This is a genomic window from Psychrobacillus syltrankelensis (assembly GCF_055454035.1).
Genome location: NZ_CM144227.1, coordinates 1 through 115,343 on the forward strand (window position 1 = coordinate 1; position 115,343 = coordinate 115,343).

Here is a 115,343-nt window from a genome sequence, read left to right on the forward strand (position 1 = left end):
AACATTGAAAACTGAACATGCAAAACGTTAAGACATACAGCTTGAAAGACTAACTTGTTAGTTTGATAGCAAAACAAAAATGACATCATTTAATGATGATGCCAGCAAGTAAGTACATCGACTAAAAGCGCCACATCCGTGCGGTGACGTCGATGCCAGCACTTCGTGTGCAAGTGAGCTTTTTAAGTTCTCTATTATGGAGAGTTTGATCCTGGCTCAGGACGAACGCTGGCGGCATGCCTAATACATGCAAGTCGAGCGAATGATGAAGAAGCTTGCTTCTTCTGATTTAGCGGCGGACGGGTGAGTAACACGTGGGCAACCTGCCCTGTAGATTGGGATAACTCCGGGAAACCGGGGCTAATACCGAATAATCCATTTCCTCACATGTGGAAATGTTAAAAGACGGTCTCGGCTGTCACTACAGGATGGGCCCGCGGCGCATTAGCTAGTTGGTGAGGTAACGGCTCACCAAGGCGACGATGCGTAGCCGACCTGAGAGGGTGATCGGCCACACTGGGACTGAGACACGGCCCAGACTCCTACGGGAGGCAGCAGTAGGGAATCTTCCACAATGGACGAAAGTCTGATGGAGCAATGCCGCGTGAGTGAAGAAGGTTTTCGGATCGTAAAACTCTGTTGTGAGGGAAGAACAAGTACGAGAGTAACTGCTCGTACCTTGACGGTACCTCATTAGAAAGCCACGGCTAACTACGTGCCAGCAGCCGCGGTAATACGTAGGTGGCAAGCGTTGTCCGGAATTATTGGGCGTAAAGCGCGCGCAGGCGGTCCTTTAAGTCTGATGTGAAATCCCACGGCTCAACCGTGGAAGGTCATTGGAAACTGGGGGACTTGAGTACAGAAGAGGAAAGCGGAAATCCAAGTGTAGCGGTGAAATGCGTAGAGATTTGGAGGAACACCAGTGGCGAAGGCGGCTTTCTGGTCTGTAACTGACGCTGAGGCGCGAAAGCGTGGGGAGCAAACAGGATTAGATACCCTGGTAGTCCACGCCGTAAACGATGAGTGCTAAGTGTTAGGGGGTTTCCGCCCCTTAGTGCTGCAGCTAACGCATTAAGCACTCCGCCTGGGGAGTACGGTCGCAAGACTGAAACTCAAAGGAATTGACGGGGGCCCGCACAAGCGGTGGAGCATGTGGTTTAATTCGAAGCAACGCGAAGAACCTTACCAGGTCTTGACATCCCGCTGACCGTTCTAGAGATAGATCTTTCCCTTCGGGGACAGCGGTGACAGGTGGTGCATGGTTGTCGTCAGCTCGTGTCGTGAGATGTTGGGTTAAGTCCCGCAACGAGCGCAACCCTTGATCTTAGTTGCCAGCATTTAGTTGGGCACTCTAAGGTGACTGCCGGTGATAAACCGGAGGAAGGTGGGGATGACGTCAAATCATCATGCCCCTTATGACCTGGGCTACACACGTGCTACAATGGACGGTACAGAGGGTCGCAACCCCGCGAGGGTGAGCTAATCCCATAAAACCGTTCTCAGTTCGGATTGTAGGCTGCAACTCGCCTACATGAAGCCGGAATCGCTAGTAATCGTGGATCAGCATGCCACGGTGAATACGTTCCCGGGCCTTGTACACACCGCCCGTCACACCACGAGAGTTTGTAACACCCGAAGTCGGTGGGGTAACCCTTACGGGAGCCAGCCGCCGAAGGTGGGACAGATGATTGGGGTGAAGTCGTAACAAGGTAGCCGTATCGGAAGGTGCGGCTGGATCACCTCCTTTCTAAGGATAATATCGGAATACAGATTTTTATCTGTATCTTAACGTTTTGCAGTTCAGTTTTGAATGTTCATTTTATATGAAGATTCAACAGATTCAACTCTTGTTCTTTGAAAACTGGATAAAACGACATTGAAAGAAACAAATTCAAGAAATTCAATTTGTAATCACATTTGTGATTATTTTTTGTGTAGTACTTTTAACTACTATTTTTGAGGGTTTCAAGACACAAGCAGTGCTAGGAAACGAAGGAGAGAGGAAAGGAACGTACTTACGTACGTAACTGCCCGAACGACTGAAGTTGACAACGCAATGCGCAGTGTATTGGAAGCCGAATTAGGTTAAGTTAATAAGGGCGCACGGTGAATGCCTTGGCACTAGGAGCCGAAGAAGGACGGCACTAACACCGATATGCTTCGGGGAGCTGTAAGTGAGCTTTGATCCGGAGATTTCCGAATGGGGAAACCCACTGTTCGTAATGGAGCAGTACATTTGCGTGAATACATAGCGCATCTGTGGCAAACCCAGGGAACTGAAACATCTAAGTACCTGGAGGAAGAGAAAGAAAAATCGATTCCCTGAGTAGCGGCGAGCGAAACGGGAAGAGCCCAAACCAAGAGGCTTGCCTCTTGGGGTTGTAGGACACTCTATATAGAGTTACAAAGGAATGAGCTAGACGAAGCGATCTGGAAAGGTCCGCAGGATAGGGTAAAAGCCCCGTAGTCAAAAGTTCATTCTCTCTTGAGTGTATCCTGAGTACGGCGGAACACGTGAAATTCCGTCGGAATCTGGGAGGACCATCTCCCAAGGCTAAATACTACCTAGTGACCGATAGTGAACCAGTACCGTGAGGGAAAGGTGAAAAGCACCCCGGAAGGGGAGTGAAATAGATCCTGAAACCGTGTGCCTACAAGTAGTCAGAGCCCGTTAATGGGTGATGGCGTGCCTTTTGTAGAATGAACCGGCGAGTTACGATTACATGCAAGGTTAAGTTGAGAAGACGGAGCCGCAGCGAAAGCGAGTCTGAATAGGGCGAATGAGTATGTGGTCGTAGACCCGAAACCAGGTGATCTACCCATGTCCAGGATGAAGGTAAGGTAACACTTACTGGAGGTCCGAACCCACGCACGTTGAAAAGTGCGGGGATGAGGTGTGGGTAGCGGAGAAATTCCAATCGAACCTGGAGATAGCTGGTTCTCTCCGAAATAGCTTTAGGGCTAGCCTCAAACGTTAGAATCTTGGAGGTAGAGCACTGTTTGGACTAGGGGCCCATCCCGGGTTACCGAATTCAGACAAACTCCGAATGCCAATGATTTATGTTTGGGAGTCAGACTGCGAGTGATAAGATCCGTAGTCAAGAGGGAAACAGCCCAGACCACCAGCTAAGGTCCCAAAGTATTTGTTAAGTGGAAAAGGATGTGGCGTTGCTTAGACAACCAGGATGTTGGCTTAGAAGCAGCCATCATTTAAAGAGTGCGTAATAGCTCACTGGTCGAGTGACGCTGCGCCGAAAATGTATCGGGGCTAAACAAATCACCGAAGCTGTGGATTGATACCTATGGTATCAGTGGTAGGAGAGCGTTCTAAGGGCGTTGAAGTCAGACCGGAAGGACTGGTGGAGCGCTTAGAAGTGAGAATGCCGGTATGAGTAGCGAAAGATGGGTGAGAATCCCATCCACCGTATGACTAAGGTTTCCTGAGGAAGGCTCGTCCGCTCAGGGTTAGTCGGGACCTAAGTCGAGGCCGATAGGCGTAGACGATGGACAACAGGTTGATATTCCTGTACCACCAAACCACCGTTTGAGTAATGGGGGGACGCAGAAGGATAGGGTAAGCGTGCTGTTGGTTATGCACGTCCAAGCAGTAAGGTGTGAGTGTAGGCAAATCCGCACTCTGTAACATTGAGCTGTGATGGCGAGGACTTAGTCCGAAGTTCCTGATTTCACACTGCCAAGAAAAGCCTCTAGCGAGGTGATAGGTGCCCGTACCGCAAACCGACACAGGTAGTCGAGGAGAGAATCCTAAGGTGAGCGAGAGAACTCTCGTTAAGGAACTCGGCAAAATGACCCCGTAACTTCGGGAGAAGGGGTGCTCTTTTGGGTGTATAGCCTAGAAGAGCCGCAGTGAATAGGCCCAGGCGACTGTTTAGCAAAAACACAGGTCTCTGCAAAACCGTAAGGTGAAGTATAGGGGCTGACGCCTGCCCGGTGCTGGAAGGTTAAGAGGAGTGCTTAGCGCAAGCGAAGGTGCGAATTGAAGCCCCAGTAAACGGCGGCCGTAACTATAACGGTCCTAAGGTAGCGAAATTCCTTGTCGGGTAAGTTCCGACCCGCACGAAAGGCGTAACGATCTGGGCACTGTCTCAACGAGAGACTCGGTGAAATTATAGTACCTGTGAAGATGCAGGTTACCCGCGACAGGACGGAAAGACCCCGTGGAGCTTTACTATAGCTTGATATTGAATTTTGGTGCAACTTGTACAGGATAGGCAGGAGCCTTAGAGCCCGGAGCGCCAGCTTCGGAGGAGGCGTCGGTGGGATACTGCCCTGGTTGTATTGAAATTCTAACCCATACCCGTAACCCGGGTAGGAGACAGTGTCAGGCGGGTAGTTTGACTGGGGCGGTCGCCTCCTAAAGTGTAACGGAGGCGCCCAAAGGTTCCCTCAGAATGGTTGGAAATCATTCGAAGAGTGTAAAGGCAGAAGGGAGCTTGACTGCGAGACCTACAAGTCGAGCAGGGTCGAAAGACGGGCTTAGTGATCCGGTGGTTCCGCATGGAAGGGCCATCGCTCAACGGATAAAAGCTACCCCGGGGATAACAGGCTTATCTCCCCAAGAGTCCACATCGACGGGGAGGTTTGGCACCTCGATGTCGGCTCATCGCATCCTGGGGCTGTAGTCGGTCCCAAGGGTTGGGCTGTTCGCCCATTAAAGCGGTACGCGAGCTGGGTTCAGAACGTCGTGAGACAGTTCGGTCCCTATCCGTCGTGGGCGTAGGAAATTTGAGAGGAGCTGTCCTTAGTACGAGAGGACCGGGATGGACACACCGCTGGTGTACCAGTTGTTCTGCCAAGAGCATCGCTGGGTAGCTATGTGTGGACGGGATAAGTGCTGAAAGCATCTAAGCACGAAGCCCCCCTCAAGATGAGATTTCCCATTACGCAAGTAAGTAAGATCCCTCAAAGACGATGAGGTAGATAGGTTCGGGGTGGAAGCGTGGCGACACGTGCAGCTGACGAATACTAATCGATCGAGGACTTAACCAAATAGAATTTGTATTCATCAATGTCTTTTATCCAGTTTTGAAAGAATAATTTTTTTAAAAAAACTCTTGTAATATTCTACAGAGTTGTTATAATAAAACTTGTCTTTCAATAATTATTCAAGTCTAGTGATGATGGCGAAGAGGTCACACCCGTTCCCATATCGAACACGGAAGTTAAGTTCTTCAGCGCCGATGGTAGTTGGGGGTTTCCCCCTGTGAGAGTAGGACATCGCTGGGCTTGCAATAAATACATAAAGTTATTAAATTAAGTTGATACAGAAATGTTCTACTTATCGTAATTTTACCCAGGAGGATTAGCTCAGCTGGGAGAGCATCTGCCTTACAAGCAGAGGGTCGGCGGTTCGAGCCCGTCATCCTCCACCATACTTTCTATTCTTGCCGGAGTAGCTCAACTGGTAGAGCAACTGACTTGTAATCAGTAGGTTGAGGGTTCAAGTCCTTTCTCCGGCACCATTAATTCCGAGCCATTAGCTCAGTTGGTAGAGCATCTGACTTTTAATCAGAGGGTCGTAGGTTCGAATCCTACATGGCTCATCACTTTTTAAGTGAATTATCTATGCGGGTGTGGCGGAACTGGCAGACGCACTAGACTTAGGATCTAGCGCCGCAAGGCGTGGGGGTTCGACTCCCTTCACCCGCACCATTAATTTCATAACCGAGCGGAAGTAGTTCAGTGGTAGAACACCACCTTGCCAAGGTGGGGGTCGCGAGTTCGAACCTCGTCTTCCGCTCCATAAATTCATTTAAGTGCCGGGGTGGCGGAACTGGCAGACGCACAGGACTTAAAATCCTGCGGTAGGTGACTACCGTACCGGTTCGATTCCGGTCCTCGGCACCACTTTTTTGAAAAATATATGCGCCCGTAGCTCAATTGGATAGAGCGTCTGACTACGGATCAGAAGGTTGTGGGTTCGACTCCTGCCGGGCGCGCCATATAGACGGGAAGTAGCTCAGCTTGGTAGAGCACTTGGTTTGGGACCAAGGGGTCGCAGGTTCGAATCCTGTCTTCCCGACCAGTTATTAAATTATGGGGCCTTAGCTCAGCTGGGAGAGCGCCTGCCTTGCACGCAGGAGGTCAGCGGTTCGATCCCGCTAGGCTCCACCATAATAATGTTAAAATGTAAAGATCATGGCGGCGTAGCTCAGCTGGCTAGAGCATTCGGTTCATACCCGAAAGGTCGTGGGTTCGACTCCCTCTGCCGCCATCTTAAGGACCTTTAGCTCAGTTGGTTAGAGCAGACGGCTCATAACCGTCCGGTCGCAGGTTCGAGTCCTGCAAGGTCCACCAACAATATTTCGGAGGAATACCCAAGTCTGGCTGAAGGGATCGGTCTTGAAAACCGACAGGCGGGTCATACCGCGCGGGGGTTCGAATCCCTCTTCCTCCTCCATTTTAAAACTATTGTTGTTGGAAGCATATTTAATCTTTAACAAGTAAATTTAAAAGATTGTATATTATTGTCGCGGGGTGGAGCAGTTCGGTAGCTCGTCGGGCTCATAACCCGAAGGTCACAGGTTCAAATCCTGTCCCCGCAACCAAATGGTCCCGTGGTGTAGCGGTTAACATGCCTGCCTGTCACGCAGGAGATCGCCGGTTCGATCCCGGTCGGGACCGCCATTTATTTATAAGTTTTAATAGATAAATAACAGTACATATTTTTTAGAGATTTAAGATAAGCAAGCAGTTCAAGGAAGCAAGCGAGTGAAAGAAGGAACGTACTCAAGTACGTGAATGATTGAACGAGTACAGCTGAAAAAGAGATGCGACGTTTAGCGTAAATCGAAGTAGGCTCAGTAGCTCAGTCGGTAGAGCAAAGGACTGAAAATCCTTGTGTCGGCGGTTCGATTCCGTCCTGAGCCACCATTTATGCGGGTGTAGTTTAGTGGTAAAACCTCAGCCTTCCAAGCTGATGATGAGAGTTCGATTCTCTTCACCCGCTCCAATAATGGGCCTATAGCTCAGCTGGTTAGAGCGCACGCCTGATAAGCGTGAGGTCGATGGTTCGAGTCCATTTAGGCCCACCATTATTCCGAAGTAGCTCAGTGGTAGAGCAATCGGCTGTTAACCGATTGGTCGTAGGTTCGAGTCCTACCTTCGGAGCCATATATATGGGGAAGTACTCAAGTGGCTGAAGAGGCGCCCCTGCTAAGGGTGTAGGTCGGGCAACCGGCGCGAGGGTTCAAATCCCTCCTTCTCCGCCATATATTTGGCCCCTTGGTCAAGCGGTTAAGACACCGCCCTTTCACGGCGGTAACACGGGTTCGAATCCCGTAGGGGTCATAAAGGTTTTAAAAAAGGTAATCATTTATATGATTACCTTTTTTTTATGTTTGGCTTTGTTAAATTTTAATGTTGATATTTAATAATTACGAACAAAAGTTTTATGATAAAGGTAACAATTCGGTTCGGAGATGATCTGTACTCGGAAAAGGGCCAAGCGGAACATCACCGAACGCAAGCCACGTAAACGAGGCAGAAAAGCCAAATATCGTGGTATAAGCAAGGACCAAGTATGTGCCCTCGTTGCCCGTGACCTTCAGAAAATGACGTACTCTGGCGTTCTTGGGCGTGGTCGCATTCGGACAACGTAATTAGATGAGGCGATTGGCGGTCATCTATCGAATTCAAACGTACTTTGCACGGATTCCTTGCGGGCATTCAGCTCCTATGCGAATGCAAAGGGCTTGGCTCATTACCATTCAAGTCCGAGGGAAAACAACGTGTCAAAGGAGTGTACCATATCCAAAACGTAAATAGCTATCAGAGCCGCTTGAAGAAATGGATGAACCGCTTCAATGGTGTTGTAACCAAATATTTGCAACATTATTTGGCTTGGTTCCGTTATATAGACAACAAGGAATATGAGAATACCTAATCGAATAAGAAAAATATGTTGGTCGAATCGTGCCTGTTTACTGGTACCGACACGCACACAAAGCTTCGGCTTTCGGGCAGGTTTGGGATTAGCAATCCATAAGAAACAACCCAAGTTGAATTATGTTAAAATGTAGTTAATGTATATGTATAATGTAGATATTCCTCATGAACAAAGGAGAACTGAAAATGAGAAAACTCGTTCTATTTCTGCACGCATCGCTTGACGGTTTCGTAGAAGGGCCGAATGGTGAAATGGACATTGGCTGGGTTTCCTACAATGCTGATTTGGAGAAACACGCGAAAGAAATTCTGAGTACTGCCGACACTGTCATTTGGGGACGTGGGACTTATCAGATGATGCACAGTTACTGGCCATCTGTGCCTTCGAACCCATCAGCTTCACAGCATGAGCGGAATCATGCTGAGTGGATCGAAAAGACAGCCAAAATCGTTTTTTCCAAGACTCTGGAGAAAGTCGAATGGAATAATTCCAGACTCGTGAAAGAAGATGTCGAGGAAGAGATCAATAACCTCAAACAGCAGCCAGGCAAGGATATGGTCATCCTCGGCAGTCCTAGGTTCGCACACCACCTTATGCAGCTTGATTTAATTGATGAGTTTAAAATTACGGTTTCTCCCGTCCTTCTCGGTGAGGGATTGCCGTTATTCCAAGGTCTCAAGGAGAAGATCAATCTTAAGCTAATCGAAAACAAGACCTTTGATTCTGGAGCCATAGGTCTCGTTTACCAGACGGTAAGATGACCTTGTCACTTAAGGTGATTACGCTAACAGGAGCCGATAGCTCAATTAACCGCCTTTTCACAAAGGCGGTTTTCTTATGGTCACAAATCAACATAAGAATTTAACATAGCTTTATGTTTAAGAAATTTTACCTATGGTTCACGCTAATTTGGGGTAATTCCCTTTGTAATTAATTCACTAAGGTATTTAAACAATTTTTATTATAGGTAGTACCACTTGTTAGAGAAGCACAATATAACCTATATTGATCTGTTGCATTCGCTTTTTTTCTAATGCTGATGTGAGTCATCTCATCAAATGTAAACTTTTTATATTGAGAATTGGTTGCTTTGGTCTAATAAATAGTTGCTCTCCGTGAATAATTGGTCGCTTTAAGCCAATATTATGCAATGTTTCGTGCAAAGCACTCAAAAGTTTGTGAAGCCAAGATGATCTTAAGGGTAGAGCTTACTCATTATTTAATGATTAGAAGATGAGCAAGCAAATAAAATGAAAAACAGCTAGGAAAATTATTTCCTAGCTGTTTATTTTAAATGTAATATCCTAGAAGTAACCCAACACCTAGTAAAAATACAAATATCGTGTTTGTGAGTGCTGTATCTTTCATTGCTGGTGCTACTTCGATTGAATTTTCTTTTTCTCTAAATAATTTGATCGCATGCAATGGTTTTTTTATGCTTAGAACGACTAACAAAGTCCAAGGAGTAACAACTTGCATAATTACTAAAATAACAATCCATAAGTAAGAGATAATAAAGTAAGAAGCTAAGATGGTAATGGCATTTTTTCTACCTACAAGTATGGCCATAGTTTTTCTGCCGCCCTCTTTGTCCTCTACAATATCTCTTGTATTATTAGATAGCATTATCCCTGCTACAAGTAGAGCACTTGGAACAGAAAGTAATATCGCAAAGTTTGGAACGGTACCGACTTGAATGTAAGTAGCAATTAAAACGATTAACATGCCCATAAATAACCCGCTAAATAATTCACCAAATGGCGTATACGCAATAGGATAGGGTCCGCCAGTGTATAAATATCCTACAGCCATAGAGAGCGCCCCTACAATTAATAACTTCCAGGAGCTTGCATAGCAAATGTACAGTCCTAATAATGCAGCAATTCCATAGAGTAATAGAGCTAGTTGCATTACAGTTTTGGGTTTAACTCCATTTCTAACAATTGCTCCACCAATTCCAACCGATTCTTCGCTATCGAGTCCCCTCGTAAAATCGTAATATTCATTGAACATGTTTGTTGCAGCTTGAATTAAAAGACAAGCAAATAACAAAGCGAAAAATAATAGCCAGTTAATATTAGCATAGTAAAGAGCTATCATTGTACCTAAAAATACGGGAGCAAATGAAGCAGTCAATGTATGTGGTCTTGTTAATTTCCACCAAATGCGCCAGCCTGTATCGGCTTCTAGTTCATGTGACATAGGTTTTTTCTCTCCTTTAAAAGAATCAACCTCAATTTTAGCATATATTCGCGACTAAATGTGTGCTGAAAACTGTAGAAAGATGTATGATTAAAGGTAGAGTATTTTACTTAAGCAGTTTGGGGGACAAACTCCAACTGAGAGTTTAAAGACGCCTAAAATTTTGTGCGAATTTATTAAGCAGAAATGGGCTTCATTAGAGAAATTTTTATACAAAAGGTTATATTTATACGGAGGTAATATATATGCCGAACACCACCGGGCAAAAGAAGTCAACATTACGTTTTTATACAGAAACAATAGAGGTATCAAGATTATCTGCTCATGCCTTTTTTGAGGCAGGAGATGAATGCTATAAAGGTAAACGTTTTTTTTGGCAAAACAAAGAGAAAACTTTTACATTAGTAGGATTAGGACATGCTCATATCATTTCAAATGATCTTGAAGAAAATAGATATCAGGATATTGCTTCAAAATGGAAAGAGTTGTGTCAGTTATCCTTAAAGGAAAAAGCAGATGTATCCCCCATCCTTTTTGGAGGATTTTCGTTTGATCCGTTCAATAAAATCTCTTCAGAGTGGGATACATTCCCATCTGCATTTTTCGCAATATCTACTTTTCAATTAGTTATTCAAAATGAACAAGCATTTGTTAGTATTCATTTAATAACAGATGAAGAGCAGAGTATGGAAACATTCGAAAAACTTCGAATTGAACGAGATGCCTTAATACACACAGCTCAAGTCAAAGAGCTTAAAACTCATTCAAAGTCCAAATTAGTTGAAAGAGAAGATCGTTTAAAAGAAAAATATTTACAAGCTGTAGAAAATGTTACGAAAAGAATTCGTGGAAAGGAAGTAAAAAAAGTCGTAATAGGACGTTCATTAAAATTAACATTTGATGACATTTTTTCTTCTTCAAGCGTCCTTTATAATACTTCCATAGAGCAACCAGAGAGTTATTTATTTGGATTAGAAAAAGATGATAAAATATTTTTTGGTGCTACACCTGAACGTTTAGTAAAAGTAGAGCATGGTGAGGCACTTTCTGCAGGAATTGCGGGTTCTATCAAACGTGGAGAAACTTCAGTAGAAGATAGAGCACTTGGTGAAAGTTTATTAGCTGATCCCAAAAATTTAGCAGAGCATAAATATGTAGTGGATATGATTAATGATGTCTTTAATCAATATTGCGATGAAGTAAAAGTACCTTCAAGACCTAAATTACTAAAAATCAGAGATATCCAGCATTTGCATACCCCAATAAGTGGTAAAGTAAAAAATTCAGCATCACTTTTTCAGTTGATAGAAGCACTACATCCAACCCCAGCAATGGGTGGGGTGCCTAGAGAAGAAGCAGTTACGATCATTAGAGAATCCGAACAAATGAATCGTGGTTATTATGCGGCACCTATAGGGTGGATAAATACAGAAGGTGATGGCGAGTTTGCGGTCGGTATTCGATCCGCATTGTTAGAAAAAGAGCATGCTTATCTATATGCTGGCGGTGGAATAGTAGCGGAATCATCATCTTTGGAAGAATTTGAAGAAACACGCGTAAAGTTCCGACCAATGCTTCGTACACTTGGAGGAAATATGAATGACTAATAACTCTTATTTGACTTCTTATGTCAATCAATTTGTAGAAACAGTAAAGCAAGCAGGTGTAAGAGATATTGTTATTTGTCCAGGCTCTAGATCGACCCCTCTTGCATATGCTTTTGCAAAAAGTGATGGTTTTCACTTTTACCGTCAAATAGATGAGCGATCTGCAGGATTTTTTGCTTTAGGTATCGCGAAAGCCAAAAAATCGCCAGTGGTTTTACTATGTACATCAGGAACAGCAGCTGCAAATTTTTTTCCTGCGATTGTAGAGGCTTACTATGCCCGTATTCCTTTGCTTGTTGTTACAGCCGATCGTCCACATGAATTACGAGAAGTAGGAGCACCTCAAGCGATTGATCAAATCCATTTGTTTGGAAAGCATGTTAAGTGGTCAGTTGATTTCCCTATTCCTGAAAATAACGAAGAAAGTTTACCTTTTATTGAACGACACATCCATCGTGCAATTAATACTGCAATAGCATTGCCAATGGGGCCAGTTCATATAAATGTACCATTCCGTGAGCCACTGTTAATTAATATGGAGCAGCAACCTCCGATGCTTCAAATGAGTCATACTGAAATAGGACAACTTGTGCCAGGTGAAGAGTTTGTTAATTGGTACAAAGGTATTTTGCAAACGGAAGAAAGAGGTTTATTCATTGTTGGAGACTCACTTCATACAACTGAAGGTTTTTGGGAATTTGCGAAAACGGTTCAATGGCCTGTTCTAGCTGATCCTTTGTCTAATTTACGTAGCTCCATTCCCGAAGATTGTATGCATTTATGTATTGATCAGTATGATGCGATATTAAAAGGAAATGGCTTTAAAGATTTTGTTGTTCCAAACTTTGTCGTACGTTTTGGAGCACAACCTGTTTCAAAACCGCTTACACAGTTTTTAAAAGCATGTAAACCAACTGTTTATATCGCAGTAGATGAAAGTCCTATTTTCCGTGATTCTCTTCATATCGTGACACACCATGTTCAAGTGGGGACTACTTCTTTATGGATTCCAATCGAAGATAAACAGTCATCTAACTACTTAGAAGATTGGTCGAGAGCGAATGGTATCGCTACGAAACATGTTCGTTCTTATATAGTGAGGGAAGAAGACGAAGGAGCACTTGCAGCGACTTTATTTGAAACGTTAACAGATGGTGTAGATCTATTTGCTAGTAGTAGTATGCCAATTCGTGATGTAGATACGTTTTTCAATAAAACAAAGAAGGATATCCAAATATATGCTAACAGAGGAACAAACGGCATAGATGGGGTTGTTTCAACTGCATTAGGTATTCATGCGGGAACTAAGCGGCCAGGTTATTTACTAATAGGTGATTTAGCTTTTCTTCATGATATGAATGGCCTAATTATAAGTAGATTTCAGCCAACAGATTTAACGATTGTTATTATGAATAATGATGGTGGAGGGATTTTCTCTTACTTACCTCAATCTAATGAAACAAATTATTTTGAACATTTATTTGGTACTCCAACGGGTCTAGAGTTTTCGCATATTGCAACTATGTATAATGCGCAATATAATTCAGTTCAATCGGTAGAAGAATTTAAAGCTGTTTTGAATGAACGGAAATCGAAAGATATTCGGATAATTGAGGTGTTTACAAATCGCGAAGTTAATACAAAAACACATCGAAAATTATGGGCTGCAATTTCAGAGGAGTTAGATTCGATTTGGAAAGTTTAACTGTAAAAGTTCGCGATATCAACATCCATTTAAAGAGAAATCATATTGGAGCTGAAAAAAAGGTAGTATTTTTACATGGTTTTACTGGTTCTAGTAGTACTTGGGAAGAAGTAGTAAATTATCTTCCTCCAACTATAGAAATTTTAACAATTGATTTAATTGGGCATGGGCAGACCTCAAAACCAACCGATTTTACCCGGTATTATGCTGATGAACAAATAGAAGATTTACATTCGCTATTTCAATTGTTAGGATGGAATCATTTTACGCTAGTCGGTTATTCAATGGGAGGACGATTAGCGCTTGCTTACGCCGATAAATACGGTGTAGACAAGTTAGTTTTAGAAAGTAGTTCTCCTGGTTTAGCTGATGAAGAAGAGCGTGTTAAAAGAAAACATGCGGATGAATTGCTTGCTGAAAGAATATTAAATGAAGGAATTTCTGCGTTCATCGATTTTTGGGAGAACATTCCTCTATTTCATTCACAAAAAAATTTGTCATTCGAAAAACAACAATCTATTCGGTTAGAAAGACTTGCCGGATCAGAAGTGGGGTTATCGAACAGTTTGAAAGGTTTTAGTACAGGGATACAACCTTCTTATTGGGGAAAGTTAAAAGACATAGAAATTTCGACAATTCTACTTACTGGCGAGTTAGATCAAAAGTTCTGTGACATAGCTATAAATATGAAAAACGTTTTACCTCAAGGTAAACATATGCAAATTAATAATGTAGGCCATGCAATTCATGTGGAAAATCCCGAATTGTTTGCTACAATAGTAGAGGATATTATTTTGAAGGAGGACTAAAAATGACTCGTGAATGGACAACCTTACATACATACGAAGACATTAAGTATGAATTTTATAATGGGATTGCAAAAGTGACGATAAACCGTCCGGAAGTACGAAATGCATTTCGCCCAAAAACAGTGATGGAGATGATTGATGCATTTTCTCGCGCACGCGATGATAAAAATGTAGGTGTCATCATTTTGACAGGTGAAGGGGAGCATGCATTCTGTTCAGGTGGAGACCAAAAAGTCCGTGGACATGGTGGTTATGTTGGAGAAGATGAAATTCCTCGCCTAAATGTCCTAGATTTACAACGATTAATTCGTGTAATTCCAAAACCAGTTGTAGCAATGGTAGCTGGTTACGCAATTGGAGGAGGACATGTACTTCACGTTGTTTGTGACTTAACAATTGCTGCAGATAATTCTAAATTTGGTCAAACAGGACCTAAAGTTGGTTCGTTTGATGCTGGATATGGTTCTGGTTACTTAGCACGTATAGTCGGACATAAAAAAGCGCGTGAAATTTGGTATTTATGCCGTCAATACGATGCACAGCAAGCGCTTGATATGGGCTTAGTCAATACGGTAGTTCCATATGCACAATTAGAAGACGAAACAGTACAGTGGTGTGAGGAAATGCTTGAGATGAGCCCAACTGCACTTCGTTTCTTGAAAGCAGCTATGAATGCTGATACAGATGGTTTAGCAGGACTTCAACAATTAGCAGGAGATGCTACACTACTTTATTACACAACAGATGAAGCAAAAGAAGGTCGCGATGCATTCAAAGAAAAACGTAAACCTGATTTCGGTCAATTCCCACGTTTTCCGTGATGATTGCATCAATGAATTATTGAGAAAGCTGTCCTTTTATAGGGCAGCTTTTTTACTCTAAAGGAGACAAGTTATTATGTATCCAAATTTATTAGTAAAACGGGCAAGTTTAACACCTAATCGAACTGCCCTAAGATTTAACGAGCAAACTTGGACATTTGAACAGTTGGATAATGAAGCGAATATATTTGCAGAAAAGCTACATACAAAAGGAATTAGGGCAGGAATGAGAATTGCCATTTTAGCATCATCGAATCCACAATTAGTCATTGCGATTCATGGATGTATGCAGCTTGGTTGTGAGTTAGTTATGTTAAATGAGCGTTTAACCGAGGAAGAGTTGAACTATCAATTACAAGATAGTCAAGCCGATTATTTACTAGTTGATTCTTTTGAAAAAAGAACTTTAGTGTATCCAAATAAGCTTTCATTTGAAGAGATACAATTGGCGGTACAGACTACATTTGAAATAGAAAAAGACTGGTCCAAAAATCGAACGATTACAATTATGTATACTTCAGGAACGACAGGTAGTCCAAAAGGGGTTCGCCAATCACTCGAAAATCATGTGATGAATGCGATGGGTTCTGTACTCAATTTGGGAGTTCAAGCAAATGATTGTTGGTTATGTACCGTTCCATTGTTTCATATCAGTGGCTTTTCCATTTTAATGCGTTCGATTCTGTATGGTATGACGATAAATCTTCATACAAAGTTTGATGCAGAAAAAGCAGTAGAAGAAATTATGAGCGGTACAGTTACTAGAATGTCTGTCGTTGCAGTAACGTTGGAAAGGATAATTTCGGTTCTAGAAGAAAGAAATTTATCCTTTCCGAGTACATTTCAATCGATGTTGGTAGGTGGGGGACCAGTACCGTTAAATTATTTAGAAAGGGCAATTCAACGAAATATTCCCGTGCTACAAACATACGGTATGACTGAAACTGCTTCTCAAACAACTACTTTATCAAGCGAAGATGCTATACGAAAATTAGGCTCTGCTGGTAAACCGCTTTTCTTTGCCGATGTTCGTATTGATGGTGAAGAGAAAATAGGGGAAATTTGTATTCAGGGTCCTCATGTGACAAAGGGCTATGTAGGTGCTGCTGAGTTGAAAAATCCTTTAGTAGATGGTTGGCTTCATACAGGTGATATAGGATATATCGATGAGGAAGGATATTTATTTGTAGTGGACCGACGATCCGATTTGATCATTTCTGGTGGGGAAAATATATATCCAGCAGAAATAGAGCAGTCGTTAGTGAAACATCCAGCAGTAAAGGAAGCGGGTGTTGCTGGAAAGCATGATGACAAATGGGGACAAGTTCCTGTGGCATTTGTTGTATTAAAGGACGATGTAAGCGAAGAGGAGCTAAAAGCATTTATGAAAACAGAAATGGCTTCTTATAAACAACCAGTTTCCTATTACTTTGTGGAACACTTGCCGAGAAATGCCTCGAACAAACTTATGCGTAGAGAGTTATTTAAGTATGTGCAAGAAATGAAATAAATGTCTAAGGGAGACCAAACAATGAGTGAAAGCAACCAATTTTCCAGTGAAAGCAACCAATTGGATATAAGAGCAACCAATTCACTCATGAAAGCAACCAATTGGATATGAAAGCAACCAATTGAATTTATGAGCAACCAAATGTATCTAGATATGCTCCAATTTGAAAAACGCCATCTTTTAATTTAAAAGAGGCGTTTTTTTATTCATTTCAATACAGTTTTTAATGTTTCTAGGTTTTTGTTCATTAAAGTGAAATATGTTTCATTATTTTCGATATCATTTTTGGATAGAACGCTTAAATTGTGCAATACTAAGCTTTTAGCACCAATCTCTTTCTTTATAACTTCCGTTAACTTAGATGAAACGTTTTGTTCAAACAAAATGTATTTAATGTCTTTTTCTTTTGCTAAATCAATAATTTTCGTAAGTTGTTTTTGAGAAGGCTCATCTTGTGAGTTAAGGCCAGCAACTGCAATTTGTTCTAAACCATACTCATGTGCTAAGTAACCGAAAGCTTCATGGGAAACGAAAAATGTTTTATTTGGTGCATTTTGAGCCATTTCTTTAAAGCTTGCATCTAATTGTTTTAACTGTGCAATTAACTCTTCATAATTTTTTTCAAACTTTTCTTTTTGGTTAGGAGCAGCATCTACAAGAGAATCTTTGATAGATAAAGCTAAACTTTGACTTATTAGTGGAGAAATCCAAACATGCGGGTCTATTTTCCCGTGTTCATGGTCGTGCTCATCATCGGCTTCTTCTTCATGTTCATTCGCTTCTAGTTGGTCTTTAGGAACTGCATCAGCAGTTGCAATCATCTTCACATGTTCGTTTGCTAATGTTTTTTTAGCATTTTCTACAAATCCTTCTAATCCAAGTCCTATGTAGAAAAACATATCTGCATCTGCAAGAGCCATCATATCTTGTTGAGTTGGTTCAAATGAATGTTCATTTGAGCCTGGTGGATAGATAGATGATACATGTACTGCATCTCCACCAATTTGCTCGGCAAAAAATTGTAAAGGATATACGGTTGTATAAATCTGAATCCTATTGTCTTTTTCTTGTTTTGCTACATTTGTGGTGGCATTATTTCCACAAGCAGCTGTAAATAATGTTAGTACAATTACTAAAAATAATAAAAGTGCTTTTTTCATCTTGCCATCTCCTAAATAGTAATGATTACGTTTTGTGTTTTTGTAACTTTTTAATCTTACAAGACATTTTTAAAAAAAGCAAGAAAAAAACCTTTGAAGTTATTTTTTCTTCAAAGGCCATTCTTCTGGAACAGGATCTAGGCCACCTTCATGAAAAGGGTGACATTTAGATATTCGTTTGATTGTTAAATACCCACCTTTTAACGCACCGTGTTTTTGAACGGCCTCTACACCGTAATGTGAGCAAGTAGGATAGAAACGGCAACTAGGCGGAGTTAAAGGGGATATTATTTTTTGATAGAATTTAAAAATCCATACTATTATATGTTTCATTCGTCAGTTAGCGTCCTTTGGTTTCCGGCATTATATCGTTATGTTTATTGTATTGAAATATGTGGTATAAGAAAAGTAATAACAACTATAATTCATGGGAGAGTGTCAACTTTATGTCAACAGCATTAAATAATGAACTAAACAAACAGGTAGCGCTATGGTCAGTCATGTACACAAAATTACATAACTTTCATTGGTATGTAAAAGGGCCGTCTTTTTTTACGTTACATGCAAAATTTGAGGAGTTATATAACGAAGCTACTTTAAACATGGATGAGATAGCAGAACGTATTTTAACACTTGGAGCTAATCCTGTTGCTACATTAAAAGAACATCTAGAGCTTTCAGATGTAGAGGAAGCGAGCAATAAAGAAACAGCCGATCAAATGGTAGAAACCGTTGTTAAAGATTTCGAGAAAATAATGAAGTCTTTGAAAAAAGGGATGAATGAAGCGGCAAAGGTCGAAGATGATATGACCGAGGATCTACTAAATGCTATTTATCAAAAAACAGAAAAACACCAATGGATGCTAAATGCATTTTTGGGGGATTCAAATAAATAGTTCACCTTTTTCTAAAGTAACCGATATTAAGCTTGTAAAGGGAGGGATCAATTTGGATCTTAATTCTATTATGTCTTCACACTTATCGGAGCTACAACAAACTGTTCAAATGAGTGTCTTAAAAAATGCTATGAACATGGAAACCGTAGCTGCTATTGGGTTATTAGAGGACATGCCTCAAGTATCGGCACCCCATCCTTATAAGGGATCAGTTGTAGACATTCAAGCTTAATGTTATTTACAAGTACCCTTGCTAGCCACTGGCGGTTGGTACACATTTTGAAATGAGTTAATTTTACAAACAATGACCATTCAACATTTGAATGCAATTAGGACGAGACTAACTTAATTTGGAGAAAAACATGCGCTTATATGGTGCATGTTTTTTTATTTTGGAGACATACTTAATAAAAAGGATGTGTGCAAATGACGATTAACAAAGTGTATGTTTCTGTGACAAATAAAAAGGTATTTTCGTATCCTGATGAGTCCCCTTGGGAATTCGAAGTAGTAGCAAATAGAGAAATTATTCCTGTATTTCAAAAGCTTTTTGAACAGCTTACTATAACAGAAACAAGTAACTTTTGGAGGGCGCATATTCCAATTAGATACTATCATTTGGATAAAGAAAACGATGACTACGACACGAAAATGAAAAAGATATATGCATTGATTCATGAGTTTGGGGATCAAGAATCAAAAACATTTATAGAACAGCTTCCATATTTTAATGAAAGTAGGAGAGTATTCGTTGAGTAAAATAATAAGTAGAAAAGGGAACGAGACTAATTCGACTTACCGTAATGTTAGTTCACTATTAAACCAGTCACCACAAAAAATCTCAGAACAAAACCTAGCACGTAACGGAGAAGAAGGAAATGAAAATTACAAATTAGAACAAAAAGCAATGTCTGAAGAAAATTTTGCAAAAGAACAGAAGAAATTATGAATAGTTAAGACTTGGCTGTTTGCTAAGTCTTTTTTTCATTCGGTATGCGGTGTATATGTAAAAGATAAGTTATACAGCAGGATATCCACATCAAAAAACTAGAAGACATGAGTCATCTAGTTTTTTGTGTAAATAACAACTATATCCCTAAATATTCAGTGTTACCTAACTGTAATTTTTTTAGACAGATCTGGACCACTTCTAATATTAACGATGTACTTATAAGACAGGAGCACCGGTCTCATTTATTCGTGATTTTGAATGGCTCATTATTAAAATAATTGACCATACAATAGCTAAAATAACTAAACCAAGTGATGCTGTCAATAATATACTGCGTCCACCTTCAAAGCCTGTAATGTTTAAAATAGTTTGATAAAAAAATGGGCTTATTAAACCGCCTAGGCCTTGTGCAGCAATTACGAAACCAACAAATGAAATGCCTTTTTGTTCATTTGATAATTCGGATGTTCGTGCTAATACTCCAGGAAGCGCTAACCCTAAGCCTAATCCCCCAATAAAACTAGCGATAAAAATCATCGTTAAGCTACTTGATAAATAACATGCAAATATACCTCCACCAGTTAATAAAACAGCTATAGGTACGTTTTGAGTAGGCATGAGCGCACGTAGTTTAGAGAAGAACATACCAACAATTAACGTCCCAAATGTGAATAAGGAAATCGCTAGCCCTGCTTCTGTAGCGTTTCCTAATCCTTCTGTTTGGATTATAATCGCTATGTTTGTCACATATCCAAAAACAAACATTGAGTAAATAATTTGCCCTATAGTATAACCATATACAGTTTTAGGAGCAGAAAATAATGTTTCTTTTAAAGAAGCTTGAACTGTACTTTTCTTTTCTGGTTCTGGTAAGTATAAGAACGTAATTGCTAAAATCCAGATCGGGAATAAATAAACTAAGAACCCATAATGCCACCCAAAGCTATCTGCTAACATACCACCACCAAGTTGGAAGAAAATTGCTCCTATACAAGCAATCGTGGATGTACCGAATCCAATCAAGAAATCTCGTTCGCGACCTTCGTAGAACCTAGTAATGATGTCAATTGATAATGGTAATGTAATCCCTACACCAAGCCCTAAAATTCCTCGAAAGACAATAATTAAAAATAAATTATCTAGAAAGAATGGCATAATACCGCCAATTAAAAATAAAACTAGACCAGTAAATAGTAGGCTACGGGATGTAAATTTAGTCGAAAGTTTACCGTAAAATAAGGAAGGGACAATCTGAAATAGTCCGGGAATAGTTGCAATTAACATAACAGTAGAGGGTGCAAAATCAGGAAAAGCTTTAATTAAATCTGCCATAATAGATCCTGCTACACCTGCTGCTACATCTTGGAATGCAATAATGATAATGAGGAACTTTAAAAAGTTTTTACTCTTTGTTGGAAAAATAATGTTACCTCCTCTTATTAGTAGTAATTGCCTAAAAACTGTCTTCACCAGTAATTGGGAATAGTGGAACAATGATTACATATTTTATGGTAACGTCATACTTGTTAAGAGATGTACATGTATCCAAATTAAGAAAGAGATAGAGCCCATTTGGTCCATGCAACTATATCACCTCTAGTGAAGTAAGCGTTTTCACTTTGCTTATCCCCTTTCTTTGAAGTTAATAAAATAGTAGCATTTTTAATTTTTATTTGAATAGATAAACTTTACTTAAAAACGATGTATGCTTTCATAAGAATTTATTTGAGAAATGATTTAATCCTCAAAAAAAACCTACGCCTCTGCAAAGCGTAAGCTGTAAAAGTTTATTCAATTTCTACTTCTCCTAATATCTCTAACGCTTCAATACAGAATGTTAATTCGAAAGAGTCCTTAGAATTTCGTAAATCTTTATTTAATAAATCTTCGAGTTTTTGAATGCGATATACTAAGCCGCTCATGGATAAATTTAAATCACACATTGTTTGCTGCAAATTACCATTATTCTTTAAAAATGTATAGAGTGTTTTTAAAAACTCAACTTTTTTTGCTTCTTTTAGTTCTAAAATAGCTTTTAACTCGTGCTTTGCTAATTGAATAATTGAAGTTTTATTGTGTGCATTAATAATTGAGCTAATGATACTTGTATTTTCAAATAAGACGATTGGTTGTTTTTTATCAATATTTAAGGCAATAATCGATTGCTGATGCGCTTCTGGAATATCTTCAATATCTTGAATTATACGGCTAATGCCAATCCGAAAGTCATAAATTTTAAAGGAACGTTGTAAGTGCTTTATTATACTTTCGGCAATTTCTATCGTATTTGGTTGCTTTTGCATTAAAAAAATAATTTCATCTTGAAATGAGGTAATAAAAATAGGTATTTTGTGCATTTCCAAATATATTGCAAATGTTTGAATCACTTTTTCTAGTATTTGTTGTTCCTTAATCTGCATGCTATTTTTGAGAATTTTGACGTTGCCGATAAAAAAGTCTTGCTTTAAATCAATTTCCATTAAGTAGCTACGATAATTCATACTCGACTTTGATGTGTATTGCTTTTGTAATAGTTGTTCAAAGAAGTAAGCTTTCATATTTTCAATAGCTTCTAAACTTGTTTTCTCATTTAAATAATGAAGGGAGCAAGTTGTTGCTGCACGTTGGATAAAGTCGCGCTCAAATTCTAATTGCTCTGTCTGTGGTGGATAAATAAATGCAATATATCCAATGACTTGATGATGCACTGTAATTGGACAAACGAGCCGCGTATGTTCTTTAGCATCTATTTGTAGTGGATGCTCGGGTTCAATCGGCTTCAACAAAAGCTTACCTGATCGGGTTTGCCCAACTTGCTTAGCAAAATCCTCATATAAACTATCTAGTTCTTCTAATGTAATGCCAGCAGTAAGATATGGATTCAAGTTTAAATCTTGTAAAACAACAGGTGTATCGAGTGTTTCGTGAACAGTTTCCAATAATTGCTCAAGTTTCATTCCTTGTGTTAGTCCCTTTGTTAAATTGTTATGAAAAATAGATACTAGCTCAGTTAAACGCTTCTCTTGATAAAGTTGTTCATAGGTTGTATTTAATTCATCAATCATGCGAGAATGATTCATTTTAATCACATACGATTGTGTTTCTTTATCCCAATCTTCTAGAGCTCTCATCTCAAACGCGCATTCAGCATCTCCCCGCGCACGACAGGTTACTTCAATTATATATATTTCTTTTTTTGTTAAAAAGGAAGTGAAACCGCTTGCATAACCAGCCAATGTGTGACAAGCAACATGCTTACTCAGGCCAAAATGCTGCAAATGCTCTGAAGCTTCGTACGAATTAATCCAAATTCCTTTAGCGTAAATCTCTTTAATATTATCGTGTTCGTCTAGCTCCAATACTCGCTCGGTTATTAAATCAGTAATTTGTCCCGTGTTTAAATGATAAGTGGATGCAGAATCTAACTTTTCACGTAATCTAAGTTGCATTCGATCTACTTCTTTTGCATGGGCAACTCCTAAATTCCATCCATATCGTAATAAGAATGTTTTGGCATGATCATGTCCTAAATGCTCGATAAGTTCTTTACGCAATAAGCCAAATGAATTTGATGTTGTATACAGCTCTTTATCAAACGTTGGTAAAGTCATTTGTTCGCCTCTTTTCGTAAATTCTTTACAGGGATAAAACAGTTATTAAAGACATTTTATCAGAAAATTTAGTGAAATATAGTGCGAATTAAATAAAAATTAACTATTTCTACATTTTGAGTAGTTTTTATTGGTATTGAAGTTCAAAATTCAACGATTTTCATTGTACATTTCAAAATTTACTTTCGTTACATTTAATCTATCTAACAAGACAGGAGTGAATACGATGCCAGATGTATTAACAAAAAATGAGCTTGCCATTATTGATGAAGCAAAGGTATTAGCAGAAAAAATACGTGGGCGTGCAAGATTAACGGAGGAGTTACGCCGTATTCCAGAAGAAACGATTCAAGAATTAAAAGATACAGGTATTTTAAAAATTTTACGTCCAAAACGTTATGGTGGACTGCAATTAAGTGTAGAAACATATGCACGGGTCATTGTAGAGCTTTCAAAGGCATGTGCTTCAACCGGTTGGATTGCTTCTTTATGTGCTATACGTGAATTAATGGTTGCGGAATCATTTAATGAAGAAGCGCATGAAGAAATTTTTGGCCAAGATCCAGAAGGTGTTCTCTTTGCAGGGGTATATGAGCCTCGAGAATGCAAAGTACAAAAAGTAGATGGGGGCTATTTAATCGAAGAAGGTCACTGGATGTTTTGTTCTGGATCATTGCATGCCACATGGGGCTATTTTGGAATGTATACAAAAGATGAAGAAGGAAATATTTTAGAGCAACTGTTAATGACTGTTCCATTTAGCGATCTCGATATTGAAGATGATTGGTACACACTTGGCTTAAAAGGTACCGGGAGTAATGCCGTACGAATGAAAAATGTCTTTGTACCAGAAAATCGTGTAACTTCTTTTATCGCTGTATTAGATGGAGACTTTAAATCATCACATTTACGCGATATTCCTTTATATAGTGCTGCTTTATTCCCAGGATTAATTCTTTCGCTAGGCTTACCAGCATTAGGAGTTGTGCAAGAAATGTTGGAAAACTTTAAAAAGGGGTTGCCTTATCGTACAGCTCAACATATGGGGGTGAAGATGATTAAAGATGCAGCAAGCACACATACATTGCTTGCAACATCAACCTTAAAAGTGGAAACAGCTGAAATGTACTTAATGAATTTAGCTAAATGTATGGATGAGTGGGCGGCAAAACAAGTAATTATGCCAAAAGAGCTTCGTTTGAAAGCGCTAACAGATATCGGTTATGCTAACGAATTATTAAAAGAAGCGATGGATGCGTTATTTGCTGCTAGTGGTTCAGGCTTTGTATACGATCAAAACCCAATGCAGCGGTTAATTCGCGATTTTATAACGATGCATTCTCATCGTTCTTTATCCCCTGTCATAACACGTGAAAATTATGGGCGATTATTAGTAGGGTTAGAGCCAAATGCAATTCGTTATTAAGTAAAAACTAATGAAGAACAATTTGTTTTTCATATGTTTCTTCTATAGTTTTGAAGAATTTGCTTCAATTAAAATAGCAATAACGAGAGAAAGGAGTTAGTCAGTAAATGAATCCTAAAATTGCAAAGTTAGGTTATGTGTCATTGCAATCATCAGATATGGAGACATCCGTTAACTTTTTTCAAGAAGTAATTGGACTAGAATGTACTGAAAAAATTGGCGATATTTATTACTTCTGTGCTTGGGGTGACTTTGAACATCACAGTTTAGTTCTTAGTCCGGGCGAGACTGGAAAGGTGACACATTTTGGTTTGCGCACAAAAAGAAAAGAAGATGTGGAATTATTTGCGCAGCAATTATCAGCAAAAGGCTATGAAATAGAAAATGTACCAGCTTGGACAACACCTGGCATTGGAGAAGCAATTCGATTTACTGCACCATCTGGTCATCGTATTGAATTATATTATGATACCCAGCGTTCCCAAGTCGAAGAACATCGCAAATCGGTCCTTAAAAACCAAACATATAAATCTTGGGCAAAGGGAATTTCACCTAGACGTTTGGATCATATCAACATTCATACATGTGCAGATACAAAAAGTGTGTATGCATTTTTCGTGGATGAACTAGGATTCCGCATTAATGAATGTATTGAGGATGAAAATGGTACATTACTAGCTGGATGGATGAGTGTGACAGAACTGGTTCATGATATCGCTCTTGTAACACATGAAAAGTTAGAAACGACTGCACGATTCCATCATATTTCATACTGGCTAGACGATGTAGGCGATATTTTACGAGCAGCAGATATTTTAAGAGAATCTAACCTACAATTTATCGGTCCAGGCAAACATAGTATTTCACAAGCTATTTATTTATATGTCATTGATCCAGGTAGTGGTTGTCGTGTAGAACTTTTTACAGGAGGATACTTAATCTTCGAACCGGATTGGGAGACAGTTGTATGGCGACCAGAAGAGCGTGCGCTTGGCAATACATTTTGGGGTGACAGCATTACAGGCAATGAACTAATTATTTCAACAATTGAAGCATAAGGGGGAGGTATATAAATGCAGGTGACAACAGAAGTAACAGTTACATCACAACCAATAAAAACAGGCAAATACACAACATGGATGAATGAATCAGGTCAACAACATCCAGAAACAATTTTGTTTTTACATGGTTCAGGACCAGGAGTTACGGCAATCGCAAACTGGAGATATGCGCTAAATGATTGTGGGTCACAATTTCATTGTTTAGCTCCAGACTTATATGGGTTTGCCCAAAGTGACCATCCAGATGTCCCATTAAAAAACCGTCAAGCATGGATGGACTGCTGGATGGAACAAGTCATAGAAATTTTAGATTACTACAAATTAGAAAAAGTCCATGTAGTTGGTAACTCTTTAGGTTGCTCGATTGCTTTAGAATTAGCAGTTGAATATACAGATCGCTTTGATCGCATTGTATTAATGGGTCCAGGAGGAACACCAAATACGAAATTAAGTTTAGAGCTGGCACGTGCTAAAAACTTTTATGATAATCCATCTGAAAAACGCCTTCAGCAGATTATGGGGTGGTTTGTCTATGACAATGAGGCGATGCAACCTGTCATTGATGAAGTGACAAAACCGAGATTTGAAAATGCTATGCGAGAAGAAGTGAAACGTTCGAATAACTCAATTTTTGCTACAGCAGCGGTGCCGATTCCAACAGTAGCATTAAATCGACTGGAACATCCAATTTTACTTGTACATGGTCGAGATGACAAAGTATGCTCGATTGACTCTAGCTACTATTTATTAGAACATTTGGGTAATGCACAACTTCATGTTTTTAGCCGATGTGGGCACTGGACACAAATTGAGAAAAAGGATAAATTTAATTATTTAATTCAACAGTTTTTTAAAGGGCTAATATGAAAAAAATATTTAAAGCGCTTTCAAAAAAGGAGGTGTCTTGATGTTACAAGAATTGACAGCAGATGTTGTCGTAGTAGGTGCTGGCAATGCCGCCATGTGCGCAGCTATTGCTGCCGCCGAACAAGGAAGTGATGTCATAGTTTTAGAAATTTCCTCAGAAGCCGAAAAAGGTGGCAATACCACGTATACTCATGGTTCAATGCGCTTTGCGTACAAGAGTGGTGAAGAGATTAGGGCACTTTTACCAGATATGACGGATGAGGAATTTTCAATGACCGACTTTGGTGTATATACTAAAGAGCAATTTTTTGAAGATGTGAGTCGCCTATCAAATTATCGAACAGACTATGATTTAGCTAATATTTTGGCAAAGGAAAGCTATAAAGTAATGCAGTGGTTAACATCGCACCATGTTAAATGGATTCCTATTTATGGACGCCAAGCATTTAAAATAGACGGAGTTTTCAAGTTTTGGGGAGGTATGGTGGTAGAGGCAGTTGGCGGTGGGAAGGGTCTAGTGGATGCACTTCATTTGGAGGCAAAACGATTGGGGGTCCGCATTTTATATAATACCCCTGCAGTTAAACTAAACATGGTAAATAAACGAATCCAAGGTATTCATATTCGGCAGCAAAAGCAAGATGCATACATCCAGTGTAAATCCGTTGTACTTGCAAGTGGTGGCTTTCATGCGAATGTCGAAATGCGTACTAAATATTTAGGACCTGGATGGGATACCGTTCATACGCGAGGATGTAAGTTTAATACAGGTGCAGGTTTAAAAATGGCCATAGATGTGGGAGCAAGAACGATTGGCAATTGGTCTGGTGCACATGCAGTCGGTGGTGATCGGTATTTGCCAAGCTTCAAAGAAGGCTTTCAAAAGTTAAGCTACCCCTTTGGCATTCTCATTAATAAAGATGGTAAACGCTTTATCAATGAAGGAGCGGATTACCGGAATTATACGTATGCCAAAATCGGAAGAGAAATTTTAAAACAACCGGGTCAATATGCATGGCAAGTGTTCGATGCAAAAGGAAAACATTTTTTACGAGAAGAATATGAAGGACGCTCAGTCTCAAAAGTAGAAGCCAACACACTAGAAGAACTTGTGGAAATGATGGGTGATGTAGACCACGAAGGCTTTTTAACAGAAGTAAAAAACTTCAATAAAGCTGTAATGGATGTTCCATTTAATCCGAATGTGTTAGATGGCAAAGGTACAGAAGGATTAATAGTGCCAAAATCAAACTGGGCGCTCCCTATCAATGAAGGACCATTTGTAGCATACGCCATTGGTTGCGGAATTACGTTTACATATGGTGGTCTACACATTACGAAAAAAGCACAAGTATTACATGAAGATACAGATGCAATTGAAGGTTTATATGCAGCTGGAGAAATTGTTGGTGGTCTTTATTATGACAATTATCCAGGAGGGGCGGGTCTTACATCAGGCTCTGTATTTGGTAAAATAGCCGGCACTCAAGCAGCGAAATATGTTCAAGCTGAATTTCAATTGAAATAAGGGGGAACTTGTATGTCTATTCAAGCACATAAAGTACAAACAGGGGATTATGGAACATTTATCTATGAGTCTGGTAAAGGAAATAAAGAAACCGTGATTTTATTACATGGTTCTGGCCCAGGAGCTGGGGCAAAAGCAAATTGGCAACACGTATTAGAAGATTACGCGAAGGATTATCATGTTGTAGCACCAGACCTAGTAGGGTTTGGAGATACAGATCATCCAACAGACTATCCAGAAAATGGCGTACAATGGATGGCAAAACGTGTAAAACAAATTTTAGACTTAATGGATACATTACAAATTGAAAAAGCCCATTTAGTAGGGAACTCTTTGGGCGGTGTGATTGCGATGTATTTAAATATGGAAGCCCCAGAACGATTCCCGAAAAATGTATTAATGGGTGCTGGTGTGTTATTAAAAGAGCCAACAGTTGAGCTAATGAAGTTAGCCAACTTCCATTTAGATCCTACTAAAGAAAACTTACGGAACTTATTATCATGGTTTGTGTATGACATTGAGAATATGAAAGATTTCGTTGACGAAGTTGTAGAACAGCGTTTTGAAATGTTCCAACGCCCAGAAATTTACCGTTCCTATCGGGAAAATTTTACGAAATCTAGCTTAACTGAAATGTTAATTCCTCAAACAGCCTTCGAACGTATGCAAAATGAATTTTGTTTAATTCATGGGCATTTTGATCGCTTTGTTCCATTACAAAGTAGTTTATATGCATTAGATCACTTACCAAATTGTGAATTGCATGTATTTAAAAAATGTGGTCATTGGGCAATGATTGAACAACGTGAAGAATTTTTATATGCAACAAAACATTTCTTTAATAAAAGTGTTTCCACAAAATCTGAACCTGTGAACGTGTAAGTTAAAAGTAATGTTAAACAAATACTACGCATGAACACTTAATATTCTATGATGCACAATAAAAAGGAGTGTGGCTCAATGACACAAACATCAGTTCAACAAATTGAAGTACGCGATATGCTGATTGAAAACGCACGTTCAATGCAACAGATTTTACGTAGTGCGACCTTGGAAATCGATCAAACGAGTAAAATCCCTGATGAAATTGTTCAAATGATTCGTGATAAAGGATTATTAAAAGTATTACGACCGAGATTGTTTGGTGGCTATCAAACAGATATGCGTACCTATTTTGAAGTGGTGACAGAAATTTCACGTGGCAATGGTTCTGCTGGGTGGTTTGTATCTTTAAGTAACATTCGAGACTATATGGTTTCTTACGCTTTCGGTCGAAAAGCCTTAACCGAAATCTTTGGAGAAAACCATGATAAAGATGTGGTGCTAGCTGGAAACTTCAAACCAATTCATATCGATATAGAGCGTATCGAGGGGGGCTACTTAGTGAAAAAAGCACAATGGCCATTCGTATCTGGATCCCCTTATGCAGACTGGTTTTATTCCGGTGCACCTGTCGATGATGGAAATGGTGGACAAGAAATGGCTATTTTCATCGTTCCACGTCCAGATGTGAAGGTTTTAGATGATTGGGATGTAGTGGGATTAAAAGGTTCAGGTAGTAATAGTATCGTGATGGAAAATGTATTTATCCCAGACCACCGTGTATCACTAGATCGTTTAGCAGTCCAAGGTCATTATCTTATTGATGAACTAAAGGATGAGCCACTATATCGCACACCATTTGTTCCATCGTTAACATTATCTATTGTAGCGCCAGCATTGGGGCTTGCCCTCGGTGGGTTCGATTTACACATGGAACGCGTCATGAAGGCGGGTATTGGCAATACATTCTATCAGAAAATGAGCGAGGCACCCGTAACGCATTTACAAATTGCAGAAGCGGAAATGAAAATTGAAGCAGCCCGTTTAATGTTTGTCGATGTGATTAATAAGCTTGACGAGTACTCTCGTGAAGGAAAGTTATTTAATCAAAAAGAAAGTATTCGCATGAAAGCTGAATTTGGTTTTGCAAATCAATTATGTAAGGAATCCTATGATTTAATGCTTGCAGGAGCTGGTTCAGTGTTTGCTTATAATAGCAATGTGTTCCAAACCTTCTACCGCGACTTCATTACTATGCACTTACACGCGTTTATTACACCAAGTTCACTTTTAGAAACACATGGACGCATTCTTTGTGACTTAGAGCCGAATACGTATTTTGCATAATAAATTATATACAGCTAAAAGAGAAGAGATAAGTTTAGGACTCTTCTCTTTTTTTAAAAGATAAGTATATAAAAATGTCCTATGAACACTGGGTTTAAAGGACTTGTAAGAATGAATAATCCTATGATTTCCGTTACAGGTGGACGCTTTCCGCGGGCGTTGCCTCAGCCTCCTCGCTCGGAAAACATATGCTCCTGCGGTTACTCGTGGCAAAGACATTGCCCAAACAAAGTTTGGCCACTGTCTTCGCTGCGGGGTCTTCGTCTAACGCTTTTCCCACTGGAGACGCCACCTTGCACTACAATCCATTAATGTGTAGTACTACACTAAAAGATTTGGCATAGCTTATCAATAAGATAGAAAGATTGGACTAATTTTTAATGATTAGCTTAAATTACTTGTAATCTTTTTTGAATTATAAATGCTATCCACAGGCTCGAGCCGTGCCTACGGAAAGTGTCCGACCGGAGCTGAAATCAATGGCATATCTAGGTTTTTGTTCTGAAAAGACCGGGCGTTTTTTGCCAGGTTTTTCTTATTAACATTTTTAGGTGGGGAAAAGATGAAAACATGTGGTCATTACCAAGCGGAGTTTGCAGTAAGACCCATTTGGCATAAGCAGTTCGGAGTCATTTGGATAGATATTAGCGCACAAAAAATTATTACATACCATCCAACCACAGAAGAAGAAAATATTTATGATGCTATGGGTCCGATTGAAGCAATCGTGTCTGTAGATGATGGTCAATTTATAGGTGTGTATAAAGATGGGTTATACAAGATTAACTTTAAAATGGGGACGAAAAAACCGTTCGCCTTTCCTCCTGGATTAAGTGCATTGCATTATTTAAATGATGCGAAATGTGGTCCAGACGGTTATATATGGGTTGGTTCATCAGATGGTTTTTTTAAAAAGTTTAGAGAAACTGCTCCAACTGCGATGTCGGATTATCCTTTTCATAATTCAAAGTTATTTCGTATTAGCCCAGACGGAGAAGTTCAGGCCTTGCTTGAAAATATTACATTATCAAATGGTTTAGCCTGGCAAAAGGAAACCAATACATTCTACCATATTGATTCAGCTAAACAATCTATTTTTCAATACCAATTTACAGAGGATGGTATTTTAGAATTTCAACGTATTGTGTACACGTCTGAAATGCTAGAAGGGTTTCCAGGTGGAATGACGATTGATGCTCAAGATAATTTATGGATAGCGTTGTTTAAAGGAGGGCTTATCGCTCAAAAAAGTAATAAGCCATCACGCATTATCTGTTTAAATCCAACAACGATGCAAATTTTAGAAGAAATTCTTTTACCCGTTTCACATGTTACGTCATGTGTTATTGGTGGTGAAGATTTAAATATGCTTTATATTACAACAGCCAGGGATCCATTATCTCAGGCACGTGCAACTAAAGAACCTTTAGCGGGCTATTTATTAGAGATACCAATATCAAGTTTCGGGATTGAGCAATTTTCAATTCCTGTTATGCAAAAAAGCAAAATTCAATAAAAATTGTTTAAAAAAGTTGAAATTATAGATAAAAAGAGTTCTAACTGAAATCGCTTTCTTTTTATATGATGAATATAAGTTTAGGAAACCAAACATGAACAGTAAGGTAGGGAGGGTTGAGAATGGCAAAACCAGAAATTGCAAAATTAGGTCATGCAGCATTAGTAAGTACAGACTTAGAAAAATCATTATGGTTTTTTAAAGAAGTCATTGGATTAGAAGAGACAGCGGCAATCGATGGAGTACATTATTTGCGCGCATGGGGAGACTTCCAGCACCATACGTTAAGCATCGAACATGGTGACAGCTCGTATGTAAAACGAATTGGCTGGCGAACGAAAACTAAAGACTGCGTTTTAGGCTTTAAAGAACTTTTGCAACAAGCAGACGTAGTCGTTGAAGAATATCCAAAAGGAACGACACCTGGAATTGGGGATGCGGTTCGTTTCCAATTGCCGAGCGGACATACATTTGAGCTTTATTATGACGTTGAAAAACCAGAAGCTGCATCAGAATATAAATCTATTTTAAAAAACCAAGTATATCAAGCACATAGAAAAGGCATATCTCCACGTCGCTTTGACCACGTGAATATTCATACATCTACAAATGCTAATCTTACATTTGATTTCCTACTTGATACACTTGGCTTTAACTTGCGTGAATATGTAAAAGGGGATGAAGGTATTTTAGCCGGCTGGATGAGTGTAACATCTCTTGTTCATGATGTTGCATTAGTACATAAGTCGACTTTGCCATCAAAAGCACGTTTACATCATCTTTCCTATTGGTTAGACAACTCGCAAGATATTTTACGTGCAGCAGATATTTTAAAAGAGCAAGGCATTTCAATTATTGGTCCAGGTAAACATGGAATTACACAGGCAATTTATTTATATGTAATGGACCCAGGAAGTGGTTGTCGTGTAGAACTATTCTCGGGTGGCTATTTAATATTTGAACCAGATTGGGAGCCAATTGAGTGGACACGCGAAGAACAGTTAACTGTAGGAAACACATATTGGGGCGATAGCGTGCAAGATAAAGAGTTAAATAATATTACAATCGAAGCACGGTAAGAAAAGGGGAGGTTTAACATATGAAACCAGAAATTTCAAAACTAGGACATTTCGGATTAGTGAGTACAGACTTAGAAAAATCATTGTGGTTCTTTAAGGAAGTAATTGGTTTAGAAGAAACAGAAGTAGTAGACGGGGTGCACTACTTGCGTGCATGGGGAGATTTTGAACATCATACGCTATCAATTCGTGCTGGAGAAGAATCCTGCCTAGATCATATTGCATGGCGAACGAAGCGTACAGAAGATGTCGATGCATTTGCGGATTCTTTAAAGGCAAGCGGTACAGAAATTGAATGGGTGGAACCGGGAGCAGAAGCTGGGCAAGGAAAAGCATTCCGCTTCAAAACACCGAGTCAGCATACGTTCGAAATTTACTTTGAAATGGAAAAAACACTAGCATCAGCTGAAACGCGATCGGTACTAAAAAACCAATCGCATCGCTCATGGAATCGGGGCGTGTCACCAAGACGTATTGATCACGTGAACTTATTATCCTCATTACCAACAAAAGAGTTTGCAGACTTTTTACAAGAACAATTAGGCTTTAATTTACGTGAATATATTGAAGCGCCAGATGGTAACTATTTAGGAGCATGGCTAAGTGTAACCCCACTTGTACATGATATTGCCGTCAGTTTTGACCCAAACGCACCATCTACACATGAAGTGCACCATATTGCATATTGGCTAGATAATGCACAAGATTTATTGCGCGCAGCAGATATTCTAAAAGAACACGGTATTTACTTTAAGGGGCCAGGAAAACACGGTATCTCACAAGCTATGTATATTTATGCCATTGACCCAGGTAGTGGCGTGCGTCTTGAAATATTTACAAATGGTTACTTAATATTTGAACCAGATTGGGAACCGATTCGCTGGACCTTAGATGAAATGGATATTGGCTTTACGTATTGGGGAGACCAAATGGATTCCAAAACGGAAAATAATCCAACAATTAAAGCATAGGGGGAATGGAAAATGGAAGATCGTTTATTCCGTGATGCGATGGGAAAATTTGCGACAGGTGTGACAGTTATTACAACGCTGCATGAAGGACAGCCACATGGAATGACAGCGAATGCATTTATGTCCGTATCGCTTGATCCAAAATTAGTGGTTATTTCAATCGGAGCAAATGCACGTTGTCTGTCAAAAATCAAAGAAAGTGGCATTTTCGCAGTCAATATATTAGCTGCACATCAACAGGAACAGTCAATGATTTTTGCGGGACAAATAAAAGAAAATCGTGAAGTGACATTTGAAACACTGGCGGATATTCCTGTAATACCAGATGCTTTAGCACAAGTAAGTTGTGACGTTGTTTCTGAATACATCGAAGGCGACCACACATTATTTATTGGTAAAGTACGTGATATTCGTGTACAGGATGGGGAGCCATTATTGTTTTATGCAGGGAAATACCGCTCACTGGAGACAGTGCCGGTATAAGGAGGGAGACATCGGTGGATATTCAAAAAGGTGCTCAATTATTAAGATTAGCTGAAATGAATAAGCAACCGATTGCCCCATTTACATCGTCAACTGAAATATCAGTTGACGATGCTTATCGTATCCAACTTCTTCAAATTCAAGAAAAAACAGAAGCGGGAGCCGAAGTTGTGGGCATGAAAATTGGATTAACAAGTAAAGTAATGCAGGATATGTTTAAGGTGAAGACCCCAGACTTTGGACATATATTAAATACGATGGTGTACGCCGAAGAAGAACCGATCAAAATCCAACATTTTTTACAACCAAAAGTAGAATTTGAACTGGCCTTTTTCTTAAAATCGGATTTAAAAGGACCAAATGTGTCAGAATACGATGTCATTGCGGCGACGGAGGCTATTGCACCCGCAATTGAGATTATTGATAGTCGAATAGAAAATTGGCAATTTCAATTTCAAGATACTGTCGCTGATAACGGATCTTCAGCAGGAACAGTGATCGGTAAAATGCGTACTCCTGTTGATTTACAAGCGTTGGAGACAATTGAATTAGTTGCTAAGCGTAACGGGGAAGTATTTGACAAAGGTTTAAGTAGTGCTGTAATGGGAAATCCAGCAAAGGCTGTTGCATGGCTTGCGAATATGTTAAGTGATTACGATATTACATTAAAAGCAGGACAATTCATTTTAGCTGGAGCCATAACGGCAGCAGTACCGTTTGAATCAGGTGATACTTTCGAAGCAGATTTCGGAACGTACGGCACTGTCCGTGTCGCATTTTCATAAAAGAGGTGACGGAATGACAAAATTAAAAGTAGGAATTATCGGTTCAGGCAATATTGGGACGGATTTAATGTATAAAATTGAGCGCTGTGATTATTTACAAATGTCAGTGATGATTGGTATCGATCCAGCTTCTGAAGGGTTGCGTAGAGCAAAAGAGCGGGGATATAAAACAATTGAGAATGGTATTGAAGGTTTGTCTGACCAAATGGACTTAGTTGATATTGTATTTGATGCGACAAGTGCATATGCACATGAGGCAAATTTTGCAGTAGTCAAAGCAGCGGGAAAAAAGATGATTGATTTAACCCCTGCAGCGATTGGTCCATTTACTGTGCCTCCTGTAAACTTAACGCAACATATTGAAGCAGACAATGTCAATATGGTGACATGTGGTGGACAGGCTACAATCCCGATGGTATATGCCATTAATCGTATTACCTCAGTTGAATATGCGGAAATTGTTGCAACTGTGGCAAGTAAAAGTGCCGGTCCTGGAACACGTGCAAATATTGACGAGTTTACCCATACAACTGCACGAGCAATTGAGGTAGTCGGTGGAGCGAAAAAGGGAAAAGCTATCATTATTTTAAATCCAGCAGAACCACCTATTATTATGCGTGATACAGTGCATGCGTTATTAACTGAAGAAGGTAAGGAACAAGAAATTATTGAATCCGTTCATGAAATGGTTAAAGAGGTTCAATCATACGTTCCAGGTTATCGTTTGAGAGGGGAGCCCATTTTTGAGGGGAAAAAAGTATCCATTTTTGTAGAAGTAGAAGGAGCAGGTGACTTCTTTCCAAAATACTCTGGTAATTTAGATATTATGACCGCAGCGGCTGCACGGGTAGCAAATGAGATAGCTAAAAATCATGTAATTGGAGGAATTCGTGTATGAAAGATGTGCATGTATTAGACGTTACTTTACGTGATGGTAGTCACTCGATGCAACATGCGTATACAGAAGCGCAAGTTCGATCGGTTGCGCGTGGATTAAATAAGGCTGGATTAGAATATTTTGAAGTATCTCATGGAGATGGTTTAGGTGGTTCCAGCTTACAATACGGTCTATCAGCAGTGGATGAATTAAAACTAATTGAAGCTGCAGTAGATGAATGTGATGTTTCAAAAGTTGCTGTCTTATTAATCCCAGGTATTGGTGTTAAAGGTGATTTGCAAAATGCGGTTACTGTAGGTGCAAAAATGGCGCGTGTGGCAACCCATGTAACAGAAGCTGATGTAGCTGCTCAACATATCTCCCTAAGTCGAGAGCTTGGTTTGAAAACAGCAGGTTTTTTAATGATGGCACATATGGCCGATACGAAAGTAATTGTAGAACAAGCGAAATTATTTGAAAGTTACGGTGCTGAAATAGTTTATGTAACCGATTCTGCAGGCTCTTTATTGCCACATGAAGTAACAGAGCGCATCCGGGCGTTAAAAGAGCACGTTAGTTGTGAGATTGGTTTTCATGCCCATAATAATTTATCGCTGGCGATGGCAAATACATTGGCAGCTGTGGAAGCTGGTGCTACATATATTGATGGTTCATTACGGGCACTCGGAGCAGGGAGTGGAAACACGCAAACGGAAGCTATCATTGCTGTATTAGACCGTTTGAATATTGCCACTGGCGTTCATTTATATGACATTATAGATGTGGCAAATGACGTCGTGGCACCAATGATGTTACGGCCACAAGAGATTAGTGGTTCTAGTTTAATGATGGGGTATGCAGGCGTATATTCAAGTTTTTTACTTCATACAGAAAAAGCAGCACAACAATTTGGAGTAGATGAGCGAGATATTTTAATAGAGCTTGGTCGCCGAAAAACGATAGGCGGGCAAGAAGATATGATTTATGAAGTCGCACAAACCATTCGAGCTACAAAATAAAAAACAAGAAGCTGTGCAGAGTAATACGTATCTGGACTGCTTTTTTTACTGCTTAGAAGATTATACTATTCATGTTTTGTGGATAACTTCCCCAAAACATATAAGGTATGCCACTTTATATATTAAGCGCACTTAGGAAAAGTGCGTCACAACTAGTAACCGCCGGGATTTAGCGCAACGGCATTCGCTTTCCACGGGCGTTGCCTTAGCCTCCTCGCTACGCTGCGGGGTCTTCGGTTAACGATTTTCCCGTAGGAGTCTCACGCCGCCGCGCTAAATCCAATTTTATGTACACTTTCTGAAGATAAATTTCAATAAATGGTCAAGCGAGAGAATAGATGATGTGAACGCGACAAACTACCCTCCAAGCAAAACATATTTCGATAGTGACAAAGCGACTGTTCAAAGCAACAACAGCTTTTAATAGATAATATATTGCATAGGTCCATGATAATTTTATGGAGAATTGCTTTATTTCTTTAAGGCACTGAATGACTTTAACTAATTCACTGCTATTTTAGTCAGAAAGTATTGATTGTAGCGTAAGGGGGCGACTCCAGCGGGATAAAGTGAGACAGATGAGACTTCACAACGTACGCGTAAGCGGCGGTGAAGGCTCATCGCTCACCCCGCGGAAAGCGTCCGCCCTGGAGCGGAAATCCTAGCGGTAATTGCCTTACGATGCATTATTCCTATAGTGCGCAAACTGTCAAAAATATAAGACTAGTTTTTTATAAGGTTTAACTACGATAATACCATCCACTTTATTTGCTGACATTGTAAGTACACCACCTTAAAATTCCTTTGCAAATCCACAACGCTTATAAAATTCGTTAAAATATATCGGAAAATGAATTGATTCTCGTAAAAAACTATTCTAGTTGATCAATACATTATTTTATATGATTAACCCATCTTTATGAATTGTAAAGAAAACGGAAGAGATTATCGACATTAACTCAAAAATGTAAACGCTATCAACTTAGTGTAAACCAAACGACAAAAGGAGGGGCCTCATCATGAAAGTCATTTTAATTGATGCAGAAAATTTAGAGACTGTACAACAAAAAAGTGAACAGAGCGTGATGGCTCTCGGTTTCTTTGATGGACTCCATAAAGGACACCAAACCATTATTCAAATTGCCAAACGACATGCAACTATAAAGCAGTTGCCCTTGGCAGTGATGAGTTTTTTTCCTCATCCGAAAACGGTTATAACTAATAGTTATGTGGATTATTTAATGCCGATTGAAGAAAAGACCCATCAATTAAAGAAGTTGGGTGTCGACTTATTTTATATCGTTCATTTTACAAAAGAGTTTGCCACCTTAGCTCCCCAGACATTTGTTGAACAATATCTAGCGAAGCTTGGCGTAAAAGTTGCTGTCGCTGGTTTTGATTATAAATATGGTTATAAGGGAGAAGGACAAGTACACATGATTGCTGATCAAAGTCAGCAACAAATCCAAGTAGTGGTTGCTCCAAAAGTAGAAATGGCTGGTGAAAAAATTAGTTCAACTCTTTGTCGTAGTTTATTAAAAGCTGGTCAAGTTGAAAAAATTTATGCACTATGTGGGCGACCATATGCAATTCAATACGACCTACAAAGTGGCATTGAGCCTTATTTTACACTACCAAAGCGGGGGCATTACAAAGTAGAGATTCATACTACACAACATATATATTCAAGCGTTATTGAAGTGATGGATGATCAGTTCATTAAAGGGCTGGACATTCAAAGTAATGACAAAGTCAAAATAGTATTTTATAAAGCTGATCCTAACTTCATGAAGGTATTAGTAAATTAAAAGGCGGGAAGCAAATGAAAAAGACTGAGCAATTTCAACAATTATTGCAAAATCCAAGTACCTTTATATTACCAGGAGCTTATGATGGCATGACAGCTCGCATTATCGAAGAGGCAGGCTTTCCAGCCATATACGCTACAGGAGCAGGCATTTCGAATGCACAACTTGGTTGGGCAGATGTTGGTTTAACTACTGCTACGGAAATCGCCCAAGTAGTATCTTGGATGGCAGATGTCACAAATATTCCGATTGTTGTAGATGCAGATACAGGTTTTGGCAATGCGATTAATATGCAACGTACTGTGAAAATGTTGGAACGGGCCGGAGCCGCAGCGATTCAAATTGAAGATCAAGTGATGCCAAAAAAATGCGGACATTTCAATGGGAAATCGGTTATTTCTAAAGAAGAAATGATAGGCAAGATTAAAGCTGCTTTAGACGCACGATTAGATGATAACTTAGCGATTATCGCCAGAACAGATGCAGTAGGTGTTTATGGAATTGAAGAAGCATTAGACCGTGCAAATGCCTACAAAGAGGCCGGAGCACATGCCATTTTTATAGAAGCACCGACAGAAATTGAACAACTGTTACGGATTCCAAAAGAGGTCCCTGATATTCCACATATTATAAATTTAGTCGAGGGTGGTAAAACACCACTTGTTTCACGTCGAGAAGCACAAGAAATGGGCTTCCAAATTATGTTATGTGCTAATACAACTTTACGTGGGGCGATAAAAGGGGCAATGGAAGCAATAAAATTATTGCATCAAGAAGAATCTCAAAAAAATATGGGTGATTTAATATGCTCATGGGAACAACGTCAACAACTATTTAAGCTAAAAGAAATTCAACAATTAGAACTTCAGTATTCTAGTAAGTAAGAAAGTGAGGAAGCATATGCCAAAAGTAGATTACGATATTATTGTTGTAGGTTGCGGTGCTGCGGGGACATCTGCTGCCCTAGCAGCCGCGGAAGAAGCAAAAACACAAAATCTAGATATTAAAATTGCGATTTTAGAACGAGCATCTTTTGAAGAACGGGGAGGAAATACTCGTTGGACAGCTGCTTATATGCGAATGGAGAATATCGATAAACCTGCACCGAATTTTATAGAAGATATGTTGAAGTTTTCGGATTATTACGCAGATGAGCAGTATATACGTACACTACATGAAAATGCAGGGCCGACATTACGATGGGTAGAGTCCAAAGGGGTCGATTTTGATTTTTTACCTACAATGTTCTTAACGGCTTCTAAACCACGTTTGTTACCTGTGGGTGGAGGTCGTGCGATTGTTGATACACTCAGCCTTCGTGCTCGTGCCCTCGGTGTAGAAATTATTTATGAAACAACTGCGTGGGATTTAGTACTGGACGAATCGGGCAGTGTTAGAGGTCTCAAAGTGCGTATTGCGGAAGGAGAAACACTTGCCTTATCGACCAATGCAGTTATTTTAGCAGCAGGAGGTTTCCAAGGAAGCCAGGAAATGATGGCACAATATATTGGTCGTCATGCACATAAAATTCCAACGGTTGCAGAAGGTGGATTATTCAATAAAGGTGAGGCCATTCGTATGGCATTACGAATTGGTGCAAAAGGGCAAGGACAATTTGATGCTTTCCATGCCGAAACTGTTGATCCTCGTAGTAAAAGGGAAGAAGCTGGGGTCATGATGTACCCATACGGCATTTTAGTAAACCAACAAGGCGAGCGTTTTGTCAATGAAGGTGAAACGACGATTGATGAACAATATGAAGCTGTTGCTCGTAAGATTTTCTACGAATGTGAAGGTCACATTGCTTATATGATTTCGGATCAAAAAATGTACGATATACCTGGCTATGAAGAAGCATTGCAAACAGAAGTCCCTCCAATTGTAGCAGACACAATTGAAGAACTAGCTGAAGCATTAGATGTTCCTTCAGAAATGTTATCCAAAACGGTAGAGCAATTTAACGAAGCTTGCCCACCAGGAGAATTTTTATTTAACAAAAAGGATGGATTAGCAGCGATAACAATCACACCACCAAAATCGAACTGGTCCATTCCAATTAATAAAGGTCCATTTATTGCATATCCGATTATTTGTTGCAATGTATTTACAAATGGCGGGTTAGCAACGGATACAAATGGTCGTGTCCTATCAGGAGACGATTATCCAATTCCAGGGTTATATGCAGCAGGAGAAACATCCGGTCTTTACTATGGTAAATATCCAGGAGGTACATCAGTTTTACGTTGTTTAGTATTTGGAAAACGTGCAGGAGAACATGCTGTTAACTTAATCGGTTCACGACAAAAAGCGTATTTATAATGGGGGAATTTGCATGTTATTGAATGGAAAAGTTGCCCTTGTTACAGGTGGTGGTCGAGGTATTGGGCGCGAAACATGTTTATTACTTGCTTCTCATGGAGCACATATTGCTGTCTGTTCACTTCTTGAAGAAGAGTGTCAGGAAGTTTTAAATGCCATTAGTGAGCAGTACAAAGTACGAACAATTGCAGTAACTTGCGACGTAACGAACGAAGCCCAAGTTAAAAAAGCATGCGCCATCGTAAAAGAAGAACTAGGCCCAGTAGATATATTAATAAATAATGCAGGTGCAATGAGCATGTTACCTTTTGTGGAAACAACGACAGAGGAATGGTTGCGTGTCCATGATATTAACGTGAATGGTCCTTACTATTTCTGTGCTCAAATTGTGCCAGACATGATCGCTAAGCAAGAAGGTACCATTATCAATATTTCATCGATATGGGGAACAAAAGGTGGGCCAAATCGTAGCGCTTATATATCTTCTAAACATGCGGTAATTGGTTTTTCAAAAGCAATAGGTGAAGAGTTAAAGCCGTACGGAATTCGGGTCAATGCAGTATGTCCGGGACCAGTAGATACTAAAATGACCGATGAATTAGGACCAGATTTAAATAAAACAGGATGGCTACAGCCAATAGATATGGCAAATGTTATTGTCAATATCGCATTACCACATAGTAAAGCTATAACGGCCTCCTCGATTGAGGCCTTCGGAACTGGAATGCCAGTTGGTATTACAAAATAACGATTTAAAGGGGATAAGAAATTATGGAGCAAACATACACATTCACACAACAAACAATTACATTACAATTAGCAAAACAAATGTTAGAAGCTGCAGAGAAAAAAGGGGAAGAATTGGGTATGAAATTTGCTATTTCCATTGTAGATAAAGCTGGGAATTTAAAAGCATTTTCAGCAATGGATGGTGCACCTGTATTAGCATTAGAAATTGCCCAAAATAAAGCATTCTCAGCCGCGGCATACAATCGGGCGACTCATGAATGGTATGACCGTTTAAAAGATGATCCACCATTAATGACAGGTCTTGTGCATACAGATCGTTTGATAGTATTTGGTGGAGGTTATCCAATTCATATTAACGGAGAATGCGTCGGTGGAATTGGTGTAAGTGGTGGGCATTATACACATGACATGCAAGTATGCGAAGCAGGCTTAGATATTCTGGCGGTTTTAACAAAGGAAGCTTAAGCCTATGAAAGCAGTAGTAGATATTGTGATTATCGGCGCTGGTATGGCGGGCTTATGCGCATCAGTGGAAGCCGCTGCTGCGGGAGCAAATGTGATAGTTTTAGAAAAACAGCCTAATATTGGAGGGAGCTCTTTATTAAGCGGTTGTTTTATGGCATTTGCAGGAACAGAATTTCAGGAAAAACTAGGGATTACTGATTCCGTGGAAAGTTTAATACAGGATATGTTGCATGTTGGCCAGTATAAAAATGATCGAACTCTCATTGAAACATATGGACACCATCAGTTAGACACATACAATTGGCTCGTAGAACAAGGAGTGCAATTTAAAGATTGCCAAGCTGTGAGTGGTCATACAAATCCACGTGGTCATACGATTATACCAGATCAAGCAATTGATATATTAAAAATTCGAGCAATTGAGCATGGTGCAACTATATATACGGATGCTTTAGTTACTCGTCTTGAAAAAATAAACGCGCGTGTTGCGCGAGTACATGTAACATATGAAGGGCATTCATTTGTTGTGGAAGCACGTAAAGGTATCATTATCACCTCAGGTGGTTTTTCCCGCAGTGAAGATTTACTGGAACAATTTGCTCCCGGGCTAACTAATACAATTCGTTTAGGAGGAGCAGGAAATACAGGGGACGGCATTAGGTTAGCATGTGACCAAGGTGCATGGTTTAGAGATACTCCATACTTAAAAGGCACGTACGGATTCCATCCGAGCTCTACAAATGACAATAAACGCCAAGCACATACGTTTTATAAGGGAGGCATTATTGTAAATGAGCAAGGGGAGCGTTTTGTAAATGAATCTATGTCCTATAAATTACTAGGTGATGCAGCATTACAGCAGTCGAATCAATGTACATTCCAAATTTGGGATCAAACAGTAATGGATAAAGGTGTAAAAGGGGATGCTCTATATGATTTTGCATCACTTTATGATATAGGCTTAATGGAACAAGCAGAATCTATCGAGGCATTAGCAACAATAATTGGCGTTCCACCATCATCGTTACAACAAACAGTAAATAATTATAATAAAGCCATTGATACAAGCAATGATATGTTGGGCAGAACAACACTTACGCATACGTTTGGCAATCTAACAAAAATTATAACAGCTCCTTTTTATGCGATGAGAACCTCTACAGCTATGCTCGCTACATATGCAGGTATAACCGTGAATGAAAAAGCAGAAGTGTTAAATCCCTATAGTGAAAGTATTCCGGGCCTTTTTGCTGCAGGTGAAGTGGTAGGTGGCTTCCACGGAGCAGGATATATGACAGGTAGTTCACTCGGCAAAGCTGCAATATTTGGTCGTATTGCTGCTAAACAAGTAATCCAACAATCATATACAGAGGAGGCGTTGGTGTGAAAATTTGGCATCAAAGTTTAACATCCATTGAAGACATTCCAGCTTATCGAGATGCCGTTGTAAACCATTTATCGAAAATCGCACGTCCAGATGTAGACGTTGTGTTACATGGTATGTCGAAGGAAACTTATCCTCAACAATACCCTGGCCATTTTATTACGTACAACTATTTACAAGGTTTGCATAAGGAACAATTCATTAGGAATGCAATGATTGCTGAAAAAGCCGGCTATGATGCCGTTTTTATTGGTACGATTCCAGACGTAGGGTTAATCGAAGCACGATCAATTGTTGATATTCCTGTGATAGGTTACGGGCAAGCATCCATGCATATTGCATCAATGCTAGGAACAAAGATTGGTATTGTGAATTTTTTAGCTCCACTTGTTGATCAGTTGCGTTTCAACGCTCAACAATACGGCTTGGCACAAAAGGTAGGTCCTATCATCCAAGCAGATATTGGCTTCTATGATATTTTAGAAGGCTTTAACAATCCGCAACCGATTATTGAAAAATTTACAATAGCTGCTCAACAAGCCATAGCGGAAGGAGCGGATGTGATTATTCCTGGTGAAGGTCCAATGAATATTTTCTTAGCAAATTTTGGTATTCATCATGTGGACAATGTGCCGATTATAGATTCCTTTGGCGCAGGCATTAAGATGTGTGAAACAATGGTAGATTTATATAAAGTGAGCGGCATGTCAATTGCCCGGACAGGTTTTTTCAATGAAAAACCGCCAACTGAAGTTTTAGAAAAGTTACGCGGTTATTATAATCTACCTGTTGTGTCTGCTGATATGGACTTTGGTTTATCCATTCGTTCAGTAGCCAATCCAATATAAAAAAGAGGCTTCTATTTACAGATATATGCTTACCTCTAGTCAAGAGTAATTTCTATAAAAAGCAAGTTAAAGATAGTAATACATTCAACGAGTTATTGCTTTCCGTGGGCATGGTTTGAGCCTCATCGTTTATAGGATATCGTGTTGAATAAGGTGAAATGCGACTTTCAGGAACTTATTTACACATGCAATTACTGCAACCTTATGGCTTACTCTGAGGTTGCTTTTTTAATTGATCATAATAATCTATAATTTGATTTCGGGAATTTTTTCGCTGCGAAATCATCGATATTATCATGAAAATAGGATTTTATACAACCTCCTATTTTCACGTTTATTAATACGGTACTTATACTGAAGCTTCCGCATAACGCGTTAATTTATAGGCCATGTTATGGTATAAATAAATACTGTTGCCATCATCATTAGTTGTTCATAAACACCTGGTTGTCGATTATGCTTGCAATACCTTTAAAGACATCATCTGATTGACTTACCAACCGATACCCTCTAAGTAGCTTTGTTGATTAAGGACTAATTACAATCTGAAGATGCTCAAATCTGTTACTTATATCAGCAGTACCATCTGCATACTTTTGTATAATAATAAATCATTTCGTCTATCTTCTTTGAATGAAAAACAGCATAGCCTAATCTTAAAAACAGGTATTATGGAATACCTCCTTTTACGGTTTTACAGTTATATTTTGGGCAACGGTTGACCTTTGTTTACCAAGATCAATATATTGATCACGACTTTTAATTTCGAGTTCGATAATATCCCCTGGTTGTAAGTAACCATTTTCTTTTTGTGTATTCACAAAGTAATTTATTTTTTCTTCATAAGTAGCATTTGTATCGATCATTTTCTCGATAATATCTTTATTTAATCGTAAACAGACTCCACCAGGTGTCCCGGTTAATATTAAATCACCAATACGTAAATCGAAAATAGTAGACATTTCGGATAATGTTTCAGTTGGTTTAAATAATAAATGGTCACTAAAAGAATGTTGGCGAACTTCGTCATTTACTCTTAAGATTAGTTCTAAATCATTCAGATAGTGAATTTCATTGTCTTCTAATAAGTAAAGGTAAGGGCCAGTTGGACAAAACGTACGATAACTTTTCCCTTTAAACCATTGTTGTTCTACAATTTGTATGTCGCGTGCGGAGACATCATTTGCGATAATTAATCCACCAATGTAATCAACGATATTTTGCTCGGTAATAATGATTTCTTCTGTGATATCTTGCTTTAGGACTAGCCCTAATTCAATCTCATAATCAAGCAATTGTACATCTTGTGGACAGACTATACTTGTATTAGCAGCACTTAATGTACTCGGAGACTTCATAAAAAGTAAATTATACGCTGGCTTTTGCTGTGTAAAACCAGCTTCTTCACGGTGTTCGGCGTAGTTTGTACCTTGGCAATAAATATTTCCGTCTTGTGTGATTGGCGATAAAAGAGTAATATCCTCGAATGAGATAATGGTACCTACTGTTTTAGCTTTTGTAATTTGTGAGTGTCCTTCGGTTAAAATACTTCGTAATGTTGGGAATATACCCTTTACAAGACGTAAAGCCTCTTCATAAACTCCCCAACGAACTTGTCCATCATACTCAAAACGTAGTAAACGTGTGCCCATATTGAAACCTCCTTTATTTATTATATTTAATTATAGAAGGAAATTGGTCGTTAAGAATACAATTAAAGTCCTCGGATTTTAAGAAGAAAACTGCTAAAAGTCATTGAAATGTAAAAGGGATATCTTGACTAAGCAAGAATCAATACCATTAATATTAAAGGGATATTGGTCAGGTTTATGGAAATAGAAATAAGCTCATTTTTAGTTACCATTGTTTTATGCACTAAGAACTTATTCACGAATTAGTCTGCTAATATAACAAGCAAGGTGGTGGAGATGTATGATCAAACAAGTTATATTGCTATTTGCACCAACGATATTAATATTCATCGGTCTTTCCTTATTGCAAAATATTTTAATCACTTTTTTTCTTTTTTATGGATGGTTACTGTTTATTCCGATTATCACAGTCTTTTGGAAAAAGACAAATAGGTATGAAATACGTCTTCTTAAATCGAAGAAGTCTATTATTGTGGGAATTATAAGTGGATTGATTTGCTTGGTGTCTATTTATGGAGTTGTAGTAATTTTTCAATCATCTGTTTTAGATATCCCGCATTTACATCAACTATTGCAGAAATGGGATTTTAGTGGAACGAAGGTAATTCTACTCGTATTAGTATTAGTGTTGATTAACCCTATATTAGAAGAGCTTTATTGGAGAGAATTCATGTATGGAAGGATATCCTCAAAACTAGGAAATATTTTAGCGGTTATGATTACGGCTATATTTTATAGTTTGTACCATTTGATTGTCGTTATGGAAATTTTTAGTTTTCCGTTTAATATGTTAGCAGTGATACCTGTTTTTTTAGCAGGAATAATGTGGGGAGTATTTCGTATTAGGTTGGGCTCAATTACTGCACCTATTATTAGTCATTGTTTAGCGGATATTGGGATTATGCTTGTGTATTGGAATATTATTCTTTAGATTCCTTCTGTGATAAACTTTTTATTAGTAAACAAAAAGAGGGATAAAGCATGATTAATTTTCAAGATTTAAATGGTATTCAAGTAGAACTTTCCTTTGAAAAAGGACTACTTCCGATTAAGGCAATGCATGTGTTAGTAATAGCAAAATTCAGGGGAAAATGGCTACTAACGAAGCATCCGATACGAGGCATTGAATTTCCAGGGGGAAAAGTAGAGGACAACGAAACGTTGGAGGAAGCAGCTATACGAGAAGTTTTAGAGGAAACAAATGTTGAGATAAACGATATTGAATGGTTTGCTGAATATATGGTGCATGATAAAAATCCATTTTGTAAGACAGTTTTTATCGCGAATGTAGGGTATATTCATGACAAGAGCACTAGTTTTGAAACAGATGGTGCTGTGTGGTTGACGACGGCCGAATTGCAAAATGGTGAAAATTTAAGCTTTCATATGAAAGATCAAGGTATGCAAACAATGTTAAAGAAGGTGAATACATATGAAGGAAAATGGAACAATTGAAAGGATGCGAGTATATCCTTCGCCAAATCCACGTATTGATTTAACTGAAATTACTTATTGGTCCTGTGGCTTACGGGTAAAAGGAATGCTGGCAACTCCGAAAAATGAAGGAACATATGAAGGAATATTATATTTGCGTGGGGGTATGCAAAGTATTGGTATGGTAAGACCTGCCCGAATTGCCCAAATTGCGTCAGAAGGATTTACAGTATTTGCCCCTTACTATCGCGGTAACCGCGGAGGAGAAGGGAGAGACGAATTTGCAGGGGAAGATCGATTAGATGCTGTTAATGCAGTGGATGTATTAAAGCAATTTTGCAGCTCGACTAGAATTCATCTATTTGCTTTCTCTCGCGGTGGTATTATGGCGTTATGGACGGCTATTTTACGAAACGATATTACATCGATCGTGACATGGGCAGGAGTATCGGATATTTATTTAACTTATGAAGAACGTTTGGATATGCGAAGGATGATGAAACGAGTAATAGGTGGTACCCCAACAAACAAAGCAGAAGCATACGAAGAACGAAACGTTTTACCAAAGATTTCTGAAATCCAAGCTCCTACCTTGATAATTCATGGGAAATTGGACATAAATGTTTCCTTTGTTCATGCGGAAATGTTAGAAGCAGAATTATTAGGGAATAATAAAATAGTGGAAACATGGTATTATCCAGATTATACGCATTTTTTCCCAAGTAAAGTGAATAAACAAGTTGTGAAGGATGCATGCAATTGGATGAAAAGGCAGAAAGGAGTTTAGTCGATGGGGAATGTAGTGGTTACGATTGACACTATGAGTACAGAGGACAAATCGTCATTTCCATCGAATATAAGTTTTTGGACCGATTTATGGGATAACTATACAAATGAATTTCAGGAAGTTATTATCCAGTGCTGGAAAGAAGAAGTGGAAGCAATCCATGATCTAAGTCCAAAAACGTCTTCAACTATAAATGAAGGACTAATAAAAATTTTAACGATTAATTTGAGCGATGAAAATCGTGCTTACTTTAGAAATCATTCCGTAGATCCTAAAGGTGGATTAAAATGGTTCACGATGTTTTTTAATATAAATGGAGACGAGCTATTAGAAGTGGGTCACTATGGGTCAGAAATAATTTTATATAAAACGGACGAAGAAAAAGCGAAAAAGTTTATTTCTATCTTTCCATCATCTATTACTACGCATTATTATGATGAAAATGCGGATTAAAAGAGAGGATGTCACCAATATATATGGGACATCCTCTTTTTTTAAGATAAAAAAGTTTACGCATTTCTACTTAGTAACTGTCCAGACTTCAGCGCCTTGCTCATTTCTTATTTAGCTACTGGTCCGCCTTTAAGAGAGATATCTTCGGATACGGTACCAAATTTTTTGAAGTTTTCATGGAAAGCCTGTGCTAGTTCAGCTGCTTTTTTATCGTAAGCTGCTTTGTCAGACCAAGCATTACGTGGAATTAATACTTCAGAAGGAACGCCTTCAACTTCTCTTGGAATAGCTAAACCAAACACTGCATCAGTTTCAGTTTCTACATCGTTCAATTTCCCATCGATTGCTGCACGAACCATTGTACGTGTGTAAGAAAGCTTCATACGATTACCAACACCGTATTCTCCACCAGTCCATCCAGTGTTAACTAAGAATACTTGTGCACCATGCTCATCAATTTGCTTTCCAAGCATTTCAGCGTAAACAGTTGCATGAAGTGGAAGGAAAGGGGAACCGAAGCAAGTTGAGAATGCTGGTTGTGGAGATGTAATTCCACGTTCAGTACCCGCTAATTTAGATGTAAATCCACTTAAGAAGTGGTACATTGCTTGTTCTTTTGTTAATTTGCTGATTGGAGGCAATACGCCAAAAGCATCAGCAGTTAAGAATACGATCGTATTTGGATGACCTGCAACAGAAGGATCCACAATATTTTCGATATTTTGAATCGGGTAAGCTGCACGTGTATTTTCTGTTAATGAATTATCAGCATAGTTTGCAACGCGAGTTTCCGCATCAACGACAACGTTTTCTAATACAGTACCAAATGTAATTGCATCATAAATTTGTGGCTCATTTTCACGAGTAAGGTCGATACATTTTGCGTAACATCCACCCTCGATATTAAATACGCCATTATCAGACCAACCGTGTTCATCATCACCGATTAACTTACGACCAGCGTCTGCAGAAAGAGTTGTTTTTCCTGTTCCAGAAAGACCGAAGAATAATGCAACATCGCCTTCTTCTCCAACGTTTGCTGAACAGTGCATAGGTAAAATGTTTTGTTCAGGAAGTAAGTAGTTCATAATAGAGAAAACAGATTTTTTCATTTCCCCAGCATATTCAGTTCCACCGATTAATACGATGCGTTTTTCCATTGAAACGATGATAAAAGTTTCTGTTTTTGTTCCATCTACTGCAGGATCTGCTTTAAAATTTGGAGCACTTATAATTGTAAAGTCAGCTGAATGGTTTGCAAGCTCTTCCTCTGATGGGCGAATAAATAATTGATGAGCAAACAAGTTATGCCATGCATATTCATTTATTACTTGAATATCAAGTCTAGAATCTTTATCAGCCCCAGCAAATCCTTTAAATACGAATAGTTCCTCTTGTTGACCAAGGTAATTCGTTACTTTTTTATATAGTGATTCGAAAATTTCAGAAGAAATTGGTTGGTTTACGGAACCCCAATCGATTTTGTCTCTAGATATAGGCTCATCAACGATGTATTTATCTTGTGGAGAACGACCTGTATATTTACCTGTTTCTGCTTTCACGGCTCCCGTAGAAGTTAAAACAGCTTCGCCTCTTGATGTTGCTTTTTCTACAAGTTGCGGTACTGATAATTGAATGTTAACATTAGCACCAGATAACAATTCGTTCAGTTCATTCACAGTATCGATTGAATTCATATTGTATATACCATCCTTTTAATTATTTTCCCTTATAAACGAGGGAGATGTCTTTCATATGTGAAATAGTATAACACATTTAACTTAATAGTCTACACTAATGAAGTGATTATTTTTATCTTTTGTGAATAAATCGTCAACAAAAATATATTGACTTCTGAAAACAACTTAAGTATGATGATAAATTGAACGGATACTCTTATCCCGAGCTGGTGGAGGGGTCAGGCCCTATGAAACCCGGCAACCTGTAATATTTGTTTTGTTACAAAGGTGCCCAACCTGAGACAAGGTGAGATTCCTTGATTGATAAGAGTGAAAGGTGCTTATGAGATTAATAGCCTTTCCTCATGTGTAAGATACGTGAGTGGAAGGTTTTTTTTATGACATCGCCCTTTATCCTTGTGTGCCAAGTCCGAAACGGCTTCAAGTTTAATCTATTTGATTGAATGGCTTGACATGGGAATGAGTACCGTATCAATTCTTGAGAGAAATCTCGCAGGATATAGGAGGAATTTTTTATGACACAACGCAGATTATTTACATCTGAATCAGTTACTGAAGGGCATCCAGATAAAATTTGTGACCAAATTTCAGATGCAATTCTTGATGCAATTCTAACAGAAGATCCAAATGCACGTGTTGCTTGTGAAACAACCGTGACAACAGGTCTTGTATTGGTTGCAGGTGAAATAACAACATCTACATATGTAGACATTCCAAAAGTAGTTCGTTCTACTATTAAAGAAATAGGATATACTCGTGCAAAATATGGTTTTGACTCTGAGACTTCAGCAGTATTAACTGCAATTGATGAACAGTCAGCTGACATTGCACAAGGGGTTGACCAAGCTTTAGAAGCTCGTGAAGGATCTATGACTGATTCGGACATTGAAGCAATTGGAGCAGGGGACCAAGGTTTAATGTTTGGTTACGCTTGTAATGAAACACCAGAACTTATGCCACTTCCAATTAGTTTAGCGCATAAATTGGCTCGCCGTTTAGCGGAAGTTCGTAAGGATGAAACGCTAGATTATTTACGTCCAGATGGTAAAACACAAGTTACAGTGGAGTATGACGAAAATAACAATCCTGTTCATATTGATACGATTGTTATCTCAACTCAACATCACCCAGAAGTTACATTAGAACAAATCCAAAAAGATTTAAAAGAAGTAGTGATCAATCCAATTGTTCCTGCTAATTTAATCGATGAAAATACAAAATACTTTATTAATCCAACTGGTCGCTTTGTAATTGGTGGACCACAAGGTGATGCAGGTTTAACAGGACGTAAAATTATCGTAGATACTTACGGTGGATATGCACGTCATGGCGGAGGAGCATTCTCTGGTAAAGATCCTACAAAAGTTGACCGTTCAGCTGCATACGCTGCTCGCTATGTTGCAAAAAATATTGTTGCAGCAGGAATCGCTGATCGTTGTGAAGTACAACTTGCATATGCAATTGGAGTAGCACAACCGGTTTCTATCGCAGTAGACACATTTGGAACTGGAAAAGTAGAAGAAGCTCAATTAGTTTCACATATCCGTGAATTATTTGACCTTCGCCCAGCAGGGATTATTAAAATGCTAGATCTTCGTCGCCCAATCTACAAACAAACTGCTGCTTACGGTCATTTTGGTCGTACAGACATCGACGCACCTTGGGAAAAAACAGATAAAGCAGAAGAGTTAAGACAAAAAGCACGACTTTAAGATAAAAAAGAGCAATCCCACAGTCAACGAGTGACTACTGGGACTGCTCTTTTTTTTACAATTAACTACCAAGATGCTTGTGAACCAATAATACCTCCTACACTCTAATGTAAAAAGTGTAGGAGGTTTATCTGTTTTTAGAAGAAATAGAAAGTATGCGCCATCTCACATAAAGTTAACTCTTTACATAGAGAAATGGTTGCTTCCACGAATAAATTGGTTGTTTTCGTAAAGGTGTTGGTTGCTTTCAGTGTAGAATCTGTAGCTTTCACCCTATAAATAGTCGCTCTATGACAGTTTTTAACTTTTTATTTTTGCAATGATTTATAATACTGACCTTTTTCCGCGTATTCTCTAATAATTCGTTGAACATCTTCTCTATCAGCATCCGTCAGTTCGCGTACAACTCTTGCTGGACTTCCCATCGCAAGAGAGTTCGGAGGAATTTTCTTTCCGGGAGTAACTAAACTTCCCGCTCCGATAAATGCACCTTCTCCAATTTCCGCACCATCTAGAATAATAGAGCCCATTCCAACTAATGCCCCTTTTCGAACAATGCAACTATGTAATGTTACTTGATGCCCGATCGTTACTTCATCTTCTAAAATAAGTGGATTGTTTGGACTTTGATGCAAACAACATAAATCTTGGACGTTCACTCTATTCCCAATTATAGTAGGAGCAACGTCCCCTCTAATTACCGTATTAAACCAAATAGTAGACTCTTGTCCGATTGTCACATCCCCTGTAATTGTGACATAATCAGCAATGAAAACAGAATCATCAATGGATGGAGTTTTTCCTTTAAATGGATATATCAATATATACACACTCCTCTTAAAATAGAATATAATTAATCGTATCAAACCAACCGTATAATGAAAACTATTTGAGCAGAATAGGAACGAATGGAAGAGGTGATGCTCATGTGGAAATGGGAAGCAGAGGGAAGACCAAAAGCAGTAATAGTAATTGTTCATAGTGCTTATGAACATCATAGAAGATACGCTTGGTTAATTGAAAAATTTAGAAGTTCAAATTGTCATATTGTAATGGGCGATTTACCTGGGCATGGTGAACATACAAAAGCTAATGAAATACATGATGAAACTTTTGATCAATACAAAGATTACATAGTACAAGCATTACAAGTTGCAGTTACATATAATCTCCCTATATTTATTCTTGGCCACGGACTTGGTGCAACATTATTAATAAAAGTAATGCACAAATTACAAATTGAATATGCGGGAGTTATATTAACTTCACCTTGGTTACAACTTAAAAAGTTACCTTCTAAATGGACAAACGCATTAGCTAAATTATCTGTTCAACAGAAGATTAATCATGATATTCAGCTTAAAGAATTAACAAGAAACTATGAAATATACAAACAATTTGTAAACGATTCTACATATCATACACTTATAACAAATGGCTGGTATAAAGAATTACAAAATCTTTTGAAAAATATTGGACAGTCAACGGACTCTATGCCTAATGTTCCAGTGTTATTAATGACGGCAGAGCGCGATAAGATTACAAATATTTCTACGGCGGCAGCTTGGCTAAAAAAACAAGAACTCACAGAGTATCAATACAAATCCTGGAAAAATTGTTTTCATGATTTATATCAAGAACCAGAAAGAGAAGAGATTTTCGCATATTCTCATTCTTTTATAAATAATGTACTAAGATCAATTGGATATATCGTTTAGGGAATGTTGTATGAAACCAAGATTATACTAGGGAATGATATTCTTTTTGGAGTATGTGAGTTTTAATATCACTTGTGGTATAATTATTCGGTTAAATCGAAATAACATTCTATTAATTGAAATAGAGAAAGTGAAGTGTAATTTACATGCAAAACCAACATATTATACGTAATTTTATAGTAGAAACACCATCGAAACCAGGTAATTTTGCTAAAGTTGCCACTGCAATTGGGATGGCTGAAGGGGATATTGGAGATATTACAACACTTAAAAGTGGAGCATTAACAACCATTCGTGATATTTCTATTACTTGTAAATCTGAATCACAATTACAAGCGGTGATTGCTAATGTTGAAGCAATTGGAAATGGTGTTAAAATCCATGCAGTAACTGATGATGTTTTAAAAGCTCATGAAGGCGGGAAAATTGCAATGAAGAGCCGACTGGATGTGCGCTCACTCGGAGATTTGCAAAGAATTTATACGCCAGGTGTTGCTAGTGTTTGTATGGAAATTGTTAATTATCCTGAAAAAGCAAATTACTTTACGTCGATAGGTAGTTCCGTAGCAATAGTAACAGACGGTACAGCTATACTAGGTTTAGGAAATATTGGTTCTGTTGCAGGAATGCCTGTAATGGAAGGGAAAGCAGTGCTACTAGATCAGTTTGTTGGTTTAAGCGGTATACCTATTTTGCTAAATACAAGTGATCCAGATGAAATCGTTGAAACGGTCAAACATATTCATCAAGGATTTGGGGCTATATTATTAGAAGATATAGGATCTCCACACTGCTTTGAAATTGAAGAGCGCTTAAAAGCAGAACTTCCTATTCCAGTTATGCATGACGACCAGCATGGTACAGCAGTAGTTGCGCTTGCCGCAATTTTATCTGCTTGTAAATCGACTGGTGTAGATGTAAAAAATGCCGTAATTGGTCAAGTCGGACTTGGAGCTGCTGGATTAGCTATTTGCCGTATGTTAATGGCCTATGGTGTAGAAGATGTCTATGGTCTGGATAGACAGGAAGCAGCACAACAAAGATTAGTAAACTATGGTGGTAAAACAATTCCTACATTAGAAGAAATGATGGAAACTTGTGATATTATTGTTGCTACTACTGGCGTATCTGGGTTAATCAAACCTGAAATGATTAGAAAAGGACAAATTATTTTAGCTTTATCCAATCCAAACCCAGAGATTCTTCCAAATGAAGCAATTGCAGCTGGAGCAGCATTTGCAGCTGACGGACGATCTGTCAACAATGTAATTGGATTCCCGGGTATTTTCAAAGGTGCATTAAATGCAGGTGCAAAAGAAATTACCTATTCCATGCTAATAGCAGCTGCACAAGCAATTGTTGGACATACAAAACCAGGTGAGTTAATACCAAACCCACTAGATCCTACTGTTCATCATCTTGTAGCAAGAGCAGTAGAAGAAGCAGCAAATAAAGAAATGAATATATAAGAAAAAGAAGATTTCGGTCACGATGCCGAAATCTTCTTTTGAAATTCTTCGTTATAATTTGTAACTTCCATCAAAGCTTTCTCTTCTAGTGGAATTCGAACGGAGAGCATCGCAAGATTAAAAAGAGTAAAGCAAATGGCTGTAAAATAAGCTTGGAACATTAACGGTAAAAGTACTATTTCGATGCATACAACAACATAATTTGGATGTTTTAGATAAAGATACGGTCCTTTAGTTACAACTTGAGCACCCGGTAAAATAATAATTTTTGTATTCCAAAAAGATCCTAAAGATCTTAAACACCAAATGCGCAATGCTTGAACAAATAAAAAAATTAGAAAGAACAATGGAAATAGAGGAGAAATACCTCGATTAAATATTAAAGCTTCTGTTATCAAACAAACAAAAAAGCTTACATGAAGTGTCACCATATACGGATAATGAGATGCACCTACCTCATAAGCACCTTGAGCAAGCATCTTTTTTTCATTTCGCTTAGCTATAAAAACTTCTGTTATTCTTTGAATGATGACCAGAAAGATAATAATGAAAAATAACATTTTAATCCCCCCAATTTAGTAAAATTGCTTCCCCGCAAAAACCAGGACCAAGAGCTACTAATAATCCTAAATCATCCTTGTGGTTTTCTTTTAGCATAAATTGTTCTAATACATAAAGCACTGTTGGAGATGACATATTCCCATGTTTTTTTAATACATCTTTTGAAATAGAAGTTTGTTTTTCTTCCAGTTTAAGCGTTTCCTCATATGCTTGTAGAACTTTTTTTCCTCCAGGATGTGCTACAAAATTTATGAGTTGATCTTTCGAAAGATTGTGCTCTGTCAAAAACTCGTCTATGAATGGTCCCAACCAGCTTGAAATGATGGAAGGAATGCTCTTAGAAAAAACAACATGTAATCCATTGTTTTTAATATTCCAACCCATCACATTTTCCGAATTTGGCATCCATTTAGACGCTGTATCTACTATATGAGGAACAGGATTATTATTGGGAAGATTAACATTATCCCCACAAACTAATACACAAGCAGCACCATCTGCAAAAAGTGATGCCCCAATTAAATTGCTTTTCGAATAATCATTCGGTTGAAAAGTGAGGCTGCATAACTCTACACAAACGACGAGTACTTTTGCGGACGGATGTGCCTTACAATAATCAAATGCCCTACTTATGCCTGCCGCTCCTCCAGCACAACCTAGTCCCCATAGTGGTATTCGTTTCATACGATCTGAAAAAGGTAGATAGTTCATAACTCGTGCATCAATGCTCGGTGTAGATATACCTGTGCTACTAACAAAAATAATGGCATCAATTTCTTCGGAAGGAATTGCCTTTTGTAAAAAAGTAGTATTTTGAAGACATAATTGAATGACTTCAACACTATATTTTGTAGCTAATTCTATATAAATATTATTTCGTTCTTCAAATGAATGCTCGGTCTGATGCCATTCTAAAGGCACACAAAAATATCGAGTTTCAATATCTCCATTTTCAAAAACTGATAATAACCGATCTAATTGTGCAATTTTATCTTTAAACAGCTCTTTTGTTAATTGTTCTATATTTGATTGCTCCAATGCATATGGAGGATTATATGTACTAATGGAAGCAATTTTTGGCATGGAGATTCTCCTTTTTTAACGGAATAAGAAAGTATATGCTCTTTTACATAGTAACTGTCCAGACTTCAGCGCCTTGCTCCTCGGGGTCAAATGTGCAAGCTCGTCCCAAACAAGTGCATTTGTGGTGGCTGGGGAACTGCCTCCTTGGCCAGCACGACGCGGGTAATGTCAGCTGCGAAACCAGTGTTCATAGTACTTTAAGAATTAAACAATACTAAGGATTTCCTTTTCAGGTGGACGCGTTCCGCGGGGTGAGCGATTAGCCATCACCGCCGCTAACGCGTTCGTTTGTGATGGCTAATCTGTCTCACAGAGGAATAAAGGCTAAGAACGCCACATCGTGTGGCAACGCCTTCGTGACCAACATCCTGTTGGCCTCCCGCTGGAGTCGCCACCTTTCACTACAATCCATTAAGTAAGTAGGAACTAACTAGAAGAGTTAGCCCTGCTATCGCTAAGAGGATAGAAATAGTTTAAGTAAATGTAGTGATAATGCCGACCTGTAATAGTTGGAGATGATAAAATTTGGTGAAGTTTTGTTCATCCTGATAAAATGTAATTCCCTAACTTTAAATGTCATCTCTATCTTACTAAGCAATTATAAATAGTCCCATACATACTTGTTGATTGGAGCGAAGGCGGCGACTTCTGCGGGAATAGCAGATGTTTTCTGTACCGAAAGCGAAGCGGCAGGTGCATGAGCGGAAGACCCCGCAGGAAAAGGCTAAAGACGCCTCTTCCTTGAGGTAACGCCTTCATGACCAACATCCAGTTGGCCTAGGATACTGAAGCCATACCCACAAAAAGCGTCCGCACACCCATTTCTAAGTTTCTCTTCTTAAAAGGACTGGGCACACTTGCCCGGTTTTTCTTATTATTATCTCCATGCAATTAAAATCTATGCAATTGAGATTATGATCAAATGTTTGCTTTCATTTTTTCAATCGCAATAATAAAAGGGGGGTTATTTTGCTGATTTAAGAATTGATACGATAGTACATGGGCAAACGTCTGTGGTAGCTGTTGTACGTATGCTAAAAGTGCATCTTTTTCTTCTTTACCACCACTATGCCCGTGATAAACTACTAATACGATCAATCCTCCGATTTTCAATTGTTTTAAAAGAGATTCTATCGCTTGAATTGTAGAATTCCCTTGCGTAACTATTTCATGGTTACTACCAGGTAAGTAACCTAGATTAAAAATAGCTGCAGTGACTTCTTTATGAACGTATTTAGAAACATTTTCATGACCATCCAGAATGAGAGTTGCTCTTGAAAGTAAGTTTGCTTCTACTAATTTTTCTTCTGTGGATTTTATAGCTTCTGGTTGAACATCGAATGCGTACACATGTCCAGTCTCGCCAACTAGCTCAGCTAAAAATAATGTATCAAATCCGTTTCCTGCAGTAGCATCAACAACCAAATCTCCAGGTTCTACAACAGATGTTAATAATTCTTTTGCAAATGGTAAAACTCTTTTTAATTTCATTTCAAGTCACCAAACTTTTGATATAATCTTCCTTGGTAGCTCTCTCTCTTAGCTAACTCAGAATCGATTCCATTTAATACATCCCATTTGTTTACACTCCACATTGGACCAATCATCAGGTCAATAGGACCGTCACCAGTAATGCGCTGAACAATCATTTTCGGGGGGAGTATTTCTAATTGATCTGCAACAAGTTGAATATATGCATCTCTTTGCATAAATTCCAACTTCCCTTTTTCGTACTGCTTCACCATTGGCGTTCCTTTAAGCAGATGCAGTAAATGGATTTTTATTCCTTGTACATCGAGCTTTGCTACTTCCCTTGCCGTTTCCATCATCATTTCTCGATCTTCTAATGGTAGCCCATTAATAATGTGTGTACATATTCGAATGTCGTGTTTTCTTAATTTGTTTACTCCTTCTATATAAGTTGGATAGTCATGCGCACGATTTACAAGATTCGCAGTTTGCTCATGCACAGTTTGCAATCCTAGTTCTATCCATAAATACGTTCTTTTATTAAGTTCTGCTAAATATTCAACTACGTCATCTGGTAAACAATCTGGTCTTGTTGCAATAGATATTCCGATGACGCCATCTAGTGCAAGAGCTGCTTCAAATTTTTCTTTTAAAACAGGTAGTGGCGCATGTGTATTTGTATATGCTTGAAAATAAGCAATGTATTTCCCTTTTTTCCACTTTTCATGCATTTTTGCTTTTATTTTTTCAAATTGTACCGGTATTGGATCAACCTTATCACCTGCAAAGTCTCCGCTACCTGCAACACTACAAAAAGTGCAGCCACCGTATGCAACTGTACCGTCTCTATTTGGACAATCAAAACCAGCATCCAATGCTACTTTGAAAATTTTTTGATCAAACATATTCCGTAAATATCGATTCCATGTATAGTATCGTTTTCCATCAGACGGAAAAGGAAAGTTATTTTCGTTCATTTATTTTCACTCCTTAGCCTTATATTTTATCATGATTCATTTATCTTTTGTGAAAGCACCTTGAAGTGATATATAAAAAGGAATACAATTGTCTGAGCATATATGGAATTGGAGGTGCATGTGATGCCAAAAGCAGTGTGGCTTTTAATAATAGGAATGTTTATAAATACGACAGGAAATTCTTTTTTATGGCCTTTACATACGATTTATATGCATAATTATTTAGGGCAATCCTTGACTATGGCTGGATTTGTATTGATGATAAATGCTGGAACTGGTGTAATTGGAAATTTGCTAGGAGGCTACTTTTTCGACCGAATTGGTGGGTATAAATCCATCATGATTGGTATTTCTTTATCTATGGTTGCATTATTACTATTAAATTTCTGGCATGGGTGGCCGGAATATATTTGGTTTGTAGCAATTTTGGGATTTAGCGGTGGAATTATTTTTCCAAGTATGTACGCAATGGTCGGAAGTCTTTGGCCAGAAGGTGGCAGAAAAGCTTTTAATGCTATTTATTTAGCACAAAACGTAGGGGTTGCTCTTGGCCCTGCAATAGGTGGACTTGTGGCGGCTAATAATATCAATAATATTTTTATAGCAAATTTACTTACATATGTCTTGTTTTTTGTTGTTGCATTAGTATTTTATCGGAAAATGTCAACTCCTACTAGTAGGCATGCATCCGTCTTAACGGAACAAAAGAAAATAAAACAAAGAGCACCTTTTTATGCAATGCTAATTGTAACAATTGGATATATGCTCACTTGGATTGTTTATGTTCAATGGACTACTACAATTTCTACACATATTTCAGATTTGGGCATATCATTAAAGCAATATAGTCTATTATGGTCGTTAAATGGTGCACTTATAGTACTAGGACAACCTCTTATAAAGCCAGTAATCAATCGACTAGAACATAAAATAAAAGCGCAAATTATTATAGGGATTATTATTTTTATGGGCTCATTTGTTGTGGTAGCTTTTGCAGAATCTTATGCTATGTTTATCACTGCTATGGTCATTTTAACAATTGGAGAAATGTTTGTGTGGCCTGCAGTACCAACCCTTGCAGATAAGCTAGCCCCAAAAGGTAGAGAAGGATTTTATCAAGGAATTGTTAATAGTATGGCGACTATCGGAAGAATGATAGGACCTTTTATCGGTGGAATTCTCGTAGAATCTTATGGAACACAAATGATGATATTGATCCTTACAAGTCTGATGGTTTTCGCGATTATTACAAGTTTACTTTATGATCTTCCACTTAAAAAAGCAGCAAATAAAACCACTGTTTAATTTAAGCGACGTCCGACTCTATACAAATTCGATATAAATCGAGTTTGTATAGAGTCTTTTTTATATAGAGAGGAAGAAAAATCGAGTTTGGAAAAAGACGGTTGCATTCAGCTTATGAACCACACGTTTCATATGGATAAAACGAGGCTATAAGAGTCTACTGCTAATCTATAAGCACGTAAACTGAAGCTATAAGCACCTAAAGAGTATTTATAAGCGCCAAACGCTAGTCTATAGGCACCTACAAAATTCATAAGCACATAAACGGAGGCTATAAGCACCTAAAGAGTGTTTATAAGCGCCAACCGCTAGTCTATAAGCACCTAAAAAATTCATAAGCACTTAAACGGAGGCTATAAGCGCCTACCGCTAATCTATAAGCACCTAAAAAATTCATAAGCGCGTAAACGGAGGCTATAAGCACCTAAAGAGTGTTTATAAGCACCTACCGCTAATCTATAAGCACCTAAAAAATTGATAAGCGCGTAAACGGAGGCTATAAGCACCTAAAGAGTGACTATAAGCGCCTACCGCTAATTTATAAGCACCTAAAAAATTGATAAGCATGTGGACAGAGGCTATAAGCACCTAAAGAGTGTCTATAAGCGCCTAACGCTTATCTATGAGCACCTAAAAAATTGATAAGCACAAAAACGGAGGCTATAAGCACCTAAAAAGTGTTTATAAGCGCCTAACGCTAATCTATAAGCATCTACAAAATTCATAAGCACGTAAATGGAGGCTATAAGCACCTAACGCTAATCTATAAGCACCTAAAAAATTGATAAGCACGTGGACAGAGGCTAATAGCACCTAAAGAGTGTCTATAAGTGCCTAACGCTAATCTATAAGCACCTACAAAATTGATAAGCACGTAAACGTAGGCTATTAGCTACAAAAGTGTGGGTATTCGCTACTATGGACTGGAAGATTTCGTGCATATCGAGATGTCAACCGAGATATTCTATATTTCCTTACCACTATCTTGAAAAAGTAGTAGAGGAATTTGAATTGCTTAATTGTTCAATATTTGAGAATATTATAGAGAAGGGTGTTTAAGATAGAAAGGGGAATGGTTTATGAAACCAATTTACGGTTCTGCAAAGGAAGCTGTAGCTGGCATTCAAGATGGAATGACACTAATGGTAGGTGGTTTTGGCCTCGTTGGTATTCCTGAACAACTTATTTTAGCTTTAGTAGAAAAAGGGGTAAAAGATTTAACGGTTATTTCGAATAACTGTGGAGTCGATGAGTGGGGACTTGGTCTTTTATTAAAAAATAAACAAATTAAAAAAATGATTGGCTCCTATGTTGGGGAAAATAAAGAATTTGAGCGTCAAGTACTTTCTGGTGAAATAGAAGTGGAGCTAACACCTCAAGGAACACTTGCTGAAAAAATCCGTGCAGGAGGTGCTGGAATTCCAGCTTTCTTTACGCCAGCGGGTGTTGGTACTGTAGTTGCAGATGGAAAAGAAGTGCGAGTTTATGATGGTAAAGAGTATGTATTAGAAGAATCTTTACGTGCGGACTTTGCATTAATTCGGGCTGCAAAAGCGGATAAGTTTGGAAATTTAATTTACAATAAAACAGCTCAAAACTTCAATCCAATGATGGCAGCAGCAGGAAAGTTTACAATTGCAGAAGTAGAGGAAATTGTTGAAACAGGTGACTTAGATCCAGCACAAATACATACACCAAGTATTTATGTACAAGGGTTATTCCAAGCAGAGCAAGAAAAAAGAATCGAACGTTTAACGACACGTTCATAAGGGGGAGACTAAGTTGAATACACGTGAAAAAATTGCAAGAAGAGCAGAAAAAGAAATTGAAAATGGAAACTACGTCAATTTAGGTATAGGAATTCCAACATTAGTTGCAAACTTCATCTCTCCTGATAAAACAGTTGTTTTACAATCAGAAAATGGTTTGCTTGGTATTGGACCTTATCCAACAGAACAAGAAGTAGATCCTGATCTTATTAATGCTGGAAAAGAGACTGTCACAACCATTCCTGGTTCTTCTTTCTTTTCAAGCGCGGAATCGTTTGCCATGATTCGCGGGGGACATGTCGATGTAGCGATTTTAGGTGCGATGGAAGTGTCTGAAAATGGCGATTTAGCAAACTGGATGATTCCTGGGAAAATGATTAAAGGTATGGGCGGCGCCATGGATTTAGTGCATGGTGCGAAGAAAATCATTGTCATCATGGATCATTGTGCTAAAGATGGCTCTGCCAAAATAAAAAAAGAATGCGAATTACCTTTGACAGGTAAAGCTGTCGTGAATAAAATAATTACAGAACGGGCAATGATAGAAGTAACAGAAAATGGTCTTGAATTAAAAGAAGTATTTGAAGGCTATACTGTTCAAGATATTATTGATGCAACAGAAGCTACGCTTATTATTAAAGATGTAAAAGAAAATGTAGTCATTTAAAGGCTGCTTGTAATTTATTCCGATATCCATTATTATTAATTTTAATAGAAGTGGACTGTGAAAAGGATTAGTAAATAACCCTCGTTTCTAAAGAGAGCTAACGGATGGTGGAAGTTAGCGTGACGAATTATTGAACTCGCCTTTGAGTCTGTATGAGTGAACTGATAGTAGCTTATACCGTTTTCCGCGTTAAGGAGTCAAGTTGAGTGAAGTTTTCACTAATTTGGGTGGTACCGCGTGAGTATATTCTCTCGTCCCTTAGTTTTTTAAGGGACGAGATTTTTTTATTTTAAGGAGGAATTTTAATGAGCTTTAATCATGAAGCAATCGAAAAAAAATGGCAAAAGTATTGGCAAGAAAATAAAACGTATAAAATGGTTGATGATCCTTCAAAACCAAAGTTTTATGCATTAGATATGTTCCCGTATCCATCAGGAGTTGGGCTTCATGTTGGTCATCCACTTGGATATATTGCAACTGACATTTTAAGTGCATTTAAACGTAAACAAGGCTATAACGTGCTTCATCCAATGGGATGGGATGCTTTTGGTCTTCCTGCAGAACAATATGCAATTGACACGGGGAATGACCCAGCTGAATTTACTGCAAAAAATATAGCTACCTTTAAACGCCAAATGAATGATCTTGGTTTTTCTTATGATTGGGACAGAGAAGTTAACACAACTGATCCTTCTTATTACAAATGGACGCAATGGATTTTCATTCAGCTATATAAAAAAGGTTTGGCTTATGTAGACGAGGTACCTGTAAACTGGTGTCCTGCATTAGGTACTGTTCTTGCAAATGAAGAAGTAATCGATGGATTGTCAGAACGTGGAGGGCATCCAGTAGAACGTCGTCCAATGCGTCAATGGGTGCTTCGTATTACTGCTTATGCAGATAGACTTTTGGAAGATTTGGATGAACTTGATTGGCCTGAGAGCTTAAAAGAAATGCAACGTAATTGGATTGGTCGTTCGGAAGGTGCTGAACTTACTTTTGAAGTTGATGGCACGAATGAATCGTTCAGAGCATTTACAACACGCCCCGATACTATTTTTGGCGCAACTTATGCAGTACTTGCACCAGAACATAAACTAGTGGATGTGATTACCACTGCCGAACAGTCGGAAGCAGTGCAAGCATATAAAGATCAAGTAAAACTGAAAAGTGATCTAGAACGTACAGATCTTGCAAAACATAAAACAGGTGTTTTCACGGGTGCATACGCAGTTAATCCAGTAAGCGGAGAAAAAATGCCAATTTGGATTGCAGATTATGTATTGTCAACTTACGGAACAGGAGCTATTATGGCAGTTCCTGCACATGATGAGCGTGACTATGAATTTGCAAAACAATTTGACCTACCTATCGTAGAAGTTGTATCAGGTGGAAATATTGAAGAAAAAGCATATACAGAAGATGGTACACTAATTAACTCAGACTTCTTGAATGGTTTAAACAAACAAGAAGCGATTGCTAAAGCAATTGAATGGTTTGAAACAAATGGTAAGGGTGAAAAGAAAATTACGTATCGCTTGCGTGATTGGTTATTCAGCCGTCAACGATATTGGGGAGAACCAATTCCGATCATCCATTGGGAAGATGGTACTTCAACACCAGTAGATGAGTCTGAACTACCACTTATGCTTCCAGTAACAACGGATATTAAGCCAAGTGGAACAGGTGAATCACCACTTGCAAATATTACGGAATGGGTAAATGTTGTAGATCCAATAACTGGGAAAAAAGGGCGCCGTGAAACAAATACAATGCCACAATGGGCAGGTAGCTGCTGGTATTACTTACGTTACATTGATCCTAACAATGACGAAGCGCTTGTGGATCCAGAACTAGCAAAACGCTGGTTGCCGGTCGATATTTATGTAGGTGGCGCCGAGCATGCAGTTCTACATTTATTGTACGCGCGCTTCTGGCATAAATTCCTTTACGATATCGGTGTAGTTGCAACAAAAGAGCCTTTCCAAAAACTATTTAACCAAGGAATGATTCTTGGTGAAAATAATGAGAAAATGTCTAAGTCTAAAGGAAACGTAGTAAATCCAGATGATATCGTGAAAAGTCATGGTGCCGATTCACTTCGTCTATATGAAATGTTTATGGGACCACTGGACTCTTCAAAGGCATGGTCAACGAATGGATTAGATGGTTCAAGAAGATTCCTAGATCGGATTTGGCGTTTGTTTGTAAATGAGGATGGAAAACTTAGCGATAAAGTAAGTGATACTTCTTCTGAAAACATGGAAAAAGTGTACCATCAAACAGTCAAAAAAGTTACAGATGATTATGAAGCGATGCATTATAATACTGCAATTTCACAAATGATGGTATTCATTAATGAAGGCTATAAAGCAGAAAGCATTTCGAAAGAATATGTAGAAGGATTTGTTAAATTAATTTCTCCGATTGTTCCGCATATTGCAGAAGAACTGTGGAGCATCCTTGGGCATGAGGAAACGATTACGTATGCAGCTTGGCCTACATTTGACGAAGCTAAATTAGTGGATAATGAAGTAGAAATTCCTGTTCAAATTAAAGGAAAAGTACGTGCTAAACTTCTAGTTTCAAAAGAAGCAACAAAAGATGAACTTGAAGCATTAGCACTTGCATCTGAACAAGTGCAACAATGGTTAGAAGGGCAAGAAGTAAAGAAAATCATTGCCATTCCAGGTAAAATGGTGAATATCGTTATTTAATGAAAAACAAAAGCTGCTTCATCTCTCAACGTGAGGGAAGGAGCAGCTTTTTTGAATTAATAAATAATTATTCTTTCCTCCGTAACTAATTCTTCTATCAAAATATTATGTTTTTTTATTTGCCATTTCAAGTACAATATATATGAATAGATAGAATTTTCTTGCTATGTTAATCCTGAAAAGATTAAACTTGATTTTGTGAATGGAGTTGCAATCATGAATAGATTAGTAATTATGACAGTCGGTAAAACCCATAGCGGTAAAACTACATTCGCGAAAGCTTTAGAAAATGAGATGACCAACTCAGTTGTGATCGATCAAGATAACCATGCTGGATTCCTTCACACTTACTACCAAACATTAATGCCAAAACAAGGGCATAATACGATCAAATACGCTCTCACACAAACCATAGTGAATTATGCGGTTAATGAGACTAACTGCCATCTCATTCTTTGCAACTCAAATCGCAATCGAAGAAGTCGATTGAAACTGCTTGAACAATATCATAACAAAGGATTTACAAGCATTCTTGTGAATTTTGATCTTCCAGTACATGTTCTTAAAGAGCGGGTTGAGAAAAGTCAGCGTAGTACAGCGATACTAAGGACCGCTTCAACTTTTGACGAAGTGCTTACTCGACAACAGGATGAGACTAATAAAGAAGACGTAGTAGCGCCAATAGAAGGCGAAGCGGACCATTTATTTGTAATCAAAAACGGGGATGAGGTTCACTCTGTGATTCGGGAAATTGTTAATATTGCTCAAAGTATAGGAGTTTCTTAACTAATTCAGCTAATTTGTAGTTACACTTTCTTCATGTGGAAATAGAATAGTTAAATTATGAAGCGTTCCAAAATATATCGAAAAAATTCATATCACTTATAAAGGAGATTTATAATGAATCAAATTAAAAATGAAGTGAAAGTAATTTTTTTTGATGCAGGTGGAGTCCTTTTTGATACATTTTTAAAAAGTGATGAAAGAATAAGAAATATATTGATGGAACGAGGGTATCAAAAATCAAAAATTGATTTTGCTATTATGAAGGCTAAACAAAATAAGCAAACTTTTATTACAAATTGGAATGAAGAAGAACAATATTATAAGCGTTATTATGGAACTATTGCAGAAGAACTTGGAGAAATTGAACTAACAAATGAATTATTTTTCTTTACTCATTTTGCTTCTCATTGTGAGCTGTTTCCCGAGGTAAAAGGTGTACTTGAGGAATTAAGTAAAAAGTATAGACTTGCTATTATTTCAAATGCAATGCCAAGTATGGATTGGATATTTGATAGATTAGGAATTCGCAGATACTTTGATTCTTTTATTCTTTCCGCCTTTGTAAACGAAGAAAAACCAGGAGAAGCAATTTATAATATCGCTCTTAATCATGCAAAAGCAACTAAAGAAGAAAGTATATTTATTGATGATAAAATTGAAAATATAGCAGGAGCAGAACGAGTTGGGATAAGAGGACTTCATTTAGATAGAAATAGGGTGAATTTGTTAGAACTACTAAGAGAACAACAACTATTAAAAATCTCTTATTTTTGAAGATCGTTAAACAGCTTAGAAGCTTTTAAGTTTTTGAATAGATGGAAAAGAGGACAAGATGAAACAATCTAAATACAAACTAAATCAAATAACAGATTATATTAATGAAAGTATTAAAAAACAGCAAGGAGTAGGATTGAGCGTTGCAATTGTTAAAGACTCGGACATTATCTATTCTAAAGGTTTTGGGTACTCTCAGATTCAACCTGTAAACCGGCTTATTGACGGTGATACATTGATGAGCATTCAAAGTATTTCTAAGAATTTCATGGCACTTTCAATGATGCAACTTGTTGAAAAGAACTTGATTTCATTGGATCATACTGTTGTTAAATATTTGCCATATTTCAGAACAAAAGATAAAGAACATAGTGACACCATCACGATACGGCATCTACTATCTCATACTGCTGGGTTTCCTTCAAATTTAGGAATTGCCAATATGATAGCTCCTAATGTAAGAGAAATTTTTTCAGATACAGCCACAGAATTTCAAGAAGCATTAGATTATTATTACCTAACTGAAGAAGAGATTAGCAGTATAAAAACTCGAGATGATATAACCAAGTGGTTTAAAAAAGTTGAGTTGGAGTATCCAGTAGGAATGGGGTGGAATTATTGCACAGATGCCTATGTGATACTTGCTGACTTGTTTGAAAAAGTGACAGGTTTCAATTGGGAAACCTATCTTAGAGATGAAATTCTTACACCTTTGAATATGAATCGAACAACTTGTGATTCACGAATAGTCGAAAAAGATAACAACAGTGCTAGATATTATTTAGGCAAGGATAAAATAGAAACTCCTTTTCCCAAAAACCCAATCTCAGCTCCAATAGGCTACTTGTATTCAACAGCAAATGATTTAGGAAAATATATTCTATTCCATTTGAATAAAGAATCCAAAATCTTACGTTCAGATTTGATTGAAGAAATGCAAAAACCTATTCACCTTGTCAGTGAGGAATGGCGGTTCGAAAGTGATCTCAGAAGCTACGGACTCGCATGGTTTACAGATAATTATAGAGGTTTTAGAATAGTAGAACATGGTGGCGGTCAACTAGCTGTAAGATCACTGATGTCAATGGTACCAGAACTCAATTTAGGAGTAGTGGTCTTACTAAATTTTGATGGGACCATTCATCATGATATTTGTAAAAAAATCATAGATATTTTCATTGATTCCTAATTTAAGTACATATCCTTAAAATTAGATGATGGCATTTGAAAGGAGTTATTTATCAGGTATTAGTACAGTAGTTTATCAACAGTATTTAGCTGCTTATTCAATTTACGGGTGATTTACTTGTAGAAAGAATAAAGAACCCATTTTGATTATTTTTACAAAATGGGTTCTTTTCGATTGCTAAAAAATTTATTCAAAACCTACATCTGTAGACAATGCCGCGCTCATTCCAGCAATTTTACCAGTTACTAGTGCAGAAGTGATATTATATCCACCTGTATAGCCGTGAATATCCAATACTTCGCCACAAAAGTATAGTCCTGCTTTTTTCTTAGAAGCCATTGTTTTCGGTTCTATTTCTTTTATGGACACGCCTCCACCTGTTACAAATGCTTTATCTAGTGGTTGTGTTCCATAAACATTTACGCTAAATTGCTTCAGTAAATGTGCCAATGAACGAATTTTTTCGTGTGAAAGATTTTGACCATCTTCACTTTCTTGGATTCCTGCTTGTTGTAATAAAAATAATAGCCATCTTTCTGGAACCATACCTTTCCACACATTTTTCACTGCTTTTTTCGGATCTTCCTTAATAGAAGAGAGAAGGGCCTGGAAAGTTTCTTCTTGATTTAGTTCCGGTAAACTATCTATTCGAACCTGTACAAGCTGTCCACCATTTTTCTTTTGTTCTTTCACGACGAATTGACTACAGCGTAAAATCGCTGGACCACTTAAGCCAAAATGTGTGAAGAGCATGTCCATCTGATGGGTAATGATGGCTTTTCCTTTTTTATTTAAAACAGAAACGGCAACATCACGAAGGGCTAAACCTTGCAATTCTTTCGATTTAATAAAAGGCTCACTGGAAAGTAAAGGAACTTCCGTTGGATATAGATCAGTAACCGTATGACCAGCTTTTTCAGCCCAAGGATATCCATCCCCAGTAGATCCCGTTTGAGGAACTGCTTTCCCGCCAACTGCAACGACTACTGCTCCAGCAACAATTTCTTCACCTGTTGCAAGTCTAACACCAATAATCTTTTCATCATTCATTAATAATTTGGCAACAGGCGAATTTAGTTTTATTTCCACATGGAGTCTTTTTAATTCATCCAGCAAAGCATTTACTACGTCCATTGCTTTATTGGAGATTGGGAACATTCTTCCGTGATCTTCTTCTTTTAATGGTACACCTAGATTTTCAAAGAAGGCGATAATATCTTCATTATTAAAAACGGAAAACGGGCTAAATAAAAATCGTCCGTTTCCAGGAATATTTTTCACTATTTCTTCTTGTGGAAGTCTGTTTGTTACGTTGCAACGACCTCCCCCAGAGATTGCAAGTTTTTTCCCAAGTTTAGAACCTTTTTCAATTAACAATACTTTCTTGTTCTCTGCTCCAGCAGCTGCTGCGGCCATCAATCCCGAGGGACCTCCGCCTACTATAATTACGTCATACATAATATCTTCACACTTTCACTTTTTTCTTTATTATACATGATTGTGGTTTTCTTTCGACAGTTGTAAACTGTAGTGTAGACATTTTAACTCATTCAGCAAATGTTTTTTGCGAAGAGCTTGCGCAGGAGTAGAGGTATCCACTTCAATAAGCGGTAAAATAAATGCAAAGTATGTATTCAATTTAGTGGGGTCCACAAACCCCTGCTGAATAAAGTTAAAGCCTCCGGCGGATGCTATAGATTTTTAGAGGAGAGCAAGCTTGAGAAAATCTAGGCACAAATACTCCAAGGCGAATTTGAAAGGATTGGGCGGGTTTTATGTCATCAAATTTATTAAAAGGGACAATGATATTAACGATTGGTCTCTTATTATCTAGAATACTAGGTGTGCTTTACATTATTCCTTTTTATCAACTAATTGGAGAAGAGTATATTGGTCTCTATCAATATGCGTATGTTCCATATTCTATCATGCTAGCAGTAGCTGTCTCTGGTATGCCAGTAGCTGTCTCTAAGTTTGTAGCTAAATATAATACGCTTGGTGACTACGCCACAGGCAGAAAATTAGTGAAATCCAGTATGGTAATAATGACGATAACAGGTGTATTAGGATTTATTATTTTGTACACATTAGCAGAGCCTATCGCAAGCTTAGTTATTAAAGATGATGAAGCATTTGTTACGGTTCAAAATGTAGCTACCGTTATTCAATATGTGAGTTTCGCAGTAATTGTCGTTCCTGTGATGAGTTTAATAAGAGGTTTTTTTCAAGGGTATCAACATATGACTCCGACTGCTGTATCTCAGTTGATCGAGCAAATTGTACGCGTAATTTTCGTTTTAGCCGGAGCTTTTCTAGTTGTAAAGGTGTTTAAAGGTACGGAAAATACTGCTGTTTCTTTTGCCGTGTTTGCAGCATTTATTGGGGCTATTGCAAGTATGTTTGTTTTATATTGGTATTGGAAAAAGTTGAAACCAGAATTTAATGAACTACTTGAGGGAAGTGGAAATAATACTTCTAATGTATCTTTAAAAAATATATATAAAGAAATTTTAATATATACCGTTCCGTTTGCATTGGTAGGTGTTGTTAATCCATTATACCAATTTGTGGATATGATTACGTTTAATAACGCAATGGCGCAAATTGGAATCAGCGGAAAAGAATCAGGCGTCCTATTAACAATGTTAAATCTTACAACTCAAAAACTTGTAATGATACCTGTTATGCTAGCAACTGGTTTTTCTATGGCATTAATTCCATTCATCACAAGTTACTATGCAAAACAAGATTTTGTACAAGTACGAAAATCATTAGATCAGGCATTTCAGATATTACTATTTTTAACAATGCCAGCTGCTTTAGGAATTGCCGTTTTATCTAATGAATTTTATCATGTGTTTTACGAGCCAAGTAAAACAGGTTCAACGGTATTGGCACATTACGCTCCAGTAGCTATATTATTTGCACTTTATCCTGTAACAACGGCCATTTTACAGGGAATTGATCGTCAAAAACTAATCATTTTAAACTTATTAGTCGGTATATTAACAAAACTCGTATTAAATACACCATTAATTAAAGCGTTTGAAACAGATGGTGCTATTTTAGCTACTTCTTTAGGCTACTTTGTAGCGATCGCATTAAATATGGTTGTTATTACAAAAACTTTAAAATATAAATCTAATATGGTTATACGAAGAATTTTCCTAATTGTGCTAATTAATGCTGTTATGCTAAGCCTAGTCTTCGTTTGTAAATGGGGAATAGAACGTATATTCACAGTGGATAGTAAATTTGGTGCTTTACTTGTAATTTTTATTACTGCGTCTATTGGTGCAGCTTTTTATGGATTCGTCACGCTAAGACTAGGTCTTGCACAAAAACTCTTCGGAGAAAAGATTACACGCTTTACGAAAAAATTTGGATTTTAGGAGAATAAAATGCGATTAGATAAATTTCTAGCACATATGGGCTTTGGAACGAGAAGAGAAGTAAAAATATTAGTTAAGTCAAAAGCAATTCAAGTTAATGATATCGTTGTTAAAGACAGCTCGATGCACATAAAAGAAACTACTGACCAAGTTTCGGTATACGGGGAAGTAGTCGAGTATAAAGAATTTATATATCTAATGCTAAATAAGCCAGCGGGTGTTGTATCTGCAACGGAAGATACAAGAGATGAAACCGTAATTGATTTATTAGATGAGGATGTACGCCATTTTGAACCCTATCCTGTAGGGAGACTAGATAAGGATACTGTAGGTTTGCTTTTATTAACAAATGACGGGGCTTTAACGCATCGTCTTTTGTCTCCAAATAAGGATGTACCAAAAGTGTATTTTGCAAAAGTAGAGGGATTAGTAGATGAAACTGATATACAAGCGTTTGCAGATGGCGTAACGCTGGATGATGGCTACAAAACAAAGCCAGCAATTTTAAACATATTAAGTAAAGGCGAGGTTTCTGAAATTGAATTATCCATAACGGAAGGCAAGTTCCACCAAGTGAAAAGAATGTTTGAATCCGTTGGGAAAAAAGTAATTTATTTAAAAAGGCTGTCTATGGGTGCATTGAAGTTAGATGAATCTTTAATGGAAGGCTCTTATAGGGAATTAACAGAAGAAGAATTAGAAAGTATACAGTAAAAGAATGACCTCGCTTAGGCGGGGTCATTCTTTTCGTATAGCAAAGTCTAAGATGTTAATTTAACGCGTTTGTTCGTCGTTGTCCATTTGCCTCTTGTTGGGCTAATGACTAGGTCATTAAACTCAAGCACATTTAAATCTCGTTGAATCGTGCGAGGAGTGATGCCAAATTCATCGACTAAATCTTGTGTAGTAACAGTTCCGTGATCACGGATGAACATATACATATCTTTAATTCGATTGAGCATCCGATCAGTAGTAGGTTTCATAAGTAACCACTCCTTTATCATCATATCTCGTGGCAAGACTAGCGGACGACTTGGGTGAAAAGCAACTAAATAATTGCAATTTACAGCCCCTTTACTATATTGATAGTCAGTGCTATGTTATCTGACAATTCAATTATAGTAGATTTACGATAAAATTTCTATTAAAAAACAGTTTATTTACAAAAACTTTATAAAAACGAAAAAGAGTTATATAAAATAGACCTCTTTAATTCAAAAAAAGAAGTTTGAAAATAGCTTCTTTTTGTGTGGTTATTTGAAAAAAAGTGTAAAATAACATTAAGCATATTAGGTAGGAGGAATAAATATGAAATGGTTAGAATTGGCAGAACGTAAGAAACCGGAAATTATAGCTGAATTACAAAAGTTAATACAGATTCCTAGTGTACTGAACGAAAAGGCAATAACAGCAGAAATGCCTTTTGGTCCAAAACCTCTTGAAGCACTTCGCCATATGTTAAGTGAAGGAGAAAAAGAAGGTCTAATTACAAAGAATATTGATAATATGGCTGGTCATATAGAAATGGGTGAAGGGGAAGAAATTCTTGGTATTTTATGTCATGTTGACGTTGTACCAGAAGGGAAGGGCTGGACTTATCCACCATTTGAAGGTGTTGTAGCAAATGATAAAATTTATGGTCGTGGGGCAATCGATGATAAAGGACCAACCATAGCAGCATGGATGGCGATGAAACTGGTAAAAGAAGCAGGTATCGAACTTTCTAAAAAAGTACGATTAATTATAGGTACGGATGAAGAAAGTGGATTTCGTTGTGTAAAACGGTATTTTGAGAAAGAACAAATGCCTGAAATTGGATTTGCACCTGACGCAGATTTTCCAATAATAAATGCTGAAAAAGGAATTGCTACACTGATTTTTACACAAACAGGCTCATCCGATACGGAAACTATTCAATTCTTCCAAGCTGGAAAACGTACGAATATGGTACCTGATGAAGCTTTTGCACTTATTTTCGGAGGGCTACATTCTATTAAAGAGAAGTTTTATGAATTTGCACAGGAAATGGGTATTACTGGAGAAGTAGTTCAAGAAGGATCTATGGTGAAAGTATTAGTACACGGTAAGTCAGCGCATGCAATGGAGCCAGATGATGGTTTAAATGCTGGAATCATACTAGCAAAATTTTTAAAAACAATAAGCTTAACTCCTCATTCCAAAGCATTTGTAGAATTTTTGGTGACATCATTTGGAGATGAAAGCAGAGGATATGCTTTAGCCCTCAACTTTACAGATGAAGTCTCAGGAGAAACAACATTGAATCCTGGTGTGATTCATTATGCTCCAACCCAAGGGTCTTGCACCCAAGTGAGTATGCGTTATTCTGTTAGTTATGGATTTGAAGAGAAACTGGCAGCATGTAGAGAAATACTTCAAAATACAGGAATTACGCTTGATATTGGTTCTAATTCTAAGCCGCATTATGTCGATAAAGAAGATAAACTCATAAAATCTTTACAAAAAGTGTATGAGAGACAAACGGGAGAAGAAGCAAAATTGCTATCCATTGGAGGGGGCACTTATGCACGTGTTCTTCAAAAAGGTGTGGCATTTGGAATGCTTTTTCCAGGGAGAAAAGATGTAGCACATCAAGTAGATGAATATGTGGATATTGATGATTTAGTAAAAGCTACAGCAATATATGCGGATGCAATAGTAGAACTAGCTGGTAAAAATACAAAAGCAGGTGAAATTAATGGCAAAAATATTATGGAATGATCAAATTGTTAGCGAAGAGGAAGTAAATATTGGATACGAGGACCGTGGATATCAATTTGGAGATGGTATTTATGAAGTAATTAAAATATATAATGGCGACTTATTCACTGCTACCGAACATATTAATCGTTTGTATGCAAGTGCCGATAAAATTCAATTAGTCATTCCGTATACAAAAGATGTTATGCATAAAATGATTTATGAATTAATTGAAACGAATGAAGTAAAAAATGGTCAAATCTATTTACAAGTAACTCGTGGTATTAGTGCGAGACAACATAATTTCCCAATCCCAGCAGTAGAATCTGTGCTTACCGCATATACAAAAGAAACTACTCGTCCGCTAGAACAACTGGAGAATGGAGTAAGGGCATGTTTTGTAGAAGATATTCGCTGGTTACGTTGTGATATAAAGTCATTAAATCTTCTTGGTAATGTACTTGCTAAACAAGAAGCAATTAGTAAAGATTGCTATGAGGCAATATTACACCGCGGTGAAATGATTACGGAAGGATCTTCTTCAAATATGTACGGCATAAAAAATGGGATTCTTTATACTCACCCTGTAAGCAATTTAATACTAAATGGGATTACGAGACAAGTTATTTTGGATTGTTGTAAAGAGATTGGTTTACCCGTTGTAGAAGAAGCATTTACCAAACAACAAGCACTAGAAATGGATGAGTTTATAATGTCATCTACAAATGCGGAAGTGATGCCAATTATTTTAATTGATGGTCAGACAATTGGGAACGGTAGTCGTGGAGAGTGGACAGAAAAGATGCAAAAAGCTTTTGAGAAAAAAATATCAACACCTATAGAACAATGAATACACATTATTTTTTAGGTATTAAGATTCCAACTAACCTGGCTGCGTCAATTATTGAACAAAGAGTAGGAACTAATTTACATGAAACGCATAAAACTTTGCCTGTTTTAGAGGACTTGCATATTACACTCTTTTATTTAGGAAATATTGAGAAAAATAATTTAGATCAAATAATCCAGTCGTGTCAAAATATCGACTGGAAATCTTTTGATTTAACGACAAATGGAATCTCCCATTTTGGTAGCAATCATACTCCGAGAGTAGTTTATACAGCATTAAAGGAAAGTGAACCGTTAACATTTTTGCAGAGAGAGGTTACCAAAATAATTTCTAATTTTATTGAAATAGATACTACTAAAGGGTTTACTGCTCATATTACTATTGCTAAAAAATGGGCATCCAATGGATTGCCATCTATTGAGGGTTTTCAATTAGAGAATACAACCTTTAAAGTTACTAATTTCTCTTTGTTTCGAATAAATCCAACTAATACGCCTCGCTACGAGGAAGTTTGTATCATGCAGAGCGGAGGAGGTTAAGTAATGGCTCAACTAGTAAAGCTTCAAGATTATATATCTCGTTATCAAGTCGATTTAAAGAGATATCCAACTCAATTCGTTCGTTTAAAGAAGCAACAGTGGGAACGAACAATAGTAAAATGGGAACAAGGTTCTTTTGACTCTTCATGGTTAGAAAAAGAAGATGAGGTAGAAGTATTGGAAAAAAAATCTTTTTTTTCTAAGCTTTTTAATCGTAATAATAAAGAAGGAAATATAGAAGAGGAAACATGGGAAGATACTGAGCTTCTCGAGGAAGAAGTTGTGCTAGAGGATACTACCACGCTTCATTTTGAGCCAAATATTGTATACAACCCACAAACCAAAGAAGAATTAAAACGAATGTATTTAAATCAACTATTTCATTTTCAATTGAAGTGGGCTAGCTCTACATTGCGTGAAAAGTCATATGTTGATCCAAAGTTTATGCGAGATAAATTATTACGAACACTTACTCTACAGCTTCCAGATAATTATTTTTTGTTTTATTATCCTATTTTGAAATTAAAAAAAGCTCCAGTCGAACTAGATATTCTACTTATATTGCCTACAGAAATTATTTGTATAGTTGTCCTAGAGGGGAAAGATCTAGATGCCTTTATAGGAAGTAGTGATCGATTTTGGTTACGAAAAAGTGGTAAGGAAGAAAAAAAGGTATTGAGTCCAATGGTAAGTTTAAATAGGATGGAGTCAATCCTATTGCAAATTATAAAAAAAGAAGATATTGATTTGCCAATTAGGAAGGTAATTCTATCGAGAAATGGTTATATAGATTACCCTGGTACTTCTTTTAATACTCAATTTGTTGATTCAAGGAAATTTCCAGATTGGTTTATGGCATTAAAGTCTTCTCCTTCCCCTATGAAACATATGCAATTTAAAGCCGCTCAAGCGATACTTGACCTTGTCCAAACAACTTCTTATTCCAGGGCCGGTTGGGAAGTGGACAGTGAGGAAATAAATGAATAAGATCGTCTTTATCGTGAACGAATATGCAGGTAACGGACGAGCGAAAAAAACATGGTCGCTTTGGAAATCCAAACTCACCATTCCGTACACTTATTTTCTAACGGAATACATCGGACACGCAACAGAAATTGCTAAGGAATGTGCAGAAAGTAGCAAAGAAGATTTAATCATTATTGCTATAGGTGGAGATGGAACGATTCATGAAATAATTTCTGGTATTACTGAATATGAACATGTTCGAATAGGAGTTATTTCAGCGGGAAGTGGAAATGATTTTGGTCGGACATTTCCTGTTTTCCAATCAACAGAACAATTACATGAATATATAAATGAAATGGTTTCTTATGAGGAATTAGATTTTGGGAAGCTAACAGCAAGTCAAGGTGCTTATGGGTTTGTTAATAATGCAGGATTTGGGTTTGATGCGAAAGTAGGTTACGCTGTCAATAATTCCAAATGGAAAAAACGGTTGAATCACTTGAGATTAGGGAGAGTTACATACATATTATATGTGATAAAAGAACTATTAACATTTAAAAGATTTTCCTTCACTTTACATACAGAACAAGATACGATAAAGTTTGATGATGTTTGGTTTATTGTCGTTTGTAACCAGCCGTTTTTCGGTGGGGGTATGAAGATATCTCCGAACTCTCAACCAAATGATCAATTAATCGAAATGACAGTAGTGAATAAATTAGCAAGATGGAAGTTATTATTTATTTTCGGAACTGTTTTTTTCGGCAAACATACAAAGTATAAAGAAGTGAAACAACTTCAAGCGAAGAATTTTACAATAACAATGCATGATCAAGTATATGGGCATGTCGATGGGGAATTCTCCTGTATGACATATATAGATCAAAGTTACTTTTTTTCTGTACAATCAAAAGCTTGGAAATTAGTCAAACCAAAAAGTAAAGGGAGTTAATGTAATGAGGTTAAGACACAAACCGTGGGCAGAGGATTTAATAAATGCTCATCCTGAAATTGTAATTCCAAATCCAGAAAATCTAAAAGGAAAATGGGATACCGAATTTAATAATAATAATCCACTACATATAGAAGTTGGCACAGGAAAAGGCCAGTTTATCACTGGTATGGCAAAACAAAATCCTGCTATTAATTATATTGGGATTGAGCTCTATGATAGTGTTATTGTGTGTGCACTAGAAAATGCACTTGAAGCACAACCACTACCAAATTTACGTTTGCTAAAAGTTAATGGAGCAGATTTAGCGAAGTACTTTGAAAAAAATGATGTGGACCGAGTGTATTTAAACTTCTCCGATCCTTGGCCAAAAATTAGACATGCAAAAAGACGGCTAACACATGAAGGGTTTTTGAAGTTATATGAATCTATTTTGATAGATAATGCTGAAATTCATTTTAAAACGGACAATCGTGGCTTATTTGAATATTCTTTAATGAGTATGTCGGCTTATGGAATGTTGATAAAAGACGTTTCACTCGACTTACACGCAAATATGCCGGTAGATAATATTATGACAGAATACGAGGAAAAGTTTTCTGCAAAAGGACAACCAATTTATCGAGTAGAAGCAAAATACGTATAAAAGGGGACCTGATAGAATGGATACGTTTCAATTTCATGACATGTCGTTCACTTGGCTAAAAGGCGGGACAACTTACATGGATGGAGGAGCCATGTTCGGAGTTGTACCAAAACCATTATGGGAAAAGAAATATCCTGTCAATGAAAAGAATCAAATTGAACTACCATCGGATCCGCTTTTCATTCAATACAACGGACATAATATATTGATGGAAGCAGGTCTTGGTTTTGGTAAGTTTACAGAGAAACAACTTCGAAACTATGGAGTTTCTGATCAATCTCAAGTGGAGGACGATTTAGCTCAACTAGGAAAATTACCAGAAGATATCGATATAATTCTTATGACTCATCTCCATTTTGACCATGCATGTGGATTAACAAAATGGGAAGGTGGCAGACTGGTTCCTAGCTTTCCAAATGCTAAGATTTATGTCTCGGATGTCGAATGGGATGAAATGAAAAATCCAAATATTCGTTCTCGAAATACCTATTGGAAAGAGAATTGGGAACCAATTGAAGGACAAGTTTTCCCGTTTTCAGGCTCCATTCAAGTTATGGATGGAATCGAGATGGTTCATACTGGTGGACATAGTGATGGGCATAGTATTATTTTGTTTAAACAAAATGGAGAAACAATTATTCATATGGCAGATTTGATGCCAACCCATGCACACCAAAATCCATTATGGGTGTTAGCATATGACGATTATCCAATGACTTCTGTTTTTGCCAAAGAAAAATGGGTAAATGAAGGGTTACACCAAAATTACTGGTTCAGCTTTTATCATGATGCCTTTTATCGTTTGGTGAAATGGTCCGGTGATGGGAAAGAAATAGTGGTTAAAATAAAACGTACTCGTTAAGAAAAGCAAAACCGGTGTTCGAAGCACTTGAAAAAATTAAATAATACGCTGGATTTCCGTTTCAGGTGGACGCGTTCCGCGGGGGGAACGATAAGCCATCACCACCGCTTACGCGTTCGTGTGATGGCTTATCTGTCTCTCTCATCCCGCTGTAATGTTGGTAAAATGTAATAGGGATCAAATGTGTTCATTGATGCTTGGAACTCCTGCGGGAGCAGCAGATGTTTTCTGCAGTGAAAGCGAAGCGGCAGGTGCATGAGCTTGAGTAGGTAGCGAAGCGAACGAGGAGGCTCAAGCCATGCCCGCGGAAAGCGAGCGCCGGAACGAAAAGCCACAACACTTTGGGGATTACTATATTTAATTTGCTTTTTATAGAAAAGAAATCGTCCGCCTGCGGTGGAAATCAGGTGGAATTTCTACGGCTACTCTTCTTAAAAGTACGGAGCGTTTTTTGCCTGGTTTTTCTTATTAATTGGACAACCATATTTCATAAAGCGAGTGTCTTTTTTCGGACTCGCTTTTTTTCTTTGTATTTTATAGAAAAAAGACTTTAGACAAACTCGATTTTTATCGAGTTTGTCTAAAGTCTGAATGTAAGCATGGTTTATTGAAAAAAGTAGTTTCCCGTAGTGATTATCTTAAACCTTAAGTAACTCCACAACAGTTCCCGTTTTTGCATCCGCTGCAAATTCAAATTGTTCGAGTAGCCCATTTTTTACTCGGGAAATACCACCTTTATATACTTTTATGTGAATAGCTTCTTTCTGAAACGGCTCGGGATGCATGTAAATCCATGATCCATCTATCGGACCTTCTTGTTTAAATGAATCTTTTATCTCCTTTAAAACAAGTTCTGCTGATCTATTCAAATCTATTTTTCTTGCTGCTTGACTAGCTACGACACCGATCACAATACCTGTTCCAAGACCCATCATATAATCACGAAGTTTCAATGCTATTCCTCCTTAGTCTTTTTTTTAGTGTATCATATATCTAAATTCAAATAAATTTTTCGGAAGTCGAAGTTTTTTTGTAGTAAACGATTCCAACTTTTATTACAATAGAAGGGGAATCTATATTTTTTAATTGAAACGCAGCTTTAGGAGGCTTTTGCAAATGAATGAAGAAACTCGTTCGCTTTTTAAAACATTAACGGAATTACCGGGCGCACCTGGTAATGAGCATGCAGTACGTAATTTTATGCGCAGTGAGCTTGAAAAGTATTCAGATGAAATTGTACAAGATAATTTAGGAGGCATTTTCGGCTTAAAAAAAGGCGATGAAAATGGCCCGAAAATTTTAGTTGCAGGACATATGGATGAAGTTGGTTTTATGGTATCTGGCATTACAGATAACGGAATGATTCGTTTTCAAACATTGGGTGGATGGTGGAGTCAAGTACTGCTTGCACAACGAGTTGATATTGTTACGAATAATAAAACTATTCCAGGTGTAATCGGTTCTATACCTCCTCATTTATTGAGTGATGAAATGCGAAACAAGCCAATGGATATTAAGAATATGCTAATTGATATTGGTGCAGACGACAAAGAAGATGTTCTACGTATGGGTGTTAAACCTGGTGATCAAATTGTTCCTGTATGTCCATTCACACCAATGGCAAATGACAAAAAAATTATGGCTAAAGCTTGGGATAACCGTTATGGTTGCGGATTAGCCATTGAACTTTTAAAAGAAGTGCAAAATGAAAAACTGCCTAACATGTTGTATTCTGGAGCTAATGTAATGGAAGAAGTCGGTCTACGCGGTGCACAAGCCTCAGCAAATATGATTAATCCCGATCTATTCTTTGCATTAGACGCAAGTCCTGCAAATGATGCTTCTGGTGATAAAAATGAATTTGGTCAACTTGGAAAAGGAACTCTTTTACGAATTTTTGACCGTTCTATGATAACTCATCGTGGCATGAGAGAATTTGTATTAGATACAGCAGAAACAAATAACATCCCATATCAATATTTTATCTCTCAAGGTGGAACGGATGCAGGACGAGTTCATACTTCAAATGAAGGTGTACCTAGTGCTGTAATCGGAATTTGCTCTCGTTATATTCATACTTCCGCTTCTATTATTCATACGGATGATTATGCTGCAGCAAAAGAATTAATTACTAAATTAGTAAAAACATGCGATCGTACAACTTTAGAAACAATAAAAGCAAACGTTTAAAAAGGTGCCCAAGTGGCATCTTTTTTTAAGATAGGAAGTTCACTTAAGTCGCTTGCGCTTTACTAAAATAAAGTATATGGAAAAACCAGTGTTCATAGTACTTGAATGAATAAAATAATACCGCGGATTTCCATTTCAGGTGGACGGGTTCCGCGGGGCGAGCGATTAGCCACCGCTAATTCGTTCGTTTGTGATGGCTAATCTGTCTCACTCATCCCGTAGGAGTCGTCCCCTTTCACTACAATCCATTATATGAGTAGTACCGTTAGTGGAAATTAGGCGGCATTCATATGCTACTCTCCTTGAAAGGATTTGGCGTCTTTTTGCACGATTTTCATACGGAATAATAGAGTATATAAATTTTTATACCATGAAAAGGTTGATTTCCGCTGCAGGCGGACGCTTTCCAGGGGGCAAGCATCAAGCCGCTTCGGGCCAACATGACGTTGGTCACAAAGGCGTTGCCACACGATGTGGCGCTCTTAGCCTTTGAACAATTGAGCGCTCAGTCCAGGGTCTTGATTTGCTTGCTAATCCCCTAGGAGTCGCCGCCTTCCGCTCCAATCAACAGTGCAAATAAGAAAGCCAATATGTTACGTAGAAATTATCAATGGGGCAAGTGGAACTGAAAAAATAGATAGCATTCATTATAAAGAAGCGCTGAGCGGACGAAATTGTATCTTCGTCCGCTTTTAAAAGAATAGGAAAGGACATATTCTCTCATTAAACAAAACTATTGCACCTTGTCACTACACATTTCAAGATGGCAACGGAAAAACATAAGCCACAAGATTACCGAAAAAAGAGTATTCGTTAATAGTGTAGCTAATGCTTCGTCCAAAGCACTCTAGAAATAGTGAAGACAAGGCGCATTTAAAAGACGCTTTCGCTTTTCTTACTAGAATAGGAGGAAAAATGTATGAAAATATTAATAGGAACCAATAATAGAGCTAAAACAAAAGCTGTTCACACTATATCTAGTTTATATTATCCAAATGCAGAGTTTGAAAATAAAGAAGTACCATCTCTTGTATCAAGCCAGCCAATGAGCGATGAAGAAACTAGACAAGGTGCTATTAATCGTGCTAAACAATTAATGATTAATACAGACGCATCTTTTGGAATTGGTTTAGAAGGTGGCGTAAATGAAATTGAAGATGTCATGTATATTTGTAATTGGGGCGCACTAGTAACAAAAGAAGGTAAAATCTTTACTGCAACAGGTGCAGGTGTACCTTTACCAAAAGAAATTGCAACTAAGTTGAAAGAGGGTTTTGAACTTGGACCGGTAATGGATGTCTATACAAATACAAATGATATCCGTCATGGGGAAGGCGCAATTGGCGTATTTACAAATGGTCTTGTAAAAAGAAGTGATATGTTTGAACATATTATGCTTTTACTTATCGGACAATACGAACTCTCCAAGAAATTCTAGTAGTTGCAAGTGGTGTAAATCATCGTTAAAATATATATCAGTTATGCTTTGAATGGAGGAAGGTAAATGACCCGAAAATGGATACGATTATGTGTCGTGTCGCTAGCTGTCATTTTATTGGTAGGCTGTTCTTCAATGGAAGAGCAGGCAGTAGACGGAATTGAAAATGCGAAAATCGTGTTTCAAGGAGATGCTGAAAAGCCAAATGAAAAAGTGGGCAACTTGAAAATCTTTTTGCCAAGTGGATTTACAATTGAAGAGTCGGACGAAACTAATATTATATTATCTAGAGGGAAAGATTCATACATATTATTTATCAATCCAAATGAGCTTTCTGAAAGTCAATTATATTATAATTTATTGATAGCTGATACTAAATTAAAAATAGTTGAAAAGAATACGTTTGAACAAAATGGACGATTTGGTTTTGCTGCAATTATCCAAAGTAGTGAAGAAAACTATGAACTAATCACGAGTATTGGTGGAATTAAACTTACAACTATTTCTAAACAACCTAATATTGCTTCAAATTTAGAGCAAATGATGAAAATTGTACGATCCATTTCAACTAACTAAAGGAGGAATATATATGGAGAATCTAATTTCTGTTGAACAATTCGACAAGCTAAAACAAGAAAATAAGGTAGTTTTTAAATTTACAGCAGATTGGTGTCCTGATTGTCATTTCATAGATCCTTTTATGGGAGAAGTGGAAGAAAAATTTTCAGATTTTCAATTTATTTCAGTTGATCGAGACAAATTTATTGATCTTTGTAGCCAATTAGAAATTTTCGGTATTCCTAGTTTTATTGTTTTTGATAAAGGGGAAGAAAAAGGGCGTTTCGTTAGTAAGGATCGTAAAACAAAAGAAGAAATTGAGACCTTCTTGGAAACAATCTGATCTTAACTAGACTTAAACTCCCTGCTTTATATTATTTTGGCTCGTCATACTTGAGAAAAATAGCTAATTCATATATAAAGAAAGTAGCAAAGCATCCGAGTTTGTTTTTTCGGATGTTTTTAAATGGGGAGGAATGGTTTAGAAGCATTCCGATACATTCTTTAAAGTAATGCAGACCATATTTTTTGCGACGAGAAAAAGGAGGGTGAAGAATGCAAGCTCAAGAACTAATACGTGTATTAAAAACAAAACTTTCGGAAGATACATTTGCATATGACTATAATCGAGAAACGAATAAACTTCGACTTACACATAAAACGATAAATAAAGGAATTGATATTTTTGTTCCTCCGATTTTAGCGAAATATGAAATCAAAAAAGAACAAGCTATAGAAGAAGTAGTATATACTATTCACCAAACCTTCCAAGCAATGGAAAAGGAAATTGCAGGAGACATTAATCCTTCCTCATCGGTTTATCCAGTTATACGTTCTACCTCATTCCCTAAAAATTCGAATGAAGGAAATCGTTTCATCATAAAAGACCATACAGCTGAAACAAGAATTTACTATGCAATAGATTTGGGTAAAACATATCGTTTACTTGATGAAAAAATGTTAGAGAGTTGGGGAATACGTGAAACTGAAATTCGAGAAAGAGCTCTTTTTCAAGTTCGAAATTTAGTAAATAACTATAAAAAAGATGAAGTAGCAGGTAATATTTTTTATTTTTTCAACAATAACGATGGTTATGATGCAAGCAGAATTCTCAATGAATCATTATTAAAAGACATGAAGAAGATAATTATTGGAGATATGACTATTTCAGTACCCCATCAAGATGTTATGATAATTGGTGATATTAGAAATGAAACAGGATACGATGTTCTTGCTCAAATGACAATGCATTTCTTTACAGTTGGAACAGTTCCGATCACATCTTTATCATTTGTATATGAAAATGGAGATTTAGAGCCGATATTTATTCTGGCGAAAAATCGAGTAGCGAAGGAGAAAGAAGAAAAATGAATGTTTTTTACAACCGAGATGGAGTTGGAGATGTATTATTACTGCAATTAACTCCAGAAAAGATTGAAAAAGTAGTTACGGAAACAAAAGGTGATGTCACACTTATTAAAGATGCAAAATCCGAAGAAGTTGTAGCGATCAATATTTTTGGATTTAGTAAATATGCCGAAATTCAAGCTAAAGGAAACGTAGATTTAACTGAGGATTTGGTAGATAAAGTAGAACAAGCTCTAATTTCTAATAATGTAGAATATAAATTAGTTGTAGATTTTTCTCCAAAGTTTGTTGTAGGTTACGTGGAATCTTTAGAACAACATCCCAACGCGGACAAGCTAAAAGTTTGCCAAGTAAATGTTGGTGAAAATACATTACAAATCGTTTGCGGGGCACCTAACGTTGAAGCAGGCCAAAAAGTTGTGGTAGCAAAGGTTGGGGCAGTAATGCCTTCAGGAATGATTATTAAAGATGCGGAGCTACGCGGTGTTGCATCAAGCGGTATGCTGTGTTCTGCTAGAGAATTAGCACTACCGAATGCACCCGAAGTTAAAGGGATACTAATTTTGGAAGATCAATTAGAAATAGGTAGCTCATTTTTAAAATAATGAAAGAAAGCATGCCAAATTGGTATGCTTTTTTTTTTACATTTCTAGGGTAAAAGTGTAATGGATGTTTAGTCCGAAGTACTAATGAAATGGTAAAGATTAAGATGATATTAAAGAATGCCTAGGCTTTTCTTATGTTTTTATAGATTAGTAAAGACGATATCTGCTATTACTGTTAAAATAAAAAGTATCGTATCTATTAGAAAGAGTGATGAATTTGAAATGGTTTAAAAAATTATTTGCAATAAATGATGAAAATAGAGAGGAACAAGTTGTAGAAGAAGAACGAGATGAAGAACTGGTAACAAGTACAAACTCGAGAACTCCTTTTCGTTTTCCATTAATACCGGATGAAGAAAAAAATGAAAATATATATAGTGAGCCAAAAATAGAAAAAAATATAGGACAAGCAATAAAAGATAACCAATTAAGAGATGAGCAACCCTATAAACCTCTCCATACACAGGAGTTGTGGCAAAAAAGAAAGCAGCAGCCAATTGTACATCGTGCGCCAAAGAAAGAAATAGTTGAAGCACCTGTGAAAGAAATACGAAAAAAAGCATTTACTCCAACTCAGGTGCCTTCACCTGTTTTTGGATTTTCAAGAATACAAGAAAATATAATGGAAGAAACAGTTGAAAGTAAAGTGACAGAAAATGAAATTGAACAAGCCTTTAAGGAATTAGCAATTACTGTATTACCAAAACAAGAAGTAGAAAAAGTAACACCTATTGGTACAGTAACTATTGAGGAAAGAGAATTGCAATCTCAGCATACTGATGGACAAGCACAAAACAGTCCTATAGAACCAGTGTCAGAAGAAAAACCAAATTTACCTAAAGAAAATATAAGACCGTTTAATGTATTAATGCTTAAATCAGATAAAGAAAAAATGAATAAACTAGTAAAAGAGATACCGGTCTACCAGCCGGAGATAAAACCGGACGTGTCCAAAATTACATTGCCGGAACCGGAATCAAAAGCAGAACATAGCTACTTGGAGTATACAAGACCAGATATTAACTATTTACTTCCACCAGAAATGAAAAATGAAGATAAAGAATGGATGGAAGATCAAGCATTAACTCTTGTGGAAGCATTATCTCATTTCCAAGTAACTGGTGAAATTATTCAGAAGGTTCAAGGTCCAGCAGTAACACAATTCGAATTAACGGTAGGGCATGGAACAAAAGTAAGCAAGATTCGTAATTTAGCAGATGATTTGAAGCTTGCTCTTGCTGCAAAAGACATTCGAATTCAGGCACCAATACCAGGTAAAAGCTCTATTGGTATTGAAATTCCAAATCGTAAGTCAAGAGCAGTTCGTTTATCTGAAGTAATTAATACGAATGTTTTTCTAGAATCGGACTCTCCTCTCGAGGCTGCATTAGGGCTTGATCTTACAGGTAAACCAGTTACTCTTGATTTACGAAAAATGCCACATGGATTAATAGCAGGTGCGACAGGTTCCGGGAAATCTGTATTTATTAATTCACTACTTGTCAGTCTAATATATAAAGCCAGTCCTGATGAGGTAAAACTGTTATTGATCGATCCAAAAATGGTGGAACTAGCCCCATTTAATCATATTCCTCATCTTGTAAGTCCGGTTATTACAGATGTGAAAGCTGCAACTGCCGCTTTAAAATGGGCAGTAGAAGAGATGGAGCGACGCTATCAACTATTTGCACATATTGGCGTAAGAGATATTAATCGATACAATACCCTTGCAACGGAAAAGCGACAATTTGCACAAAAACTTCCGTATATTGTTATCGTAATTGATGAACTTGCGGATTTGATGATGATGGCACCCACGGAAGTAGAAGATGCTATTTGTCGAATTGCACAAAAGGCAAGAGCTTGCGGCATACATTTAGTATTAGCAACACAACGTCCATCTGTCGATGTTATAACCGGGCTTATAAAAGCAAATATTCCTACAAGAATTGCTTTTTCAGTTTCTTCACAAATTGATTCTAGAACTATTCTAGATCAACAAGGAGCAGAAAGATTGTTAGGCAAAGGCGATATGCTTTACCAAGGAAATGGCATGTCAAGTCCAGTTCGTATTCAAGGAACATATGTATCGGATGAAGAAATTGAGAATATCATCGACTTTGCAAGATCCCAAGGAACACCAGAGTATATGTTTGAACAGGAAGAATTGCTACAAAAGGCTGAGAATGTGACAGAACAAGATGAATTATTTGAAGAAGCATGTCGTTTTATTGTAGAGCAGGGTTCGGCTTCCACTTCTTTATTACAACGGAAATTTCATCTAGGGTATAACCGAGCTGCGAGGCTAATAGATGCTATGTATGAAAATGGATATATTACAGAACAAAAGGGAAGTAAAGCTAGAGAAGTGCTACTTACTGACGATAATCTCGAACAAATTTTTAGTTAATATAGTTTATTAATATTAAGGATTAAATAATGATATAATTGGGAATACGTCTACTAAGGCGGAATAATCTATTTATTATTTGAATATGCATATAAATGGGGATAATCCCAGGAGGTTTACAAAGTATGACAAAGTATCATTTTACAGGCATTAAAGGGTCTGGAATGAGCCCGTTGGCACAGATATTACATGATGTTGGTAACGAGGTACAAGGATCTGATATTGAAAAATATTTTTTCACAGAGAAACCATTACATGAACGTAATATAAATGTATTATTATTCGATGAAGCCAATATTCAAGAAGGAATGACCATTATAGCAGGTAATGCATTCCCAGATAGCCATCCAGAGCTAGTTCGGGCGAAGGAACTTGGTTTGACAATTATTCGATATCATGAATTTTTAGGTAATTATATGAGTCAGTTTACTTCAGTGGCTGTTACTGGAGCACATGGCAAAACATCAACAACAGGATTGCTTTCTCATGTTTTAAGTGGGTACAAACCCACCTCGTTTTTAATTGGAGATGGCACGGGGAAAGGCATGAAGGATGCTGAAAATTTTGTGTTTGAAGCATGTGAATATCGTCGGCATTTTTTAGCTTATAATCCAGACTATGCTATTATGACAAATATCGATTTTGATCATCCAGATTATTTTCATGATATTGAAGATGTGTTTAACGCTTTCCAATCGATGGCTATGCAAGTGAAGAAGGGAATTATTGCTTGCGGTGATGATCCATATTTACAAAAAATTAAAGCACCAGTACCTGTTCTTTATTACGGTTTTGGTGAGCAAAATGACTTTGCTGCAAGGAACTTGGAAAAAACAACGGAGGGTACTTCTTTTGATGTTTTCGTACGCAATGAATTTTACTACCGTTTCTCTATTCCTTTGTTCGGTGATCATGCAGTTCTAAATTCATTGGCTGTAATTTCTCTATGTCATTATGAAGATGTTCCTGCAAATATTATTCAAATGGGTTTAGAAACTTTTGAAGGTGTTAAAAGACGTTTTACTGAATCGGTAATCGGAGATCGTATGATAATTGATGATTATGCTCATCATCCTACAGAGATTAAGGCTACGATTCAATCTGCAAGACAAAAATATCCAAATAGAAAGATTATTTCTATTTTTCAACCTCATACTTTTACGAGAACACAAAAATTTCTTAGTGAATTTGGCGAGAGTTTGAGTCTCTCAGATCAGGTATTCTTATGTGATATTTTTGGGTCAGCGCGAGAAAATGCAGGTGACCTAACTATTCAAACATTAGCTGATATTATTGACGGAAGTCAAATATTAACAGAAGAAAATGTAAATCAATTGCTCAACTATGACAATGCAGTCTTTTTATTTATGGGAGCAGGAGATGTTCAAAAATACCAACAAGCATTTGAAGAGAAGCTTGTTTAAAACTTGTTTCTAGACAGAAACTGATTAAAGAATGTATAATTACTTATCTGATTAAATAAAAAAAGCTTAATCCAAATTTGGATTAAGCTTTTTTATTTAAAGAATATTTGAAAGAAACGTAGTATAGTATTATATAGAAAGAAGTTTAATTTTACTCATTAAAGGGTAAAAATGTTGTATAACAACTGAAGGAGGATTCACAATGGAAAATCTCTTATACATAGCTGCTATTGTAGCCGCAATTGCATTTTTAGTACTTTGTATAAGCCTGGCAGTTACTTTATTTTCTGTGAAAAAGACATTGAATAATGTTGCAAACACGCTGGAAGGGCTAGATACAAATTTACAAAATGTTACGAAAGAAACTGCGGAACTTCTTCATAAAACAAATGAATTAGCAGAAGATATTCAAAAGAAATCAGAGAAGTTGAACACAGTAGTGGATGCAGTAAAAAATGTAGGAACTTCTGTTACTGGATTAAATTATTCTATACAACGAATTACTTCTTCTGTATCATCGGAAGTCGAAAAAAACGAAGAGAAGATTGCACAAGTTATTCAATGGAGCAATGTTCTTCTTGGCGTTCGAGACAAGTGGAAAGAACGTAAATCTCTAGAAGAAGCAGAATACTACACATACGATTCGAAAAAAAAATAATAAATTATTGGAGGAAATAAAATGAGCAATTATAATCACAATAAACCAAATTATAATGATTCAAAACACAATAATGAATATTATGAAAATCAGTCATCGTATAACCAGCAAATGCAGGGAACGTATTCTCCACAGTCTTACAAAAACGAAAGTAGAGACAATATATACCGTGATGACGAGGTAACTGGTAAAGATTTTATCTTTGGAGTGCTTTTAGGTGGTATTATTGGTGCGGCTACTGCATTATTATTAGCACCAAAGACTGGCACGGAGTTAAGAGAAAATATCACAACTCAAGCTGGGCAATTAAAGGATAAAACAAAGGATTTATCTTCTACTGCTATGGAGAAGACCACTCAATTGTCTAAACAAATTCAAGAGCAATCAGGACAGCTAGTAGAGAAAGTAAAATCTATTAAGGGTATGCCAACTTCTCCTCAAGATGATGGAACTGCATCATCAGAAGGGGAAGAGCCTATGGATTATATGGAAACTATTTCTCATACTACAGAAGAGGTAACTGCAGACGAAAAGGAAAAGGACGAAGATGATGATACAACATCAGTTGCCGAAGCCATAAAAGATGCTGTAGTAGATAACAAATCAAATAACTAGCAGTAAAAGTGATAGTCCCTTTAGTCTAACAACGACAAAGGGGCTATTATTTTGTATTTGGAATACCGCGGTTTTCCGTTTCAGGGGAACGGGTTCCACGGGTGAGAGATTAGCCACCACCGACGCTACGCTTTCGTTGTGATGGCTATAGTTACTTTTGTTAACTGGTGAATTCTTTTGACAGTATTATTCTTTTTGATTTTAATCTTTAGTATCTTTCTTATTAAACTCCCATGAAAATTAAAAACTCCCTTAAATCAGTAAAATGGCATTATAAAAGAGACTCAGAAAAAGCTTTTATAAAATAGGCTGAGCCTTCAGAATGATTATATTGAGTTAATAGGTAAATCAAGATACACCTCCACTCTTCCTAATAAAGGCTAGGCTGGTGCAATCAACAAAAAGGAATAATATACCATAAGTGCTATCCTTATAGTGCGCGACAGTCTGTGATGCACCGAGATCGTTGGAGTCAGACTAACGGATGAGCTCTATGGCACCATAGTGTATCGACCTCGCCAGCTATAGAAACCGTATAGACAGGGGTATCGAATTTCATGCTCTGTGGTGAAGCACTACATGGATGGCTCACGAAGCGGTTTAGTTGAATAAAGTCAATAACCTGTGAATATTACTATTTAAGGAGAATTTAAAGATAAAGGAGGATGTAATTGAAGATATTGGTGACAGGTTCAACAGGACTACTAGGTTCAGCTTTACTTAATCAACTAACAAGTCCTGAATATAAAGTCAAAATAACTTCGAGAAGTAAACCTGAAAATACAGGGCCATTCGAGTGGGTTTATAGTGACCTATTATCCGGTGAAGGTATAGAAGAAGCGGTAAAAGGAGTAGATGTAATTATTCACGCAGCAACAAGTCCCGTTAAAAATTCAAAAATCGTTGAGGTTTCAGGTTTTAAAGAGTTTTTAAGAAAGATACAACATATTAAACATTTTATTTATCCTTCAATTGTCGGCATAAATGAAATACCATTGAAATATTATAAGCAAAAATATGAAGCAGAAGATTTGTTAAAGAATAGCTCTATTCCTTATACAATTGTACGTGCAACTCAGTTCCACAACTTTGTTGAAAATTTATTTTTATCCAAACCACTCTTTAAAAGATATGTTGTCCCTGGAAATATTAAATTTCAAAGTGTCGATGTAAGTGAATTTGCCAAACATTTAATTGGTTTAGTTGATAAAGGTCCTCAAGGAAGAACTGATGATTTTGGAGGACCAGACATAATATCATTAAGGGAAATGGCTGAACTGAAAATTAAGATTAATAATGAGACAAATAAAGTGCTAAGCTTTTCTTTACCAGGGGAACTTTACAAATCATTCTTGGATGGTAAAAACACCAATGATAATCAAAGAATGGGGAAAATCACATTTGTGGACTATTTAAGAAATAAGATGGATTGAGTCATTGTAATGAGAGCAATTTTCACTCCCTTTGAACATTAACAATTAGATTAACGAAGTCTTAATAAAGAGATCGTTGATCAAATAAAGATTAATGCTTTTATTGTGGGTTTCAAGAACTTGGCTTAGAACATATAGGTGCAGTCGTTTTGTTGAAGATAAAGCTTCGAATCAATTATAATAAAACTAGGTTTTACACAAGAAGGTACTCTGAAAAATTATATGTATCTAAATGATTTACCATCCGATACTAATAATCATTCTTTGTTAAAGTAGCCGTTCAAAATTTAACTATTTGAGTTAAGTGCATAAATAGCATTAAATTATTAAAACATGAACAATGGTTATTTTATTGATTGGAGCGACAGGTGGTGACTCCAGACGGAGGCCAACAGGATGTTGGTCACGAAGGCGTTGCCACACGATGTGGCGCTCTTAGCCTTCGTTCCTCGGAGACAGATGAGTCATCGCAAACGACGCGAATGCGGCGGTGATGGCTCATCGCTCACCCCGCGGAAAGCGGAAATCTTGCTGATGTATTAAGAGAATATTATACATGTTTTTATAATCCACTTAAATACTGTTCGTGTTTCATGCTCTAACTTTGAGTTATGAAATTGATACAATTATTATTCAATAATTAAACTAAGAATGGATATTTTTCATATGGTTTTTTTCAACTGAGGAGCAGAGACAGTTAAAGTCTTAAAATTGAATAAAATAAGTGTGTTGCAAGAAAATGTATATTCATTAGTAATAAATATTTGAACATATGAATTGGCGGGATAGTATTGCGACCATTATCTAGGAAATATTTTGTTTTTAGTTCTTCGAGAAAGAAAGAAAAATCTACTAATTCAATGATTTGGCGAAGCATATTATCTTTTGGCATAACGATATCGTATATCGCCGCATATGGGCTGAGATTGATTGTTTCTTGATTGGAGATCATTATGGATACCATCTACCTACTTTGATACTCTTATTATAAAACAAAAAGCGTTCCAAATTTCGATTGAATCGAGATATGGGACGCTTAAATTTATGTTAGATGTAATGGTTGATTTTGAATCATTTACTTGATTGGAGTGGAAGGCGGCGACTCCAGCGGGAAAAGCGGGTCCAGGTGAGACCCCACAGGAGCCAACAAAAGAACGAAGGCTAAGAACGCCACCTCGTGTGGCAGCGCCTTCGTGACCAACATCGTGTTGGCCTGAGGAGGCTCACGGACCGCCCGCGGAAAGCGTCCGCCTGTAACGGAAATCAAAAGTAACAGAGTCAATTTAAAAGATTGGACTTGTTCAGTATCCTCTTAAGTTACGTGCATGTCACTTGCTCTATGCTTAATTAAAAACGATCTCTAAATGGTCTCCACCGAAAATTTCTTCATCAAAACCTGATGCTTGACCATTTTTCAAAATTTGAAAAGAACCTTTAGTGTCAGGCAATGACCAATCCGAAAAACGAAAAACGTCTTGAAAAATCCAAGAAGAAGTATTTACATCTTGCCATTGAAGTATCGATCCATTTGGCACTTTATCTTTAGGAGCTATAATGATTTCTCCATTTGAAACATTGGAACACTCTTTATATAGTTCTACCTCTTCATTTTGAAAAATAACTTTAATTCTATCTACTAGCTTTCTATCTAATTGATCGGCAATTTGTTGCAGGGATGGTATGTTTGCCATTTTAATTTCTAAAATATCATTGTCTTGAACGGGGTATTGAAGTTTCACTGGAATTTCATTTAACAATAAAGATGAAGTGAACTCTGGAATAAAGTGACTTTTTTCATTTATCATTATAGTAAATGGTTTTAATAGGGATAGATAGTTCTCTTTATGAATAGCAAGTAATATTTGTTCTACTGTTTGCGGAGTTTCCACTGTAATTTTATCTCTCTCTTTTAAAGTGGTATCGAGTGACATTTTTTGATCGTTAATCGTTACAATTGGTTCTATTGAATACATCACTTCTTGACATGTTATGGTTTTAACTGATGCGTCATCAAGTAGATCTCTAACCGTTGCTTCCGCGTCTTTTCCGTCACGACCTTCTAACAGTTCAATTTTATCGTTACTTTTAATAATTGTTTTTGTATTTGCTTCTTGTCCATTTAGTTTAATAATAGCTGGTTTCCCATGTTCCCCAGGAATATATATGTCTCGTCCATTCACTTGAACAGCAAGAGCAGCGCCTGGTTTTCCGTAGAGTCTTCTTGCTGATATGTTGGCAGCTAAAAGTGCGTCACCTACAGTCATTTCTTTCAATTCAAATAATCGGACGATTTGGTTGTTTACTTCTACTGACATATATTGAATTGGTGCTCGCTTTGCAGCAATGGCAATTCCAATAGGTGTAACAAGTTCGGGTGTAACTGGAATATGCTCCTCTTTTGTTAAATTTTGAATAGCATCAATCCCACGAACAGCTACTCGGTTTGGAGGAAGCTCTAATTTTTCTGCAAGAATAGAAGTAAGAGATGGAGTCAAACTTCCGCCTCCAACAAGCATGACTGCCTTAGTTGGTTTGTTATTATTCAGACGCAGAATTTCATTTGAAATAGAAGTAGCTAATTCAGCAGTAGCTGGTTTAATAACTTCAATGACTTCATCTTTTGGTATATTTTGATCGAAGCCTAAAATATCTTGAATACGTATAAAATCATTTTTGTTAATAGCACGCTTTGCTTCTTCTGCTAAAGGAAAGTCCAGTAAATAGTGATCGCTTAATGCTTCTGTTATTTCGTCTCCAGCATTTGGAACCATACCATATGCAACAACTGTACCGTGATCTGTTATTGCAATATCTGACGTTCCTGCGCCTATATCAACAAGAGCGACATTTAGTCGCCGCATAGAAGTAGGTATTAAAACATTAATAGCGGCAATTGGTTCTAAAGTCAAAGCTTCCATTTCTAAATTTGCTCTCTTTAAAGCGGATAATAAAGATTCTACAACAACTCGCGGTAAGAAAGTTGCTATTACTTCGATAGAAGCCACTGATCCTTGTTGATCAACTAAGCTTCCAATTTCTTCACCATCAAGTCGATAGTATAATACACTATATCCAACACAATAATAATGACTAGATTGTTTTTCGACATCTTTTTGTACTAAATTTGTTTGAGCTTTTTGAACTGCAGATAGTTCTAGGCGACTTACGTCTTCTTCCGAAAATATTGGCCGGTTTTTAATATCCATTTGAATAGAGGCTTGTTCTGTTTTTAAAGCACGTCCAGCAGCAGCAACGCTAACTTTCTCTAAAGGTCCGTGTTTTATTTCTAATTGTGTTTTAATGGATATAATAGCTTCGGCTACTTTTAAAACATTATGTATTTGACCATCAACCATTGCTCGTTCTTTATGTTCCTCAACTAATATGTCGACAACGTGAAACGATTGATCACGTTCTTCTAAGATGATACCAACTACAGATCTTGTTCCAATATCAAGCGCAAATAACTTGGATGACAAATTCTCACGTCCCTTTTCTAATTATCAAATGCTTTAGCGAGTTGAAGCGTTAAAATAAAATACGTGACATTCATGTTTGCATTGATTATAATATGACTTATATCTAAAAATGTATCATAATCTTCAGTTGATATAAAGTATCGTTGGAGAGAAGAGAGGAGAAATATCTATGAGTCAAGTAGATTTAGAAGGATTACGCGCACGTGTAGATGAAATCAATGTAGAAATATTACAGTTGATTAATGAAAGAGCTGGAGTTGTTCAAGAAATTGGAAGAGTAAAAGAAAAACAAGGTGTTAATAGATATGATCCTCTTCGCGAAAGAAATATGCTAGATCACTTAAAAGAGAACAATGATGGTCCGCTTCCGCAGTCCACAGTAGAGCATATTTTCAAAGAAATTTTCAAAACTGCTTTAGAACTGCAAGTAGATGATCAGAAGAAAGCACTTCTTGTTTCTCGGAAAAAGAAATCAGCGGATACTATTGTAGAAATCAATGGCGAAAAAATTGGTACCGGTACACCTTCTTTTGTATTTGGTCCATGTGCCGTTGAATCTTATACTCAAGTTGCAGAGGTTGCTGCGGCAATTCAAGGAAAAGGATTAAAACTTATAAGAGGTGGGGCTTATAAACCACGTACATCTCCTTATGATTTCCAAGGCCTTGGACTAGAAGGATTAAAAATATTAAAACAAATTTCACAAGAGTATGGCTTAGCGGTAGTATCTGAAATCGTTACACCTGGCCATTTAGATGAAGCGCTTGATTATGTCGATGTTGTTCAAGTTGGCGCTCGTAATATGCAAAACTTTGAATTATTAAAAGCAGTAGGTTCCATCAATAAACCAGTATTATTAAAACGTGGTATTGCTGCAACTTTAGATGAATTTATACATGCTGCGGAATATATTATGTCACAAGGTAATGATCAAATTATTTTATGTGAACGAGGTATACGTACGTATGAAAGAGCCACAAGAAATACATTGGATATTTCGGCAGTGCCAATATTGAAACAAGAGACACATTTACCTGTATTTGTTGACGTTACGCATTCTACTGGCCGTAGAGATATTCTATTACCTGCTGCTAAAGCTGCAATTGCTATTGGAGCAGATGGAGTAATGGCGGAAGTTCATCCTGATCCAGCAGTTGCTTTATCTGATGCAGCTCAACAAATGAATTTAAAACAATTCGACGAATTCTATGATTCGTTACAAAAATTCATGAAGACGCATGAAGTACATGCATAAATAAAAAATGGATAGATTTGAATAGATTTGCAATTGCTTGTTTAGACGAAGAAGAACTCCGTTTAACGTAAGGATACTTAATAGTATCTACTCGCTTTAATGCATGTAGGAAGTATTTATTTGCAAATTGAGTTAATTTCATAATAGCATTGATTGGAGCGACAGGCGGCGACTCCAGACGGAGGCCGACAGGATGTTAGTCACGAAGGCGTTGCCACACGATGTGGCGCTCTTAGCCTTCGTTCCTCGGAGACAGATGAGCCACCACAAACGACGCGAATGCGGCGGTGATGACTCATCGCTCACCCCGCGGAACGCGTCCGCCGATAGCGGAAATCGTGCTGATTCAATTATTAAAATTACACTTTTTAGTGCCCTCATTTATCACCAGGGGTAATGCGCGAAAATAGACAAAGAAAAGCCACAAAACCGACTCTTCTTCTAGGGTCGGTTTTACTATATAATTGAAAATCATAGAGTACATAATATATAGTATATATATTGATAGTAGTGAGGAGGGTTATCCGTTGACAATTACAATATATGATGTAGCAAGGGAAGCAAATGTATCGATGGCAACCGTTTCGCGTGTAGTAAATGGAAACCAAAATGTAAAACCTGCAACTCGTCAAAAAGTATTAGCAGTAATAGAACGACTGGATTATAGACCTAATGCAGTTGCAAGAGGATTAGCCAGCAAAAAGACTAAAACAGTTGGAGTAATTATTCCAGATATTTCGAATGTATTTTATGCAGAGCTTGTTAGAGGTATAGAAGATATTGCAACTATGTACAGATACAATATTATTTTAACGAACTCCGATCAACAAGAAGATAAAGAAGTTCAACTACTTTCAACTTTATTTAGTAAGCAAGTAGATGGAGTTGTCATGATGAGTGATCAAGTAACAAAAGATATGTCTAGAGAGATGGAGAGATCACAAGTACCGATTGTGTTAGCTGGTACAATTGAGACTTCTAACTCTTTTCCTTCTGTTAATATCGAATATCAAGAAGCGGCTGTTGATGCAGTTAATCGCTTACTTCAAAATGGACATAAACGTATCGCATTTGTTTCGGGATCGATGTCCTCGACAATAAATCAATTGTTCAAGTTATCAGGCTATAAGAAGGCTTTAGAGGCAGCTAATATAGAAATTGACCCAGAGTTAATAGTCGGAATTGATAATACGTATGATGACGGGCTTCTAGCTTGGAGAAAGCTAAGTGAGTTGAAAAGTCCCCCAACGGCATTTTTTGCTGGAAATGATGAAATAGCCATTGGTTTAATCCATGGCGCTCAAGATAATGGATTAAAAGTTCCTGAAGATATCGAAGTCATTAGTTTTGAAAACTCCAAACTTGCTCGAATGGTAAGACCTGAATTAACGAGTGTCGTACTGCCTTTATATGATATTGGAGCAGTATCGATGAGATTGTTGACAAAGTTTATGAACAAAGAAAAGATAGATGAACAAACGGTAATTCTTCCCTATCGGATAGAGGAAAGGGATTCCGTTAAATGATAAAACGACCAGTAGCTACGGTTACTGGTCGTTTTTGTAAGCTTTTTGTTGGCGAAGTAAGTGTAACGATTTATTAAGCATTTGTTTGTTTTTCTCCGTAATTTCTGCTTTTCGGGGGATTGGTTCATATAGTGGTTTTGGGTCCATCCAAGTAGGGATAAAAGGGATAGGTGCCTCTTTAGACCAACGATCTAGCCAAACTTTCGGTAAATCACCTTTAGGAATCTTTATGTCATTCATTTCCATCCAAAGTAAGGACCAAGCGCGAGGTACTACCCTCCAAATATCATATCCACCACCGCCTACAGCAATCCATTTTCCATCACAATATTTATGCGCCAGTTCATGCGCCAGTTTCGGGATTTCTTGATATAAGTTCATTGTTCCATATAAATGCGTTAATGGATCGAAATAATGTGCATCTGTACCATTTTGACTTAAGATGACATCTGGTTTAAAAGCCTCTATTATCTCTCTAAATGCCGTACGATAAATTTCTAGGAATGAATCATCTTCTGTGAAAGCATCCATTGGAAAGTTAAAGGATGTACCATAGCCTTCCCCAGTTCCTCTTTCAGTAATATTACCTGTACCTGGAAAGAGATATCTTCCTGTCTCATGAAGTGAGATAGTACAAACGTTGGGGTCGTCGTAAAAGCTCCATTGGACACCATCTCCGTGATGAGCATCTGTGTCTATGTATAGAACGCGTGCATTGTAATTTCGTTGCATATATTTAATTGCTACTGAACTATCATTGTAAACACAGAAACCTGAGGCTCTACCTTTAAAACCATGATGAAGACCACCACCTAAATTAAGTGCATGAGACGATTTTCCTTCCATGACATAGTCAACTGCAGTTAGAGTTCCTCCTACAAGACTAGCGCTTGCTTCATGCATATGTGGGAAAATCGGAGTATCTTCAGTACCAATTCCATAGCTTTCATATTTATTAGTTTCAATAGTTTCTAAACTTGCTTTTTTTACAATTTCAATATAGTTGGGATCATGTGCTAAGCATAATTCCTCGTCCGTTGCGGTCCTAGGTGCTACTACATCCGATGATTGTAAAGCGTTCATTTCTTTTAACAGGTCCAATGTTAATGTTAACCGTTTTTGATTAAAAGGATGTGTATCCGAAAATTTATACCCTAACTGATCTTCTGAAAAGATAAACACTGCATTTTTATTCATATATTTATTCCCGGATGATTTGGCCATAAAACTTCGTAACCCTCTGCTCGTATAGCTTCTATTAGTTTGAGAGGATTCATCGTTTTTACACGCAATACTAATATCTTGTAATCGCTTCGAACTTTATCGGGATACACAAGAACGCTTAATACGTTCATTTTCTGTTCATAGAAAACTTTAGATACTTCAAACAATACTCCGGGTTGGTTTGGAACACGAACTTCGATTTGAGATCCAGGTTGATGCACTCCAGTTAGTTCAATAAATTTATATAGAAGGTCAGATTCCGTAATCATACCTACTAGTTTACCTTGGCTAACAATGGGCAAACAACCAATACGATTATCATAAAAAATATTGGCTGTTTCTTCCACGAAATCTAATGGATGACCTGTTATTGGATTTTTAGTCATTATTAGTCCTAATGGGCGTTCATAAATTTCTGGATTTTTAATGTTTAGTAGAGAAGAGGGGGTTGCTTCTTTTAAATCTCTATCCGTCACTACTCCAACAACTTCACGTTGCTCATTGATAATTGGTAAGTGGCGTATTTTTTTTTCTTTTAATAGTAGTAATGCATCATTAATTGTATGGGAAGGTGTTAATGTAGGTACAGAAGTATTCATAATTTCTTCTACAATCATTGAAATGACCTCCTTTTCTCTTTGTTATTAATACATGTATCGATTCATAAAGCGTAACTGATCAAACTGTTGAATGGACTCAACATCTACTCTACTACCTATTTTAGCCATGAGACAATTTGCAGGATGGGAACTAATCTCAGGGTCATCTGTTGCAAAGTATTCTAATCCACCAGCCTGCATCATTTTCTCCATTACCTTTCGATATTCCCATACATTTAAACCCGTTCCTTTTAAATCCCAATGCCAATAGTATTCAGTTGTGATTGTTATATAATCTTCCATCGTATCATCCATCATAGATACTCGTAAAAGAGTTTTCCCTACTCCAGTTCCACGAAATTTTGGAATAACTTCAATGGCTCCAAGTTCGATTAAATTTTCCATCTTCCCTTCTGACCAACGTTCTAGCGGATCGGGATGTAGAAATGTACAATATCCTACGATAGTTTGTTGATCACGTACAATTATAATTCTTCCTTCAGGCAGTTTGGCTATATTAACTATGGCTTTATGTTGTTGAGCTGGAGCTCGAAAAGCAATTAAATCGTCATGGAAATCTAAATTAGTTAATACCTCCCAATGAATGGGCCCTTCGACAATAACGGTGCCATGTTTTGTCTGTAATTCCACCACATTATACATTTTATTGTGTATCACAAATTCACCACCTATAAAAATAAATCCAGTTATAACCATTATACATGATATTTTATGAATGAATGCTATTTCCAACACAAATGTAATGAAACATTCTAAAAAGTAAAAAGATTAGCAAAAATGTAAAAAAGTATTGTAGAATAAAAGAGTATATTTATCGAAAGGGTGAAGAGGATGAAAATTGAAATATTGCCAGTGGTACAAGGTGACTATCAATTAAAGGACTATGATGGAACTGTAAAAAGTTTTCAATGGGAAGATACGGAGAAGAGTTTTTCTTGGTATGAGACTGGAAAAGTCAATATGGCCTTTGAAGCTATAGATAGACATGCAGAGTCTTTTAGAAAAGATAAAATTGCCCTGTACTACCAAGATGCTGATAGGAAAGAATCTTATACATTCTTTGACATGAAAAAGATGAGCAATAAAGCAGCAAATGCTTTTAAACAAAACTCGAGTCTTGCAAAAGGAGATCGTCTTTTTATCTTTATGCCTAGGTCGCCAGAATTATATTTTGCACTTCTTGGTGCAGTTAAAATGGGCGTTATTGTAGGACCACTTTTTGAGGCATTTATGGAAGGTGCTGTTTATGACCGCTTACTAGATAGTGAGGCGAAAGCCATTGTTACAACTCCTGAATTACTTAATAGAATCCCTTTAGATAAATTACCGAATTTAGAAACAGTTTTCTTAGTTGGGGAAAATATTGAGGAATCTGATAAATTTATAGATTTAAATAAATCACTAGAACAAGCATCTGAATCTTTTGACATAGAATGGGTCGATAAAGAAGATGGACTAATCTTACATTACACATCTGGTTCAACTGGGAAACCGAAAGGCATTTTACATGTGCATTATGCTATGGTTCAACAATACCAATCGATGAAATGGGTAATGGATATTAGAGATGAAGATATCTATTGGTGTACAGCAGATCCAGGATGGGTTACCGGCACCTCTTATGGAATATTTGGTCCATGGCTTGCAGGAACGACTTCCCTTGTACTAGGCGGTCGATTTTCACCTGATGCATGGTACAATGCGATTGATGAGTACCGTGTAACAGTTTGGTATAGTGCTCCAACTGCATTCCGAATGTTAATGGGGGCAGGGGATGCGATTGTTAAAAAACATGATTTATCTTCGTTACGTCATATTTTATCAGTTGGTGAACCACTAAATCCGGAAGTGATTAAATGGGGAATGCATGTTTTTAATAAAAGAATTCATGATACTTGGTGGATGACTGAAACAGGAGCACAAATGATCTGTAACTATGCTTGCTTACCGATTAAACCTGGTTCAATGGGTAAACCTTTGCCTGGATTAGAAGCAGCGATAATTGATAACCAAGGAAATGTAGTTCCTCCATTCACCATGGGTAATTTAGCGATTAAAAAAGGTTGGCCAGCAATGATGCGTCAAATTTGGAATAACAAAGAAAAATACGAATCTACTTTTATGAACGATGAATGGTATTTCTCCGGGGACTCTGCTTATATGGATGATGAAGGATATTATTGGTTCCAAGGAAGAGTAGATGATGTTATCATGACTTCTGGGGAACGAGTTGGTCCTTTTGAAGTAGAAAGCAAGCTACTAGAACATCCTGCAATTTTAGAAGCTGGTGTAATCGGTAAACCCGATCCTGTCCGAGGAGAAATTATTAAAGCATTCGTAGCTTTGAATGAAGGATATGAACCTTCTGAGGAACTAATTACAGATATTCAGCAATTTGTTAAAAAAGGGCTTGCAGCTCATGCAGCTCCTAGGGAAATAGAATTTAAAGATAAATTACCAAAAACCCGCAGCGGAAAAATTATGAGACGAGTATTAAAAGCCTGGGAATTAAAATTACCGACAGGGGACTTGTCAACGATGGAAGACTAACAAAAAGCCACAGCGACCTGGAAATCAGGAAGCTGTGGCTTTTTATTTCTAAAAATGTTAATCATCACCGGTTTCATCTTCATTTTCTGGAGGAGTTGTTTTATCTCCTTCACCGGAATTAGTTGGTGGGATAATTATTTCAGTTGGTGGCTCAGGTTTTTTATCTTCTATTGAAACAATATTAGAAGCTCCGGATTGTAATCCTGTAATATCTACTGCCACAACGATATATTGACCTGTACCGTTAATGTGATAACTATTTGTTTCAGCTTCTAATTTAGTAGCAACTAGTATTCTTTCACCATTTACTACTTGGAATATTCGATATCCAACAACGTCAGAAGAATCCGAACTCGTCCATGTCAGTGTATTTCCACTTAAAGAAGCAGTAACAGCTGAAGGAGGACTACCATCTGCTTTAAATACTTTTTCAGATACTACATTTCCGGAAAAAGTAGAGTTCTCAGGAAATAGTTTACTTGCATCGCCTCCAAATTTTCCAAGCATTCGGTTGATAAAATCTTCGTTCACTCCAAATCCACCTTTTACTACGAATTCACTTGGAGTAGAGTCTAAAGAGCGATATCTATTTCCATTAATAACAACATAAGATGATGATATTAAGCTATCATCTGGAGCAGTTGGAAGCATTACAGCTTCATTAAATAAGTCAGATTTGACTAAACCTGCTTGAGCACAGGCGTCAGAAGGTGCCAGTCCTGAAATCCCACAGAAAGATTTAGTAACAACTCCCTTTGGAACTGGGAACGGTTTTGGAGCATCTACTAACTCTGGGTTCACATCATACATGGCATTCATCATATTGGACCAAAGCATATTAACTCGAACGCTTGGATGATTATAACGATTATTCATGTAGAATAAGGATAATTGATTATCATCGTAACCAAGCCATACACCAAGAGAAATATTTGGATTATATCCAACAAGCCAGGAATCATTATGGTTTTGTGTTGTCCCAGTTTTAGCTGCAAAATCCGATTTAAATTTTAATCTGGAATTTGCAAGGGATGCTGTTCCACCTGAAAGTACATCTCGAAGCATATCCGTAATAATATAAGCAGTTGCAGGACTAAATACTTGAACTGGTTCAATTTCATGTTGATAGATGACATTCCCATGAACATCTTCAATTTTTTCGATCATATATGCATCGATAAATTGGCCATTATTTGCAAAGGTTCCAAATGCATTCGTATTTTCTTCTACAGTTGCTCCGTTATCCATCCCACCTATAGCCAAAGCATGATGTGCGTATTCAGTTTCCCCAATATGTTCAAAGCCCATTTTGAGCAAGAAGTCTGTTGGTTTTCTATCCATAATTAAATCATACAAACGAATAGTCGATAAGTTTTGAGATGTTTTTAATGCATCACGTGCAGAAATAATACCTCTTTCTTGATTTTTCGTATAATTCGATGGTGATTCTTTCCATGTTGTACTTCCTAAATTTTCTAGTTTCACATCGACAACAGGGCTTCCAGCTCCAATGACCCCATATTCAATTGCTGGGGCATATACTAGTAAAGGCTTAATTGTTGAACCGATTGGACGGACAGCTTGGGTTGCATGGTTAAACTGTTTCTGATTATAGTCCCGTCCACCTAGGAACGATAAAATTTTCCCTGTTCCGTTTTCAATCATCATACTTCCAACTTGGACTGGAAAATCTTGCATAATTAACTCGCCTGTGTCCGGATCTTTCACTTCTTTTGTATAAGTATGACCATAAGTGTCGAATTGATCTTTTACTTTAATCATCGCTTCATACATTTCTTTATTAATAGTTGTATGAATTCGGTAACCGCCAGTACTTACAGCACGCTTTGCAATAATATCATATTTTTCATAGAGCTTGGATTCATTTTTCAAGCGTTCTGGATCAATTCCATCTGCAGTTGCAAATTGTTCTCTTAGTATTTCTTTAACACGATTTTCAATTTCAAAAGTTAGCCAAGGGTACTTTTCTTCTGGCACAATCTCTGGTTGTCTAAAATCTTTCGTAATATCATAATTTTTTACAGAGTTGTATTCTTCTTCGTTGATATATCCAGTTTCTTTCATTCTGAATAAAACGGTCTTCATCCGTTCAATACCTGGTTGCAATGCTTTTCCTTCTTTTAAAACTCCTCCTTTTCTAAAAGGTGTATATGCGAATGGTGATTGCGGAATTCCAGCAATATATGCTGCTTGAGGTAGTGTTAAATCTTTCGCTTTTACGTTAAATATTCCGTTAGCTGCTGTCTCAATGCCTGCAATGTTTCTTCCGTTTGCATTTCGACCATAAGGAATAATGTTCAAGTAAGTTTCTAATATTTCATCTTTTGTCATAAAATGTTCTAGACGCATTGCTAAGAGAATTTCTTTTGCTTTTCGTTCATAGGATACTTCGTTTGTTAATATTTGGTTTTTAATTAATTGTTGCGTTAAAGTAGAACCACCTGTTTTTGTATCAGAGTTTGTAACATCTTGAAGCAATCCACGTATAATTGCTTTAGGAACTATCCCGTTATGTACTTCGAAGTATTCATCTTCTGTTGCTAAAACAGCATCCAAAACATATGGTGAAATGGAGGATAATTTAGTTTCAGTGCGCTCAAGATCCGTCCTCAGCTTACCGAGATATACATCTCCCGCAAAATAAACTTCAGAGGTTTCTTCATAGTTAAACACATCTTCTCTCATTTCTTCTTTACTACGTAATGGTTCCTCTTTTACTAACGAAGCAAAATAGCCAGCTCCAACTGATACAGCAAAGAAACCAAACGTAACACCTATAATTAAGAAAAGTAAGCATAAATTCCAAATAACGCCGGATGAAATACGTAGTCCTTTAGCCCATTTAGTTGATTGCCATTTATCCAATTTATCTTTGTGAAATTGGATTTTCTTTATCCATTTATCCATCATTAGCTCGACCCCCAAATCAAGAATTATTATACCATAACCGATTATCAATAGACGATAGATATTGACATACGTTTTATATTATGTAAAATAGGTATATATTTTAACGAAGAAAAGTCCGAAGTAGTTATTGTACATACTGTTTAGAGAGCTAACGGTTGGTGAAAGTTAGTCAGTGTATAGTAACGAATTACAGGCTTGGAGTTAAACGTTTTCACAACGATATCGTGATTCAAGCGGAAGGATTTTTCCTTCAAGCTGGGTGGTACCGCGCTAATGGATACAGCGTCCCTGCATGATTTATTTCGTGCAGGGACTTTTTTTATTTTCTAAAGGAGGAGATTAATTTGACAAACGCATTATTAGAGGATTTATCTTGGAGAGGACTTTTATATCAACAAACAGATGCTGAGGGATTAGAAGAGTTATTAAACAAAGAAAAAATATCTTTATATTGCGGGGTTGATCCAACTGCAGATAGTATGCATATTGGACATATTGTACCTCTGCTTACACTAAGAAGATTTCAATTACATGGTCATCGACCGATTCTATTAGTGGGTGGAGCAACAGGCATGATAGGGGATCCATCTGGTCGATCCGAAGAACGCCAACTTCAAACAATTGAACAAATTGATCGGAATGTTCAAGGTATTAAGGCACAAATGGAACAAATTTTTGACTTCCAAGCTGAGAATGGTGCTAAAATGGTCAATAACTATGATTGGAATGGCTCGATGACGGTAGTTGAGTTTTTAAGAGATTTTGGAAAGCTTATAAATATTAACTATATGTTAGGGAAAGATTCAATATCTTCACGTTTAGATACTGGTCTTTCTTTTACTGAATTTACCTACACGTTAATACAAGGTATTGATTTCAAACATTTATTTGATCACTTTAATTGTCGCGTTCAAATTGGTGGATCCGACCAATGGGGGAATATAACAACAGGTCTTGAAATGATTCGTAAAACCCATGAAGAGGAAACAAAAGCATTTGGTATCACGATTCCATTAGTAACTAAAGCAGATGGAACGAAATTTGGTAAATCCGCTTCTGGATCTGTATGGTTAGACGCAAAAAAGACATCCCCGTATGAGTTTTATCAATTTTGGATCAACACAGCGGATTCAGATGTTATCAAATACATGAAAATTTTTACGTTTTTAGAAAGAAAAGAAATTGAAGCATTCCAGGAGACTGTGGAAAATGAGCCTCATTTACGTAAAGCACAAATTGCGCTTGCAGAAGAAATGACTCGTCTTATTCATGGTCAAGAAGCTTTAGAGCAAGCTGTTCGAATTTCCCAAGCATTGTTTAGCGGAAATCTAAAAGAACTATCTTCTGAAGAAATGAAAGATGCTTTTAAAGATGTACCATCTGTTGAGATGACAAAAGATGGGAAGAACATTGTAGATTTTATCGTTGAAGCAAACGTGTCACCTTCGAAAAGACAAGCGCGAGAAGATGTTACAAACGGTGCTATATCCATAAATGGAGAAAAAGTGATGGATGTATCATATGAAGTAGGAGAAAATGACCGTTTAGAAGATGAATTTATGATTATTCGTCGAGGAAAGAAAAACTACAAAATGATTAAGTTTGTTTAATATAAATAGCTACTTCCCTTGAAATGGGGAAGTAGCTATTTTATTTAAAGATAAGAATTAAATGGATTATCGTCCAACGAAATCAGTGTTCATAGTACTTTAAAGAATTAGGTAATACCCGAATTTCCGTTTCAGGTGGACGCGTTCCGCGGGGTAAGCGATGAGCCATCACCGCCACTCACGCGTTCGTTGTGATGGCTCATCTGTCTCCGAGGAACGAAGGCTAAGAGCGCCACATCGTGTGGCAACGCCTTCGTGACCAACATCCTGTTGGCCTCCGTCCGGAGTCGCCACCTTTCACTACAATCCATAAAGTGACAAGTACGTAACAAGAAGATTTAGCTTATCTATCGCTAAGAGGATAGAATTAGTATAAGTAAACGTAGTGATCATCCATCCTGTAATCCGAATAAGAGATGCTATTGATTTTTAAAATTATGTCCGCCGTAGCGGAAAGCAACGATATTCATATGCTACTCTTCTTAAAAGGACCGGGCATCTATTTGCCCGGTTTTTCTTAACTTTATGGTAATGCTAGAACGCTCCACCGCGTTCGTCGACATGATGATTATGTTGACCATCTTTAACTTGAAGAGTCCTCTTCTCATTTTCACTTAATTTTTCGGGTTCTAAATACCTTGCGCTGACTCCCTTTTCATTAGACTTTCTATTCTGTGAATTGTTCATATCTTTGTTTTTCATAGTATATCCTCCTTTTTTGCCTATTTCATTTCTTAGTGTTTCCACAAAATAGACATATAGTCATGAAAAAAATAAAAAAAATTAATAAATAATCATAATTAGATGAAAAATGAGTAAGAAATAGTATAGAATAATATAGATAAACAAACTTTCTACAAATTTAATTATTTAATTTTAGTATATTTTTATTATTTTGATCGAGGGGCTGTTCTTGATGTGTTCAAATAAATACGTAGTTGATCGTTTCGATGATTTTTTTGTTGTTCTTTTAGAAAAAGATAATAAAACAAATAAACTTGTAATATTAAAAAATAAGTTTACGATAAATGCAAAAGTAGGAGATTTATTAGAAGTTCATGTTAATGAAGATAAGTCGGGCTATACTTTTACAGCTTTGAAAGAAGAAACAGATGTCGCTAAACAACGATTACTTGATTTAATCGAGGGTATGAAGATGGATACAAATTAATCCCTCTTCGACTTAGTTTCTTTATTAGTTTGATTATTATGTATTTAGAAGCTTAGACTGTTGAAAAACTCGATGAAATTCGAGCTAACTACAGTCTTTTTTGTACTATGATATGGTTCTAGAATATTTGTTGGGAATCCATACATTTCAAAAAAAGCACGTAATCACCCATTCTTCTTTTATACTTGAATTTTCGAGAAATAAGAGAACGATAGGTGATACTTGCATATGAATTTTACATGAAAATTCCAGGGTCATAGTCTGTATAAAACGGTGGAAAATACATAAAAATAAAAAGCCCTAAAACCTTGATTTAACAAGGATTCTAGGGCTTTTAATAATACTCTTTGCAGAGTATATCTATTAACGAGAGTAGAACTCAACGATAAGAGCTTCGTTAATTTCAGCAGAAAGTTCACTGCGCTCTGGAAGACGAACGAAAGTACCAACTTTTTTGTCTGCATCAAATGATAAGTAATCTGGTACGAAGTTGTTCACTTCTAGTGATTCGTTTACTACATCAAGGTTTTGAGATTTTTCACGAAGAGAAATTTCTTGACCTGCTTTTAAACGGAATGAAGGAATATCAACACGTTTACCATCAACCATTACGTGGCCGTGGTTTACTAATTGACGAGCTCCACGACGAGTGCGAGCAAGACCTAAACGGTAAACAACGTTATCTAAGCGAGTTTCAAGAAGGATCATGAAGTTTTCACCATGTTTACCTTGCATTTTACCAGCTTTGTCAAAAAGAGTACGGAATTGACGTTCGTTTACACCATAAGTGTGACGAAGTTTTTGTTTTTCTTGTAATTGAAGACCGTATTCTGTTAATTTTTTGCGTTGGTTAGGACCGTGTTGTCCTGGTGCGTATGCGCGTTTTTCTAATTCTTTACCAGTACCACTTAGTGAGATACCAAGACGACGTGATAATTTCCATGCTGGACCTGTATAGCGAGCCATGAGTGACTCCTCCTTTTATTGGTTTTATTTTGTTGTAAAATAAGACCAGATGTATCCAAACTAGTAGACATTTTATTTTCATGTATCATCGCCCATGCAGCCAAAGGGTTACAGGATACACCATCTATTATATAAAATAGAGGAACAAAATGAACATTCTAGACCATACAACTGCTGCATTTATTTTACACAAAGTTTATTGTAACTTTTGAAGCGAACAAAGTCAATATTATTCATTCATTCCTTTGTAAAATTAGGTTTCTCTTTTTAGAACATGAACAGGTTGATTTCCGCTCCAGGTGGACGCTAGCAAGTTGGGAAACCATCAAGATGTTTGCGGACCAGTGGAAATATAAAAAAATTCAGATAGATCATTACTTCTAGGGATTAGCAGATAGTTACTATAAAAACATAGTATTCCATACTTTTTCGCTACAGTTAAACACTTAGCTTGATCTTTGAGCTGTTGAACATTCTTTTACTTATGAATATGAAAAGCGGAACCTGAGAAAAATAGATAGTATCTAAAGGTAAAGTAGCGTAGAGCTTCCGAAATGGTATCTTCGGAAGCTTTTAAATGAGTAGGAATGCATTTTTTCTCTAATTATCCAAACAAAAAGCATCATGTCCTCACAAATTCCAAGAGGGCGACGGACAGACATTTGCCACAAGATTACAGAAAAAAGTGTAGCCGGAAGTGTAGTCAACTTCCAGCTACATAATTCCAACGGTAATAGTGTAGTGGATGTTTGGTCCAAAGCACTTAGGAAACGGTGAAGACAATATGCACTTAAAGAATGCTTGTGCTTTTCTTAATAGGGATTCAATTGACAAATTATGAGAAGTATAGTCAAATAGAAGTATAGATATATGTGATAAAAGTAACGTATTCACTCTTGGAGCTAAGAGGTGTTTTAATGATAAAAGATACAATATTAGAACAATTGAAAAGTCGTATGTTAGACATTTGGAGTGAAAATGCATTTACTCAAGATTCAAGTTTTAATTGGTTTGAAGATTTAAAGACAATACTTTTAGAGTTTTTTGATGTGGAAATAGCAAACTACTATATTTTCGATACTGATACATTTTTACAGTTAAAAGGTAACCACTCGTTGATAAAAAAATTAAATGCTATTAGATGGAAGGAAATTGAAGCTTTTTTTTACGAAAAGAGCTTTGCAAATATTCCATTTCTACAAAAAAGTCATCTCATAAATGGAGAAGTGTCCATACTATTAAGAGACTTGGAAGAACAACCATTAGGTTTACTTATTATGGAGTCAACGGAAAAATGGGAAGAATTTTCTTGCAAGGCAGAAGTAAATGATTTTATAAATATTATTAGTAAATTAGTGCAAATGCTTAAGAAAACTATCTTCTTAACTCACCAGGAGCATCAGTATAGAAATCTATTTAATGTAACAAAAATGTTTCATTCAACTCTAGATATTGGACAAATATTAGAAGGAACATTAAATGCTGTACAAGATGCATTTCCGAACTTCCACTCGATTTTAATATTATCAAATGACCAAGAACGAAAGACAGCTGTCCCTTATAAATTATTTGACTACACATCGGAAAGACCAGCAACAATAGAAGCATATGTTTCAGGTGAGATTACAACCGAACTAGCAGCAGACTTAGGAGTACGGTTATTGAATATTCCTATAAAAGGTAAGCAAGGTATATATGGAATTATGCAAATGTCAACGCCATTTGACTATTTGTTTTCTGGAAGACAAAAAGAATTTGCTTCATTGCTAGCTTCAGCTACTGGAAATGCATTAGAAAACGCAAAATTGTATGTACAGTCACATCGATTGGTAGCAGATTTACAATTAATAAATGAAACTTCACATAAGCTCAATATGAATCTATCACTAGAGGATATGTTATTATTTTTACGAAATCAATTAATTAAATCCTTTCATCCAGAACAAATTTGTTTTGTTCTTTTAAGTGAAGAGGAGGAGTACCAAATTTCCTCCGTAAGTTCAGAATTTTTCCAAACTATTGATGGTCAACTATATATTCATCATGTGGCTAATCATTTCCTTAAAATGAAGGACCCTCTTTTTATTGCAGATTTCAATCGACTTGCAGATATAAAATATGAATATCGTTCTCTTGTTGCAATTCCTTTAAAAGAGCAAGATCAAATCACAGGATTCAGTATTGTGCTTCACAAAGAACCATATTTTTTTTCATTTGATAGTTTTAAATTAATGCAATCGTTAATTCAACACTCCTCTCTCGCGATAAGTAATTCTACTTTACGTAACAAGTTACAAGAAATGGTAAATCGTGATCATTTAACAAATCTTTATGCTCGAAAATATCTAGACAAATATGTGGAAACCTCGATGGAAAATGAGGAGCGAGGTATCTTCATACTTTTGGATATTGATAATTTTAAACAAGTGAATGATTCACATGGTCATCAAGTGGGAGATGACATATTAAAACAAATCGCTTCTATTATCCAAAAACGAACGGATGGAATTGGAATTGGAGCTAGATGGGGAGGAGAAGAACTTGCCATATACTTCTCCGAAATGACCATCTCGCAAGGTATAGAGGAATCTAAACAAATAATAGCCCAAATACCGAAATATACAAATCCGAGTGTAACAGTATCTATGGGAGTAAGTGTTTGGGAAAAAGAAAATAATTTATCTTTCCATGATCTCTTCCATTGTGCGGATATAGCATTATATGAAGCTAAGAATAATGGGAAAAATCAATTAAGTATTTATGAGGCATCTCATCTTTAAAAAGATGAGTGCCTTTTCTTTTTGTTTCATTCCGTGTAAACTAGATGTAAGCGTTTACAATAAAGGGGTGTTAGTGAAGTGGATAAAGAAAATTATCAAAAAGAAACAATATATATTCATAAAGGGTATAGTTCTGTTAATCATCACGATAGTCTATCGGTCCCACTGTATCAGACTTCCACATTTGCATTTGAAACGGCTGAACAAGGGGCTAGAAGGTTCGCAGGAGAAGAAAGCGGGGGCATTTATTCTAGATTGGGAAACCCAACGGTACATGTCTTGGAAGAACGAATGGCCTCATTGGAATACGGAGAAGGAGCACTAGCGTTTGGTTCAGGAATGGCAGCTGTAAGTACCATTCTAGTTCATTTAACTAAGTCTGGAGATCATATTCTTTGTACTCGGGGTATATATGGTTGTACATTTGGTTTTTTAAACATCTTAAAAGATAAGTATAATATTTCACATGATCTTTCAACTCTAGCAACAGAAGAAGAGATTGAAGCAGCTATTAAACCGAATACGGTTTGTATTTATATTGAGACTCCTATTAATCCAACAATGGAGATAGTGGATATTGCACTAATAACAAAGATTGCAAAAAAGCATGGTATTCATGTAGTAGTTGATAATACGTTTTCATCCCCTTATTTGCAAAATCCATTAGAATTAGGAGCAGATTTCGTATTGCATAGTGCAACGAAATATATTAATGGTCATGGCGATGTTATTGCAGGAATTCTAGTTGGAAAAAAGAAAGAGGAAATAGAGGGAATACGTCTGTCCGTCCAAAAAGATTTTGGTGGTATTATTTCTCCATTTGATGCTTGGTTACTTATCAGAGGTCTAAAAACTTTACATGTACGGATGGAACGACATACGAAAAATGCATCAGATATTTTCTCTTTTTTACAAACATGCTCATTCGTCGAAAATATTTACTATCCATTTGACGAGAACAATCCTCAATACGAAATTGCGAAGAAACAAATGAAAGCTGGCGGGGGGCTAATTTCATTTACCGTTAAAGGTGGGATGAAAAATGCTCAAAAGCTAATGAACGAATTAAATTTAATTAAAATTGCTGTAAGTCTAGGAGATGCCGAAACACTAATTCAGCATCCTACAACGATGACTCATTCTGTCGTGCCAGAAAAAGAAAGATTAGAAATGGGCATCACCGATGGATTACTAAGACTTTCTGTAGGACTAGAAAACTCTAAAGATTTAATAGAGGATTTAAAGCAAGCATTTTCAAAGCTTTAAAGTTCTATCTCCCACTTTCTGATAAACAAATACTTTTCCAATTAAACCAGGTGTATTAGATAGAATATAAAATACCGTTCTCCACAAATGAGAGAACGGTCAGACTGTTGACAAACGCTCGCATTCTTCGTTGCTTGCTCCTGCGCAAGCTCGTCGCAGAAAAAAACGTTTGCACTTCGTTGAAAGCTCATGAACTTTAGTTCTATTCGCTTCCGCCTTGTGCTGGCGCGCCTCGACTGTCAAGCGTTTTCAAGACAGTCTGAAGAGATACCAATCAAAAATGACTTTGTCTACAACCTGACCGTTCTCCACAAATGAGAGAACGGTATATTTTTAATCTATTGTGAACACTCTTCCACGTTCATCTTTGTACACAACATGCTGTCTATCAAGCTTTGTTGGCGAATCAAGACCAGCTGCAGACGCTATACGGAAAAGTCCTTCTCTCATAGTCAAAATATAATTAGTCACACGATATTTCTTTTCTTCTACAACAAGTCCTTGCTGCAATTTCCTATCTGTAGTAGCAACACCTGCTGGACAAGTATTCGTATGGCATTTATGTGCCATAATACAACCTACCGATATCATAAAACCTCGTGCAATTTGAACAAGATCGGCTCCCATTGCTAAAGCAATCGCCGCACGATCTGGTGTTGTAATTTTACCGGAGGCGATGATCTTCACTCGATCTCTTACTCCATACTTCTTTAGTGCATCGTCAAGAAGAATAAGAGACGACCGAAGTGGTAAACCCACGCTATCTGCAAGATCTTGATATGTAGCTCCAGAACCGCCTTCGCCACCATCGAGAGATATATGATCTGGTCCGGTACCAGTTTCGAGCATGAATGACGCAAGTTCCTCTGCATCTTGCTTGCTACCAATTACTACCTTTATGCCAACTGGCATTCCAGTATGGTGCCGAATTTTATCGATAAATTCGAACAAAGTAGGATAGTCATCAAATTGATGAAAACGATTTGGGCTATTGATCGTTTTATATGGAGTAACGTTCCGAATAGCTGCTATTTCTTCTGTCACTTTCTCGCCTTCTACGTGTCCACCGCGCATTTTTGCTCCTTGCGCCAATTTTAGTTCGAATGCTTTCACTTGTGGAATTTCCGCTTTCTCACGAAGCCGTTCCCAACTAAATTCTCCATCTTCCGTACGGAAACCGAATAATCCTGATCCAATTTGCGCGATAATATCTGCGTCACCAGCTAGATGATGTTTGGATAAGCCACCCTCTCCTGTATTCATCCAGGCTCCTTTAGCCATGCCAATACCTTTCGATAAAGCAGTAATTGCATTTTCTCCTAGCGCACCGTAACTCATTGCAGATTGTCCGAGCATACTACGAACGTGGAAAGGATGCTCACAATTAGGACCGATTATAATCGCATCTTCTTCAGGTAATAACCAAGATAAAGCTGGGACATCCTCCAAATGCTCTTTACGTGAAAATAAATTATCTTCATCGACAATATAACGCATTGTGTCAACAATGACTGCGTTGTCGACACGCATTTCCTCATTTTGTTTTGTAAACATTGCGTTTCGAATAAAATAGCCGGCTTC

At 37.3% G+C, this 115,343-nt stretch carries 94 protein-coding genes, 20 tRNA genes, 3 rRNA genes, 3 pseudogenes, 1 riboswitch and 2 other annotated features (1 of these 123 running past the window's edge); of the genes and pseudogenes, 95 read left to right on the plus strand and 25 right to left on the minus strand.

What is annotated here, in order from left to right; translation table 11 throughout:
- The first annotated feature begins 193 nt into the window (after positions 1-193).
- From ACTSKG_RS00005 to ACTSKG_RS00125, 25 genes and pseudogenes are all read left to right on the plus strand, one after another.
- Positions 194-1,747: ribosomal RNA gene (locus ACTSKG_RS00005) — 16S ribosomal RNA — on the plus strand.
- Positions 1,748-2,083: 336 nt separating this feature from the next.
- Positions 2,084-5,010, plus strand: a 23S ribosomal RNA gene (locus ACTSKG_RS00010).
- Positions 5,011-5,131: 121 nt separating this feature from the next.
- Positions 5,132-5,247, plus strand: a 5S ribosomal RNA gene (gene rrf, locus ACTSKG_RS00015).
- The 16S, 23S and 5S rRNA genes sit together here with 20 tRNA genes alongside, the layout of an rRNA operon.
- Before the next feature lie 70 nt (positions 5,248-5,317).
- Positions 5,318-5,393: transfer RNA gene (locus ACTSKG_RS00020), tRNA-Val, on the plus strand.
- Between the two features lie 14 nt (positions 5,394-5,407).
- Positions 5,408-5,483: transfer RNA gene (locus ACTSKG_RS00025), tRNA-Thr, on the plus strand.
- Between the two features lie 8 nt (positions 5,484-5,491).
- Positions 5,492-5,564: transfer RNA gene (locus ACTSKG_RS00030), tRNA-Lys, on the plus strand.
- A gap of 24 nt (positions 5,565-5,588) precedes the next feature.
- Positions 5,589-5,673: transfer RNA gene (locus ACTSKG_RS00035), tRNA-Leu, on the plus strand.
- 16 nt (positions 5,674-5,689) lie between these two features.
- Positions 5,690-5,764: transfer RNA gene (locus ACTSKG_RS00040), tRNA-Gly, on the plus strand.
- Positions 5,765-5,779: 15 nt separating this feature from the next.
- Positions 5,780-5,868, plus strand: a tRNA-Leu gene (locus ACTSKG_RS00045).
- Between the two features lie 18 nt (positions 5,869-5,886).
- Positions 5,887-5,963, plus strand: a tRNA-Arg gene (locus tag ACTSKG_RS00050).
- A 6-nt stretch (positions 5,964-5,969) separates the two neighbouring features.
- Positions 5,970-6,046: transfer RNA gene (locus tag ACTSKG_RS00055), tRNA-Pro, on the plus strand.
- Between the two features lie 13 nt (positions 6,047-6,059).
- Positions 6,060-6,135 (plus strand) — tRNA-Ala (locus ACTSKG_RS00060).
- 26 nt (positions 6,136-6,161) lie between these two features.
- Positions 6,162-6,235, plus strand: a tRNA-Met gene (locus ACTSKG_RS00065).
- A gap of 6 nt (positions 6,236-6,241) precedes the next feature.
- Positions 6,242-6,318, plus strand: a tRNA-Ile gene (locus ACTSKG_RS00070).
- Between the two features lie 10 nt (positions 6,319-6,328).
- Positions 6,329-6,421, plus strand: a tRNA-Ser gene (locus ACTSKG_RS00075).
- A gap of 71 nt (positions 6,422-6,492) precedes the next feature.
- Positions 6,493-6,569, plus strand: a tRNA-Met gene (locus tag ACTSKG_RS00080).
- Positions 6,570-6,572: 3 nt separating this feature from the next.
- Positions 6,573-6,648: transfer RNA gene (locus tag ACTSKG_RS00085), tRNA-Asp, on the plus strand.
- 170 nt (positions 6,649-6,818) lie between these two features.
- Positions 6,819-6,894 (plus strand) — tRNA-Phe (locus ACTSKG_RS00090).
- Positions 6,895-6,899: 5 nt separating this feature from the next.
- Positions 6,900-6,973: transfer RNA gene (locus tag ACTSKG_RS00095), tRNA-Gly, on the plus strand.
- Between the two features lie 5 nt (positions 6,974-6,978).
- Positions 6,979-7,055 (plus strand) — tRNA-Ile (locus ACTSKG_RS00100).
- A gap of 4 nt (positions 7,056-7,059) precedes the next feature.
- A tRNA-Asn gene (locus tag ACTSKG_RS00105) sits at positions 7,060-7,134 on the plus strand.
- 7 nt (positions 7,135-7,141) lie between these two features.
- Positions 7,142-7,232: transfer RNA gene (locus ACTSKG_RS00110), tRNA-Ser, on the plus strand.
- 7 nt (positions 7,233-7,239) lie between these two features.
- Positions 7,240-7,311 (plus strand) — tRNA-Glu (locus ACTSKG_RS00115).
- A 136-nt stretch (positions 7,312-7,447) separates the two neighbouring features.
- Positions 7,448-8,008: pseudogene (locus tag ACTSKG_RS00120) on the plus strand (IS1595 family transposase); the annotation flags it as partial.
- 86 nt (positions 8,009-8,094) lie between these two features.
- Positions 8,095-8,670: a dihydrofolate reductase family protein gene (locus ACTSKG_RS00125; protein WP_464756143.1), complete on the plus strand. Its 576-nt coding sequence runs from the start codon at positions 8,095-8,097 to the stop codon at positions 8,668-8,670.
- A gap of 529 nt (positions 8,671-9,199) precedes the next feature.
- Here the strand turns inward: ACTSKG_RS00125 and ACTSKG_RS00130 are convergent.
- Positions 9,200-10,111, minus strand: a complete 912-nt coding sequence (locus tag ACTSKG_RS00130) for a 1,4-dihydroxy-2-naphthoate polyprenyltransferase (protein ID WP_464756144.1) — start codon at positions 10,109-10,111, stop codon at positions 9,200-9,202.
- A 245-nt stretch (positions 10,112-10,356) separates the two neighbouring features.
- On the opposite strand from ACTSKG_RS00130, the gene ACTSKG_RS00135 reads away from it, so the two are divergent.
- The 5 genes from ACTSKG_RS00135 (at position 10,357) to ACTSKG_RS00155 (ending at position 16,563) form a co-directional block, all read left to right on the plus strand.
- Positions 10,357-11,718 carry an isochorismate synthase gene (locus ACTSKG_RS00135; RefSeq protein WP_464756145.1) on the plus strand — a complete coding sequence of 454 codons (1,362 nt, stop codon included), beginning with the start codon at positions 10,357-10,359 and terminating at the stop codon, positions 11,716-11,718.
- Positions 11,711-13,423, plus strand: a complete 1,713-nt coding sequence (gene menD / locus ACTSKG_RS00140; RefSeq protein ID WP_464756146.1) for a 2-succinyl-5-enolpyruvyl-6-hydroxy-3-cyclohexene-1-carboxylic-acid synthase — start codon at positions 11,711-11,713, stop codon at positions 13,421-13,423. Before ACTSKG_RS00135 ends, menD begins: the two co-directional genes overlap by 8 nt.
- The gene (gene menH / locus ACTSKG_RS00145) at positions 13,411-14,232 is read left to right on the plus strand and encodes a 2-succinyl-6-hydroxy-2,4-cyclohexadiene-1-carboxylate synthase (RefSeq protein WP_464756147.1); all 822 of its coding nucleotides are present in this window, start codon (positions 13,411-13,413) and stop codon (positions 14,230-14,232) included. Before menD ends, menH begins: the two co-directional genes overlap by 13 nt.
- Before the next feature lie 2 nt (positions 14,233-14,234).
- On the plus strand, positions 14,235-15,053 hold the full coding sequence (menB, locus tag ACTSKG_RS00150) for a 1,4-dihydroxy-2-naphthoyl-CoA synthase (RefSeq protein ID WP_464756148.1): 819 nt from the start codon (positions 14,235-14,237) through the stop codon (positions 15,051-15,053).
- 76 nt (positions 15,054-15,129) lie between these two features.
- On the plus strand, positions 15,130-16,563 hold the full coding sequence (locus tag ACTSKG_RS00155; RefSeq protein WP_464756149.1) for an o-succinylbenzoate--CoA ligase: 1,434 nt from the start codon (positions 15,130-15,132) through the stop codon (positions 16,561-16,563).
- A gap of 206 nt (positions 16,564-16,769) precedes the next feature.
- Here ACTSKG_RS00155 and ACTSKG_RS00160 read toward each other — a convergent pair whose 3' ends face one another.
- Positions 16,770-17,723, minus strand: a complete 954-nt coding sequence (locus tag ACTSKG_RS00160) for a metal ABC transporter solute-binding protein, Zn/Mn family (RefSeq protein ID WP_464756150.1) — start codon at positions 17,721-17,723, stop codon at positions 16,770-16,772.
- A gap of 99 nt (positions 17,724-17,822) precedes the next feature.
- The gene (gene yidD, locus ACTSKG_RS00165) at positions 17,823-18,056 is read right to left on the minus strand and encodes a membrane protein insertion efficiency factor YidD (protein ID WP_464756151.1); all 234 of its coding nucleotides are present in this window, start codon (positions 18,054-18,056) and stop codon (positions 17,823-17,825) included.
- Between the two features lie 113 nt (positions 18,057-18,169).
- On the opposite strand from yidD, the gene ACTSKG_RS00170 reads away from it, so the two are divergent.
- The 4 genes from ACTSKG_RS00170 (at position 18,170) to ACTSKG_RS00185 (ending at position 19,568) form a co-directional block, all read left to right on the plus strand.
- Positions 18,170-18,619 carry a Dps family protein gene (locus tag ACTSKG_RS00170; RefSeq protein WP_464756152.1) on the plus strand — a complete coding sequence of 150 codons (450 nt, stop codon included), beginning with the start codon at positions 18,170-18,172 and terminating at the stop codon, positions 18,617-18,619.
- Between the two features lie 52 nt (positions 18,620-18,671).
- Positions 18,672-18,851 carry a YjfB family protein gene (locus ACTSKG_RS00175; RefSeq protein WP_464756153.1) on the plus strand — a complete coding sequence of 60 codons (180 nt, stop codon included), beginning with the start codon at positions 18,672-18,674 and terminating at the stop codon, positions 18,849-18,851.
- Positions 18,852-19,045: 194 nt separating this feature from the next.
- On the plus strand, positions 19,046-19,378 hold the full coding sequence (locus ACTSKG_RS00180; protein ID WP_464756154.1) for a transposase: 333 nt from the start codon (positions 19,046-19,048) through the stop codon (positions 19,376-19,378).
- A complete protein-coding gene (locus ACTSKG_RS00185) occupies positions 19,371-19,568 on the plus strand; it encodes a hypothetical protein (RefSeq protein ID WP_464756155.1) in 198 nt (65 codons plus the stop codon). Before ACTSKG_RS00180 ends, ACTSKG_RS00185 begins: the two co-directional genes overlap by 8 nt.
- Before the next feature lie 219 nt (positions 19,569-19,787).
- On the opposite strand, the gene ACTSKG_RS00190 is transcribed toward ACTSKG_RS00185, so the two are convergent.
- The gene (locus ACTSKG_RS00190; protein ID WP_464757933.1) at positions 19,788-21,041 is read right to left on the minus strand and encodes an MFS transporter; all 1,254 of its coding nucleotides are present in this window, start codon (positions 21,039-21,041) and stop codon (positions 19,788-19,790) included.
- A 317-nt stretch (positions 21,042-21,358) separates the two neighbouring features.
- Positions 21,359-23,182: a V4R domain-containing protein gene (locus ACTSKG_RS00195; RefSeq protein WP_464756156.1), complete on the minus strand. Its 1,824-nt coding sequence runs from the start codon at positions 23,180-23,182 to the stop codon at positions 21,359-21,361.
- Positions 23,183-23,408: 226 nt separating this feature from the next.
- Between ACTSKG_RS00195 and ACTSKG_RS00200 the strand changes: the two genes are divergently transcribed.
- The 20 genes from ACTSKG_RS00200 (at position 23,409) to ACTSKG_RS00295 (ending at position 44,537) form a co-directional block, all read left to right on the plus strand.
- On the plus strand, positions 23,409-24,608 hold the full coding sequence (locus ACTSKG_RS00200) for an acyl-CoA dehydrogenase family protein (RefSeq protein ID WP_464756157.1): 1,200 nt from the start codon (positions 23,409-23,411) through the stop codon (positions 24,606-24,608).
- A gap of 107 nt (positions 24,609-24,715) precedes the next feature.
- Positions 24,716-25,666, plus strand: a complete 951-nt coding sequence (locus ACTSKG_RS00205; protein WP_464756158.1) for a VOC family protein — start codon at positions 24,716-24,718, stop codon at positions 25,664-25,666.
- A 15-nt stretch (positions 25,667-25,681) separates the two neighbouring features.
- Positions 25,682-26,536 (plus strand): alpha/beta fold hydrolase, encoded by an 855-nt coding sequence (locus tag ACTSKG_RS00210; protein ID WP_464756159.1) that lies wholly within the window; start codon positions 25,682-25,684, stop codon positions 26,534-26,536.
- A 40-nt stretch (positions 26,537-26,576) separates the two neighbouring features.
- Positions 26,577-28,064 (plus strand): FAD-dependent tricarballylate dehydrogenase TcuA, encoded by a 1,488-nt coding sequence (gene tcuA, locus ACTSKG_RS00215; RefSeq protein ID WP_464756160.1) that lies wholly within the window; start codon positions 26,577-26,579, stop codon positions 28,062-28,064.
- A gap of 12 nt (positions 28,065-28,076) precedes the next feature.
- Complete coding sequence (locus ACTSKG_RS00220) at positions 28,077-28,946, plus strand: alpha/beta fold hydrolase (RefSeq protein ID WP_464756161.1); 870 nt, start codon at positions 28,077-28,079, stop codon at positions 28,944-28,946.
- 78 nt (positions 28,947-29,024) lie between these two features.
- Positions 29,025-30,233 carry an acyl-CoA dehydrogenase family protein gene (locus tag ACTSKG_RS00225; RefSeq protein WP_464756162.1) on the plus strand — a complete coding sequence of 403 codons (1,209 nt, stop codon included), beginning with the start codon at positions 29,025-29,027 and terminating at the stop codon, positions 30,231-30,233.
- 562 nt (positions 30,234-30,795) lie between these two features.
- On the plus strand, positions 30,796-31,749 hold the full coding sequence (locus ACTSKG_RS00230; protein WP_464756163.1) for an SMP-30/gluconolactonase/LRE family protein: 954 nt from the start codon (positions 30,796-30,798) through the stop codon (positions 31,747-31,749).
- Positions 31,750-31,871: 122 nt separating this feature from the next.
- Positions 31,872-32,828: a VOC family protein gene (locus tag ACTSKG_RS00235; protein ID WP_464756164.1), complete on the plus strand. Its 957-nt coding sequence runs from the start codon at positions 31,872-31,874 to the stop codon at positions 32,826-32,828.
- 20 nt (positions 32,829-32,848) lie between these two features.
- The gene (locus tag ACTSKG_RS00240) at positions 32,849-33,799 is read left to right on the plus strand and encodes a VOC family protein (protein ID WP_464756165.1); all 951 of its coding nucleotides are present in this window, start codon (positions 32,849-32,851) and stop codon (positions 33,797-33,799) included.
- Between the two features lie 12 nt (positions 33,800-33,811).
- Positions 33,812-34,282: a flavin reductase family protein gene (locus tag ACTSKG_RS00245; RefSeq protein WP_464756166.1), complete on the plus strand. Its 471-nt coding sequence runs from the start codon at positions 33,812-33,814 to the stop codon at positions 34,280-34,282.
- Between the two features lie 14 nt (positions 34,283-34,296).
- Positions 34,297-35,067 carry a 2-keto-4-pentenoate hydratase gene (locus ACTSKG_RS00250; RefSeq protein ID WP_464756167.1) on the plus strand — a complete coding sequence of 257 codons (771 nt, stop codon included), beginning with the start codon at positions 34,297-34,299 and terminating at the stop codon, positions 35,065-35,067.
- A gap of 13 nt (positions 35,068-35,080) precedes the next feature.
- Positions 35,081-35,965: an acetaldehyde dehydrogenase (acetylating) gene (locus ACTSKG_RS00255; RefSeq protein WP_464756168.1), complete on the plus strand. Its 885-nt coding sequence runs from the start codon at positions 35,081-35,083 to the stop codon at positions 35,963-35,965.
- The gene (dmpG, locus tag ACTSKG_RS00260; RefSeq protein ID WP_464756169.1) at positions 35,962-36,963 is read left to right on the plus strand and encodes a 4-hydroxy-2-oxovalerate aldolase; all 1,002 of its coding nucleotides are present in this window, start codon (positions 35,962-35,964) and stop codon (positions 36,961-36,963) included. The genes ACTSKG_RS00255 and dmpG overlap by 4 nt, the downstream gene beginning before the upstream one ends.
- A 1,019-nt stretch (positions 36,964-37,982) precedes the next feature.
- Positions 37,983-38,771, plus strand: coding sequence for an FAD synthetase family protein (locus tag ACTSKG_RS00265; RefSeq protein ID WP_464756170.1), 789 nt, complete (start codon positions 37,983-37,985; stop codon positions 38,769-38,771).
- 14 nt (positions 38,772-38,785) lie between these two features.
- A complete protein-coding gene (locus ACTSKG_RS00270) occupies positions 38,786-39,655 on the plus strand; it encodes an isocitrate lyase/PEP mutase family protein (RefSeq protein WP_464756171.1) in 870 nt (289 codons plus the stop codon).
- Positions 39,656-39,671: 16 nt separating this feature from the next.
- Complete coding sequence (locus tag ACTSKG_RS00275) at positions 39,672-41,090, plus strand: FAD-dependent oxidoreductase (protein WP_464756172.1); 1,419 nt, start codon at positions 39,672-39,674, stop codon at positions 41,088-41,090.
- 13 nt (positions 41,091-41,103) lie between these two features.
- Entirely contained in the window at positions 41,104-41,838 is a 735-nt protein-coding gene (locus ACTSKG_RS00280; protein ID WP_464756173.1) for an SDR family NAD(P)-dependent oxidoreductase, read from the plus strand.
- A 23-nt stretch (positions 41,839-41,861) separates the two neighbouring features.
- Positions 41,862-42,305, plus strand: a complete 444-nt coding sequence (locus tag ACTSKG_RS00285; protein WP_464756174.1) for a GlcG/HbpS family heme-binding protein — start codon at positions 41,862-41,864, stop codon at positions 42,303-42,305.
- Between the two features lie 4 nt (positions 42,306-42,309).
- Positions 42,310-43,692 (plus strand): FAD-dependent oxidoreductase, encoded by a 1,383-nt coding sequence (locus tag ACTSKG_RS00290; RefSeq protein ID WP_464756175.1) that lies wholly within the window; start codon positions 42,310-42,312, stop codon positions 43,690-43,692.
- Positions 43,689-44,537 carry an aspartate/glutamate racemase family protein gene (locus ACTSKG_RS00295; RefSeq protein ID WP_464756176.1) on the plus strand — a complete coding sequence of 283 codons (849 nt, stop codon included), beginning with the start codon at positions 43,689-43,691 and terminating at the stop codon, positions 44,535-44,537. Before ACTSKG_RS00290 ends, ACTSKG_RS00295 begins: the two co-directional genes overlap by 4 nt.
- Positions 44,538-44,666: 129 nt before the next feature.
- On the opposite strand, the pseudogene ACTSKG_RS00300 reads toward ACTSKG_RS00295, so the two are convergent.
- Positions 44,667-44,900 (minus strand): annotated as a pseudogene (locus ACTSKG_RS00300) (IS110 family RNA-guided transposase); the annotation flags it as partial.
- Between the two features lie 323 nt (positions 44,901-45,223).
- A complete protein-coding gene (locus ACTSKG_RS00305) occupies positions 45,224-46,189 on the minus strand; it encodes a fumarylacetoacetate hydrolase family protein (protein ID WP_464756177.1) in 966 nt (321 codons plus the stop codon).
- A 280-nt stretch (positions 46,190-46,469) separates the two neighbouring features.
- On the opposite strand from ACTSKG_RS00305, the gene ACTSKG_RS00310 reads away from it, so the two are divergent.
- From ACTSKG_RS00310 to ACTSKG_RS00325, 4 genes are read left to right on the plus strand one after another with little or no spacing between them, the layout of a single operon-like run.
- Positions 46,470-47,120 carry a CPBP family intramembrane glutamic endopeptidase gene (locus tag ACTSKG_RS00310; protein WP_464756178.1) on the plus strand — a complete coding sequence of 217 codons (651 nt, stop codon included), beginning with the start codon at positions 46,470-46,472 and terminating at the stop codon, positions 47,118-47,120.
- A 50-nt stretch (positions 47,121-47,170) separates the two neighbouring features.
- On the plus strand, positions 47,171-47,644 hold the full coding sequence (locus tag ACTSKG_RS00315) for an NUDIX domain-containing protein (protein WP_464756179.1): 474 nt from the start codon (positions 47,171-47,173) through the stop codon (positions 47,642-47,644).
- The gene (locus ACTSKG_RS00320) at positions 47,622-48,410 is read left to right on the plus strand and encodes an alpha/beta hydrolase family protein (protein ID WP_464756180.1); all 789 of its coding nucleotides are present in this window, start codon (positions 47,622-47,624) and stop codon (positions 48,408-48,410) included. Before ACTSKG_RS00315 ends, ACTSKG_RS00320 begins: the two co-directional genes overlap by 23 nt.
- Before the next feature lie 3 nt (positions 48,411-48,413).
- Positions 48,414-48,863 carry a hypothetical protein gene (locus ACTSKG_RS00325; RefSeq protein ID WP_464756181.1) on the plus strand — a complete coding sequence of 150 codons (450 nt, stop codon included), beginning with the start codon at positions 48,414-48,416 and terminating at the stop codon, positions 48,861-48,863.
- 107 nt (positions 48,864-48,970) lie between these two features.
- On the opposite strand, the gene pckA is transcribed toward ACTSKG_RS00325, so the two are convergent.
- Positions 48,971-50,560: a phosphoenolpyruvate carboxykinase (ATP) gene (gene pckA, locus ACTSKG_RS00330; RefSeq protein WP_464756182.1), complete on the minus strand. Its 1,590-nt coding sequence runs from the start codon at positions 50,558-50,560 to the stop codon at positions 48,971-48,973.
- Positions 50,561-50,756: 196 nt separating this feature from the next.
- Positions 50,757-50,873, plus strand: a riboswitch (SAM riboswitch).
- A 205-nt stretch (positions 50,874-51,078) separates the two neighbouring features.
- On the opposite strand from pckA, the gene metK reads away from it, so the two are divergent.
- Positions 51,079-52,275, plus strand: a complete 1,197-nt coding sequence (gene metK, locus ACTSKG_RS00335) for a methionine adenosyltransferase (protein WP_464756183.1) — start codon at positions 51,079-51,081, stop codon at positions 52,273-52,275.
- Between the two features lie 308 nt (positions 52,276-52,583).
- Here the strand turns inward: metK and ACTSKG_RS00340 are convergent, their stop codons facing one another.
- Positions 52,584-53,096 (minus strand): gamma carbonic anhydrase, encoded by a 513-nt coding sequence (locus tag ACTSKG_RS00340; protein WP_464756184.1) that lies wholly within the window; start codon positions 53,094-53,096, stop codon positions 52,584-52,586.
- A 105-nt stretch (positions 53,097-53,201) separates the two neighbouring features.
- On the opposite strand from ACTSKG_RS00340, the gene ACTSKG_RS00345 reads away from it, so the two are divergent.
- Positions 53,202-53,993 (plus strand): alpha/beta hydrolase, encoded by a 792-nt coding sequence (locus ACTSKG_RS00345; protein WP_464756185.1) that lies wholly within the window; start codon positions 53,202-53,204, stop codon positions 53,991-53,993.
- 146 nt (positions 53,994-54,139) lie between these two features.
- On the plus strand, positions 54,140-55,462 hold the full coding sequence (locus ACTSKG_RS00350) for an NAD-dependent malic enzyme (protein ID WP_464756186.1): 1,323 nt from the start codon (positions 54,140-54,142) through the stop codon (positions 55,460-55,462).
- A gap of 17 nt (positions 55,463-55,479) precedes the next feature.
- On the opposite strand, the gene ACTSKG_RS00355 is transcribed toward ACTSKG_RS00350, so the two are convergent.
- The 4 genes from ACTSKG_RS00355 to mnmL form a co-directional block, all read right to left on the minus strand.
- A complete protein-coding gene (locus tag ACTSKG_RS00355; protein WP_464756187.1) occupies positions 55,480-56,022 on the minus strand; it encodes an isoprenylcysteine carboxyl methyltransferase family protein in 543 nt (180 codons plus the stop codon).
- A 1-nt stretch (position 56,023) separates the two neighbouring features.
- Entirely contained in the window at positions 56,024-57,106 is a 1,083-nt protein-coding gene (locus ACTSKG_RS00360) for a type III polyketide synthase (RefSeq protein WP_464756188.1), read from the minus strand.
- A gap of 918 nt (positions 57,107-58,024) precedes the next feature.
- Entirely contained in the window at positions 58,025-58,597 is a 573-nt protein-coding gene (gene mnmM, locus ACTSKG_RS00365) for a tRNA 5-(aminomethyl)-2-thiouridylate-methyltransferase MnmM (RefSeq protein WP_464756189.1), read from the minus strand.
- Positions 58,594-59,553, minus strand: a complete 960-nt coding sequence (gene mnmL, locus ACTSKG_RS00370; protein WP_464756190.1) for a tRNA modification radical SAM protein MnmL/YtqA — start codon at positions 59,551-59,553, stop codon at positions 58,594-58,596. The genes mnmM and mnmL overlap by 4 nt, the downstream gene beginning before the upstream one ends.
- A gap of 123 nt (positions 59,554-59,676) precedes the next feature.
- Here mnmL and ACTSKG_RS00375 point away from each other — a divergent pair, with 123 nt between their 5' ends.
- From ACTSKG_RS00375 to ACTSKG_RS00405, 7 genes are all read left to right on the plus strand, one after another.
- Complete coding sequence (locus tag ACTSKG_RS00375; RefSeq protein ID WP_464756191.1) at positions 59,677-60,858, plus strand: MDR family MFS transporter; 1,182 nt, start codon at positions 59,677-59,679, stop codon at positions 60,856-60,858.
- Between the two features lie 1,079 nt (positions 60,859-61,937).
- Complete coding sequence (locus ACTSKG_RS00380; protein ID WP_464756192.1) at positions 61,938-62,627, plus strand: CoA transferase subunit A; 690 nt, start codon at positions 61,938-61,940, stop codon at positions 62,625-62,627.
- A 13-nt stretch (positions 62,628-62,640) separates the two neighbouring features.
- On the plus strand, positions 62,641-63,294 hold the full coding sequence (locus tag ACTSKG_RS00385) for a 3-oxoacid CoA-transferase subunit B (protein WP_464756193.1): 654 nt from the start codon (positions 62,641-62,643) through the stop codon (positions 63,292-63,294).
- A gap of 48 nt (positions 63,295-63,342) precedes the next feature.
- Positions 63,343-63,556, plus strand: a binding site (T-box leader).
- A 43-nt stretch (positions 63,557-63,599) separates the two neighbouring features.
- Entirely contained in the window at positions 63,600-66,011 is a 2,412-nt protein-coding gene (leuS, locus tag ACTSKG_RS00390) for a leucine--tRNA ligase (RefSeq protein ID WP_464756194.1), read from the plus strand.
- A gap of 216 nt (positions 66,012-66,227) precedes the next feature.
- Positions 66,228-66,797 (plus strand): AAA family ATPase, encoded by a 570-nt coding sequence (locus ACTSKG_RS00395; RefSeq protein ID WP_464756195.1) that lies wholly within the window; start codon positions 66,228-66,230, stop codon positions 66,795-66,797.
- A 114-nt stretch (positions 66,798-66,911) separates the two neighbouring features.
- Positions 66,912-67,571, plus strand: coding sequence for an HAD family hydrolase (locus ACTSKG_RS00400; protein WP_464756196.1), 660 nt, complete (start codon positions 66,912-66,914; stop codon positions 67,569-67,571).
- Between the two features lie 58 nt (positions 67,572-67,629).
- Positions 67,630-68,760, plus strand: a complete 1,131-nt coding sequence (locus ACTSKG_RS00405) for a serine hydrolase domain-containing protein (protein WP_464756197.1) — start codon at positions 67,630-67,632, stop codon at positions 68,758-68,760.
- 186 nt (positions 68,761-68,946) lie between these two features.
- Here ACTSKG_RS00405 and ACTSKG_RS00410 read toward each other — a convergent pair whose 3' ends face one another.
- Positions 68,947-70,218, minus strand: a complete 1,272-nt coding sequence (locus ACTSKG_RS00410) for a BaiN/RdsA family NAD(P)/FAD-dependent oxidoreductase (RefSeq protein WP_464756198.1) — start codon at positions 70,216-70,218, stop codon at positions 68,947-68,949.
- Between the two features lie 317 nt (positions 70,219-70,535).
- On the opposite strand from ACTSKG_RS00410, the gene ACTSKG_RS00415 reads away from it, so the two are divergent.
- Both ACTSKG_RS00415 and ACTSKG_RS00420 read left to right on the plus strand, forming a co-directional pair.
- Complete coding sequence (locus ACTSKG_RS00415; RefSeq protein ID WP_464756199.1) at positions 70,536-72,152, plus strand: putative polysaccharide biosynthesis protein; 1,617 nt, start codon at positions 70,536-70,538, stop codon at positions 72,150-72,152.
- 9 nt (positions 72,153-72,161) lie between these two features.
- Complete coding sequence (locus tag ACTSKG_RS00420) at positions 72,162-72,866, plus strand: pseudouridine synthase (RefSeq protein ID WP_464756200.1); 705 nt, start codon at positions 72,162-72,164, stop codon at positions 72,864-72,866.
- Positions 72,867-72,913: 47 nt separating this feature from the next.
- Here ACTSKG_RS00420 and ACTSKG_RS00425 read toward each other — a convergent pair whose 3' ends face one another.
- Complete coding sequence (locus ACTSKG_RS00425; protein ID WP_387585658.1) at positions 72,914-73,135, minus strand: DeoR family transcriptional regulator; 222 nt, start codon at positions 73,133-73,135, stop codon at positions 72,914-72,916.
- A 325-nt stretch (positions 73,136-73,460) separates the two neighbouring features.
- Between ACTSKG_RS00425 and pepV the strand changes: the two genes are divergently transcribed.
- Genes pepV through ACTSKG_RS00460 form a run of 7 tightly spaced genes read left to right on the plus strand, consistent with a single transcriptional unit; the run spans position 73,461 to position 79,685 of the window.
- Positions 73,461-74,891, plus strand: coding sequence for a dipeptidase PepV (gene pepV, locus ACTSKG_RS00430; RefSeq protein ID WP_464756201.1), 1,431 nt, complete (start codon positions 73,461-73,463; stop codon positions 74,889-74,891).
- Positions 74,869-75,720 carry a D-amino-acid transaminase gene (dat, locus tag ACTSKG_RS00435; RefSeq protein WP_464756202.1) on the plus strand — a complete coding sequence of 284 codons (852 nt, stop codon included), beginning with the start codon at positions 74,869-74,871 and terminating at the stop codon, positions 75,718-75,720. The genes pepV and dat overlap by 23 nt, the downstream gene beginning before the upstream one ends.
- Positions 75,717-76,259: an RNA 2',3'-cyclic phosphodiesterase gene (gene thpR, locus ACTSKG_RS00440; protein WP_464756203.1), complete on the plus strand. Its 543-nt coding sequence runs from the start codon at positions 75,717-75,719 to the stop codon at positions 76,257-76,259. Before dat ends, thpR begins: the two co-directional genes overlap by 4 nt.
- Before the next feature lie 3 nt (positions 76,260-76,262).
- Positions 76,263-77,246: a nuclease-related domain-containing protein gene (locus ACTSKG_RS00445; protein WP_464756204.1), complete on the plus strand. Its 984-nt coding sequence runs from the start codon at positions 76,263-76,265 to the stop codon at positions 77,244-77,246.
- On the plus strand, positions 77,239-78,177 hold the full coding sequence (locus ACTSKG_RS00450) for a diacylglycerol/lipid kinase family protein (RefSeq protein ID WP_464756205.1): 939 nt from the start codon (positions 77,239-77,241) through the stop codon (positions 78,175-78,177). Before ACTSKG_RS00445 ends, ACTSKG_RS00450 begins: the two co-directional genes overlap by 8 nt.
- A 4-nt stretch (positions 78,178-78,181) precedes the next feature.
- Complete coding sequence (gene trmB / locus ACTSKG_RS00455) at positions 78,182-78,823, plus strand: tRNA (guanosine(46)-N7)-methyltransferase TrmB (protein WP_464756206.1); 642 nt, start codon at positions 78,182-78,184, stop codon at positions 78,821-78,823.
- 16 nt (positions 78,824-78,839) lie between these two features.
- Entirely contained in the window at positions 78,840-79,685 is an 846-nt protein-coding gene (locus ACTSKG_RS00460) for a YtnP family quorum-quenching lactonase (protein ID WP_464756207.1), read from the plus strand.
- Positions 79,686-80,323: 638 nt separating this feature from the next.
- Here ACTSKG_RS00460 and ACTSKG_RS00465 read toward each other — a convergent pair.
- Positions 80,324-80,638, minus strand: a complete 315-nt coding sequence (locus tag ACTSKG_RS00465) for a hypothetical protein (protein ID WP_464756208.1) — start codon at positions 80,636-80,638, stop codon at positions 80,324-80,326.
- A 163-nt stretch (positions 80,639-80,801) separates the two neighbouring features.
- On the opposite strand from ACTSKG_RS00465, the gene ACTSKG_RS00470 reads away from it, so the two are divergent.
- The 11 genes from ACTSKG_RS00470 to ACTSKG_RS00520 all read left to right on the plus strand — a co-directional run bounded on the left by ACTSKG_RS00470 (position 80,802) and on the right by ACTSKG_RS00520 (position 92,384).
- Positions 80,802-81,875: a M42 family metallopeptidase gene (locus ACTSKG_RS00470; protein WP_464756209.1), complete on the plus strand. Its 1,074-nt coding sequence runs from the start codon at positions 80,802-80,804 to the stop codon at positions 81,873-81,875.
- 919 nt (positions 81,876-82,794) lie between these two features.
- Positions 82,795-83,313, plus strand: coding sequence for a DUF84 family protein (locus tag ACTSKG_RS00475; protein ID WP_464756210.1), 519 nt, complete (start codon positions 82,795-82,797; stop codon positions 83,311-83,313).
- 66 nt (positions 83,314-83,379) lie between these two features.
- The gene (locus ACTSKG_RS00480) at positions 83,380-83,889 is read left to right on the plus strand and encodes a hypothetical protein (protein WP_464756211.1); all 510 of its coding nucleotides are present in this window, start codon (positions 83,380-83,382) and stop codon (positions 83,887-83,889) included.
- Between the two features lie 13 nt (positions 83,890-83,902).
- The gene (locus ACTSKG_RS00485; RefSeq protein WP_464756212.1) at positions 83,903-84,214 is read left to right on the plus strand and encodes a thioredoxin family protein; all 312 of its coding nucleotides are present in this window, start codon (positions 83,903-83,905) and stop codon (positions 84,212-84,214) included.
- A gap of 212 nt (positions 84,215-84,426) precedes the next feature.
- Positions 84,427-85,242: a DUF1444 family protein gene (locus ACTSKG_RS00490; RefSeq protein ID WP_464756213.1), complete on the plus strand. Its 816-nt coding sequence runs from the start codon at positions 84,427-84,429 to the stop codon at positions 85,240-85,242.
- Positions 85,239-85,844 (plus strand): YtpR family tRNA-binding protein, encoded by a 606-nt coding sequence (gene ytpR, locus ACTSKG_RS00495; protein ID WP_464756214.1) that lies wholly within the window; start codon positions 85,239-85,241, stop codon positions 85,842-85,844. Before ACTSKG_RS00490 ends, ytpR begins: the two co-directional genes overlap by 4 nt.
- A gap of 217 nt (positions 85,845-86,061) precedes the next feature.
- Positions 86,062-88,254, plus strand: a complete 2,193-nt coding sequence (locus ACTSKG_RS00500; RefSeq protein ID WP_464756215.1) for a DNA translocase FtsK — start codon at positions 86,062-86,064, stop codon at positions 88,252-88,254.
- A 125-nt stretch (positions 88,255-88,379) separates the two neighbouring features.
- Entirely contained in the window at positions 88,380-89,678 is a 1,299-nt protein-coding gene (gene murC / locus ACTSKG_RS00505; protein ID WP_464756216.1) for a UDP-N-acetylmuramate--L-alanine ligase, read from the plus strand.
- Between the two features lie 202 nt (positions 89,679-89,880).
- The gene (locus tag ACTSKG_RS00510) at positions 89,881-90,336 is read left to right on the plus strand and encodes a DUF948 domain-containing protein (protein ID WP_464756218.1); all 456 of its coding nucleotides are present in this window, start codon (positions 89,881-89,883) and stop codon (positions 90,334-90,336) included.
- A 21-nt stretch (positions 90,337-90,357) separates the two neighbouring features.
- On the plus strand, positions 90,358-90,951 hold the full coding sequence (locus ACTSKG_RS00515; RefSeq protein ID WP_464756219.1) for a YtxH domain-containing protein: 594 nt from the start codon (positions 90,358-90,360) through the stop codon (positions 90,949-90,951).
- A 671-nt stretch (positions 90,952-91,622) separates the two neighbouring features.
- On the plus strand, positions 91,623-92,384 hold the full coding sequence (locus ACTSKG_RS00520) for an SDR family oxidoreductase (RefSeq protein ID WP_464756220.1): 762 nt from the start codon (positions 91,623-91,625) through the stop codon (positions 92,382-92,384).
- Between the two features lie 730 nt (positions 92,385-93,114).
- Here the strand turns inward: ACTSKG_RS00520 and ACTSKG_RS00525 are convergent.
- A pseudogene (locus ACTSKG_RS00525) lies at positions 93,115-93,336 on the minus strand (transposase); the annotation flags it as partial.
- Positions 93,337-93,727: 391 nt separating this feature from the next.
- Positions 93,728-95,863, minus strand: coding sequence for a cell division protein FtsA (locus ACTSKG_RS00530; protein ID WP_464756221.1), 2,136 nt, complete (start codon positions 95,861-95,863; stop codon positions 93,728-93,730).
- A gap of 169 nt (positions 95,864-96,032) precedes the next feature.
- Here ACTSKG_RS00530 and ACTSKG_RS00535 point away from each other — a divergent pair, with 169 nt between their 5' ends.
- Both ACTSKG_RS00535 and ccpA read left to right on the plus strand, forming a co-directional pair.
- Complete coding sequence (locus ACTSKG_RS00535) at positions 96,033-97,118, plus strand: bifunctional 3-deoxy-7-phosphoheptulonate synthase/chorismate mutase (protein WP_387585624.1); 1,086 nt, start codon at positions 96,033-96,035, stop codon at positions 97,116-97,118.
- Between the two features lie 527 nt (positions 97,119-97,645).
- The gene (ccpA, locus tag ACTSKG_RS00540; RefSeq protein WP_464756222.1) at positions 97,646-98,644 is read left to right on the plus strand and encodes a catabolite control protein A; all 999 of its coding nucleotides are present in this window, start codon (positions 97,646-97,648) and stop codon (positions 98,642-98,644) included.
- A gap of 21 nt (positions 98,645-98,665) precedes the next feature.
- On the opposite strand, the gene ACTSKG_RS00545 is transcribed toward ccpA, so the two are convergent.
- The 3 genes from ACTSKG_RS00545 to ACTSKG_RS00555 are packed head-to-tail and all read right to left on the minus strand — an operon-like array spanning position 98,666 to position 101,145.
- Positions 98,666-99,868, minus strand: a complete 1,203-nt coding sequence (locus ACTSKG_RS00545) for an acetoin utilization protein AcuC (RefSeq protein WP_464756223.1) — start codon at positions 99,866-99,868, stop codon at positions 98,666-98,668.
- Positions 99,838-100,485, minus strand: coding sequence for an acetoin utilization AcuB family protein (locus ACTSKG_RS00550; protein WP_464756224.1), 648 nt, complete (start codon positions 100,483-100,485; stop codon positions 99,838-99,840). The genes ACTSKG_RS00545 and ACTSKG_RS00550 overlap by 31 nt, the downstream gene beginning before the upstream one ends.
- Before the next feature lie 27 nt (positions 100,486-100,512).
- A complete protein-coding gene (locus ACTSKG_RS00555) occupies positions 100,513-101,145 on the minus strand; it encodes a GNAT family N-acetyltransferase (RefSeq protein ID WP_464756225.1) in 633 nt (210 codons plus the stop codon).
- Positions 101,146-101,319: 174 nt separating this feature from the next.
- On the opposite strand from ACTSKG_RS00555, the gene acsA reads away from it, so the two are divergent.
- Positions 101,320-103,038: an acetate--CoA ligase gene (acsA, locus tag ACTSKG_RS00560; RefSeq protein ID WP_464756226.1), complete on the plus strand. Its 1,719-nt coding sequence runs from the start codon at positions 101,320-101,322 to the stop codon at positions 103,036-103,038.
- A 57-nt stretch (positions 103,039-103,095) separates the two neighbouring features.
- On the opposite strand, the gene ACTSKG_RS00565 is transcribed toward acsA, so the two are convergent.
- Positions 103,096-105,966 carry a transglycosylase domain-containing protein gene (locus ACTSKG_RS00565; protein ID WP_464757934.1) on the minus strand — a complete coding sequence of 957 codons (2,871 nt, stop codon included), beginning with the start codon at positions 105,964-105,966 and terminating at the stop codon, positions 103,096-103,098.
- A 100-nt stretch (positions 105,967-106,066) separates the two neighbouring features.
- Positions 106,067-106,262, plus strand: a binding site (T-box leader).
- Between the two features lie 51 nt (positions 106,263-106,313).
- Here ACTSKG_RS00565 and tyrS point away from each other — a divergent pair.
- Positions 106,314-107,579: a tyrosine--tRNA ligase gene (gene tyrS, locus ACTSKG_RS00570; RefSeq protein WP_464756227.1), complete on the plus strand. Its 1,266-nt coding sequence runs from the start codon at positions 106,314-106,316 to the stop codon at positions 107,577-107,579.
- Between the two features lie 534 nt (positions 107,580-108,113).
- Here tyrS and ACTSKG_RS00575 read toward each other — a convergent pair.
- Positions 108,114-108,281 (minus strand): hypothetical protein, encoded by a 168-nt coding sequence (locus ACTSKG_RS00575; protein WP_464756228.1) that lies wholly within the window; start codon positions 108,279-108,281, stop codon positions 108,114-108,116.
- Between the two features lie 214 nt (positions 108,282-108,495).
- Between ACTSKG_RS00575 and ACTSKG_RS00580 the strand changes: the two genes are divergently transcribed.
- Positions 108,496-108,750, plus strand: coding sequence for a DUF3006 domain-containing protein (locus ACTSKG_RS00580; protein WP_464756229.1), 255 nt, complete (start codon positions 108,496-108,498; stop codon positions 108,748-108,750).
- A gap of 363 nt (positions 108,751-109,113) precedes the next feature.
- Here ACTSKG_RS00580 and rpsD read toward each other — a convergent pair whose 3' ends face one another.
- A complete protein-coding gene (rpsD, locus tag ACTSKG_RS00585; RefSeq protein ID WP_464756230.1) occupies positions 109,114-109,716 on the minus strand; it encodes a 30S ribosomal protein S4 in 603 nt (200 codons plus the stop codon).
- Between the two features lie 917 nt (positions 109,717-110,633).
- Between rpsD and ACTSKG_RS00590 the strand changes: the two genes are divergently transcribed.
- Together ACTSKG_RS00590 and megL are read left to right on the plus strand one after the other, a co-directional pair.
- On the plus strand, positions 110,634-112,496 hold the full coding sequence (locus ACTSKG_RS00590; protein WP_464756231.1) for a sensor domain-containing diguanylate cyclase: 1,863 nt from the start codon (positions 110,634-110,636) through the stop codon (positions 112,494-112,496).
- 78 nt (positions 112,497-112,574) lie between these two features.
- A complete protein-coding gene (gene megL / locus ACTSKG_RS00595; protein ID WP_464756232.1) occupies positions 112,575-113,762 on the plus strand; it encodes a methionine gamma-lyase in 1,188 nt (395 codons plus the stop codon).
- Positions 113,763-114,095: 333 nt separating this feature from the next.
- On the opposite strand, the gene ACTSKG_RS00600 is transcribed toward megL, so the two are convergent.
- A protein-coding gene (locus tag ACTSKG_RS00600) for an FMN-binding glutamate synthase family protein (protein ID WP_464756233.1) crosses the window boundary here: on the minus strand, positions 114,096-115,343 show its 3' portion. The gene runs 312 nt beyond the window's last position; the window shows 1,248 of its 1,560 coding nt (coding positions 313-1,560); its start codon lies off the right edge, out of view — the gene reads right to left on this strand; it ends in the stop codon at positions 114,096-114,098.

What these genes read in the sequence shown, in the direction of transcription:
- ACTSKG_RS00125 (WP_464756143.1), top strand. Translation starts at nt 8,095, where the DNA reads ATGAGAAAACTCGTTCTATTTCTGCACGCATCGCTTGACGGTTTCGTA.
- ACTSKG_RS00130 (WP_464756144.1), bottom strand. Translation starts at nt 10,111, where the DNA reads ATGTCACATGAACTAGAAGCCGATACAGGCTGGCGCATTTGGTGGAAA.
- ACTSKG_RS00135 (WP_464756145.1), top strand. Translation starts at nt 10,357, where the DNA reads ATGCCGAACACCACCGGGCAAAAGAAGTCAACATTACGTTTTTATACA.
- menD (WP_464756146.1), top strand. Translation starts at nt 11,711, where the DNA reads ATGACTAATAACTCTTATTTGACTTCTTATGTCAATCAATTTGTAGAA.
- menB (WP_464756148.1), top strand. Translation starts at nt 14,235, where the DNA reads ATGACTCGTGAATGGACAACCTTACATACATACGAAGACATTAAGTAT.
- ACTSKG_RS00155 (WP_464756149.1), top strand. Translation starts at nt 15,130, where the DNA reads ATGTATCCAAATTTATTAGTAAAACGGGCAAGTTTAACACCTAATCGA.
- ACTSKG_RS00160 (WP_464756150.1), bottom strand. Translation starts at nt 17,723, where the DNA reads ATGAAAAAAGCACTTTTATTATTTTTAGTAATTGTACTAACATTATTT.
- yidD (WP_464756151.1), bottom strand. Translation starts at nt 18,056, where the DNA reads ATGAAACATATAATAGTATGGATTTTTAAATTCTATCAAAAAATAATA.
- ACTSKG_RS00170 (WP_464756152.1), top strand. Translation starts at nt 18,170, where the DNA reads ATGTCAACAGCATTAAATAATGAACTAAACAAACAGGTAGCGCTATGG.
- ACTSKG_RS00180 (WP_464756154.1), top strand. Translation starts at nt 19,046, where the DNA reads ATGACGATTAACAAAGTGTATGTTTCTGTGACAAATAAAAAGGTATTT.
- ACTSKG_RS00195 (WP_464756156.1), bottom strand. Translation starts at nt 23,182, where the DNA reads ATGACTTTACCAACGTTTGATAAAGAGCTGTATACAACATCAAATTCA.
- ACTSKG_RS00200 (WP_464756157.1), top strand. Translation starts at nt 23,409, where the DNA reads ATGCCAGATGTATTAACAAAAAATGAGCTTGCCATTATTGATGAAGCA.
- ACTSKG_RS00205 (WP_464756158.1), top strand. Translation starts at nt 24,716, where the DNA reads ATGAATCCTAAAATTGCAAAGTTAGGTTATGTGTCATTGCAATCATCA.
- ACTSKG_RS00210 (WP_464756159.1), top strand. Translation starts at nt 25,682, where the DNA reads ATGCAGGTGACAACAGAAGTAACAGTTACATCACAACCAATAAAAACA.
- tcuA (WP_464756160.1), top strand. Translation starts at nt 26,577, where the DNA reads ATGTTACAAGAATTGACAGCAGATGTTGTCGTAGTAGGTGCTGGCAAT.
- ACTSKG_RS00220 (WP_464756161.1), top strand. Translation starts at nt 28,077, where the DNA reads ATGTCTATTCAAGCACATAAAGTACAAACAGGGGATTATGGAACATTT.
- ACTSKG_RS00225 (WP_464756162.1), top strand. Translation starts at nt 29,025, where the DNA reads ATGACACAAACATCAGTTCAACAAATTGAAGTACGCGATATGCTGATT.
- ACTSKG_RS00230 (WP_464756163.1), top strand. Translation starts at nt 30,796, where the DNA reads ATGAAAACATGTGGTCATTACCAAGCGGAGTTTGCAGTAAGACCCATT.
- ACTSKG_RS00235 (WP_464756164.1), top strand. Translation starts at nt 31,872, where the DNA reads ATGGCAAAACCAGAAATTGCAAAATTAGGTCATGCAGCATTAGTAAGT.
- ACTSKG_RS00240 (WP_464756165.1), top strand. Translation starts at nt 32,849, where the DNA reads ATGAAACCAGAAATTTCAAAACTAGGACATTTCGGATTAGTGAGTACA.
- ACTSKG_RS00245 (WP_464756166.1), top strand. Translation starts at nt 33,812, where the DNA reads ATGGAAGATCGTTTATTCCGTGATGCGATGGGAAAATTTGCGACAGGT.
- ACTSKG_RS00255 (WP_464756168.1), top strand. Translation starts at nt 35,081, where the DNA reads ATGACAAAATTAAAAGTAGGAATTATCGGTTCAGGCAATATTGGGACG.
- dmpG (WP_464756169.1), top strand. Translation starts at nt 35,962, where the DNA reads ATGAAAGATGTGCATGTATTAGACGTTACTTTACGTGATGGTAGTCAC.
- ACTSKG_RS00265 (WP_464756170.1), top strand. Translation starts at nt 37,983, where the DNA reads ATGAAAGTCATTTTAATTGATGCAGAAAATTTAGAGACTGTACAACAA.
- ACTSKG_RS00270 (WP_464756171.1), top strand. Translation starts at nt 38,786, where the DNA reads ATGAAAAAGACTGAGCAATTTCAACAATTATTGCAAAATCCAAGTACC.
- ACTSKG_RS00275 (WP_464756172.1), top strand. Translation starts at nt 39,672, where the DNA reads ATGCCAAAAGTAGATTACGATATTATTGTTGTAGGTTGCGGTGCTGCG.
- ACTSKG_RS00280 (WP_464756173.1), top strand. Translation starts at nt 41,104, where the DNA reads ATGTTATTGAATGGAAAAGTTGCCCTTGTTACAGGTGGTGGTCGAGGT.
- ACTSKG_RS00285 (WP_464756174.1), top strand. Translation starts at nt 41,862, where the DNA reads ATGGAGCAAACATACACATTCACACAACAAACAATTACATTACAATTA.
- ACTSKG_RS00290 (WP_464756175.1), top strand. Translation starts at nt 42,310, where the DNA reads ATGAAAGCAGTAGTAGATATTGTGATTATCGGCGCTGGTATGGCGGGC.
- ACTSKG_RS00305 (WP_464756177.1), bottom strand. Translation starts at nt 46,189, where the DNA reads ATGGGCACACGTTTACTACGTTTTGAGTATGATGGACAAGTTCGTTGG.
- ACTSKG_RS00310 (WP_464756178.1), top strand. Translation starts at nt 46,470, where the DNA reads ATGATCAAACAAGTTATATTGCTATTTGCACCAACGATATTAATATTC.
- ACTSKG_RS00315 (WP_464756179.1), top strand. Translation starts at nt 47,171, where the DNA reads ATGATTAATTTTCAAGATTTAAATGGTATTCAAGTAGAACTTTCCTTT.
- ACTSKG_RS00320 (WP_464756180.1), top strand. Translation starts at nt 47,622, where the DNA reads ATGAAGGAAAATGGAACAATTGAAAGGATGCGAGTATATCCTTCGCCA.
- ACTSKG_RS00325 (WP_464756181.1), top strand. Translation starts at nt 48,414, where the DNA reads ATGGGGAATGTAGTGGTTACGATTGACACTATGAGTACAGAGGACAAA.
- pckA (WP_464756182.1), bottom strand. Translation starts at nt 50,560, where the DNA reads ATGAATTCAATCGATACTGTGAATGAACTGAACGAATTGTTATCTGGT.
- metK (WP_464756183.1), top strand. Translation starts at nt 51,079, where the DNA reads ATGACACAACGCAGATTATTTACATCTGAATCAGTTACTGAAGGGCAT.
- ACTSKG_RS00345 (WP_464756185.1), top strand. Translation starts at nt 53,202, where the DNA reads ATGTGGAAATGGGAAGCAGAGGGAAGACCAAAAGCAGTAATAGTAATT.
- ACTSKG_RS00350 (WP_464756186.1), top strand. Translation starts at nt 54,140, where the DNA reads ATGCAAAACCAACATATTATACGTAATTTTATAGTAGAAACACCATCG.
- ACTSKG_RS00355 (WP_464756187.1), bottom strand. Translation starts at nt 56,022, where the DNA reads ATGTTATTTTTCATTATTATCTTTCTGGTCATCATTCAAAGAATAACA.
- ACTSKG_RS00360 (WP_464756188.1), bottom strand. Translation starts at nt 57,106, where the DNA reads ATGCCAAAAATTGCTTCCATTAGTACATATAATCCTCCATATGCATTG.
- mnmM (WP_464756189.1), bottom strand. Translation starts at nt 58,597, where the DNA reads ATGAAATTAAAAAGAGTTTTACCATTTGCAAAAGAATTATTAACATCT.
- mnmL (WP_464756190.1), bottom strand. Translation starts at nt 59,553, where the DNA reads ATGAACGAAAATAACTTTCCTTTTCCGTCTGATGGAAAACGATACTAT.
- ACTSKG_RS00375 (WP_464756191.1), top strand. Translation starts at nt 59,677, where the DNA reads ATGCCAAAAGCAGTGTGGCTTTTAATAATAGGAATGTTTATAAATACG.
- ACTSKG_RS00380 (WP_464756192.1), top strand. Translation starts at nt 61,938, where the DNA reads ATGAAACCAATTTACGGTTCTGCAAAGGAAGCTGTAGCTGGCATTCAA.
- leuS (WP_464756194.1), top strand. Translation starts at nt 63,600, where the DNA reads ATGAGCTTTAATCATGAAGCAATCGAAAAAAAATGGCAAAAGTATTGG.
- ACTSKG_RS00395 (WP_464756195.1), top strand. Translation starts at nt 66,228, where the DNA reads ATGAATAGATTAGTAATTATGACAGTCGGTAAAACCCATAGCGGTAAA.
- ACTSKG_RS00400 (WP_464756196.1), top strand. Translation starts at nt 66,912, where the DNA reads ATGAATCAAATTAAAAATGAAGTGAAAGTAATTTTTTTTGATGCAGGT.
- ACTSKG_RS00405 (WP_464756197.1), top strand. Translation starts at nt 67,630, where the DNA reads ATGAAACAATCTAAATACAAACTAAATCAAATAACAGATTATATTAAT.
- ACTSKG_RS00410 (WP_464756198.1), bottom strand. Translation starts at nt 70,218, where the DNA reads ATGTATGACGTAATTATAGTAGGCGGAGGTCCCTCGGGATTGATGGCC.
- ACTSKG_RS00415 (WP_464756199.1), top strand. Translation starts at nt 70,536, where the DNA reads ATGTCATCAAATTTATTAAAAGGGACAATGATATTAACGATTGGTCTC.
- ACTSKG_RS00420 (WP_464756200.1), top strand. Translation starts at nt 72,162, where the DNA reads ATGCGATTAGATAAATTTCTAGCACATATGGGCTTTGGAACGAGAAGA.
- ACTSKG_RS00425 (WP_387585658.1), bottom strand. Translation starts at nt 73,135, where the DNA reads ATGAAACCTACTACTGATCGGATGCTCAATCGAATTAAAGATATGTAT.
- pepV (WP_464756201.1), top strand. Translation starts at nt 73,461, where the DNA reads ATGAAATGGTTAGAATTGGCAGAACGTAAGAAACCGGAAATTATAGCT.
- dat (WP_464756202.1), top strand. Translation starts at nt 74,869, where the DNA reads ATGGCAAAAATATTATGGAATGATCAAATTGTTAGCGAAGAGGAAGTA.
- thpR (WP_464756203.1), top strand. Translation starts at nt 75,717, where the DNA reads ATGAATACACATTATTTTTTAGGTATTAAGATTCCAACTAACCTGGCT.
- ACTSKG_RS00445 (WP_464756204.1), top strand. Translation starts at nt 76,263, where the DNA reads ATGGCTCAACTAGTAAAGCTTCAAGATTATATATCTCGTTATCAAGTC.
- ACTSKG_RS00450 (WP_464756205.1), top strand. Translation starts at nt 77,239, where the DNA reads ATGAATAAGATCGTCTTTATCGTGAACGAATATGCAGGTAACGGACGA.
- trmB (WP_464756206.1), top strand. Translation starts at nt 78,182, where the DNA reads ATGAGGTTAAGACACAAACCGTGGGCAGAGGATTTAATAAATGCTCAT.
- ACTSKG_RS00460 (WP_464756207.1), top strand. Translation starts at nt 78,840, where the DNA reads ATGGATACGTTTCAATTTCATGACATGTCGTTCACTTGGCTAAAAGGC.
- ACTSKG_RS00470 (WP_464756209.1), top strand. Translation starts at nt 80,802, where the DNA reads ATGAATGAAGAAACTCGTTCGCTTTTTAAAACATTAACGGAATTACCG.
- ACTSKG_RS00475 (WP_464756210.1), top strand. Translation starts at nt 82,795, where the DNA reads ATGAAAATATTAATAGGAACCAATAATAGAGCTAAAACAAAAGCTGTT.
- ACTSKG_RS00480 (WP_464756211.1), top strand. Translation starts at nt 83,380, where the DNA reads ATGACCCGAAAATGGATACGATTATGTGTCGTGTCGCTAGCTGTCATT.
- ACTSKG_RS00485 (WP_464756212.1), top strand. Translation starts at nt 83,903, where the DNA reads ATGGAGAATCTAATTTCTGTTGAACAATTCGACAAGCTAAAACAAGAA.
- ACTSKG_RS00490 (WP_464756213.1), top strand. Translation starts at nt 84,427, where the DNA reads ATGCAAGCTCAAGAACTAATACGTGTATTAAAAACAAAACTTTCGGAA.
- ytpR (WP_464756214.1), top strand. Translation starts at nt 85,239, where the DNA reads ATGAATGTTTTTTACAACCGAGATGGAGTTGGAGATGTATTATTACTG.
- murC (WP_464756216.1), top strand. Translation starts at nt 88,380, where the DNA reads ATGACAAAGTATCATTTTACAGGCATTAAAGGGTCTGGAATGAGCCCG.
- ACTSKG_RS00510 (WP_464756218.1), top strand. Translation starts at nt 89,881, where the DNA reads ATGGAAAATCTCTTATACATAGCTGCTATTGTAGCCGCAATTGCATTT.
- ACTSKG_RS00515 (WP_464756219.1), top strand. Translation starts at nt 90,358, where the DNA reads ATGAGCAATTATAATCACAATAAACCAAATTATAATGATTCAAAACAC.
- ACTSKG_RS00535 (WP_387585624.1), top strand. Translation starts at nt 96,033, where the DNA reads ATGAGTCAAGTAGATTTAGAAGGATTACGCGCACGTGTAGATGAAATC.
- ACTSKG_RS00545 (WP_464756223.1), bottom strand. Translation starts at nt 99,868, where the DNA reads ATGGCCAAATCATCCGGGAATAAATATATGAATAAAAATGCAGTGTTT.
- ACTSKG_RS00550 (WP_464756224.1), bottom strand. Translation starts at nt 100,485, where the DNA reads ATGATTGTAGAAGAAATTATGAATACTTCTGTACCTACATTAACACCT.
- acsA (WP_464756226.1), top strand. Translation starts at nt 101,320, where the DNA reads ATGAAAATTGAAATATTGCCAGTGGTACAAGGTGACTATCAATTAAAG.
- ACTSKG_RS00565 (WP_464757934.1), bottom strand. Translation starts at nt 105,966, where the DNA reads ATGGATAAATGGATAAAGAAAATCCAATTTCACAAAGATAAATTGGAT.
- ACTSKG_RS00575 (WP_464756228.1), bottom strand. Translation starts at nt 108,281, where the DNA reads ATGAAAAACAAAGATATGAACAATTCACAGAATAGAAAGTCTAATGAA.
- ACTSKG_RS00580 (WP_464756229.1), top strand. Translation starts at nt 108,496, where the DNA reads ATGTGTTCAAATAAATACGTAGTTGATCGTTTCGATGATTTTTTTGTT.
- rpsD (WP_464756230.1), bottom strand. Translation starts at nt 109,716, where the DNA reads ATGGCTCGCTATACAGGTCCAGCATGGAAATTATCACGTCGTCTTGGT.
- ACTSKG_RS00590 (WP_464756231.1), top strand. Translation starts at nt 110,634, where the DNA reads ATGATAAAAGATACAATATTAGAACAATTGAAAAGTCGTATGTTAGAC.